The organism is Ketobacter sp. (assembly GCF_003671495.1).
Lineage (GTDB): Bacteria > Pseudomonadota > Gammaproteobacteria > Pseudomonadales > Ketobacteraceae > Ketobacter.
In genome coordinates, this window is the sequence record NZ_RCHN01000041.1 from 1 (window position 1) to 115,343 (window position 115,343).

Consider the following 115,343-nt stretch of genomic DNA (forward strand, 5'->3'; position numbering starts at 1 on the left):
AACACAGGAATGACACTCAATGAGTAATAGTCAAGCTGCAACGCCGCAATACGAGTATGGTGTCGTTAAGCAATTTGCGGTCATGACCGTAATCTGGGGCATCGTGGGGATGGCTGTCGGTGTATTTATTGCTGCCCAGCTGGCCTTTCCAGCCCTGAACTTTGACCTACCTTGGCTGACTTACAGTCGACTGCGCCCACTTCACACCAATGCGGTTATCTTCGCGTTTGGTGGCTGCGCGCTGATGGCGACGTCTTTCTATGTAGTTCAACGTACCAACCAAACCACTCTGTTTGCACCTGCACTGGCCAAGTTTGTCTTCTGGGGATGGCAGCTGGTAATCCTGTGTGCCGCGGTAACCCTTCCATTGGGTATTTCCACCGCCAAAGAATACGCCGAGCTGGAATGGCCCATTGACGTGCTGATCGCGGTGGTGTGGGTAGCGTATGCCGTGGTGTTCTTTGGCACCATCGCCAAACGCACCACCTCTCATATCTACGTGGCCAACTGGTTCTACGGTGCCTTCATTATTACGGTTGCGCTGCTGCACATCGTCAACAGCATGGCGATTCCGGTCACGCTCACCAAATCCTACTCGGTCTACGCCGGCGCCATGGACGCCATGGTGCAGTGGTGGTACGGCCACAACGCAGTGGGCTTCTTCCTGACCGCAGGCTTCCTGGGCATGATGTATTACTTCGTTCCCAAGCAGGCCGGTCGACCGGTTTACTCTTACCGACTGTCCATCGTGCACTTCTGGGCCCTGATCTCAGTTTACATGTGGGCCGGCCCTCACCACCTGCACTACACTGCGCTGCCGGACTGGGCTCAGTCCATCGGTATGGTGTTCTCCCTGGTTCTGCTGGCACCATCCTGGGGCGGCATGATCAACGGTATCATGACCCTTTCCGGTGCATGGGAGAAGCTGCGGGATGACCCGGTTATCCGCTTCCTGATTGTGGCCCTGTCCTTCTATGGTATGTCCACCTTTGAAGGCCCCATGATGTCCATCAAGACGGTGAATGCCCTGTCTCACTACACCGACTGGACCATCGGCCATGTACACTCCGGTGCCCTGGGCTGGGTGGCGATGATTTCCATCGGTTCCATTTATGCGCTGGTGCCCTGGCTCTATGGCAAAAAAGAAATGTACAACGTGGGTCTGGTGAACACCCATTTCTGGTTGGCCACCATTGGTACGGTGCTGTACATCGCCTCCATGTGGGTTGCCGGGATTTCCCAGGGCCTGATGTGGCGCGCCATTAACGACGATGGCACCCTGACCTACACCTTTGTTGAAGCCCTCAAAGCCACCTACCCCTACTATGTGGTGCGCATGATTGGTGGCCTGGTGTTCCTGGCCGGTATGTTCCTGATGCTCTACAACGTCATCAAGACCATCAAAACCCCCGCCACTTCCAGCAACACTGCTGCACAGCCAGCCTAAGGAGTCGAGAAGATGGCTAAGACGCATGAAATCGTAGAAAAGAACGTAGGCTTGATGATCGTCCTGACCCTGGTGGCCGTGAGCTTCGGTGGTCTGGTGGAAATTGTTCCCCTGTTCTTCCAAAAGCAGACCACGCAACCCATCGAAGGCCTGAAGCCCTGGACTGCGCTGCAGTTGGAAGGCCGCGACATCTATATCCGGGAAGGCTGTAATACCTGTCACTCCCAGATGATCCGGCCTTTCCGTGCCGAAACCGAACGCTACGGTCACTTCAGTGTTGCCGGGGAGCACGTGTATGAACACCCCTTCCTGTGGGGCTCCAAGCGTACCGGTCCTGACCTGGCCCGAGTCGGTGGTCGCTACAGCGACCAGTGGCATTACGATCACCTGATGAACCCACGTGATGTGGTGCCAGAGTCCAACATGCCCGGTTTCCCCTGGCTGGACGACAACGTCCTCAGCGGCGAGACCACCGGCGCCAAGATGAAAGCCTTGCGCACCGTCGGCGTTCCCTACACCGATGCGGACATTGAAGGTGCCCAGGCTGCCGTGGAAGGCAAAAAGGAAATAGATGCGCTGATCGCGTACTTACAGGGATTGGGTACCTTCCTCAAGGTGAAAAGGTAATCCCATATGGACATCAATACGTGGCGAGGTATTGCAACGGTATTGGCGTTTGTCGCCTTCATAGGCGTGTGCTGGTGGACATTCAGCGCACGTCGCAAGAAGGGGTTCGACGATGCGGCCAACCTGCCGTTTGCGGACGACGCCAACCACGAAAATTCCCTGAAGTACAACCCTAAGCAAGAAAAAGGGCATGGAGATTAAAGAATGACTGGTATTGATTTTACAGCTGGCTGGGTGAATGGTTGGATAATAACCATCGTCCTGATCAATCTACTGGGCTGCCTCTGGTTACTCTGGTGGACGCGCAAGCGTCCGGAAGACCCGATTAAAGACGGCGAGTCCATGGGCCACTCCTTTGATGGCATCGAGGAACTGAACAACCCCCTGCCCCACTGGTGGTTGAACCTGTTCTATTTCACCATCGCGTTTGCACTGATCTATCTGACCCTGTACCCCGGCTGGGGTGACGCCAAAGGCGTTCTGGGCTGGAGCTCAGTAGGCCAGTGGGAAACAGAGGTGCAAAAAGCCGATAACCGCTACAACGATTTCTTCGAAGAATACGCTGCACTGCCGATTGAGCAGTTGGCGCAGAACGAAGAGGTGATCAAAACCGGCCAGCGCCTGTTCGGTAACAATTGCGCCATCTGTCACGGTTCGGATGCCCGCGGCAATGTGGGCTACCCCAACCTCACCGACGGTGATTGGCTGTACGGCGGTACTCCGGACAAGATCAAGGAAACCCTTACCAATGGCCGCGGCGGCATGATGCCTGCCCTGGGCGCAGCATTGGGCGAGCAAGGCACCAAGGACGTGGCAGCCTATGTCCTCAGCCTGAGCAATCGTAGTGGTTCCGGTGATGCAGCCGCCGGCAAGGAAAAGTTCGACATGATGTGCGCCGCCTGCCACGGCCCGGACGGCAAGGGCAATCACATGCTGGGTGCCCCCAACCTGACGGACGATGTCTGGTTGTACGGTGGCACTGAAGACACCATCATCGAGACGCTGAACAATGGTCGCCAAGGTAAAATGCCCGCGTTTAAGGATCAGCTGAGCCCAGAGAAAATTCACGTTCTCGCGGCTTATGTTTATAGCTTAAGCAACTGATTTTACCTACAATCCGGGCGTGTCACCTGGCCGGTGGCACGCCCTCTTATCATCAGCACGTTGTAGCAGGCAGGTGAAGCGATGAGTCAACCCGAAAAGATTGCAGTCAAACAGGCCAACGATGGCATGGATCTTTATCAAAAACGGGAAAAGATTTATCAGCGCCACGCCTCCGGATTCTTTCAAACTCTCCGTGTTGCCACCATCTGGGTCACCCTGGGCATTTACTTTATCGGCCCCTGGCTCACCTGGGATGGCCGTCAGGCGGTGCTGTTCGACCTGCCGGAACGCAAGTTTTATATTTTCTGGTTTACCTTCTGGCCCCAGGACTTTCTGTATCTGTCCTGGCTTCTGATCATCGCCGCATTTGCCCTCTTCTTCTTCACGGTGCTGGCCGGCCGCGTCTGGTGCGGCTACACCTGCCCGCAAACGGTGTGGACCACGTTTTTCATGTGGATTGAGTACATTACCGAAGGTGACCGCAACAAGCGCATAAAACTGGATGCGCAGCCCATGTCATTGAGCAAGTTCAACAAGAAGTTTCTGAAACACGGCCTGTGGCTCACTCTTGCCTTTTGGACCGCGTTCACCTTTGTGGGGTACTTCGCCCCGGTACGGGAGCTGTTTTTCGACATTTATCACCTCAACGTCTCCGGTTGGGCGGCCTGGTGGATGTTTTTCTTCACCGCGGCCACTTATCTGAACGCCGGCTGGATGCGGGAACAGGTTTGCATGTACATGTGCCCTTATGCCCGTTTTCAGAGTGTGATGTTCGACCGGGACACCCTGATCGTGACCTACGATGCCACCCGCGGTGAGCCCCGTGGCGCCCGCAAGAAATCCGTGGATCGCAACGCCACCGAATTGGGCGATTGCGTGAACTGTCAGCTCTGTGTACAGGTCTGCCCCACCGGCATTGATATCCGTAACGGGCTGCAATACGAATGCATCGGCTGCGCCGCCTGCATCGATGCCTGCGATTCCATCATGGATCAAATGAATTACCCAAGGGGCCTCATCCGCTACTCCACCGAAAATGCAGTGGAAGGCAAAGCAAGCAAAATTCTGCGGCCCCGCCTCATCGGCTATGGTGCCATTCTGGGCGTTATGGTGGTCGTGTTCCTGTCGGCCGTCTTCGCCCGTGTTCCCCTGGAGCTGGACATCATCCGGGATCGCAATGCCCTGTTCCGGGAAACCTGGGAAGGAACCATTGAAAACACTTACACTCTTAAAATCATGAACAAGACCCAGCAGGCCCAGCAGTACGACATCGCTGTGAGCGGACTGGATAACGTGATCCCGCACATTCCGGATGAAATCCGGACCCTGCCCGGGGAATTGCTGACGCTGGCAATCACGTTGGAAATGAAACCGGAAGACATCAAGGAACGTAATTCCACGGTTTATTTTACGGTGACGTCCGTGAATGACCCAGCACAGGAAGTGACCGAGGAAAGCCGCTTCCTGAGCCCCCGAAAATGAACGTGGACACAGTAATGACCCAAACCGACAGCAAACCCTGGTTCCGCCAGTTCTGGCCCTGGTTCCTGATCGCCATCCCCGGCAGTTCGGTGGTCATGGGGGTGATCATGATCAACCTGGCCATGAACGGCAAAGACAGCCTGGTACGCCAGGACTGGTACAAGGATGGTATGGCCATCAACCAGCGCATGGACAAGCAGATGAAAGCGCAGCAACTGGGTATCCGGGCCAGCCTGACGTTGGATAAAACCTCCGGCGACCTCTATCTCGCCACCCAGAACCTGGACCTGCGCCAGGACAACCAATTGGCGCTCAGCCTGATCCACCCCACCCTGGAAGGCAAGGACCGTCAGCTGCAACTGTACCTGGCCCCGGACAACCGCTTCTATACCAAGCTGGATTTCAGTCCGCAGGGGTTCTATTACCTGCTGATCACCCCCAGCTCCGGCGAGTGGGAGATCGAAAGCAGCATCAATTTCGATAATGAGATCAGCGGGAAGTACCTGACCCCGAACAGCTGATGGCCGACGAATCCTGTTTCCACTGTGGCCTGCCGGTCACGCCCGAGGGGAATTATCCGGTCACAATTCTGGGCCAGGCGCGGCCCATGTGCTGCCCTGGCTGCCAGTCGGTGGCGCAAACCATTGTCGACATCGGCATGGAATCCTATTACCAGCACCGCCAGCAGTGCCCACCGGGCAGTTCTCCGGCAGCGGATCTGGTGCCGGATTTTCTGGACAGCCTGAACAGCTGGGACGATCCCGGACTGCAGGAAAACTTTGTCCACTCACTGCCACAAGGGTCCAAAGAGATCACCCTGCTGATTTCCGGCATTACCTGTGCCGCCTGTGTCTGGCTACTGGAAAAGCATCTGCGGGACCAGGCCGGTATCGCGCAGTGTCACATCAACATGAGCAGTAACCTCGCGTTGGTCAGTTGGGACCCGGAGCAAACCAGCCTCAGCACCATCATCAAAGCCATTGCCCATGTTGGCTACAAGGCGGAGCCGTACACACCGGTGCAACAGGAAGCCATCATCAAACGTGAAAACAAGCAGGCTCTGTTGCGTATTGGGGTCGCCGGACTGGGTGCCATGCAGGTAATGACCTATGCCGTCAGCCTGTACATGGGTGCCTTCGAAGGCATTGAGCCCGCCCACCAGCAATTCCTGCGCTGGGTCAGTGCCCTGGTCACCACTCCGGTCTTTTTCTATGCCGGTCTGCCGTTTTTACAGGGCGCGATGCGGAGTCTGCGTAACCGCCACCTGTCGATGGACGTGCCGGTGGCCATTGCCCTCACCTTCGCCTATTTCTCCAGTGTGTGGGCCACCATCAGCAATGGCCCGGAAGTCTATTTCGACTCCGTCTGCATGTTCGTGTTTTTTCTGCTGGTTGGGCGCTATCTGGAGCTGCGCGCCCGCCATCGCTCCCAGAGCACCAGCATCCGCCTATCCCATTCCCAACTGCAGACCGCCCGCAAACTGGATCACGAGGACAGCCCGCTGCTGGTGCCGGCGGACAAACTGGTTCCCGGGGACCGGGTACTGGTGAAAGCCGGCGAGATCATTCCCGGTGATGGCCACATTCTGCAGGGAACCGGCTCGGTAAACGAATCCATGCTGACCGGGGAGCAACTGCCCATCAGCAAACAGGTGGGAGACCCGGTGACCGGCGGCACCCTCAATGTGGAGCAACCCATTACCGTTGAAATCTCCACGCTGCCCGGCGAAAGCACCCTGTCCACTCTCAAACGCCTGCTGCAGCGGGCCGAAGCCGAAAAGCCCGCCACCTTTGTTCTGGCGGACAGGATCGCCTCCAAATTTGTATTGGCGGTGTTGATCACCTCCATTTGCGTATACACCTACTGGTGGTTCCACGCGCCGGAAGACGCGTTCTGGATTATGCTGTCGGTGCTGGTGGTGACCTGCCCCTGCGCCCTTTCTCTGGCCACACCCACGGCCATCACCGCCGCCACCGCCCGGCTTTCCCAAATGGGTTTTCTGGCCACCCGCGCCCATACCATCGAGGGATTACGGCATATCACCGATGTGGTGTTTGATAAAACCGGCACTCTGACCCTGGGTGAATTCCAACTGGCAGAAACGGTGCCCATGCCCGGCGAACACAGCGACACCCTGCTCGCCCTGGCCGCGGCTCTGGAACAGATTTCAGAACATCCCATCGCCCGCGCCTTCCACGGATTCAAAGCACACCCCGACGTCAAGGGCCGGCAGATCGCAGCCAACCAGGGTGTAGAGGGTCAACTGGCTGAGCGCACCTTGCGTATTGGCAAACCGGCATACGCCACACCGGCCGGCGTTACTGCCACGCCACCTGCCCCGTGTGGGCAATGGATCGCCCTGGCGGACCAGGTTCGGATACTGGGCTGGTTTCGAGTCGAAGATCAATTGCGGGCGGATGCCGACACTCTGGTGCAGCATCTGCAGGCCAGCGGCAAACGCTGTCATGTGCTCAGCGGCGATAGCAGCGGTCACGCAGAGGAAGTGGCGAGCCTCCTGGGCGTGGACGCAGTGGTCGGCAACGCCACACCGCAGGATAAACTGATCTACATTCGCACCCTGCAGGATAATGGTGCGAAAGTCCTGATGTTGGGGGATGGACTCAATGACGCACCGGTACTGGCGGGTGCCGACGTGTCCATTGCGGTGGCCGGTGCCTCGGATCTGGCCCAGGTGGCGGCGGATGGCATACTGTTGAGCCAGAGTCTGCAACCATTACAGGGTATACTTCAGCTGGTGGAGAAAACCTATGGCATCATTCGGCAGAATCTTGCATGGGCGCTGCTCTATAATCTGATTGCATTGCCCATGGCAGCCGCCGGCTTCATCCCGCCCTGGGCCAGCGCCCTGGGCATGTCCGCCAGCTCACTGCTGGTGGTGCTCAACGCGCTACGGCTGAACCGGTGAAGTGTCCGCCGGGCCTGTATAACGGAGTCTGATCATGGATATCATTTTTCTGCTGATTCCCCTTGCCCTGGTATTGCTGGTGGTGGCAGTGGCTGCGTTTTTCTGGGCCGTCCGCAGCGATCAGTTTGACGATCTTGACCGGGAAGCCAGCCGCATTCTGTTCGATGAGGATTCCCCGCCACCGTCCGCCGGGGCACGACCACCCAAGCACGAGCCCAAGCCATAACATGGGCTTCAGCTATGACCTGATCGCGGCCTTTGCCGTCGGCTTTATGGGAAGCCTGCACTGCATTGGCATGTGTGGCGGGATCAGCAGTGCGTTGTCCACCGCCATCCAGCCGCAGCAGGGTGGCTCCCTGTGGCGGCAACTCCGTTACCAGTTGCTGTACAGCATCGGGCGCATCGGGGCTTACGCCTGTGCCGGTGCGGTCATCGGTTTCATCGGCGCCGGCCTTTATTCCCAGCTGCCAACCCACGGTCCGTCGTACCTGCGGATGTTTGCCGGAGTCATGATGATCCTGCTGGGTTTTTACCTGAGCGGATGGTGGAAAATCCTCAATCAGCTGGAGCGGGCCGGCAGCCGGGTCTGGAAGCGAATTGCACCGTTTACCCGGCGCTTTATTCCGGTTGACCGTCCCCACAAAGCCCTGGCCCTGGGCTTTCTCTGGGGCTGGCTGCCCTGTGGACTGGTGTACAGCGCACTCACCTGGTCCCTGGGTGCCGGTGACGCCGGTCGCGGCGCCTTGCTGATGCTGTATTTTGGATTGGGCACGTTGCCGGCCATGATCAGTGTGGGAACCTTCAGCCACCTGCTGGCGGATTTTGCCCGCGCCAGCAGCACCCGCCTGGTGGCCGCCCTGATGTTGATGGCGTTTGGGGTCTGGACCATCGCTGCCCAGCTCGGTCATTGATTTGTCCAGCGTTTCCCGTTAGCTTCAGGCTATGAATTCAGCCGACACAGACAGTTTCACCTGCACTCTGCCCTGGCGCACCCGGAATCACTACCACCTGCTGGTGGATGGCGATCAGTTTTTTCCCCGTATTATGCAGGCGGTGGACGCTGCCACCAGTGCCGTGGACGTGGAAATGTATCTGTTTGAATCCGGCGGGATCGCCAACCAGATGATCGACCACCTGCTGGCAGCACGACAACGGGACGTGTATGTTCGGTTGTTACTGGACCATGTGGGTTCCCACAATCTTAATCACAGTGATCGCGACCGGCTGCGTAACGCAGGGGTGGATCTGCGCTTTTTCAATCGGGTCAAGCGCCATAAACAGCTGCGCAACTTCTCCCGCGACCATCGTAAAATCGTCTTGGTGGATTGTGCCGTGGCCTTCATTGGCGGCGCCGGGGTGACCGACGCGTTTTCACCCCGGCACCACGGTGAGCGCGCCTGGCACGACGCCATGGTGGAAATTCGCGGTGAGCTGGTTCACGACTGGCAACTGCTGTTCGAACGCACCTGGCAGCATTACGATGCCATCCACGACGAGGAACTGCGGGCCAAACTGAAACGTGCATTTGACCTGCCGCAGGCGGCTCCACTGATGAACCGCGGCATTCCACAGGCGCGCATCGTTGCCAGTCGCGGCCTGGGGCACAAACCCATACTGGGTTCCCTGCTCAGTGAAATAAAAAAATCCTCCCAACGGGTCTGGTTGTGTACCGCCTATTTCTATCCTTCGCGAAAACTGCTAAAAGCCTTGCGCAAGGCTGCGCTCAGGGGCGTGGATGTCCGCCTGCTGCTGCCCGGGGACCATACGGATCATCCCAGCGTGCGTTACGCCGGCCGCTCCTGGTATCGGCAATTGCTGGAAGACAAAGTACGGGTGTTTGAATACCAGCCCCGCTTCCTGCACCTGAAAACCGCGCTGGTGGATGACTGGGTAACCATCGGTTCCTGTAATTTTGACCGCTGGAATCTGCATTGGAATCTGGAAGCCAACCTGGAAGCGTTGGACCCGGCCCTCAATCAGCCGGTTCAGATCATGCTGGAACAGGATCTGCGCGCCAGCAAAGAAATCACCCTGACCAGCTGGAAACGCCGCAGTTGGCATGAAAAAATACGAGAACGATTCTGGAAGTGGGTGGCAGTCTTTCTGGCCCGGCTGCCCAACGACTGATGATTTCGATGACTTAAAGGATTCACTGTGGAACACAGCAGCATCATCAACCAATTGATCATTGTTCTGGCCGCCTCAGTGGCTGCCGCCGCCCTGTTCCACCGACTCAAGGTTCCCACCATTATCTGCTACCTGCTGGTGGGCGTGATCCTAGGCCCCAAGGAGCTGGACCTGGTAAATGATGTCAGCCAGTTCCAGTTGATCGCCGAATTCGGGGTCGCCTTCCTGCTTTTCACCCTCGGGCTGGAGTTCTCCCTGCCCCACCTGATCGCATTGCGGCGGGTGGTATTCGGCATGGGAACACTGCAGGTGCTGATCTGCATCAGTGTCTTTGGCGGACTGATCTATCTGTCCCGGATGGTGTACGACATCACCGTTACCGGCACCCTGATTGCGGCGGCGGCCATTGCCCTTTCCTCCACAGCCATTGTCAGCAAAGAGCTATCCGCCCGCAACGAGATCGCCACAGCCCACGGCCACATCGCCATCGGCATCCTGCTGTTCCAGGACATCGCCGCGATCATTATCCTGGTGTTGATTTCGGTAGGGGGGGATGCCGGTGGTGAGCAGATGCTGTCGTCGCTGGCCATCGCCGGTGCCAAGGCTGTCGGCTTCTTTTTCGCGGTGGTGGCCATCGGTAAATGGTTGCTGCCACCCCTGTTCATGGAGATCAGCAAAACCCGTTCGGAAGAGCTGTTCGTGTTGACCGTGTTGGTGGTGGCGCTGCTGGCTGCCGCGGCGGCCCACGCCCTGGGCCTGGCCATGGCACTGGGTGCCTTTATGGCCGGGATGATGCTGGGGGAAAGCCACTTTCGCCATCAGATTGAAGCGGAAATCCGGCCTTTCCGCGACGTGTTGCTGGGGATCTTTTTTGTCAGCATCGGCTTGATCATCGATGTGGATCTGATCACCACCTATTGGCCCAGGATACTGCTGTTCAGCATCTGCCTGATCATCTTCAAGACCGCACTGATCGCCCTGCTCTGTCGCCTGTTCGATTATTCCGGGACCGTTTCCATCCGCACCGGCCTGGTCTTGAGCCAGGGTGGGGAGTTTGGTTTTGCCCTGCTGGCACTGGCGGTAAAAGGTTCACTGGTACCCCACGATGTAGCCTCGTTCTTCCTCTCCATCATTGTCATCAGCATGGCGGCAACCCCCTTCCTGGTCTCCAACAGCGAAAAAATCGCAGCCCGGCTGCTGGTGCGCAAGCAGCAGAAAGCGGAGCCCGCCGAGGACAATCTGGAAGACGCCCACCTGGAAGGGCTGGATCACCACGTTATCCTCTGTGGCTATGGTCGCGTAGGCCAGACCATCGCCCGTTTCCTGCTGCAGGAAAACATTCCCTACGTAGCGGTGGATGATGACCCGGTGCGGGTGCAACGGGCCCGCGCCGCCGGCGAGCACGTGCATTATGGCAGCGCCCGCAAACTGAAAGTGTTGCAACAACTGGGATTGATGCAGGCCAACCTGGTGGTGATCAGTTTTGATGATCACGCCACCGCCCGGCATATGATTCACGAGATTCGTCAGGTGCGGGATACCGTGCCCATCCTGGTCCGTACCCGGGACGACGCCCACCTGCTGGAACTGCAGGAAGCCGGTGCCACCGAAGTCATCCCCGAAACCCTGGAGGCCAGCCTGATGCTGGTGAGCCATGTGATGGTGGCCCTTGGGCGCTCCGGTCGAGAGGTGTTCCGCTCCATTGACCAGGTGCGCAAGGAACGCTACAAGATGCTGCACGGGTTCATCGTCGGCCAGCACGGCGCCTATGGCATGTCCAGTTACCAAGGGCATCTGCAGCCGATCTATATTCCCGGCACCTGCTACGCCGCCAACAAGACCGTGGGCGAACTGAATGTGGAAGCCAAAGGCGCCAGCATCCACACCATCCGCCGTGGCAATGATACGGTGATGAACCCAGGTGACGACACCGTCCTGCTGCCCGAAGACGTGGTGGTGGTGACCGGGGAACACGCCGCCATCGAAGCCGCAGAAGCCTATCTGCTCAGTGGCAACTGATGGCCGTATAAAACCACACCCCATAAAAACCTGACTCCTTAGACAAAAATATTTTTTGCTTTCAGGTTAAATACTTAGGATATTGAACTAACCTGATGGTTAGGGAATGTGGATTAAGCGGATGAATTTATCTGCCGGTCCAGTGCCCCTTGTAGTCAGCAGTTATCTGAAAGTACCGGGTATAGTAAATGGGAATAAACCCTCTGGATTTCCGCCAGTACGTCGTTCGGCCCACCCTGAAAAAACTGGGTAAATGGTCTCCCTCCCTCGAAAATCTTCTCCTCGGCTCCGCTGCACAAGCCTCCCAATTGGGCGTGGAATTGCATTGTGAAAACGGAGTAGGTGTTTATAAAATCAGGAAGGAACTGCACCATCGCGTCTGGGACGAGTTTCTGGCTTTTGACGCGGACCTGGCCAGTAAAGTGAGGGGCTTTGCCTCGCAACGGGAGTTCCTGGCCAATCCGGATATGGAACTGGCCATCAACCTGGCGTATTCCACGGCCATCGCCTGGGGCGTCTATGCGCTCAACAAAGCTGTGATCCCGGAAGACGAAACCAACACAGAAGCCCTGGCCTGGTGCTGGTATCATCACTTCCGCACCGACGAACACCTGAAGCCGGAGCATTTCATCAACGGCTATAAAAAATTGCACCCGGCGAAAAACGCCGTTGTCGCCGCCTGATTCTAGTTAAGGGCGGCTCCAGGCTCCGGCAATCCCAGCGCCTGCCAGATGTTCTCCATGGCCTCCACCGCCCGCTGCGGCAGTTTGTAATGCACAAACGGTGATACTTCCGTGATACCGGGATTGATTTCAATGACTTTCGCGTTCCAGCGCCGGGCTTCGAACACCGGTTGGGATATGTAGGGAAATACGCTGGTGGTGCCGATACTGAATACCAGATCAAAACCGCGCACCATTTCCCGGTGCAACTGGGCCACCGCGTCCTGCGGCAGCATTTCACCAAACAGCACGACATTCGGTCGCATTACCCCATGACATCGTGGGCAATAGGGAACGGATTCTATGTGGCTGTAATCCCCAGCCTGCTCCTGAAAATGGCATTTCATGCAATGCAGCGTGCCCACTTTGCCGTGAATCTCGATCAGTTGCCGACTGCCGGCGGCGCTGTGAAAGCCATCAATATTTTGGGTTAACACCCAGCTTTGGGGTTTCAGTTGCTCAATGCGGGCAATAAGTTGATGGGCCAGGTTGTACCCCGCCCCGCGACAGGCCCGCTCCACCTGCAGCAGATACTTCCAGGTCAACTCCGGACGTTGGCGCAGCATCTCCCCGGACAATGCCACCTCGATGGGCACACCTTCATCGGTATGGGCGTCATCATACAGCCCGCCAATACCGCGATAGGTGGGTAAGCCGGAATCCGCAGAGATCCCCGCTCCAGTGATAAACAGAATTCGGTTGGCCTGATGAATCAGGTCCGCGATTTCTGCATAGGCCGGTTGCTTCATATCACCTCACTTCACACTGACCCGCCGATGTTATGGCGGGTGTCCTCCTGGCGGCAACAGAGTGCATTTTTCTCCAGCGGAACCAAGTGACGGAACATGCGATCCAGCAACCCTCTGGGATCACGATCGGAATCCGGTTCCAGCAACACCCGTCCCCAGGACAGGTACAAAGCATCCTGCACCACCGCAGCCCGCTCCAGAACCGTAAGATGGGACAGGCTTTCCCGCAGCCGCTCCAATTGGGAATTCACCAGCGCTTCATCGCCGGTCAACAAGACCACGAAACGGCCGCCACTGATGCGGCTGGCGTTATCCTCCTTGCCCACCAGTACAGCGCGGATTTTACGGGCGATTTCCCGCAGCAGATCGTCACCGGTCTCTGCCCCGCGCTGCTCATTCAGATACGCAAAATGCTCAATGTGCACCGCCACCAGCACCAGCCATTTTCCGGTCTGAGAGCACAGGCTCCAATGGGTCAGCAGTTTGTCTTCGAACGCCACCCGATTCAGCAGGCGGGTCACACGATCCAGGCTGGCATCGGCATTAACCCGGTCATTCAGGACTCGCAGTTGGTTTTTCTCATGTTCGATCAACTGGGATTTCAAAAAGCTTTCCCGGGACATTCGTTCGGTTTTGATGGACACCATCACCGACACCACCGTACTGCTGAACATAAAGAACAGGATATGGGATGAAATCTCCAGACTCATGGTGTCCAGATACACGGCCGCCCCCACCATCAGCAGCAACACCAGACCCAGGGTATTGGTGAAATTCAACGGCAGGCGAATGAAGGTGAACACCACCACCTCCACCAGGAAGACATTGCAGTAATACATGAGCTTGATGGGTTGGCTCACCTCCTGGGCGATCAACAACAAGGTGCCGGACACCAGCAGAGTATTGACCGCCACCACCCAATACTTCCAGGTCAGGCGTTTGGAGCGGCGGGCATACAGGTAGGTACCCATCAGGGTGGCAATGACCAGGCCACGAATGGTGAGAGTCAACGGACTCAAGTGCAGGCCAGTGCTCCATTCCACCACGTAACTGAAAGAAAGCAGCAAGGCGGCCAGCAAAGAAGAAATCCGAATCGCATCGCAGTACCAGTCTTTCTGGCCTTCCTGGTAACGCTGCTCCAGCTCACTCATGAATCCCATTTCAAGGAATGATCCGGTTCGCAGGCAGGTCAACTCTTCGGTCGCATCGGTGTATCGTTTATTGTTATCCACATCCCTAACCGCACTGTAAACAATCCATTAAAAAATGAGTCTACCGTGTTGGCTAATGCCTTTCCAGCGATGCTTGACGGGTGCCGGGCCCCCTGCGTCGCCCAAGGCAATTAGGTGAAGTAACCAGCGATCAGCGGTTGGACGACATTTCCGGGCGATACACCTGGATGCGATTGCGGCCACTTTTCTTGGCGAAGTACAGGGCTTCGTCGGCAAACCCCACCAGATCACCGGCGGCCAGCCGCTCATCAGGCACCAGGGCCGCCACGCCAACACTGATGGTGACATGATCGTTTACCGGTGACATGGGATGTGGCAACCGCAGGTCCCGCACGCCCTGACAGATAACGCGGGCAATATTGGCGGCCTCCTCCACATCCAGAGCCGGCAGAATCACTGCGAATTCCTCCCCACCATAACGGGCCACCAGATCACCCGGTCGTCGCACCATCTGCTTCATGCATTGTGCCACCTGCTTGATGCAAAGATCACCCTGTTGGTGGCCGAAACTGTCGTTATAGGATTTGAAGTAATCGATGTCGCACATCAGCATGGCCAGATTGTAGCCCCGGCGCCGCGCCCGACGCCACTCCTCATCCAGCACCTGATCGAAGGATCGCCGGTTGCCGATGCCGGTCAGAGGATCCACTTCCGCCAGATCCTTGAGTCGTGAGTTGAGTTTTTTCAGCTGCTGGTTCTTGCGATGGATTAACAGCTTCTGCAAAAACTCCCGGCGACTGGAGCGATCAGCCGAGTACTGGGCCAACAGGCACAGGCCAACGGCGCCGGAACTGAGGAAGAGGTAATACAGCAGGAACGTATTGCGGGTACCATCAGGAAACAGAATCAACAGATAGCTGACCACAAACAACGCAGCGCTGCTCAGCGCCGGCCAGAAGCGCATACGACCGATGGTGATGCCAGCCATGATGATGGCCAGCTCGCTCAGCAGATAGAGCCCTTTGTGTTCCTCGGGCACCACCCGCACCATGGTCAAGGTGGTGACCGACAACCAGAACAGGCCCAGCACCACCAGCTTGTCCTGATACAAATCGAGCTTGCGGGTATGCACCAGAAACCAGACCGCAATCAGACCGGGCATTCCCATGGCATATCGGATCTTGTAGATGGGCTCCACCAGCGGGCCCAGCATCATCCAATCGAAAATACCGTACAGGAAATAAAGCCCGATCAGGATGTTCACCAGCTGGCGGATATAACGCCGATCCCGCAAGCCACAGTAACGGCGGTAGCGGGCCTCCAGCGCACCATCGAAGCGCAGGCGCAGGCGATTAACATAGAACTGCCCTTCCAGCTCGGAACGAACCAGATCCGCTGTTTTATCCTGCTGATTATCGTGGTTACCGCTGGCAACGTTGGGAACTGATTTCTCCACGCTCATCCACTCTTACGCCTGTTCCGCACTATCACTACCTGAATTTTTGATTCTAACAGCAGAAGCCGGCTCCATGCCGGAAAGGATGTCCGATTCGAACATAAAAATGCCCTCACAGGGAGGGCATCACACGCCAATGGGGTTTTAACCTGTCAGTGCAGGCAGGCAAACAGCCGCCGTCGATAACGAGCAACCGCAGGGTCCCCCTCCAGCAGTTCAATCAGTTTGAGAATGGCCAGACGGGCGCCATCGTCTTTGAATTCACGATCTTTTTGCACAATCTCCAGCAAAAGCTCCATGGCCGCGTCCGGTTCCCCAGCCAGGACACAGGTAGCCGCCAGGTAGTAGCGGGCTTCCAGGTCGTTACTGTCCTGGGCGACACGATACTGCAGGGATTCAGCACTTTCGAACCCGGCCAGTTCACGCAAAAAGAACAGTCGCGCCAGGCCAGGCATTTTCACCTTTTCATCGGCGATGTTATCCAATACCGACTGGGCATCATCCAGACGCTCAATATCCATCAGCACGTCGGCCATCAGGGTCTGGTATTTGAGTTCCTTGGGTTGCTCTTTCATCGCCATCTGCAGGGCATCGATGGCCTGGTCGTGGGCTCCCATGGCACGGGCCTGTTCCACCTGAGCAACCAGATCCATGGCTTCGTCGGCTTCCGGCTCGGCCTCTACCGCATCACCCAGATAGGGCGCCAACAGGTTGCGGATTTCGGATTCCGGCTGTGCTCCGTTCAGTTCGCCAGCCAGTTGGCCCTGAACAATCAGTTTGAGTGACGGGATGCTGCGTACGCCCAGTTGCTGGGCCAGCATTTGATTGGTATCGGTATCCACCTTGGCCAGTACGAACTGCCCGGCATACTCATGGGCAATTTTTTCCAACACCGGCGCCAGCGCTTTACAGGGCTCGCACCACTCCGCCCAAAAATCCAGAAGCACCGGCATACGCGCGGACAACTGCACGACATCATTTATATTCTGGGGGGTTACATCGACGATATACTTGGCTTCTGAATAGTTCGCTTCTGACATGGGGATCCCAAATCACATCACTCTGTTATGTCTCAATGGGATAGCAGAGTAACCGTACATTCAGGTGGAGTCAAAGCCTGTCTGCGGGGATCACACCAGGGTGGTCGCGGAGGTGGCCGGGCTATCGGAGGATTGCTGGCATTGTTGCAACACGCCCCCCGCCAGCTCATGGCCACGGTCGGCCGCCAGGGCCAGCCAATGGGTGGCGGCCTTGCTGTCCTGATGGGTCAGGCTGCCGTCGAAATACGCCTTGCCCAGTTGATACTGAGCCTCGGTGTCGCCACCTTTGGCGGCCATGCGGATGTATTCCAGGCCGCTGCGTTTAACCGCTCTGCCCACACCACAGTTGTAGAGCAGGCTGCCCAGCTGGGACATGGCAGACAGATGGCCGTGATCGGCGGAATACTGCAACATCTTCAGGGAGAAACGGGAGGGGTATATGCGGCCACGCTGGCACTGCATATCGATAATTCTATTGGCCGCGCGATACGAAAAACGGGCGATCATACCGCAATCATTGTCAATGCTATCTGCAATCATTTCCCCAACCACTGATCGTTTGAAAAACAGCAACCGTGAGAGCCGCTCACCGGGCCCGGATAACAATGGCCGCATAGGCTACTCCCATTGCCCTGCTTTGCCAACACAGAATTTATATTTCGATACAAACGCTTTACGGCCTCGAAATTCTATCCACAAAATCTGTGGACAACTCTGTGGATGTTTTGGTGACAAGACCCCAGGCTTGGCACCAGCTCTGAACCCCACTCAAATTGATCAAATTATGATCATATATTTTTCCCTTTATTTTCAATAACTTAACAAATTCGCATTTCAATATCAGAAACTTACATGCAGTTTCTAATGAAAATATCAGGATTCACCCAGGCTGTTAACAATGTGTCGATCTGATGTCAATATTCACAGGCGACAAGCATAAAAAAACCGCCCCTTGGCCGGCTACTCTCACTTTTTAACCGCCTTGGCAGCGGCTTTTTCAATCTGTTCCAACTGCGCTTCCAGCTCGCTGATGCGTTGCGTCAACAGATCCACGTCCGCCCGCGTAGGAATATTCAGCCGGTGCAGCGCCTTGGAAACCCGGATATCAAATGCCTTCTCGACCTTCTCCCAAGAGCCGGTGGCGCGGGCCCGTACGGTTTCCACTTTTTCTTTTGCCACCGTCAACGGTTTGTCCACGATGGCCCGGGTACGGGCTTCCAGTTTTTCGCCGTCCTGCACCAGGGCATCAAACAGTTTGCTGCCCTCTTCTTCCGCCTTGGAATAGGCACCCAACCCGGCCAGCCAGATCTGATTGGCCGATTCTTTTACCCGGTCCGCCATCTGTTCTGCCAGCTGGCCCACCTGGTTGTCTGTGCCTGAAGATTTCTTGTCACCCATCTTGTCGCCCATGATGTTCTCACTTGCCTGATACCGGGTGGATATAAAACCCGGTGGGTATTGCCATTTGCCATGCCCATGCTGCACAGCGCTAACCGTGCAACCCTAACAGGGCCCATTAGAATATTCATACTAGGAATGATGCCGCCAGGCAAGCCTACTCTTTAATGGGCTTAAAAAGCATGTACAATGCGTCCTTCGCTACGCACCACTCACCGCATACAGACCTGATTTAGCCCCATGAGTATTGATTTTCTTGAGAATTTTCCCACCAAGTCCGGCGACCAGCGGATCTGGTCCAACCTATGGGGAAGCGGCCAGGCCTGGGCTCTGGCACAGGTGGCAAAACGCCATAGGGGTCTGACACTGGTGGTAACGGCCAACACCCAAAGCGCGCTGCAGCTGGAGCAGGAGGTACCGTTCTACGCCGAGGCAGACATTGAGGTGCTGACCTTTCCTGACTGGGAAACCCTGCCCTACGACAGCTTCTCGCCGCACCAGGACATCATCTCACAACGCCTCGCCACCCTCAGCCAGTTACCCAGCCTGCAGCGGGGGATTCTGGTGGTTCCGGTGTCCACACTGATGCACCGCATTGCTCCGCCGTCGTTCATGGCCGGGCAGACGCTGATCCTGGACGTGGGGCAGAAGTTCGACCTCGGCCTGGTGCGCCGGCAGCTGGAACAGGCCGGTTACCGGGCTGTGGACATGGTGCTGGATCACGGCGAATACGCGGTCCGCGGTGCCATACTGGATCTGTTCCCCATGGGCAGTCAGGTGCCCTACCGCATCGACCTGTTCGACGATGAGATCGATACGCTGCGCGCCTTTGATCCCGAGACCCAGCGCTCCATCGAAAAGGTAGAGCAGATCCGCTTGCTGCCGGCCAAGGAATTCCCGCTGCACGATGACGCCATTGCGCGTTTTAAAGAGCGCTTCAAACAGACTTTCGATGTCGACCCCCGCAGTTGCCCGGTCTATCAGGACATCAGCGCCGGCATCGCCAGCGCCGGCATCGAGTATTATCTGCCGTTGTTTTTCCAGAACACGGCCACGGTGTTTGATTTTCTGCCGGACAACACCTTGCTGATCAGCGCCGAAGGCGTGCAGGCGAGCGCCGAGCATTTCTGGGTGGATTGCAACAACCGCTATGAGGAGTTGCGCTACGATCGCCAGCGACCGATTCTGCCGCCCACCAACCTGTTCCTGGCCGATGACGAACTGAACCGGGCGCTGAAACAACTGCCCCGTATCCAGTTTCGCAAGGGCCCGGGGGAAGACAAAGACCATCACTCTGACCTGCCCTTGCGGGAACCCCCGGCCCTGCCCATCAACGCCAAGGCCAATAATCCGCTGCTGCATGTGGAAGCCTACTGCATGAGCAGCAGCGAGCAGCAGCAACGCCTGCTGTTTGTCGCAGAGTCCGCCGGGCGCCGGGACACCCTGCTGGATCTGTTGAAGCGCATCCGCGTCACCCCCAAGCCCGCCGCTGACTGGCCGTCCTTCACCCGCGCCAGTGACCCCATCATGATCACGGTGGCGCCATTGAGCGAAGGCCTGGTGCTAAGTGCACCGGCGGTCAGCGTCATCACCGAATCCCAGCTGTTCGGCAACCGGGTCATGCAGCGGCGGCGGCGCAAACGGGGCGACGACAATGCAGAGAACGTCATCCGCAACTTGACGGAGCTGAATGCGAACGATCCGGTGGTCCACATTGATCATGGGGTGGGACGCTACAAAGGACTGCAAACCCTGGAGCTGGACGGCCAGCAACAGGAATTCCTGACCCTGGAGTACGCCAACGAAGCCAAGTTGTATGTGCCGGTCTCCTCCCTGCACCTGATCAGCCGCTATTCCGGTGCCAGTGACGCCCTGGCGCCCCTGCACCGCCTGGGTACGGATCAATGGAGCAAGGAAAAACGCAAGGCCGCCGAACAGATCCACGATACTGCCGCAGAGTTGTTGAACATTTATGCCCGACGGGCAGCCAAACCAGGCCACGCCTTCGACATCAACCGACAGGACTATGAAGCCTTCTGCGAGGGTTTCCCGTTCGAGGAAACCCCGGATCAGCAGGCCGCCATCGACGCCGTCATTGCGGATATGACCTCAGACCGCCCCACTGACCGCCTGGTGTGCGGCGACGTGGGCTTCGGCAAAACCGAAGTGGCCATGCGGGCGGCATTTGTGGCCGTACAGGCTGGTCGCCAGGTGGCGATTCTGGTGCCCACCACCCTGCTGGCGCAACAGCACTATGAAACCTTCAAAGACCGCTTTTCCGACTGGCCGGTGCAGGTGGAAGTGCTGTCCCGCTTCAAGACCGGCAAGGAGCAGACCAAAGCCCTGAACCTGGTGGCCGAAGGCAAAATCGACATTGTCGTGGGCACCCACAAGCTGCTGCAGGAAAGCGTCATCTTTAAAAACCTGGGCCTGATCATCGTCGATGAGGAACACCGATTCGGCGTGCGCCACAAGGAACGCCTGAAGGAAATGCGGGCAGAAGTGGACATGCTCACCCTCACCGCCACCCCCATTCCCCGCACCCTGAACATGGCCATGTCCGGCGTGCGCGATATGTCCATCATCGCCACACCACCGGCCAAACGCCTCTCCATCAAGACCTTTGTGCGGGAGGAAAACAAACCGGTCATCAAGGAAGCCATTCTGCGGGAGCTGCTGCGGGGCGGTCAGGTGTATTTCCTCCACAATGAAGTGAAATCCATCGAGCGGCGGGCGGAGGAAATCCAGAAGCTGGTGCCGGAGGCCCGCATTGTGGTGGCCCATGGCCAGATGCGCGAGCGGGAGCTGGAACAGGTCATGTCCGACTTCTACCACAAGCGTTACAACCTGTTGATGTGCACCACCATCATCGAAACCGGGATCGACGTGCCTTCCGCCAACACCATCATCATCGATCGCGCCGACAAGTTCGGACTGGCGCAGTTGCATCAGTTACGGGGCCGGGTTGGACGCTCCCACCACCAGGCCTACGCCTATCTGCTGACGCCCAACCCCAAGGCCATCACCGCCGACGCCCGCAAACGCCTGGAGGCCATTGCGGAAGCCCACGACCTGGGGGCCGGCTTTACCCTGGCCAGCCACGACCTGGAGATCCGCGGCGCCGGGGAACTGCTGGGAGAGGAACAGAGCGGCAATATGAACAGCATCGGCTTTTCCCTCTACATGGAATTGCTGGAAGAAGCCGTGCAGTCCATCAAGGAGGGTAAAACCCCCAATCTGGACAAGCCGTTCAAACAGGGGGCGGAAATCAACCTGCGCATTCCAGCCCTGATCACCGATGATTACCTGCGGGACGTGCACACCCGACTGATCACTTACAAGCGCATTGCCAACGCCAAGAACGACGACCAGCTGGATGAGTTACGGGTGGAAATGGTGGACCGTTTCGGCAGTCTGCCGGAATCCACCAAAAACCTGTTCCGCCTGACCCGCATCAAGCTGCGGGCCCAGGCCATGGGGCTCAGTAAAATTGACGCCGGCCCCCGGGGCGGACGGGTGGAATTCGGGGCCGAGACCAAGGTCCACCCTCTCACCATCGTGAAAATGGTTCAAATTCAGCCCCAGTTCTATAAACTGGACGGGGCCGATAAGCTAAAATTCGCCATCGAAAGCGAGACCGCCGAGCAGCGCCTGGACCTGATCGAAGAGCTGCTGGACAAACTCAGCGTAAACCCGGAACGCAAGTAACCTGATATGACATCACTGATACCCCTATGACATCACTGATAACACGCTCCCGTTTATGGTGTGCAGCCCTATTTGCAACCCCGTTTGCGCTTTCCACCATCAGCCTCTCCACCACAGCGCAGGCTGCGCAGGAAAAAGCCCTACCCTGGTACCAGGTGTCGCTGGTGGTATTCAAGCATCGCAACAGCCCCATGGGCAATGAAACCTGGCCCGCTCCGGAAACGCTGGAATTGTCCTTCCCCCCCGGTATTCTGGAACTGGAACCTGCCAGCGAGGCTGCCAAATCCAATCCCACAGAGGAAAAGGTGGCCTTTCGCAGCACCCAGCCGCTGGATGAGGAGTTCAGACAGGCCTTACGCAGCATCAAGCTCAGTTCCAACTACGAGATCATGACCACCGCCAGCTGGAACCAGCCGGCCCTGGATGGCAACCAGGCCATTCCCATCCTGATTCAGGCCGGTAATGAATATGCCGGGTATTACGAACTGGAAGGCAGCATCACCCTGGTGGTGTCCCGCTACCTGCACCTGAAAACAGACCTGTGGCTGTCGGAATACATTCAGAAAGTGGAAATGGTGGCACCCTGGTGGGAAACCTCCAGCACCGTGACCGGGGGTGGAGACCTGGATTCGCCCTCGTATCAGGAGGTGGATTTCAGCAGTAACGCCTACAACGAAACCATCACACGCTATGAATCGGTTCGTACCGTGGTGCTGAATGAATCACGCCGAATGCGCAGTGGCGAGCTGCACTATCTGGACAACCCCATGTTCGGCGTGCTGGTGAAAGTGGTTCCCTATTCTCCGGAAACCATGGACAGCGCCCTGCCGGACAGCCCCCTGAAGGATGCCAGCCCGATCAGCCTGCGCTGAGTTCTGTTTGGATCAACTCAACCATTGGGCCAGGATGGCGCGCACATTGCCCATGCCATTCTGGATGGCCCGCTCGATGTCTGCCATGGTGATGATGCCGTCGCTGCGTCCGGCGGCCATGTTCACCACCAGCGCCAGGCAGGCGTATTCCAGCTCCGCCTCGCGGGCCAGTGACGCTTCCGGCATGCCGGTCATACCGACAATGTCACAGCCATCCCGCTCCAGTTTGTCCACTTCAGCAGCCGTCTCCAACCGTGGCCCCTGGGTTGCCGCATAGACACCGTTAGCGTGGACCTGGATGCCCAGGGTCGCCGCCGCCGACAACAACCCCTCGCGCAGGTGTTGCGCATACGGATAGGAAAAATCCACGTGCAGCACATTGCCGCGATCCGCGAAGGTAAACTCCCGTCCCCAGGTGTAATCAATGATCTGATCCGGAATCACCAGGCTTTCCGCCCCCATGGCGGCATTGATACCACCCACCGCATTGACTGCAATGATGTCGGTGACGCCGACCTGCTTGAGGGCATGGATATTGGCGCGATAATTCACCTGGTGTGGCGGCACCGTATGACCCTTACCGTGACGGGCCAGAAATACCACGGATTTGTGACCAAAACGGCCGAATTCCAGGGGCGCTGAAGGAGTCCCATAGGGGGTTTCCACCGTACGGGATTCGGTCAGCTCCAGGCCTTCCAGTTCAGTGAGGCCGGTGCCCCCAACAATTGCAATCAAGCTCATGGACTAAACCTTACATTCCTTTTACTGCATAGATGCCATCCGCATTGCGCAGATAGCCTTTGTAATCCATACCATAGCCGAACACGTAGCGATCGGGCACCTCAAGGCAGGTGTAGTCCGCCTTGAAATCCGCCACGTATTTGCGATCGTGGATCTTGTCCACCAGCACGGCACAGCGGATGGATGCCACGTTCTGGGCCCGACAACTCTCAATGATTTTATAGAGGGTCTGCCCCTCATCCAGAATGTCGTCCACCAACAGCACATGGCGCCCTGCCAGGCTGTGTTGCGGCAACACTTTCCAGTTCAGCTCCGAACCGGAAGTTTCCATCCCGTAGCGGGTCACATGGATATAATCAATTTCCAAGGGGAAACGCAGGCACATCGCCAGCCTTGCGCCGAACATCATGCCCCCTTTCATCACCACCAACACCAACGGATCTTTATCCGCCAGATCCTCTTCGATCTTGTGGCTGATGGCTTCAATGGACCGCTCAATCTGCTGATCAGTCCAGATGCAGTCGGCCTCCCGCCAGATTTTATCCACTTCCTGTACTGTCACACTCATGCTGGATCCTCAATTCTGCTATCACTGTTCTGGGCGGCATCGTTGATGACATGCAACGTCCGCGTGGGGAAGGCAAACTCCGCCCCATGTTGCTGGACGATCTCGGAGATTTTAAACAACACATCCTGTTTGACCTCATGATACTTCACCCAGTTGGTGGTGATCGTCATGCAATAGACAAAGAAATCCAGGGAGGATGCACCGTACTGGTTGAAGTTCACGATCATGGTCTGGTTGTGGTCGATCTCCGGATGCTCAGCGAGCATGGCCTTCACCGCCGCCACAATGGCCGGCAACCGGTTCACATCGTCATAGCGGACCCCCATGGTTTCATAGATGCGGCGGTGCGTCATGCGGGAGGGGTTTTCCAACGCAATGCTGGTGAAGGTGGAATTGGGCACATACAAAGGCCGCTTGTCGAAGGTGCGAATGATGGTCAAACGCCAGCCGATATGCTCCACCGTGCCTTCGATGCTGCGGTCCGGAGAGCGCACCCAGTCCCCCACCGAAAACGGCCGGTCCAGATACACCATGAGGCCACCAAAGAAATTGGCCAGCAAATCCTTGGCGGCAAAGCCCACGGCAATACCGCCGATGCCACCGAAAGCCAGCACCCCGGAGATAGAGATGCCCATGGATTGGGCGATCACCAGGCCTCCGGTGATCAACACCGACAGGCGCAACAGCTTGGCCATGGCGGTGACCGTGGTTTCATCCAGCGGCTCCTGAGTGTAACCCGGTGTTTTCAGCAGCTCCTCCGCCTTGGAAATCATCCGGATCAGGAACCAGAGCACCACGCTGATCACCAGCACCACAAACACCGGCCTGATCAGGGCGGCAAAGGACTCCTCCATCAACGGCTCCATGATCTCCGCCACAATGCGGGTGCCCACCACCAGCATAAAGGCCCGCGACGGCTTGCGCACTGCCCACAGGAAGGCGTCGTCCCACAGGTTCTGGGTTTTGGCAAACTGTATTTCCAGGCGATCGTAAAACTTACGGGCAATGTAATTGGCCAACAGGGTGAGAAAGACCACCACAAACACCTGTATGACCCAATCCTGGCTTCCATTCATCTGCTGCCACCACTGTTGTACCCTATCCACTTACTGCTCTCCCAACTGTTCAATGGATTGTCTGATCTGCTGATAGCGGGGCGCCTGCTGCAGGGCTTCCCAGTTGACCTCATCGCGGGCCAGCATGGCCCTCAGGCGGTTCTGGTTGGCGCCGATGCCACTGAATTGCAGCCAGTCCAACACCTCATCCGCCCCCTTCTGGTTATTGCACACCAGCACCATATCACAGCCAGCCGCCAAGGCAGCACGGGCGCGCTCGGGATAACCGCCCACCACAGCGGCCCCCTCCATGGTGAGATCGTCACTGAAAATCACACCGTGAAACTGCAATCGTTCCCGTAACACGGTTTGCAACCAGAAAGGGGAAAAGCCGGCAGGACGGTCGTCCACCTGCTGGTAGATGACGTGGGCGGGCATGATGGCGTCGATGGTGTCCGCCAGGGCGGCGAATGGCTGCAGATCCACCTGTTCAATCTGGTGCAGCGTGCGCTCATCCCGCGGGATCGCCACGTGAGAATCCGCCTCCACCCAGCCGTGACCGGGGAAGTGCTTGCCGGTGGCGGCCATGCCGGCTTCGTGCATGCCCTCCACATAGGCGCGGCCCAGGGCCACGATCGCCCGGGGATCATGATGGAATGAGCGATCACCGATCACCGCACTGCGCCCCACTTCCACATCCAGCACCGGGGCGAAGGATAGATCCAGCCCCAGGGCCAGCATTTCTGACGCCATCAACCAGCCCCAATCACGGGCTCGATGCACCGCCGCTTCCGGGTCCTGATGATAGAACGCCCCCAGACGGGCCAGCGGCGGCAGCCGGGTAACGCCCTTGCGAATGCGCTGTACCCGACCACCTTCCTGATCAATCGCCAGAATCAGCTCTGGTCGCACCTCGCGCACAGCAGCCAACAGCTCCCGTACCTGCGGCACCGATTCGATATTGCGGGAAAACAGGATAACGCCACCGGTGGCAGGATGCTGCAGGCGACGGATGTCCTCGCTGGTCAATTCAGTTGTTTCCAGATCCAGCATCAATGGCCCCATCACCATGCCACTTTCACCCCCGATTCAGCCTGATATTCGATTCCGATTACGGTTCAATTCTCACTCGGGTACCAGGGCCAACCAGGTCAAAGAGTACCGTCACGTCCTGATTACGCATGCGCACGCAACCGTGTGACAGGGGCACCCCCATGGGCTCGGTATCCGGAGTGCCATGAATATAAATGTATCTGCGCTGGGAATCCACGTTACCGCCCCGATTCACCCCCTTTTCTTCGCCACACAGCCAGAGAATGCGGGTCAGAATCCAATCCCGGTGGGGATAGCGCTGCGCCAGTTCGCGGGAATGGATTTCTCCGGTGGGACGACGCCCCACAAACACCGCCCCCAGGGGCGCGCCGGCGCCGATGCAGGCGCGGATTCGGTGCTGGCCCAACGGCGTCTGGTTGGAACCGAATTGGTTGCCCGCCCCCTTGAGGGCAGTGGAAACCGGCCAGGTCCCGGTGCAGCGGGAACCGGACCACAATGTGAGGGTCTGTTGGGCAATGGATATCCTGATTTCAGGCGTCATCGTGGGAGGCATTGCGCAAGCCGGCCGCCATGAAGCTGGTAAGATTGCTGACAATAAAGTCCACGGAGCCCCGATGGCCGGTGTCATTCATGGCCATGGCACGCAGGGCGTCGAAGTTGGACATGGTGAAAATGGCCGTACCCAACGCAAAATGCGTGTGCCAGAACAGTTCTTGATCGGTGGCACCAGGCAAAGCCGGTTTCAACAACCGGGCGTAGCGCTGGAACGCATCCCCATAACGGGAGGCAATGAAATTACGGACGTGGGCCTGGGATTGGGTATAGGCGAGGCCCAACAGGCGCATAAACGCGGTGGCCCGGTTGGTGTTGCGGCCATGGACCTCGTAGATGGCACTGGACAGAACCCGCAGCAGGGATTCCACGTTGATCTTTTCCGGGTTCTGCTCCAACACACTCAGACGCTGATCGATTTCCGCCACCAACGGTTCCAGAAAACGCTCGAACACCGCCTGAATCAAGGCCTTTTTGGAACCGAAATGATAATTCACCGCCGCCAGGTTCACACCGGCGGTGCTGGTGATGGTGCGCAACGAGGTCTCTGCAAATCCGCGCTCGGCAAACAGGGCCTCCGCTGCATCCAGGATTCGCTCTACCGTTTCTTTTTGTGCCATACAGTCTGTTTCCTGACAGGGGTTCGACCACTGCCAGCGAACCACCATAAACAATCGTTTGAAACTTACGTTTGCAGGGCGCCCCTGTCAAGAATCTGATGACCCATGGAGGGAGAATTACGTTAGAAGTAGCGGATGATCTCCAGCTGGATAAGGTCGTTACGGCTGCTCTGGGCCAGCTTGTACAGTGGATCAAAGGAGCCCGTCGCCAGATCCTCATAGGACGGAGGGGCCTTGCTGTGGAAGAACAGCGCATCCAGGTTCAGCATCCAGACATCTCCCAGACGCCGGCTGGCCTCCAGGGTCACCACCCGCTCCTCGGTTTGGTGATCATACATCACCCCGCCCAGAAGCTCTGTGGTGGCCTCGTCGTTCATGGCCAGGCGCAGGCCCAGGGCCAGGTCGTTCTCGAGGTAGTAGTTGTCCGGCGCATCCCGGCCGCGCTCGTCATAGTTGTACTCACTGACGATCCCCAGGTCCGCTACTGAGCCCAACACCCCTTCCATGGTGTACTCAAAACCAAACACCGTCGCAAAGTAACGCCCCCCTTCCATACCGCTGCGACTCAGGGCCTCCAGCTTCCACAGCCAGGCATCATAGTTGTACTGCACCTCCAGGCCGAACTGATCGATGATGGGATAGTAGGGAACCAGCTCACCTTCATCGTTGATCCGTTCGAACTCCGGGTCCCGTCCGGTGCCGCCGAAATAGGACAGGGCCAGCTCCCAGGCATCAATGGAGGTGGCCCAGCGGGCGGCAAAATCCACATGGGACTGCTCCGCCCCGGATTCGTAATCCGCATCCTCATTGGATATGACTACCGGCCCACGGGGCCAACCGTCCGGCCCCGGGAAGGTCCGCTCGCGAAAACCGGGCAACAGGAACAGATCTATTATGCCCCAGTCGCTCACCAGGGACAGGTTCACCATGGGCTGACCCAGCTTGGCTTCACCGTCGGTACGCTCCACCAGATCTGACTGGTTAACGATGTCCACCAGGTGCTGGAACTCGGTAACACCCCAGAATACCGTGCGCACCCCGGTGCGCAGCTCCCAGCCATCGGCCACGTGAATCCAGGCCAGATCCTGAATGTCCCCATGGGTGCGCTCGTCATCGGTGTCGGACCAACGATAGAAGGCCTCAAACTCGAACAGGTCGTCGCCGTCGTTCCACTCGTGAAAGTATTCTCCCCGCACGCTCAGGGAAGCCGCATCATCCGGTACCCCGTAAGGTTGATTCTGAGGTAGATAACGATATTCACCGCCCACTTCAAAATCCCAGTCCCCCGCCATGGACGCCGTCGCGAACAACGCAGACACCGATGCCGCCAGTAAGCCGGACCCAAACCTCATGCCATTACTCCCAAAATCAAAACCTTGTGTCACAAAATGACGAAACGTCACGCTAACCTGTTTCACCTATCCCGTCAACCGTACTCTGTGGTGCTTCCGGTTTTAGATTTTTATGCACCTTACTGAATTCCACTTATCACTTCCGCCTATAAAAATAGCAGGCTTCCCTGAATTCGCATCGCTAAGTGCCTGTTAATCCGTCCACTATCCTGCGCCAACACCACCCTGGGGCCAGGCACCCGGGAATCTGCACCTAAGCCCATTCGTGATGAATCTGTGGTCTGGACCATACTAGCCTCAACGGTCTGATTGGAGCGCAGTGCAAGTGAGGCAGCCATGTTGAGACGCATTCAACCCGAAGTTGGCAACTGGTACGAAAACCCGGAAGCGGAAACCCTGTTTGAAGTAGTGGCCATCGACGATGACGGCAGCAGTCTGGCCGTTCAGTATTTTGATGGCGAGCTGGAAGAGATGGATATCGAAACCTTCTGGCAATTGCCATTGCGGACGGTGGAGCAACCGGAAGACTGGAGTGGCCCCTACGAAATCGACCAGGAGGATCGCGACGACCAGGATCTCCCCTTACCCATGGAAACAGATCAGTATCTGCCGTTTGATGATTTCGAATCCGATGGTGTCCGCATTTACGACGACTATTGACTGCTCAGGCGTGTACCGATGGTGAAACCTTTCCACCCTATCGATACACCTGTTTTTATTGAGTTTTTTGTTTTACTTTGAAAACATGCTGTATATAATCACAGGACCTGTATAAAATAACAGTAACCTGAGAAACGGGCAACAGCATGGAAAAACTCACCAAACGGCAAGCGGAAATTCTGGCCCTGATCAAAACCTATATTGAGGACAGCGGCATGCCACCCACCCGGATGGAAATTGCCGACACCTTCGGGTTTCGATCCCCCAACGCAGCAGAAGAACACCTGCGCACACTGGCTCGCAAAGGCTACATTGAAATGCTGCCCGGTGCGTCCCGGGGAATCCGTTTGATCGGCCAGGAAGACGATGAAGAACCCGGTCTGCCCATCATTGGTCAGGTGGCCGCCGGCCAGCCGGTACTGGCCCAGGAAAACGTGCTGGGACGCTGCGAAGTGAATCCGGATTTTTTCAAGCCCCGGGCAGACTACTTTCTGCGGGTGAAGGGCTTAAGCATGTTGGAGGCAGGGATTCTTGAAGGGGACTTGCTGGCCGTGCACAAAACCTCAGAGGCGCAACGGGGCCAGGTGGTGGTGGCACGCATCGGGGATGAAGTTACCGTTAAGCGCTTTGATCGAAAGCGCAACAAAATCATTCTGTTACCGGAAAATCCAGACTTTGAGCCTATCGAAGTGGACAGTCGCAGTGATGATTTTGCAATTGAAGGTCTGGCGGTGGGCGTGATTCGGGACGGGATTTAAGGTTCAGTACAACTCAGTGCAGAACACCCGGCACATCGTCGTACTCTTCCGCCACTGCGGAAGATTCATTGCGATCCTCATGGGCTTCCAGCACATGGCCGTAGACTTCCCCTACTGCTTGCACACCGGCACTCACCATGGCTTTGCCAATATCCAGCGAGAACTCGGAAAGCAGTACGCGAACTTCATCAGAAAACTTGATTTCCACCAAAGGCGAGCCCACTCCGTCAGCACGACGCAACACAATTTCACCTGACTCCAATTCTACAATTTCTAAAAGAGAGGACATTCTTAAACCTTTTGCGTGGAAGTGTTTGAAGCAACTGACAAAAACAGAAATTCTGCGTTTTATACGGGAAAAAGCCCAGGAAAGTGTTGCTCAATGGGCGGAGATACTAACACGCGAGCCGTTGTCGTCACAAATAATTCACCTTTGGAATTGATATATAATTCCTACCACTCACCAAGCAGCTGCCTGATTTCTTCTATCATAGAACTAAGATTGTCATACCAATCATGCAGTTGCGCGAACTCATCCACAGCGTCGAATACCCGAACTTCAATTGCGTTCAGATTGACGGCTTCTTTCGGTTTGGAAATGGCATCCGGGTTCACTTCATTCACCCGTATCCACAAGGCCATCATCCGGTTCAACCAACAGTCGGTGGCCGCTTCCAGCGCGAGCACCTGTTCCAGTTCCGGAATCGATTTGCCAGCGGCGTGCACCCGAGTCAAAAAGTTATCCAGGCTCTGCTGACCGTCATACACTTCGTCGTAAGTGTTGGCCACCTCCCAGATAAACGCTCTGTAGGCACCCAGTAGATGAAACAGGCAAGATTGCTGGTGCGCCGCCAACAACGCCTTGCGATTAATCACTGATTCGTCTTCTTGTGTGTTTTCAATGGCTTCCAGATAAAAGCGGGCGAAATACCGTTTTTGATTGGAAAGACCGAGTTTATGTTTGGCCATGGGATGGGTCCACTTCGGAAACTGATCCCCTATTCTACTGATTTCCAGAATTACTGAGTAGGGAGATCGACCAACAAAGAGGTGGTTTTCGATTCATTTACTATACTTTTCTCAGTGCTTCCAGCGCTTTGGCGGTGGCGGCATACGTCCTCTCAAAGCCGTAGTTAAGTGGATCGAAATACAATGAAAATACTTTGGATCGCCACGTTCATCATGAACCGGTTGACCTACAACTACAAGTTCATGCTGATCAGCGTATTGTTTCTTTGCCCAATCGCTTTGTTAAGCACCCAACTTTGGAACCAGTGGGAACAGGACATCCAAACCACCGCAACGGAAGCGAAGGGCATCAATGTAATCAAAGAGTTGAATACTCTCTCCCGGCACGCAGCCCAATTACGGGACGTGCTGATGGCGTACAACTACGATCGTTCCGAGCAGACCACGGCCAGAAAGATCCAGTTGCGCAAGGAAACCTCCGAACTGCTGGAGCAGTTTGCGGCGCAGTATCAAGACTCCCACCTGGTGAAGGGTGCACAGCTGGAGCGATTGGAAAAAGCCCGGCAACAGGCGTACCGGGAAGATCTGGGCGCGCAAATCATGCTGCGGGAGTACATGGTGTCCTACGGCAGCCTGGTGGATGAGATCGACGCGATTGCCTATGAAATTGCCAAGAGCAGTGGCCTGGCTAACGACGCCGACGAAAAGCTGTCCACCGAGATTGGCGTTTATTTTGAAAATGTGCGCCCCCTGCTCAGCCAACTGGGCAAGCTGCGGGGTTATGGCAACAACACCCTCAATACCAATTTTCTGGACAGTGCCACCTTCACCGAAGTGGATGCCAGTTACTTCAACACCCAAACCGCGTTTGACGATTTCCGTTCCGTAGTGGACAAAATCAGCCAGCTGCAGCCGGATGCCACCATCGTCACCGCCGCACCGGCGGCCATCGACGCCGTAGACAAATTACTGTATCTGTTCAATGACCAGGTGGTGGAAGCCATCTCCGAGCGCCAAACCTGGCAACAGTACAATGATCAGGCCTCACAGCTGATCGAATTGGCCCATCAGATTGATACGGCAGTGCTGGAGCGCGCGCTGGTGCTGGTGCAACAACGACTGGATAGTAAAAAGCAAAATCGTATGGTGATGGTCATCAGCCTGTTCCTGTTATTGGCTTTGATCACCTATCTGTACCTGGGCCTGTACTTCTCATTGAGCGCCAGCGTGAGCAACATGGTCAGCAGCGCCCGGCAGGTGGCCGATGGGGATATCACCGTGGAGTTGCATAACCACACGCGGGATGAATTCTCCACCCTGGTGAAGAACTTTAACGCCATGGTCAAGCAGATGCGCCAATTGATTCGCGCCTCCCGCGAAAGCAGTGACACGGTCAGCCAGCATGCCAACCAGGTAAAGGAGCTGGCTGACCAGAACACGGCCATTGTGCGCCTGCAGACAGAGGAAACTTCCAAAATCCGCCTGGCCATGGAAGAAATGTCATCCGCTTCTGAAGAGGTGGCCCGGGAAACTGAATTTACGGCAAGTGCGGCTGAGGAAGCCGACGAAAATGCCCGTGACGGCCAGCAACTGGTACAGGAGGCGGTGAAGAGTTTCGAGTCCCTCACCGCCAACATTCACGGCTCCATGCAGGTGGTGGAACGACTGGCAGAACAAAGCCGTGGCGTCACGGATATCCTATCGGTGATCAAAAGCATCGCGGAACAGACCAACCTGCTGGCACTCAACGCGGCCATTGAAGCCGCCCGCGCCGGGGAACAGGGCCGGGGCTTTGCGGTTGTGGCCGATGAAGTCCGTACCCTGGCCCAGCGCAGTCACGAGGCCACCGTAGAGATTGATGACGTGCTCGGTAAGATTCAGTCGGGTGTGCAGGAGGCCGTGCATTCCATGCAGGCGAGTGTGGATGTGACTGAGCATTCGTTGAATACGGCGAACAACCTCACCGAAAAGCTGGAGGAAATACTGCAGGGTGTAAGCACCATCAACGCCCGCACACAGTCCATTTCTGCTGCGACCCTGCAACAAACAGAGTCGGTGAATCACGTTCGCTCCAGCATTCAAACCATCAATTCCAGAGCCGAAGACGCCGCCAGTGCGGTGGAAAACACCCAGCATTCCGCTGAGGAAATGCTGGTGTCACTGCATGAGCTGGTGGACCGGCTGGCGCGATTCAAAGTCTGAATCCGGCAGAGCGGGCCCGGCTTTATTTTTTCTTGGCGGTGGACTTTTTGGCCACCGCTTTCTTTTTGGCCGGTGCTTTCTTGGCACCGGTTTTCTTGGCTGCAGTCTTTTTGGTCGTAGTGGTTTTAGCGGTGGTACCGGCCTTCTCTACCCAGCGCTTACCGTCATAGGTAGCGGACCAGCCCGTCGCCTTGCCTTCACTGTTTTCCGTCATCACATACTGTGACTTGGTCTTACGACTGTAACGGATGACAGCCTTGTTGCCTTCCGGGTCCTGCTCCGGCGCCTGCAGCAGGAAGTGGTATTTGGGGTCCAGCTGATCCCCCACGGATTTGACTTCCTCCACCAGGGGCGCGCGGGTCTCCCGGTGTTTGGGAAACTGGCTGGCGGCCAGGAACAGGCCGGAGGCGCCATCCCGCAGCAGGAAGAAGTCGTCGGTTTTATCACACTTCAGGTGCGGCATGGGGATGGGGTCTGCCTTCGGTGGCGCCGGGTTGCCATCCCGCAGCAATTTGCGGGTGTTCTTGCATTCAGCGTTGGTACAACCGAAATATTTACCGAAGCGCCCGGTTTTCAACTGCATGTCGGCACCGCATTTGTCGCACTCCACTATAGGGCCATCGTACCCTTTGATCTTGAAGTTGCCCTCTTCGATCTCATACCCTTCACAATCCGGGCTGTTGCCACAGATGTGCAGCTTGCGCTTCTCATCAATGAGGTAGTTTTCCATGGCCGTGCCGCACTTGCCGCAACGACGCTTTTCCCGCAATGCCTTGGCTTCACTCTCGTCATCGTCGGCATTGATGGTTTCTGATCCATGGATCAGGTTGATGGTTTCCTTGCAGCGCTCTTTCGGAGGCAGGGCGTAACCGGTACACCCCAGGAACACGCCGGTGCTGCCGGTACGAATGGCCATGGGGCGGCCGCAGGCAGGACACTCGATGTTGGTTTCCACCGGAGGGTTGGTGCGCATACCGCCGGCTTCGCCTTCGGCTTTTTCCAGCTTGCGGGTGAAATCGGCATAGAACTGGTCCAGTACCTGCTTCCACTCCAGCTTGCCTTCGGCAATCTCATCCAGCTGCTCCTCCATTTTGGCGGTGAAGCTGTAATCCATCAGGTTGTCGAAGTTTTCGTTGAGGCGGTCGGTGACGATGTCGCCCATTTTTTCTGCATAGAAGCGACGGTTCTCCAGTTTCACGTAGCCGCGATCCTGGATGGTGGAAATAATGGAAGCATAGGTGGACGGCCGACCAATACCCTGCTTTTCCAGCTCTTTGACCAGACTGGCTTCGGAGTAACGGGCCGGTGGCTTGGTGAAGTGTTGGCTTGGGTCCAGCTTTTTCAGGGCCAGCACCTCACCCACGGCCACGTCCGGCAGCTCAATGTCTTCGTCCGACTTTTTGCTGCCGGGCATGTTCACCACCAGGTGACCGTCGAATTTCAGAATGCGCCCTTTGGTGCGCAATTCAAAATCACCGGCTTTTACGCTGAGGTTGGTGCTCAGATATTCCGCCGGTGGCATCTGGCAAGCGACAAAGCGCTTCCAGATCAGGTCATACAGGCGCTGGGCATCGGTTTCCAGCCCGGAGACATCCTTGGCCATCACATTCACATCCGTGGGTCGAATGGCTTCGTGGGCTTCCTGGGCACCTTCCTTGCTGGCGTAGGACAGGGGCTTTTCCGGCACATAGCGGGTGCCGAAGTTGCCTTCAATGTAGTCGCGCACGCCTGCCACTGCCTCAGCACTGAGGTTGGTGGAGTCGGTTCGCATATAGGTGATGTAACCCGCCTCATAAAGGCGTTGGGCCATCATCATGGTTTTCTTCACGCTGAAACCCAGGCGGGTGCTGGCCCCCTGTTGCAAAGTCGACGTGGTAAACGGCGCCGCCGGGCGGGACTTGGTGGGCTTGTCTTCGCGGCCGGCTACGGTGTATTGCGCACCTTCCAGAGATTTCAGCGCCTGTTCGGTCTGTGCCTGGTTGGTGGGGCGGAAGTTTTCGCCTTTTTCTTTGGTCACCTGCAGGCGCAGGGCATCCTGTTTCGCCGTGGCGGTGTTTGCATAGATCTCCCAGTATTCTTCGGGAATAAAAGCACGGATTTCGCGCTCCCGCTCTACCACCAGTTTAACCGCAACCGATTGTACCCGGCCGGCAGACAGGCCCCGGGCGATCTTCGCCCACAACAGGGGGGACACCATGTAGCCCACTACCCGATCCAGAAAACGGCGCGCCTGCTGTGCATTGACCCGATTGCCATTGATCTTGCCGGGCTCGCGGAAAGCTTCCTTGATCGCAGTCTTGGTGATTTCGTTGAACACCACCCGTTTGTAGCGATCATCATCGCCACCGATTACCTCACGCAGGTGCCAGGCGATGGCCTCTCCTTCCCGGTCCAAGTCCGTTGCGAGGTAAATGGTGTCAGCCTGCTCGGCCAGCCTTTTAAGCTCATCCACCACCTTCTTTTTATCCGGTAGCACCTGGTAATTGGCTTGCCAACCCTGTTCCGGGTCGACACCCATGCGGCTGATCAGGGCAGTACGGGCTTTTTCCTTTTTATAGCGGGCCTTTTCTTCCGGTGCCATCTTGCGGGTGAGTGCGGCCTGCTTGGCCCGTTCAGTGGGGTCTACCTTGCTGTTGCCGCTGCCACTGGTGGGTAAGTCACGTACATGGCCCACACTGGATTTCACGACGAAATCCTTGCCCAGGTACTTGTTGATGGTCTTCGCCTTGGCGGGCGACTCCACGATTACCAGTGACTTTCCCATATATACAATTCCAACCTTACTGGCTAAAAAGAATTCAACTTATAATTAAATCTTAGATGAAAGGGCGACATATATAAGAGGTGTCAGGCCCCGGGTCAAGGGACCGTATCCACACCTTGACTAATTTGTTTTTAGGATGATTTATCTGTTTTTTCCAAATCCAGGCCCGAAGTTTTTTTACAGCACATAGACAACCTTCTATTTTTCAATGAGTTAGAAATATGTCGCAGAGGGGTGAATAATGTCGTTATGCTGGCCATCCAAACGCCTCCGCTTTGAAAAAATAATCCAGCGGACTTTTATGGAATCCATGTATGGGACCCCCAAAAGGACAATTCAAGGTCATCTGTGTGTTTACCCTGCTGCTGTGGACGGTGAACGCAACCTCGCAGGTGGCGCCCCCTCCTCTGCAGCAGACGTTTTTCGACAGCCAGTTCTATCTGCTGGAAGTGATGACGGATTTTGAACGCTATCGCAATGGCCAGGGCCAGGCGGATGTCTATGGACAACTCAGCGGGCACCTGATTCAGTTTCGGAGCCACTTTGATGCCCTGACCACCGCGCCGGCGCTGCCAGAGGCCGATCGGGACGCCCTGCAGCAACATTGGCAGAGCTTGGCCCGTAACCTGAGCGCCCTGCTGGTGACAGTACGCCAGGGGGGATTCATCGACCAGGAAATCCGCTATCAGTATCAGGAACAGGTCAGTCTGTTGTGGCAACACCTGCTGGGGCTCAGCCTGGCTGAGCGGGAGCCCGACCAAACGGAGCAACTGATCCTGCTGCTGCAATTGGCGAACCTGCGTTATATGGAGGCACAATGGCGGTTGGCACCCTACGCCGAGCTCAGCCTGCCCCAAATGGCCGACGCCATTGAGGCACGGTTTTCCGCCCTGCCGGATGCGCCTGCGGACATCAGCCGGAAGTGGCCGTTACTGCACAAGGCCTTGCAACAGGAAGGCGGTAGCATGTCTTTTATTGTGAATCGTTATGCCGGTGATCTGGTGACGTTGCTTCGGCAACAACGTGCCCTTGACTGATGCCCCCCTGCTGCTGGCGCTTCTGATACTGCAACGGGGTGGTGCCGCTCCACTGGCGAAACGCCCGGGTGAATGCACTCTGCTCGGAGTACCCCAGCAACAGGCCGATTTCAGCCAGGGTCAGACGCCGCTCCGCCAGGTACTGCCGGGCCAGTTGCAAGCGGATTTCCTGCAGCAGGTCTTTGAACACCAGGCCCCGTTCATGCAGGCGACGATGCAGGGTGCGACGGGACAATGCCAGGGTTTTGGCCACTGCATCCAGGGTGGGCTCCCCGCTCTGGATGGCCTTGAGGATGGCCTGCTGCAGCCGGTGATGAAAATCCTCCTGCCTGGGCAGCACTGACAGCAGGGTCTGCGCCTGCTGCTCCAGCAACTGCTTCAGCGCCGGATCACTGTGGGTCACCGGCCACTGCAGATATTCCATGGGGAAAATCAGTTCCAGCTGGGGCTGATCAAAGGCAATATCGCACTGCACAAAGGCCTGGTAGGCCGCGGCGTGGTCCGGCCGGGGGCCCACAAAGTGGATACGAGTGGGCTGCAGCTCCCGACGGTCGGTCATGGATCTCAGGTTGGCCACCATGCCCATCACCAGCACCTCATCCGACAGCTGGGTGGACGGCCCGTACTGATTGCGCCAGCAGAGACAGGCCTGATCCCCACGCAGATCAAAATGGGCGGTGTCTCCATCGTGCAGCAGGCGCTGATAACGCTGAAACCGCTGCAACGCCTCGGCCACCGTATCACAGGACAGGGTCAGGTAGCCCAACACACCCACGTAGGCCGGTTTAATGGCCTGCCCCAGCTCCATGCCAACCAAATGCCCGGGCAATTGCTGCTGCAACGTGTCCAGCAAACGCCACCATTGGCGGAACCGCATGCGGCTGGCGGGCGGAAACTGCCTCAGTTCCCGCTCCAGTTCGGGCAGGTGCAGTCCGTTTGCCGCCAGGTAGTCCAGCAGCAATGCCGCCAGATCTCCGCTGACGTTCATGTCGGCCAGCAGGTTGGTCATGATGTGGGGGCCTCGTGCTTCGTGCTTTGGCGGGGATTGTCAAAAATTAGACCCGCCCGGTCAATCCTTCTTGGATGAACGGCTTTAAATTTAGCAGCATCACCCCTTTGAACAGGTTCCTCCATGTCCGACGTTTTACATGCCGTTTTTTTCGTCCTGGCGTTCGGCGCCGTCTTCATTGCCATCATTCTGCTGGAAGCGGGTTACATTCGCTGGAAGGGCCTGTCCGGGGTCTATCACTTCCGGGAAACCCTGGCCAACCTGGGCACGGGCATGTCCTATAAAATTGTGGATGGCATTGCCATCGCCCTCTTCATCCAGGCCTTTTACAGCTGGGTGTATCCATTCGGATTGCAGTGGAATCCCCAAGCCTCGGTGTTCAGCGTGCTGGCGCTGATCGTGCTGGTGGATTTCTGCTTTTATGTACAACACTGCCTCATGCATAAGATGCGCTGGTTCTGGGCCAGCCATGTCACCCACCATTCCTCCGAACACATGAACTTCTCCACGGCCCTGCGCCAGAACTTTACCCACGCCTTCAATGGCGCCTGGATTCTATGGTGGATTCCCGCGGCCCTGGTGGGATTTGACAAGGACTGGGTGCTGCTGGCCATCGAGGGCAACCTGGTGTACCAGTTCTTCCTGCACACCGAACAGGTGAAACGGCTGGGTTGGCTGGAAACGGTGTTCAATACCCCGTCTCATCACCGGGTCCATCATGGTCGCAACCCGGCGCAGATCGACACCAATTTCGGCGGTATTCTGATTATCTGGGATCGTCTGTTCGGTACATTTCGGGATGAGCGGGACGCCGGCGAGATCGTGTACGGGGTCACCCGGATGCCGAAGCAACCTTACAATCCAGTGTATCTGCAACTGCATGAGTGGGTGAGCCTGGTGCGGGATCTGCGCCAGTACCGCGACTGGCGTATTCTGGTAAAACCCCCGGAGTGGGTGCAGCAGCGCTATCCCCGTTCAGACCGCCATTCAGACCGCCAATAGCTGCTTTAAATTCTCCACCAGGGTTTCCACTTCCGCCAGGTCACCCCGCTCGTTCCAGACGATGGAGGCGCTGCGGGGGCCCAGCTCCAGGGCCAGAAAGTCTTCGGTTTGCTGCTGCTGCCAGGTGTCGATAAGTTGCGTCACCGCCGCCGGGGCGGTGATCTTCACATCCGGCGTTTCCCATACCAGGTTGCCGTCGCGGGTTTTGCGCTGTAGCCAGTCGCCTTTCAGCGAGGGGCCGGTCTGCTCCTCCCGCGCCACCAGTTGATAGCGGTACCAGCGATAGACATCAATGTGCGGATTGCGCTGCAGCAGGGCGTTGAACTTTTTATCCTTGTTCAGGGAAATGGGGCTGATCACCACATGGTCCGCCATGGCCCGCTGCCGAATCCGCGCCAGACGCCGCTCCCGGGCGGAGGGCCGCAACATGAACACCGGGCCCAGGATAAACAACATCGCCAGACCGATTATCAGATAAATCATCGAATCGCACCCAATCTTGATGAAAGACAACGCTTGAAATAAAAGCGCCGGGCATTATCTAATACATTCAGTGATTCACAAACCCCAATCGCACAAGGATCAAATCTCATGAGCCAATACAACCACATCCTGCTGGCGGCGGATTTCAATGACGAATCCGAGATTGTGGAACAGCGCGCGGCGGCCCTGCAAAGCACCTTCTCCGCCACCCTGAGCCTGGTTCACGTACTGGAACCCATCTCCATTGCTTATGGTGGAGAGTTCCCGGTGGATCTGGGCGACCTGCACAAAGAGCTGGAAAAACAGGCCTTGACCCAATTGCGGGAACTGGGCCAAAAGCTCGGCGTGCCGGAAACACGCCAGTATCTGGAAGTGGGCATTACCGAGAAAGAGATTTTACGGGTGGCCAAGGATCAGGGGGTGGACCTGATCGTCATGGGCAGTCACGGACGACATGGCCTGGCCTTACTGCTGGGCAGCACCGCCAATGCCGTGTTGCACCACGCCGAGATTGACGTGTTGGCGGTACGGGTCAAGAAAGGCTCAAAATAAACCGGCTTCCCCGCTTCTCACCGCAATGGCGGGCGAAATGTCTTCGTCCGTCATCAAGGGTTTCACCTTCTGCAACTGTGCTTCCAGGGAATAACTGACACTGGACGACATATCCAGGAAACTGAGCAATGCCTGCAGGTTGGAATCCCCCTCACAGGCTTCTTTCACCCGCCCCCAAAAGGCTTCATTCAGGGTTTGCAGTTCCTGGTTGAGGCTGATCAGCCCCTGCAGCTCCCAATCCGGGCGCTTGCCCTCCCGGTAGTTGAAATACTGTTTCAGCAGATACAGCGCCGTTGACCGAATGATGAAATCGTCCTGGGAAGCGAACGGCAGGTGATTGCGGGCGTTGGGTTTCAGCTGGGTCAGGATGGGACAGGCACTGGAGCCCATGATCAGCCCCATCAACGAACGCAGCCCCTCTTCCAGCCTGGTTTCTTTCTTGTACTCACGCTCCGGAGTGGAAACCCTCACCATGGCCGTTTTCTGAGCAGGCATTTGCTGGAAATCCGTGACCACTGCCGACAGGTCTATGGCCACCGGGCAGTACTGGCAGTCCTTTACCGTCAGTGGACAGTTAGGGCATTGATTGTGCTTCAGTTTTGCCCATTCCGGTGCATCCTGCCGCTCGGCATTAAAATCGAAATGACGGTCCACATCCACTTCGTATTCCAGCGCAGTGCCTTCAATATCAAACCGGTATTGAATTTTCATGATCGGGTTCCCGTAACATGCCTGTTTTAATAGTGTAGACCCGCAACCTTTAGATTCCAAAGCGCCCTAGGTGCTGGCTAAGCCCTTGATTGCCAACTGCTTCAAATTTTGCACGGTTTTCGTTTTCACCCGGGGGGATTTTCTGGACTATGCTGACAAGATGGAAGCGCTATTCATCACGCAGCCGCCGGTGCCAGGAAAGGAGCCATTAGCGTGTCAATCGGATCTCAATTGAGCAACCCGGGTTCCAGTTCCGTGAACCCCGATCTGGACTGGAGTCAGGTCAAGGAAACCATTTCCATGCTGTGCCTGGCCATGGCGCAGATTGAAACCACCCTTACCGACAGCTCCCGATCCGTGGACGAGCTGTCGACCACCTTTACCGGTATGGCACAGGATGCCCGCAAGGTCATGACCCTGTGCGAGCACGCTGACAGTTCCGACAAATGGGATACCCAGCGGGTCGACATTATGGCGGCCTCCCAGCAGATGCATCAGCAAATGCAGCGGGCTATTGTCGCCTTTCAGTTTTACGACCGGCTGACCCAGAAGCTGCATCATGTGAATGAAAGCCTCACCCACCTGGGGGACCTGATCAGCGATGCCAGCCGCCTTTACAATCCCGGCGAGTGGAACCGGATTCAGCAGGAAATCCGCTCCAACTACACCATGGAGTGTGAACGCCTGATGTTCGACCACATCATGAAAGGCGCCACCATCAGTGAAGCGTTGGAGCTGTACCGTCATCAGTTCGAACAAACGGAAGACCTGAGCCAAAACGACGCCACCGACGACGACATCGAGTTGTTCTAACGGCTGCCTGCGCTCATGCCAGCACCGTCACCGGATCACCCACCTGCAATTGCCCCTCGCTGCGGGGCACCAGGTTCTGCCCAAAGAAGACCTCTCCATCCCGGGAACGGGTTTTCTGCAAGGTTCTGAACACTTCCGGCTGTTTGCTGGCATCAACCGGATCAATGGTGGGAATGGCGCAGCGGGAACAGGGCTTGACCACATCGAACACTGTGCTCCCGATCTGTATTACCCGCCACAGATCCTCCTGCCAGGGTCCAGCACCGGTTACCACCACATTGGGACGAAACCGTTCCATGCCGATGTTGATACTCATGTGGCGATTGAAATCCTCCAGCGAGGATTGCTGGGTCAATAGCAGCGGATAGCCATCGGCAAACCCCACCGTGTGACCGGGCCCTGCGTAGTCCGGATCCACTGTGCGGCGACTGCTTTCGGGCATGAACACCAACCGACAGGACAGCTGCAACTGATGACTCAACCAGTGATTGATGCGCGCCTCTGCCACCTGTGCCTGACATTCATCCCGCCACACCTGAACGGACAGCATTGGGCCGGCTGCGAAATCCGCCGCACTGAACCCCAGTTCTGATCCGTCCGGGCCAGTCAGGATGACCTCCTCCCCCGCCATGCGTACTTTGATCAATGCCATCCGCGCCTGTTGCCGCTGGGTTATGAATTTTCCGTTATCATCCACTACCATCCAGCGTCGATCCCATTGCAATCCAAAGCGATCGATATCAGCACGGGCAACCGCCATCGCGCCGAGGGATTTCACCGGGTGAATGTATAAGTGGGCAACTTGCATACTCTGTGTCCATTGCATCATTGGGTTGAGATCAAAAAAGACTAACCTATACTGAGCTAATAACCCATTGATTTTCGTGTGCGGGGGATCGCGTCATGCGGGTAACACTGTCCATATTATTGATGTATTTACTGAGCGGTTGTGGCGACTCCAAATTCGCTGACCTGTCCCAGTCTGAATTGCAGGATCGCTATTACGAGTGTGAGAATGCCTCCAGCCTGTCTCCCGGCGCGGCCATCACCTGTGACAACATCCGTCGGGAATGCGACCGCCGCGCCAAAGACGCGGGGCGCAAAGTCTGTTTTTAACATCCTGCGTCAGAACACAATACTGGTGCCTTCCGCCGGGATCTCGGCCGCTATACCCAGCTTCACCTGCAGCTTCTGCTGCAGCACTGCTAGCGCATCCGGTTCGCCGTGTACCAGATAAAAACGGGTTGGCGGCTTAAAGTGGGATGCCCATTCCAGCAGTTGCGATTGCCCCGCGTGGGCTGAAAAACCACCCAGGGTATGCACTTTGGCCCGCACCATAAAATCCGCACCAAAAATCTTCACGTGCTTGTCCCCTTCCACAATCTGCCGCCCCAGCGTCCCCCTGGCCTGAAAGCCCGGGAACACGATGTGACATTCACTGCGCCAGATGTTGTGCTTCAAGTGATGGCGGATACGGCCACCGTTACACATGCCACTGCCGGCGATGATGATCACTCCATCCTTGATGCGGTTGATGGCCATGGAATCCTCGCTGTCCTCGGTGAGGGTCAGCATGGGCAGATAGGATTTCGGGTCGTCACCCAGTTTGGCGGACACTTGCTTCAGGTCCTCCGGATCCAGCAGGTCCATGTATTCGGTGTATAACCGGGTGACCTCAATCCCCATGGGGCTGTCCAGGAACACCTTTTGTTGCGGCACCCGGCCCTGCTTGTACAACACCCCCAGGTGGAACAGCATCTCCTGGGTGCGCCCCACCGCAAAGGCCGGAATCAACACATTGCCTTTATCCCGGCTGGCCTGCTCCAGGGCATCGCCCAGTTCTTCCAGGGTATTATCCATGGTGCGGTGATCGCGATCCCCATAGGTTCCCTCCATCAACACCACATCCGCGTCGGTGACGAACTCCGGATCTTTCATCAGCACCGCATCGGGGTTACCCAGGTCGCCGGAGAACACCAGCTTTTTGTGGCCGCCCTTCTCGTCGATGCGCAACTCCACAATGGCCGAGCCAATGATGTGGCAGGCATCGTAAAAATAGAGTTGCACATGACCGTTGATGGTGCGGGTTTCATGGTAGGGCACGCCCACGCAGTGCTCCAGTACATGCAGCACATCTTCCATATCGTACCAGGGCTGGATCTCCGGTTTGCCGGCCCGCCGGCGGCGTCGGTTTTCCCATTCAACATCCCGCAGATGCAGGCTGGCGGCATCCTCCAGCATGATGGCCAGCAGGTTGCGCGTGGCTTCGGTGCAATACACCGGGCCTTTGTAGCCGGACTTGAATAATCGGGGCAGCAACCCACTGTGATCCAGGTGGCCGTGGGACAACACCACCGCATCCAAATGGCGGGGATCAAAGGGAAAGGGCTCCCCATTACGCCGTTCTGCCTGCTTGCCACCCTGGTGCATGCCGCAATCCAGCAGAATGCGCAGACCGTCGGTTTCGAGTAAATGACAGGAGCCGGTAACTTCTTGTGCCGCGCCCCAGAAAGTCAGTTTCGCCATATTAAAATTCCTTGTGCAGTTAGATCACGATAACACAAGCCGTTCATTTTCAACCTGTTTTGGATCAAGTTTTAAAAGACCTTGCCGCCCCCACAATACTGTATATAATTACAGTACTGATAGCCTGTTTGATACCTGCACTTTGCAACCAGAAGATTGAGAGCTGAACCCTTGAGCGCTGCCGCCAAACCACAACTGAACCGGATTCTGCAGCACCCCGCTATTTGGCGGGCGGCTGATGGCGTGCGCGGTCAGAATGGTCAGCAACAACAGATTGTCACCGTGGCCACCGGTTTTCCAACCCTGGATCGGGCACTGCCGGACGGCGGCCTGCCCTGTGACAGCGTTGCCGAAATCCTCTGCCCCCAGTGGGGCTGTGGCGAAACGGAACTGGTCTCCTCAGCACTGACCTCACTCAGCCAGCAATCCCGCTGGCTGGTGTGGGTCAACCCTCCCTGGCTGCCCTATGCCCCGGCCTTGATGCAACAGGGAATTGCGTTGGAAAACACACTGGTCATACACAGCAGGCAGGATAAGCAGATTCTGTGGGCCATGGAGCAATGCCTGAGTTCCGGCGCCTGCAGTGCAGTGCAGGGCTGGCCCCACAAACCAACACCACAACAGATCCGGCGCCTGCAACTGGCGGCCCAAAAAGGCAACAGCCTGTGCCTGCTGATGCGGCCCCAGGCCCATATACAACAGCCCTCCCCGGCGCCCCTGCGTCTGGAAATGGGGCCGTTGCAACAGGCCATCCAGGTCCGGGTGGTGAAATGCCGGGGCCATTGGGGGTCGCCCTGGTTGCGCCTGCCTCGCAAGGCCATGCACCAGGCCACCGTTGATGCGGCAGCCCTTGGAACCGTTCAGAAGCATGGGCCCGATTCCCACCACAGCCAGGCCATCGCACCGACTGCCGCACCCGTCACCAGCGGGGCTTATACCCTCTCCTCTCCAGGAGGCTGACATGCTCTGGGCCTGTCTGCACTTTCCGGCACTGGCGTTGAACCTGGTGGAACAGGGAGCCCCCGCAGCCCGCCCCCTGGTGGTGGAAATCACCCGCAAGCAACGGCGCCTGGTGTTGTTCGCCAATCAGCCGGCTATGCAACAGGGCATCGTACCGGGCATGACCATTCCCACGGCCCAGGGGCTGGTTCAGGATCTGCATTGCCATCACTACAACCCACAGGCAGAGCAGCAGGCGCTGCAACAACTGGGGCATTGGGCTTATGAGTTCACCCCCCACATCCGTACCCACGGGCAGAACAATCTGCTGCTGGAAGTCAGCCACAGCCTGAAGCTGTTCCAGGGGCAACAGGCGCTGGCACAGCAATTGATACAACAGCTGCCCCCGGAGTACGCCCCATTCAGCCTGTGCTTTACCAGCACCGACATGGGTGCACTGTTGTTTGCCCAGGCCCATGAAAGCAGCAACCGGGCGCTTTTTTTTTCGCTGCAGGATATAGAGGATTACGATGTGCAGTGGCTGGATGTGCCCTCCGCCCAGAAACAGCTGCTGTACAGCATGGGATTGAAAACCGTGGGGCAACTGCTGGCGCTGCCCCGGGATGCCCTGGCCAGGCGCTTCGGTGAGCAGTTTTCACTTTACCTGGCGCAACTCATGGGTGAGCGCAACATTGCCCTCCCCAACTGGAATCTGCCTCGGCAGTTTCATGGGCAACTGGATTTTGTGCAGGAGCTGGATAGCGCCGACAGCCTGCTGTTTCCCATCCGCCATCTGCTGAGCCGGCTGGAGCATTACCTGTATGCCCGCCAGTGCGCCGTCAGTGGTTTTCTGTTTTCGCTGCTGTTACGCAGCCGTCAGGTACAACCCTGGCCCATCGCCCTAGCCACGCCGATGCACCGCGTAAGCGACATTCTGCCGTTAGTGCAATTGAAACTCGAGCAGCTGAAACTGCAAGCGCCGGTCTTGAGCCTGCAACTGGATGCCAGCCACTTCGAGCCGTTGCAGGCCCGCCAGAAAGACCTGTTCCGACCCCACCAGCCGGATCACATCACCCGCTATCAACTGGTGGATCGTTTAAAGGCGCGCCTGGGGGCTGACCAGGTTCACAGCCTGGGCATGGTGTCCGATCACCGCCCGGAATATGGCTGGCATTGCGCCACGCCGGGTCAGGGCCAGTCTCTGCAACACCCCTCGGAGCAGAGGCCTTTCTGGCTCCTGCATCAGCCACAGAAACTACGCAGCAAGAAGGGGTTACCGGTTTATCACGCCCCGCTGCAACTACTGAAAGGGCCGGAGCGAATTGAAACCGGCTGGTGGGATCATCAGCCGGTGAATCGGGATTACTACATCGCCCAGCAGGGCAACGGACAGCATTTATGGGTGTATCGGGATCGCCATAGCCAGGACTGGTTTCTACACGGCGTATTTACGGCTTAGCGTTCCACGATGGCATTGGCTATCACCTGATCGCCACGCACAATCTGGGATTGGACCCATTTGCCTTCTGCCACCGGCCAGACTTTGATGGTCAGCTCATCACCGTGCAAGGCTTCGGTGACATATTCAACCGTCAAGCCTCGAATGGATTCTGCAACGGAGCGGTGAGGCTCCACGAGCAACTTACGGGCGTCTTCCACATAGTCCACATAGCGGGAGTGATTGACGTGTTGCAGCAAATCGATCTCACTGGCCATAACCCGACGCGGCAATGAACGGGCATCGTCCGGGGGCTGTCTGCTTTCAATACGGGGGAAGCCTGTCTCATCGAACCCATCCGGAGCCGGCTCCACCTGGGCTCGGGTTGCATCGGCAACCGGAAACGGCCGGCCATCCTCACCCACATTCACCAGGGTGGCTCGCCCCATGGCCACCGGGCGCTGGGTTGCTGCATCCAGTATGAATTGTGAAATATCCATACTGGTGTTACCCACCCGGCTCAGCCAGGCGTTGATCTGCAAATCGACCCGCTCCTGAACCGGTGCCAGCAGCACCAGGCTTTGGCTGGCGACCACCACGCTGTTAATGGACTGATGGAGCACAATCTTCTTTGAATTGAAAAACTCCCACCGCCCCCATTCCATGTAGCGAATCAAAATAGCAGGTGGAATACTGCGGCTGGCATCCAGCTCATAACCGCGGGTTTGGACTACTGTTGAAATCATACTGTCACAGATTCCATAACCAAAACGCTGCCTCGACTGTTATTGTTCGCACTTTTTCATGGCCACGTTTTCAATGTACTCGGAAACACCCTTGTCGCTCTTCAAATCCGCTACGGAAAAGTGTCCAACCACGTCACTCAACACACATGCGCAGAGCGACTTGTATTGGTCTCCACCAGAAGACTCAACGCAGGAATCCAGAAACGACTTTTTATACGACTTGAGAAACTCGGCATCCGATTGATCGGCCGCCACGGCGGATGAGATACAGAAACCACTCAAAACCACTGACAGCAATACCGCGATTTTTTTCATTGACGCATCCTCATAGAGAAGGGAACAAGATTCTATTAGAGCATAACAGTTTCAATATCCGCCAGCATCATTGTATCCGGGCATGCTACCAATGGGATGGCACTAGAAATCATATTCTAACCCATGTAGAACGCCAGCAGACCATTCGATCAGATTCTTTCGCCACCAAGCTATTGTAGTAACTGACTGAGAGCGATGTTAATATCATCTCCTCAAGCCAAAAACTTCAAGTATGTAAGCTGGCTACGTGGCCACTACCAACATCTTCCGGATGGTAAATGATCCCGTGTAAACTCCCAGCAGGCAGATCGCTATACTTTACCCTATTTATTACCTGCTTCTGGATGACACCCAACACCGGCACGCCAGCCCCAGCCGAAAATATAATCGAAAGGTTCGCGCAAAGCGATTTTGTTTTCCAGCGCATCACCACCAACGTACCTTTACCCCCCCTTGTCTATATTACTGTTAACGACTATCGAGAACTCCAGCTGGATATAGACAACCAAGCATCGCAGTACAGTCATAGATCTTTGTCTCAGGCAGCTGTTCTGCCTTTTCTGGTTTCACCGCGCGACGCCCTGGTAGTGGGCGAATGGGCCGCCAAGCACCGATTTACAGCCCACGACAACAGCGGGCACTCTTTCTCTGTCACATCCCTTGGCCTGCCGATAGGATGGGTACGGCAGATAAATTATGACTGGCAATTAGCATCTTTTGTGTTTCCCACTGCCTATAAAGCCGATCTTCCTGAGTCGGACTGGAGTGAGGAATGGATGGGCGGTGTTTTTGGACGCTACGTACAACATGAAACATTATGGTGGGGATTTGGCTTGTTTATCGATATCAACCCCGGCACCAACCTTTATCTGCCTTACCTTGGGTTTTCCTGGGCCTATACCAAGGAATGGACCATAAGCGCAGTGATGCCCTGGCCGGCGGTATTGTATTCCCCAAGTGAGAACACCTCGTTCCGACTGGGAATGTCCCCTTCCGGAACATCCTGGTTCATCGACCAAAAGGAATCGGAAATCTACTATGAATGGGATGGCTGGAACTTGGGTTTAACCTTGATGCAACGCCTGCAGGGGAACTTTTGGTTGGAATTGGAAGCCGGCGTTTCTGGACTGCGCTCTTTGAGCTTTACCGACGGAGAATGGCAAGGCTCCGACATCAAAGGCAACGACACGCCCTACGTGGGGCTGCAGTTGAGCTGGAGGCCCGATGAATCGCCCTGATCTCAAGCTTGCCCCCATCGTATTGCTGTTCGTCACCCACCACAGCCTGTGCCAGACGCAGGAGCCCGGTAAAACCTGGCATGCTGTCATCTGGGAAAACGATTTCATCGCAGATGATGACAGCGGTTACACCAATGGCATTGGTTATAGTTGGGGTTACCAGGATTTTGGTGATATGAGCCAATCCCCCCTGCCTGACTGGTTACAGTTTGTCGCCAGACCTCTGCCCGGATATCAGGACACCAACAAGCAGCACGCCATCAGTTACCGGGTGGCTCAGGCCATGTTCACCCCAGCTGATATTGATGTTAACGAACTGATTGAGAATGATCGCCCCTATGCCGGTTTACTGTTATGGCGGGTGGCAACACATCATTTCGATCACCACGTTTCTCAACGGTACGATCTGACCCTGGGCCTGGCTGGACCAGCATCCGGTGCCGAGCAGGTACAAAACGCCATTCACCAACTGATCGGGGTCAACCAGGCTGAAGGTTGGGATAATCAAATTGGCAACGAGTTGGTCTTTGCGATATCGACAGAACAACTAAAACGACTGCACAAGGGAATGTTATCAGAGAAGCTGGAATATGACTGGTTCCTTGCAGGGCGCGCCGACGCAGGCACCTTACATAGCGAATTAGGCGTCGGTTTTGGATTTCGCTTTGGCCGCAATCTTGACAACAGTTTCGCCGGTGCCAGCATCATGCCAACAAGAAACCCAAACCCAATGACCTGGTCATTGAAGCGGGAATGGCACGGATTCATCAACATCTATGGAAGCTATGTGTTTAATGACATAACCATTGACGGCAACACCTTCAAAGACAGCCACTCCGTCACCCTCAATCATGAACAGCTGTTTGTGGTAATGGGCTTTTCCTATAGCAAGGAAAAATGGGGAACCACTTTTTCCATACAGGACGGTTCTGACCCTTTCGAAGAAAAATCTGAGAATGGATTATTCGCCAGTTTCTCGTACAACTGGCATTGGTGAAAACACTAGAACGACTGCCCGAATCGCATGTAAAATCCATTGTTTCCTGATTTTCCAAAGGCAAAATCAAAGGTCATCACAATATGTTCCTCCTCCTTAAGCGTGATCTGACCACCTGCGCCAACGGAGGGATAGAGATTTTCAGTATCCGTACACTTCGATCCATCACCATATAGACAGGCCACACCCGCGAAAAAATTAACGCCAAAACGCCCGCCAATGTGCACACGCTCCTCAAATTCGATCTGTGTTGAATGAGGTGCCAGGTACTGACCCCGCGTGTAGCCTCGCAAAGCCACACTGGAATAACCACCGGGGCTGGCATCAGAGGTCCAGCGCCCGGACAATTGATACGCCAACACATTACCGTCACCGTGAGGTAGATACTGTTTCAGCTTCAACGTGTAAACATCAAAGCTTTCCTCCCCACCCAGGGCTTCACGATAGGCAAAATTTTCCAGCGAAAACAGCGTCCCGGAATCCGGTGCATTCTGGTTGTCGCGGCTGTCGTACATGGCAATCAGTCCCACAGCCACAGAATCGAAGCCGGTCAAACCAAGGGAATCAAGCATGTCGTTGATAGAGCCGTCTTCGGAGAAAATCAGGTAGTTGGTGTATGTGCCTTTAACCCCGGCATACCAGTTATCCCTGACCTGCTGTAAATAGCGGGCCTGCAACGCTTTCAATTGGTCCGTAGTCTGCGCCGGCATCCCGGAACCCAGAAAATCCTCGTAATCGTTGTTGATCTCGCCACCACCACCGAACACGATCAATCGTTTTCTGTCCTGGTCCCAGAACGTTCGCAACACCACACCACCCAGCAGAGAATCGGTCGTGCTATAGGTACCACCCACCGCAACCATGGACGAGGTGGAATCCTGATCCAGCTTAAACAGATACCCAGCCATACCACCAGCAGAGGTGCCCACTTTGGGGTCGCTGCTCACCAGGGGAACCGCCAACCAAGGCGACTTTTCGTCTTCAGCCTGTTGCGAGTTCTGGTGTGTATCAACGGCTCGAGCGCCCATGGAGATCCCCACCACCAAAATCAGTATGCAGCACTTGAAATACATATAATCCTCTAACTTGCTCAACCTCTCATGGCGCATCACATGGCGTAAACAGTATTGCCTTCTTTTATGGTCTCAACCACAGAGATATTCATGATGTTGGCCGGATCCACTTTCAGGGGGTTCTTATCCAATATTACCAAGTCCGCCAGCTTACCGACTTCCAATGTGCCTTTGCTGTCCTCCTCGAAATATTGCCAGGCTGCCCAGGACGTCTGCGACTGCAGGGCGACATAAGGGGCCACTCGTTGCTCAGGGCCCAGAACCTGGCCACTCCGAGTGAGACGATTAACCGTAATATGCAACACCATAATGGCACTGGGTAGCGCAACAGGCGCATCATGGTGAGTGGTAAAGATCATGCCACGTTGCAAGGCAGACCCCGTCGGTGATATGCGGGATGCCCTTTCCGGCCCGAGAGTTTCATCCCGGTGCCAATCCCCCCAATAGAACGGATGCATGGAAAAAAATGAAGGAACGATTCCCAGGGTCTGCATGCGATCCAGTTGATCTTCACGCACCGTTTGCGCATGAATCATGACGCTGCGCCGATCTTCATTGCCAAATTTTTCAGCCGCTTTCCCCATGGCGTCGATCATCGCCTCAGACGCCGCATCACCATTGCAATGGACCAGCAGCTGCCAGTTGCTCTCGAAGGCCATATCCACCAGCTGCTGCCTTATGCTGGCTTCCGGTATCGCAGGGTAGCCTCTGTAATCCTCAGCCTGACCGGCGGGTGGCACTTTATAGGGTTCTGTTAACCAGGCCGTTTTACCCTGGGGGGAGCCGTCAAAACTGAGTTTTACACCGGCCACACGAAAATGATTGGTGTAGTCGCTTTCGGTCCCGATCGATTTTATGTACTCCGTCTCTGACTGTAGATCAGGATAAGACGCCACGTCTATTTTCAGTTTGTTTTCTGCCGCCAGTTTTCGATACATCACCACCGCATCTTTTGTGGCCCGGCCATCCTGCGCGGTGGTAAAACCGAATTCGGCATAGGCTTCCGCACCGGCCAACGCGATCCTCTCCTGATTTTCCTCTCCCAGGGCAGCCATCAAAGGAAACACGGCCTGGAAAAAGCCCATTTCCTCCAGCACGCCATTAGGTGTTTTACCATCGGCTTCCCGTCGAATGATACCGCCTACGGGATCTTTGGTATTCGCATCGTACCCCACCATTTCAAGCGCCTTGTGATTCATGGAGGCCAAATGGCCGGACTGATGAATAATCAGCACCGGATACTCCGTTGACACTCGATCAAGGTCATCCGCGGTGGGATGACGCCTTTCTTTTAATTGGGAATCATCATAGCCAAAGCCCGCAATCCACCCACTGTTCTTCACGGCCTGCGGATTATCTTTCTGGAAGTTTTTCAGGAGTGTGACCAAGGCATCAATACCATCCCCATTACCATCTGGTGGTGGCAACAAATTGGTGGTCAATCGTTGAATACCAGCAAGATAAATATGCCCATGGGCATCAATGAAGCCGGGTAGGAGCGTTTTGCCCTTCAGGTCTACCGCCGATACAGTTTCTCCAGCGATCGTGATGGCCTGATCGTAAGTACCGGTAAAGACAATCTTACCATCCCTTTCGATCAGAGCTTCAACATACTCCGGCTCATCACCTGCCATGGTGAGAATATCACCACCAAAATACAGCGTTGCCTGTGATTCTTTTACGACGTCCTGCTCACATCCCGCCAACAGTGAAACCAGAAAACACAATCTGATAACAATCCTCGATCGCACCTTACACCCCGCGTTATTGAAATTATTCCAGTCCTGACTCGCGTGACTAGTGTTGCCTCACTCGATATCAATTTCAATCATTTCAGCGGAAATCGAGGCAGGGGGGGGGTTAGGAAGATCGTGTTTGTCCGATCGAGCTGGGGCACCTGGAATTTCTTCCAAAGTCAGTCATTTTACAGCCGAACACCGAGAACATTCCTACGCTTTAACGCACACCATCGCTCGTCTCGCACCTATGACCAGGCAAATGATCCCTCCGGCAACCAACAGCGCACTCACCACCATACCCGGTAGCACGGGCTCACCCAACAACCCCATTGAGATCGGCACACCAAATATCGCACTGACAGCTCCGATCATACTGATCAGAACTGGACCGCCCTGTTTCTGCACGACAAACATCAACAAAAACTGGCCAGCGAACACCACGGATTGAACCGCAATCAATACAACGCGGCAGCCCTCAACAAACACCCCCTGAAGCTGGGAATCCGCCATAAAGGAGTACACAACCAGCAGCCCCGTACCCATAATCAACATACCGGGGGCTAACGCTTCCGAACTCACTCCCGGAGGCCAGCGTCGACTTCGATACAGATTACCCAACGCCAGCAATACCGGGCCAAACAACGTCAGTATTATCCAAACTGTCTCTGCACCTGGCGCCAACCACTGCTTCATCACCAGTATTGCTGTTCCCACTAATGCTGACAAAACACCCAATGCACGCCACCAGCAAAACCGTTCCATTCGGAACATCAATGCTCCCGCATACGTTAACAGGGGCGGCAAGGCAATCAGCATCGCCACAAAGCTCGCTCCAAGTCGGGGAACCGCATTAAAGAAAATGATGTTGGCCGCCACGGTCGTCAAAAGGCTCGACACTAAGAAATATTCAAGTGTTCGTGGTGTCAGCTTCGGTATCTGTCTGCGCCATAGGGAATACCCTAGTAACACCACAGAAGCTCCCATCATGGACCATGTCAAATAGGTTGTTGGCGCCATATTCCAACGATCAGCCACTTTCACCAAGTTGGTCGTTAGCCCCAGCAGAAACCCCGTCGCCAATAATGCAACGATGGCAATGCCCTGTGCTCTGATGACGTTCACATCAATCGCCTCCCCACAAAGCCACTAGTACGCAACCGTAAAACGTGGGTTGCGAAACCCAGGGCGCTCGATTTCATCCAGCATCGCCACCACCAGATCGGCGATGGAAATCCGTGAACGGCCATGGGCATCCAGCAGCAGTTCATCCCGCCCGATCCGGTAGGAGCCGGTGCGCTCCCCCTCAAACAGCTCCGCAGGCGGACTCAGATACGAAACGTCCACCCCATGCGGTTCCTGACACACCCGGTATTGCTCCAGGCTGGCCTCACCCACAGGGCGCAGGTGGGGGCTGAGAAAGCGGGGATCATCCAGCAGGAGCCGACCATCGCGATCCGGCACCTTGAGGCGGGCGGCACCACCCACCACCATCAGTCTTGCGCCGGAGGATGCCATGCCCTGCAGCAGGGCCCTGGTATTGTCCGCGATGGCCTGTTCCTCTCCCGCCGCCGGCCGGGTGGCATTCACCACCACGGCCTGACCCGCCACCAGTTGCGCAACCTGCGCCCGATTGCCGATGTCCAGCGCCCGTGTCACCACCTGGGAGGGCAGGTCCTGCAGTCGATTGAGGTTGCGGGCAGCCGCGGTGACGTGGTGCCCCCGGGCCAGGGCTTCGAACACGGTGCGCCGTCCGACTGTGCCGGATGCCCCCAGAATGAGAATCTTCATCGTTTGCTCCTTTCGAGATGATCTGTATAGATGATCTGCGTAGTCATGGATTCGCCACTAGACTAATGGAGCACAAAGGAAAGATAATCCACCCAGCCAAGAACTCTTTGTTCACATATATTTACTAATAGTACCCCTGCCCCCCAAGGAGCCAGACCATGGACTCACTGACCGATATTGCCGTGTTTGTAAAAGTGGTCGAGCAAGGCAGTTTCACCGCCACCGCGGAACATCTGTCTTTGTCCAAGTCGGTGGTCAGTAAATACGTCAGCCGGCTGGAGGACCGCCTGGGGGCCCGACTGCTGAATCGCTCCACCCGGCGCATCAGCCTGACGGAAGTGGGCCGATCCTTTTACGAGCGCAGCCAGGTGGCCCTGCAGGAGATTGCCGAGGCGGAGGCAGAGGTGACCCACCTGCAAAGCGAACCCCGGGGCAGGCTGCGCATCAATGCCCCCATGTCCTTTGGGATTCTGCATCTGGCACCGGCCATTCCGGCGTTTCTGGAGCAGTATCCGGAGTTGTCGGTGTCGATTCAGTTTGATGATCGCAAGCTGGATCTGATTGAGGGTGGGTTCGACGTAGCCCTGACCATTTCCAATCTGGCGGATTCGGCCCTGGTGGCACGGCGCCTGGGGCCCTGCCAGCACTGTGTGGTGGCATCGCCGGAGTACCTGTCCCGGCACGGCACCCCGCGTCACCCGGAAGAGCTGCAGCAGCACACCATCGTCGGCTATCAATACCAGGAATCGGCCCACCAGTGGGAGTTCATCGATGCCCGGGGCCAGTCCACCCGGGTCCCCATCACCGGCAAAGTGGAGATGAACAACAGCCTGGGCATGCGGGAAGCCATCCTCAACGGCGCCGGCATCATGCGCGCCCCCAGTTTCGTTGTGGGAGAGGATATTCAGCGGGGGCGCCTGACATGCCTGCTCCCCGCTTATCGGACGTTGGAAATGTCCATCTATGCGGTCTATCCCCAACGCCGCCATTTATCACCCAAAGTCAGGGCCTTTGTGGACTTCCTCAGCCAGCGAATCGGGGCTGTGCCCTACTGGGATGCCCGCTGCCCCCGGCTCTGATTGCATTTCTCTACACGACGGCACTTGGTCCCGGCCCGGGCTTGCAGTAAAGTCGTTTGTCATTAAAACAATAAAATTGATGTCATGAATAACAAACCTTCTACGTTTTTAGCTTCCCTTGGGGAAATCTGGTCCGTCAAACGCAACCTGAAGGCCCTCACCGAAGACAGCTCTGGCACGTTCTACCTGATCAATGGCCTGCGCTTTTTCGGCATGGTCTGGATTCTGATCGCCCATACGGTGTTCGTGTACAGCCTGTACAACGGCAAGGACATTTTCTTTCAGTCCCTGGAGGACTCGCCCTTTTACCTGTGGTGGATCTGGAATGCGGACAAAGGGGTGGACCTGTTCTTTGTGGTGAGCGGTTTTCTCATCAGCCTGATGTTGTTGAAGGAGCAGGCAAAAACGGGGGATATTCAGCTCAAACGGTTCTATTTGCGCCGCTACCTGCGCCTGACGCCCCTGTACGCGGTGATTGCCATCATTTTCTGGGCGAGCGGCGCCCGCAACCATGAGTGGATCTGGGCCAACCTGCTGTACGTGAACAATTTCCTGCATCCGGAGAACATGGCCCTGCAATGGACCTGGACCCTGGCGGTGGAGGAACAGTTCTATTTGCTGCTGCCCCTGATCCTGCTGTTCATCGCCAAATCCCCGCAACGCTCGTTCATGAAAACCATGCTGGGATTGCTGGTGCTGTCATTCCTGGTGCGGGCCGGGGTGCTCTACTATTACGATGAGCTCTGGTACGGCAACTACCGGGATATGCTGGCGGACAAATCCGTGTCCATGATTTTCTACGGCAAGTTGTACGATAACCTGGCCACCCGCTTCGGCCCCCTGATTGTCGGGGTGATTGCCGGTTACGGTTACTGTTTTCACCAGCAGGCCATTCGCAACTGGGCCACGGCGACGCCCTATCGCCCCCTGCTGCTGAACGTGCTGAGTATGGGCACCATTGTGTTCTTTATGTATTTCCCCATCATCGAGTCCAGATTCAGTGAACCCGGCAATGGCCTGCGCCTGTACCTGATTTTCAACCGCACGGTGTTCAGCATCGCCTTTACCTGGTTCATGATGTCGGTGTTCCTGCAGCTGAGCCATGTGCGCCTGTTCTCCTGGTTCTATTCCCTGAAGATCTGGCATCCCCTGGGCCAGCTTACCTATTCCATCTATCTGCTGCATTTGATCGTGATCCTGATGGTGGTGTTCCCCATCAATAAGTATGTGCAGACCCTGGAACTCACCCCGGCACTGGCCATGATCATCACCGTGGGCCTGGGGGCCTTGCTGTCGCTGATCGTGTCGGTGATCCTGGGCGTGCTCTGCTGGATTCTGATTGAAAAGCCGTTTCTCAATATGCGGGACCTGTTCGCGGTGAATCGGGGGGCCACCAAGCCAATGCAAGATCCTGAGCCCGAACCAACGCCCGAACCAACGCCCGATCCGGTCACCCGCGAGTCGCGGGCATAGACCCAACCCGACCATCCCACTATACTGTATATTTTTACAGTATAGTGGCTTCATGTATTCCGAACTGCATTGCTTTACCAATTTCAGCTTTTTGAAGGGCGCCTCCCACCCGGAGGAGCTGGTGCAGCAGGCCAGCGCCCTGGGTTACCAGGCCCTGGCCATTACCGACGAATGTTCGGTGGCCGGGGTGGTCCGTGCCCATGTGGCCGCCCGCGACCTGCCTCTGCACTTGATCGTAGGCAGCGATGTGGTCACCGAGGAACAATTGCACCTGGTGATCCTGGCGCCGACTCGCAGGGCCTATGGCCAGCTTTGTACGCTGATTACCCGGGCCCGCGGCCGCAGCGAAAAAGGTCATTACCAACTGAAAGTAAACGACCTGCACCCGGCCACCCACGAATGCCTGTTCATCTGGCTGCCGAGCCCGGGCCAGTGCCGGCAGCCGGATGCCGCCGCCCAACGCTTGCTGGAGTATTGCGGCGATCGGCTGTGGATCGGTCTGGAGAACAACCTGCGGCAGGGGGATCACAGCCTGCTGCAACAGCGTCAGTTGCTGGCACAGCAGCTGGGGCGCCCGGTGGTGGCCTGTGGCAATGTGCATTGCCATGTGCCGGAGCGACAACCCCTGCAGGACATCCTCACCGCCACCCGCCTCAATACCCACGTCCACAGCGCCGGGTTTCAACTGCATGCCAACCGGGAAACCAGCCTGCGTCCGCTGCAGGAGATTCAAACCCTGTATCCGCAGGAGGCCATACGGCAAACCCGGGTGATTGCCGAGCGCTGCCAATTCTCACTGAACGAACTGCGCTATGAATACCCCCGTGAAGTGGTGCCCCCCGGCCACAGCGCCCAATCCTGGCTGCGGCAGCTGGTGGAAACTGGTGCCACTGAACGCTGGCCGGAAGGCATTCAACCCCGGGTGCGGGAGCAGATTGAAAAGGAGTTGGCCCTCATCCATGAGCTGCGTTACGAGTATTATTTCCTGACCGTCCACGACATTGTGGAGTTCGCCCGCAGCCAGAAAATCCTGTGCCAGGGCCGAGGCTCCGCCGCCAACTCTGCGGTCTGTTTCTGCCTGTTCATCACCGAGGTGGACCCGGCCAAGAGCAATCTGCTGTTCGAGCGTTTCATTTCCAAAGAACGCAACGAGCCACCGGACATCGACGTGGACTTTGAACACGAACGGCGGGAGGAAGTGATCCAGTTCATCTACCGCAAGTACGGACGTCAGCGGGCGGCACTGACCGCCACCCTCATCACCTATCGCATCAAGAGCGCCATCCGCGATGTGGGCAAGGCCATGGGCTTCGACCAGACCCTGCTGGACCAGCTGGCCAAGTCCATCGCCTGGTGGGATAAACAGGATCAGCTGCCCACGCGATTGCAGGAACTGGGCATCGACATCCGCAATCCCCGCATCAAGCAGTTCAAAAAGCTGGTGGACACCCTGTTGGGGTTCCCCCGTCACCTGTCCCAGCATGTGGGGGGCTTTATCATTTCCGCCGGGCCTTTGGATCAGCTGGTGCCCATCGAAAACGCCACCATGGCAGAACGCACAGTGGTGCAATGGGACAAGGACGACATCGAGGCCCTGGGGCTGATGAAAGTGGATGTGCTGGCCCTGGGTATGCTGAGTGCCATCCGCAAAAGCTTTGACCTGATTAACGATCTACGGGGTCAGCAGTGGACCCTGGCCACCCTGCCCCAGGAAGACCCGGATACCTATCACCTGCTGCAACAGGGGGACAGCGTGGGTGTCTTCCAGGTGGAATCCCGCGCCCAGATGGCCATGCTGCCCCGGCTGAAACCCGCTTGTTTCTATGACCTGGTGATCGAGGTGGCCATCGTGCGCCCGGGCCCCATCCAGGGGGATATGGTGCATCCCTTCCTGCGTCGTCGCCAGGGACTGGAGCCGGTCAGTTATGTGAGTGAGGAAGTAAAACAGGTGCTGCAACGCACCCTGGGCGTGCCCATTTTCCAGGAGCAGGTGATTGAGCTGGCCATGGTGGCCGCCGGTTTCAGTGCCGGTGAAGCGGACCAGTTGCGCCGGGCCATGGCCGCCTGGAAACGCAAAGGGCAGTTGCAGAAATATGAAGAGAAACTGGCCCAGGGGCTGTTGTCCCGGGGTTACAGTATCGACTTCGCACAACGGATCATTTCCCAGATCCGCGGCTTTGGTGAATACGGTTTTCCGGAATCCCACGCCGCCAGTTTCGCCCTGCTGGTGTACGCCTCCGCCTGGCTCAAGCGCCATGAACCGGCGGCCTTTTGTTGTGCCCTGCTCAACAGCCAGCCCATGGGGTTTTACTCCCCCTCCCAGCTGGTGCAGGATGTGAAACGCCATCAGGTTGAAGTGCGTGGCGTGGACGTGCAATACAGCCAGTGGGATCACAGCCTGGAAGCCGATGCCCTGCCGCAGCATCCGCAGCGGCAACCGGCCATTCGCCTGGGGCTGCGGCTGGTAAAAGACCTGTCCCGCCAGGGTGCCGATACCTTGCTGCAACAACGGGGGCAGGCGGCCTTTCAATCCATGACGGATCTGCAACAACGTTGCCGCCTCAATAAACGGGACATGGATGCCCTGGCCCACGCCGATGCCTTTGGCTGCTTTAACCAGCATCGCTTTCAGGCCCGCTGGGAAGCCCAGGGCCTGCAGCAGGAATCCCCCCTGATACAACAGCAGCATCAACCGGAATCCGCAGTGGAACTGCCTGCCCCCAGCGAGGCGGAAAACCTGAACGAGGATTATCACAGTCTGGGCTTAACCCTGGGCAAACACCCCATGGCCCTGTTGCGGGATCATCCGCAACTGAAAGGCTACAAGCGCCATCAGGACCTGTATGCACTGGGCCACAAACGCTTTGTGCGCATTGCCGGCCTGGTGACCGGCCGCCAGCGCCCGGGCACCGCCACCGGGGTGGTGTTCATTACCCTGGAAGATGAAACCGGCAACAGCAACATCGTGGTGTGGCGGGATCTGGTGGAACGTAACCGGGCGGCAGTGGTGCACGCCCGCATGCTGAAAATCAAAGGGGTAGTGGAACGGGAAGGTTCCGTGATCCATGTGATCGCCGGGCAAATCGAAGACTGCAGTCACCTGTTGGGTGAGCTGGAAACCCGTTCACGGGATTTTCATTAAGCCTCAGCAGCAAGCGGCAATGTCCACAGCGCTGTGTACTGGGCACCGGTTGGGGTTAGACGACTTTGATAGAGCACCATCGACTGCACGGTCAACGTCAGCGTGCAGGGCTGGGGTGGCAATGGCCAGCGCTGGCCCCGGGGCAAGCGCCCCAATGTAACATGGGGCCGATAACGACGCTCATTCGCCAGCACACCCGCCAGCGTATCCACACCGAACAACACCGATCGAATGTCCGTAAGCCAATCCTGCAACCCATCAGCAGACTCCAGTTCCAACGCCACAATGGCGGAATTGGCATCGGGGAAACCACTGACCACCTGCGAGCGTAACGTAAACTCCGGGCGCGACGCGCACACCGGCTGCAAAGCCGCCCGCAGCTTAAGGGCCGGTGCCAGGGGCTGATCCCCTAAAAACAACAGCGTCATATGGCGGTTAACCGCACTCACCCAGCGCACGGAATGGGCCTCAGCGCAAGCGCTCAGGGCTTGCACGCGCAGATCCAGCGCCGCGCTCAACGGGGGTGACAGCGGTACACCCAGAAAACATCGAATCGTCTCTTCACTCATAAGGCCCTATTGTGAACGAAAAACCGGAACGAAAACAGGAACGAAAAAAGCCCCTCGTGAAGAGGGGCTAAACCTAGAGAGTAAAGATGTAAAGCGTAAGAAATCGGCTTAGAATTTGTAGCCCAGGCCAACCATGTAAACGATGGGATCAATATCAACGTCTGCGGTGATCTTGCTGCCGTCGTCGTACTTGAAGGTTGCCGTGGTGTCGATATCAATCATCCACACAGATGCGTTTAACACCAGCGTATCAGAGATGGCGTAGTCACAACCCAACTCGAACGACAACCCGATGGAATCATCCAGTTCCAGGCTTTTGGCATCACCCAACCCCAGGGACGTGGTCACTGCATCCAGCTCAGAATCCACCTCTTCATCAAAGAACACGGTGTAGTTCAAACCAACGCCCACGTAAGGCTGCAGCGCAGAGTCAGAACTCATGGGGAAGTACTGCACACTGACGGTGGGAGGCAGATGTTTGACCTCAGCGGCATCCACCACTGTACCCCCCAGATTGGCGGTCACCTCGTGGGAAAACGGCGTTGCTGCCAGCAGTTCCACACCCACATTGTTGTTAAGCATGTACATAACGGTAAGACCGATTTGAGTATTGCTGCCAACACCCACCGATGAATCAATATCAAGCGGGGTATCACTCAGATTGGTTCCATTCAAAGCAAGTTCAGAGCTGTCCTCCTGGGGGTCAACCAACGCAGCACCGGCACGCAGCACCACATCACCCTGCTGATACGCCAGGGCAGATCCGGACGCCAATGCCACACCCAACGCCAAAACAGATACTGAAGCTTTTAATTTAGCAGCCATGTTATTCCTCGACTTTTCTACGTTAAAACAAGAAGCTGAAAACTTAAGATGGGGGTAGTCTAGAGATTGGCTGGAATGGAATCATGATCTGAGTCAACAACTGCCGACCCGGCTGCGGCCTAGCAAAGGTCTAAATGACTCAGATCAAGTTTTTGCCAAAGCGAAAGAAATGGAAGAAGAATTGAGATCAATGGGAATACTGTTGCAGATAGTCCTTGATGCGTTCCTGCACGGTGATGGCAAGCTTGTCCGGCTCGAATTTGGAAAGAAAGCCATTACAGCCCACTTTCTCCACCATGGCCTTGTTGAAATTTCCACTCAGGGAAGTATGCAGAATCACGTGCAGATCCTTCAGGCGGGGGTCGTCACGAATTTCCCGTGTCAGCCGATAGCCGTCCATCTCCGGCATTTCCGCATCCGTGATCACCATAGCCAGCTTGCGACTGACGTCAATTCCCTGCTCCGCCCACGATTTCAGCATCTTCAGCGCCATAGCACCATCACTGGCACAAATCAGTTTGACACCCAGTTGCTGAACGGTTTCCTTCACCTGCGACAGCCCCACCGAGGAGTCGTCCACCGCCAGAATCTCAATGCCCTGGGCCTGGTTAACCAGCTCCTGATCCACCAACTCCGGATTGACGCGGGTGTTATAGGGGGACACTTCCTGCAGCACCTTCTCCACATCAATCACCTCCACCAGCTTGCCGTCCAGTTTGGTGATGGCCGTGAGATAGTGGGATCGCCCCGCACCCTTCGGTGGCGGCATGATTTCCTCCCAGTTCATATTGACGATGCGATCCACGGATTTCACCAGGAACGCCTGCACCGTCCGGTTGTACTCGGAGATGATGATGTTGCAGTGGGTGCGATCCTCCAACGGGCCCAGGCCAATGGCTGCGCCCAGGTCAATGACCGGAATAGTGCGACCCCGGGCATGGGTAACACCCACTATATGAGGATGGCTGTGGGGCATGGAAGTCAGCTTCGGCATGGTCTGTACTTCCTGGATTTTGAACACGTTCAGGGCGAACAGGCTGCCCCGCTGCAGCTTGAATAACAGCAGCTCCAGGCGATTTTCACCCACCAGCTGGGTGCGCTGATCAACAGAATCCAGTATACCGGCCATGGTCCTTCCAATTCAGATTATCGTAGACGCTATATCAGTGTAGACCACCGGAGAAGCCACCCCATTATTACGAATGGCTATATTGTGTAATTTCCTCTCCAGTATCCCCGGCCTCGTCTAGACTGAATATCAGATATAACGCAATTACGTACGTTTAACGCCACAACGGAATAAGAATGGATTCGAACCCTATTCTACTTGCACGTCAGCCCATCTATGACCGCGACCTAAACCTCTTCGCCTACGAGCTACTGTTTCGCCCTCCCCACCCCTCCGACTGGGTCTGGGATGGGGACATCGCCACCTCGCAGCTGGTGATGAACGCGTTCACCGAGATCGGCATCGACCGGGTATGTGACTATCGCACGGCCTTCATCAACTTCACCCGGAAATGGCTGGTATCGCCGCCCCCCTTTGACGCCCGCCACGTCACCGTGGAGGTGCTGGAGGACGTGGAGCCGGACGCGGACGTCATCGCCGGGGTAAAAGCGCTGAAAGAGGCGGGCTTTACCATCGCCCTGGACGACTTTGAATTCGACGCCAAATGGCACCCCCTGCTGGAAATGGCCGAGATCATCAAGATTGATGTGCTGGCCCACAACCAGGCAGAGCTGGAAGTGCTTGCCGCCCAACTGAAGCCCTATAACGTCAAGTTGCTGGCGGAGAAAGTGGAGGATTACGAAACCCAGGAGCGCTGCAAGGATCTGGGATTTGAGTATTTCCAGGGATTTTTCCTGTCCCGCCCCCAGAACGTGCACGGCGCCCCCATGCCCGCCAACAAGATCGTGGTGATGCGGCTTTTGGCAGAGCTGCAGAACCCGGAAGCCTCGGTTTCCAATCTGGAGAGCATCATCACCAGCGATATTGCCCTTAGCACCAAAATCCTGCGCATCTGCAATACCGCCCAGTTTGCCACCCTCAGCAAGATCGACAGTATCCGCCGTGCCGTGGTCCTGCTGGGCATGAATACCCTGCGCCAGTGGTCCAGCCTGATTGCACTGTCGCGCATGTCCGACAAACCCTGTGAGCTGATCTGCCTGACCCTGAGCCGGGCACGGATGATGGAGCTGCTGGCCCAGGCCGCCGGTAAAGAAAACGCCGACGTCTATTTCACCGTGGGTATGTTTTCCTTCATCGATGCCTTTTTTGACCAACCCAAACAGGAACTGCTGCAGTCCCTGCCCTTCGACGACAGCCTGAACGACGCGCTGTTACATTTTGGCGGCGATACCGGTAAACTGCTGCGCAACCTGATTGCCCATGAACGGGGTAACTGGGGCGACATTGACTGGCAGGAGCTGGCTGAACTGGGGATCGAGGAAGACCTGTTTGAGCACGCCTACCTGGAGTCACTCCAATGGGCCACTGAAATCATGAAGTCCCTGCTGGAGTAAACCCGCTTTTTATTTCACACAGGATAAAACCACGTTGGAACTGGTGGATATCGGCGTCAACCTGACGGACAAGGCCTTTGCCAACGACCTGGACCAAGTGCTGGTGGAAGCCCGCCAGGCCGGGGTGAACCAATTGATTGTGACGGGCACGAATCTGCAGGAATCCCGGCAGGCTGTTGCGCTGTGTCGACAACACGGGCCCGGGCTCTGGTGTACCGCCGGCGTCCACCCCCACAATGCCAAAGAATGGAGCGACCGCCACTACCAGGCTTTGAAAGCTTTGCTGGAAGACCCGTTGGTGGTGGCCATGGGGGAAACCGGGCTGGACTTCAACCGCAACTTCTCACCACCCCAACAGCAATTGTTCGCTTTTGAGGAACAACTGAAACTGGCCGCCGAAACCGGAATGCCGTTGTTTCTGCACGAACGGGATGCCCACGAAGCACAATTGAAACTGCTGCAACAATACCGTTCACAGTTGCACGGTGGCGTGATCCACTGCTTTACCGGCAGCGCGGAAGAACTGGATCATTATCTGGAGCTGGACCTGTATGTGGGCATCACCGGCTGGATCTGCGATGAGCGCCGGGGCTTGCACCTGCAGGAACTCATTCACCGAATTCCACCACAACGCCTGCTACTGGAAACGGACAGCCCCTATCTGCTCCCCCGCACCCTGCGGCCGAAGCCCAAATCCCGCCGCAATGAGCCCCGCCATCTGGCCCACATTACCGAGCAGATCGCGCCCATGCTGGGCACCGACCCGACATCGCTGGCCGCACAAACCACCCGCAACGCAGCCACCCTGTTCAAGCTAGAAAATCCATAAGCGCCTGCTGGTCAAAGGGCCAGTTCAGCTCAGCGCCATCCTGACAGCGCTGGATCACGGGAATGCGCACACCATAACGCTCAATCAATCCATCCTGATCGGCGATGTCGATCTCCTGAACCTGAAAATACTCGGGATTCAAGGTGGACTGATAGACCTGGCGGGCCACATCACATAAGTGGCAACCCGCTGTGGTGTAGAAAATCAGGGCTTCACGATTGGCTTCTGCTTCGCTCATGACCGGTTCGGCTGCGCCTCCATCTCAGGTTTTGTCTGCTCTTTTTCCACCCCGTTTTCCACCTCTTTGGCGCGCCAATGGCCGTCCAGGGTGAAGGCCGCCCAGGCCCACTTCAACCAGCGCAGGATATACACCACCAGCCACAATGACCAGACCAGCATCAACAGGCGATACACCCAGATGGGCAACGACACAAACCAGGCAGATTGCAAAGCCCCCTGCCCACGATCCACAAACCAGTTCAACGCATACTGACTGGAGCCGTTGCCGGTCACGCCCATGTCCGGGCTGCCCATCAGGCCCTTGGGCACCGCCGCCAACAACAGGGCCAGGGTGAGCAGGCTGAACAACACAATGAATATCTGCAACAGATTGAACTGCAGGCGGGTCAGGCCACGCACCCAGGGCTGCTGACGCTGCTGCAACAGCAGGAACCAGAGCACCACCACCACAATGGTTTGAACCCAGCCAGTGCACAACCCCACCATCAGTATCATCCAGTGCCAGGTACGCAGGGGGAGCACCTGTAGCCGACCCAGGGCGAAGGCCACCAGCATCAGTACCAGCAACACACCCCAGAACAGGATGGCAGGCCCCATGGCGGGCCCGCCCACAAACAGTACCCAACGATTGCGCGGCACGCTGACCTGCAACTGGTGATTGACGTAGGCATCTTCAATATCCAGCAGAGGGGTCTGATTGCGCCAGCCCATACCATCGGGTTGGCGCCAGGTCACTTCGATCCAATGCTGCCCGGGATTTACCGGAATGATCAGTTTTGGGTTCAGCTCATCCACCGCGCGTAGCTCGCCGTCCACCGTCACCGACTTCACCCGCGCTGTGGCCGGCAGTTCAATGCGTTGCTCACTGCCTTTACTGGTGATCACGTGCAGACGCAAGGAACCGCTGGATTCGCGCAACCCGGGCTCCCAGTTCTGCTGCACCTGATCAATGGTTCTGGTGGCTCCCTCCATGGCCGCAGGGCGGCTGATAGTAAGGCGCAGGCTTTCACCGGGGTACGGGAACCAGCGCGGCTGCCAGCCACCGGACGCCACCGGTTCCTTAATGGGTGCCAGTCCTTCGTATTGCAAATGCCATTGGGGTGAGACCTCCACCTGCCAGCGTTCCGCCCAGTGGGCAGTCTCCTCGGCCAGCAGCGTCAACAAGGTGGTTTTTTCCAGGGACGAGAACCACACCACGCGGTTTTCACCAGGGCGCAACACCACCTTGGCCCGGCCGGACTCCACAACCACTTCACGGCTGGTCACCGACTCCCCTGCCAGCAGGGGAATGTCCAGATTGATGCCACCGTCCAATGGCGCCACCCGCTGCACCCGGGTTTCCATATACCAGTTCATGCCCAGGCGCAGAATGCGTTCCACCGTGACAAAGGGTGCCATAGGGTCTGGGGCAAGCTGGGAGGACTCCGTACCCAGTGCAGGGCGCGCTGCATCCCTGGGATGAAAGTGCACGGTATTCGACAACATGCGACCGTTATCAACACCCCGCACCAGAAAATCGTCGCTGCTCACCAACAGGTTGTGCAGCGGCACGGCAAAAGTAAGTTGGAAAGGGTTACCGGATTCCAGCAATCCACTGGCGCTGAGGCGGTGCTCGCCCGCCGGCACATACACGTTGGCGACGCCGCGGTGCGAACGCACAGTATGGGGGGCGCCATCCAGCAATACGCTATCCAGGTGCCACTGGTTCTGGCTGTCCGGCAGCGCAAAGTACACCGCCTGGCGGGCATTGACGGTCAGGGTGACCGTGACCCGGGAGCCCTGGGTGCGGATCAGCGCCTTCACCACCGACAGACAGGCCGGGTGACAGTTCTGTTCCTGCAGCAACTGTTGAGTCAGTTCCTCCAGCAGAGCCGGCTGCGGAAAATCGGCCCGGGCTTCCGGGCTCACCGGCAGCAGCAACAGGGCAAACACCAGGGCCACCCCAGTGGCATGCGTCGGTGCCGACCACAGGGACCATTGCCACCGGCCGCTGCGTTTTGACAAACCGAACAACACCGCCAGCACTGCCAGGCAAAGCAGCACCCGCAACCAGCACAACACCCGGTTTTCGATGGGTTCCAGCAACCACAGGGTAATGGATTCACCGGCGGTGACCGGGCCGGACCAATGCAGATGGGTGCGCTCCCAGCCCCAACCGGGTAAGCCGGGCCCCGTTTGTGCCGCCAGGTTGGGGTCGCGCTGTTCCAGGCGGGGCTCCTCCAGTTTGCGCTTCATGGGCGCGACGGATGCCAGCACCACCTCGGCCTCCGCCATGGCGGTTTTAGGTGACACCCGCGCCACCTGGCTACCCAGGCCATAACCCTCCGCCACATCGTCAGCGGCCATCTGGCCATGCTCTCCCATGCGGTTCCAGGGTTGCTCCAGCTGGGGATACAGGCCAATGCGGGCCTGCTGCACCATAAAACCCACCAGCCACAGCAGCAACACCAGCGCACTGCCGCTGCCATAGAACGTCAGCAGTTTCCGGAGACGCCCGGCGGGCAGCAACAACACCAGAGCCAGCACCGCGATGACGTTTAACAATAGATAAAGAAACTCCGTGGCTTCCGGGTAGATCAGCAACAACGCCACCCCGCAAACCACCGCCGCCAGCACACCCCGCAACCGCAACATGGCCGCAACGGTGATCAACACAATGAACACATCCCACACATTCCAACTGTCCATCCAGGTATTGCTGGATCGCTCCATGCCGGCGGCCATCATGACCCGCCAGCCCGGAGGCACATGCAGAATAGCAGACAGGTGCTCCACATCGTGCTGCCAACCCACCGCCGGCAGCCGTTGTTTATGGGTGCCGGGCTTCAGGGTAATCCGGCTCAGAGCCGTCGCCTGCAGCTCCCGCTCCCGCACCTCCACTCCCTGCTGCGCCTCACTCAGGGTGATCACCTGGGGTTCACCATTCAGGGTGAGGCTGCCCAGTTGCTGACGGTCATCCACCTGCAGGCGCCAACCCCGATTCATGGCGCCCTGTATCTGATCGCGGGCGGTAAAGCCCTCACCATTGAAGTCCAGCCAAAGATCCCGGTTCAGGCTGAGCTGGTTGGGGGAAGGCTGGGGATCGCCCCGCCGCAGCTGCACCAGGTTCATGGCCTGACCCTGACGCAGATGATAGGCAGGCCAGGCCTTCCAATGCTCCGGCAATGCGGTTTGCGAGGGGTCAAGCGCTTCCACTCCTTCCACCCGGACCTGCCTCAGTTCCGGCCGGGCTTCGAATACCCAGACCTCCTCTTCCGGCCAGAACCCGGTGTCGGCGGTTTCAAAAAAGACCTGTTGCAACGGCCCGTTGTGGTGGGCCTGCAGCAACACCTGCCATTGGCCCGGCCGCAACTGAATGCGCAACCGCCCATCCGCATCCAGGCGCGCCGGCAGGGGGCTGCGAATTTGCCGCGGAGTGAACGCATCGAATAGCAACTTGCCCAGCACCACCTCCCGCGCTTGACCGGCCACTTCCAGGTCCACCCGGGTTTCCATGACAAAAGGAATACTGTCCACCAGATGCCGATAGACCCGCACCGTGAGTTTGTCTTCCGATTCCGCAGCCGGTTCTGATTTGACCTGTCGCTGGCTGAACCACAATCGATTTTCGCTATCCAGATTCGGCCGCTCCACGGTTTCGCCATTCACCTGCAGGTCCAGCAACGCCACCGCGTCCGGCAAGGGCAGAAACTCCGGAATCCGGGACCAGGGGATCACGCCGGCAATCTGGTGGGCACCGGGCTCCAGCCACACCACCGGCTTGCCCTGCTGCTCCAGTACCAGGCCGCTCACCGCGTTCACCAGCAGCGACTCCGGCCAATAGCCCTCACCACCGGGCAACGGGACATTGCCTGCCTGAAACACCTGCCAACGCTGTTCGAAATGCATGCCGGCCGCCGTTACCCGTAACATCAGGCGGCCGGGCCACTGGCACTGATGCACGGCACTGCCGGTGGGGGCCTTATCGGACTGGGCCACCGGGCAGCGCAATGCCGGGTGATCCTTCAGGGCCCATTCCTGCCAGGGGCGCAGCGGTTCGGGCACCGCTACCGATGCTGTTGCAAGCACGGGTGAAAGACAGCACAACAGCCCAAGCAAAAACAGGCGGCACCAGCTCATGGGTGAAACTCCCAACGGATCAGATGATGAGAAAGCAACAAGGCCCGAAAACGGGCCTTATCTATTCAGGATAAACAGCTTATACGGGATCAGACAGCCACGCATAAGGTTTTTTTGAACCGGTTCTCAAGCCAGTGCCTCGATGAACCGGCGGAATCCTTCACCGTACCCCTGTCCGGTGTCGGCATCAGAATGCAGACGGGCAATCAGCTCCCGCAGCAGTTGCGGGGCTTCCAGGCGGCCACTGTCCAGGCCTTGCACCTGCTGTCCCGCCTGCTCCACCTGTTTGGCAAATCCACCCAACCGGGGCAGCACATCAGCAAACCCGTTCTGGCGCGGCGCCCCCATCATATTGTCGATGGCCACGTAGGTGTCGCGCACGGCCACCGCCTTGGACTGCTGGATATCCACCGCAAACGCCGCCAGCTCCTCACTGTCCATGCCCACGTTCATGGCCTGGTCGAACGCCATTTCCACGTCACCGGCATAAAAGGTTTCCGCCACGCTGTTCACCTGCGCAAACAGATCGCGCAGCGCGCTCAACTCCCCTTCATCCAGCTCCCCTTCCACACTGAAGGCGACGTTATCGTATTGGGTATAACCGGCCTCCAGGCCCTCCACCAGAACACCATCTCCGGCCAGCCGGTACTGATTGGCATAACCACTTTGCCCGGAGCTGACGTGCAGGGTTACCTTGTCCCCATCCTGGGTGATCACCTCCAGATCAAAGCTGCGATCACGCTGGAACGCCACCTCAGTGCTGCGGTAACCTAACCCCGGCGCGGCGGTGGTCGGGGCAGGCCCAGCGGTGTCCGCAGCCGTTTCCAGATCCACGCCGAACAGTTCTTCACCCAGGGCTTCCAGTCCGTCCGCCAGCCCGGTCACCGTGGCATAAAAATTATCTTTCACTGCGCCTGCGAACAGACCCTGTTCCTGAATAATCCCTTTCGCTTCCCGCAGGCCCTGCTCAACGCCCTTCACGGCCTGCTGGTACAGTGCCTGGATCTCTTCTTCCGATGCGCCATTGGCACGCTCGGATTCCAGACGCTCGCGGATAAACCCCAACACCCGATCCGTGACCGCCTGGGGGGAAAAATCCGTCGCGGCAGGAACGCTGCCGGCGGACGCTGCGGACGTTGTTGCAGGGGTTGTGGGTGGAGTTGTTGCAGGCACTGTCGAGGAGGGAGCCGACGCAACTCCAGCGGTTGCCTTGAGTTGCAGTCGCTCGTACGCCACCGCCAACGTGCGCTCAATCTGCACAGACCCGGTGACGGCCATGCCTTGCTGCACCGTCTGCTTCTGGCCCCAGCCGTGACGTCGCCCTGGCATGCCATAGTCGGCTCCAGAGAAATTGTGTTTTAACAGGGGGTTACATGCATGCATGGCTTTGGTCTCCCGAGCATCTGGGGCTCAGCATGAGTGGGTCAAGCGGGGGCCGACAGCCACAACAGCCCCATTCAGTCGGGTATCGGCCGCAGGGGCAAAAACTTTAACTAAAATTTACGCCAGCATTTCAACACCTTAAGTTGCTGATTTTGTGCAAGCCCCGGCATCATGGGCCATACTGAATGGCAGGAATTCCAGATAGGTTAGGTAATGTCGACCGAGCTAATCATAACAATCCAGGTGGTGTTCGCCCTGATCGTGGCGATCGTGATCCTCCTGTTGATCACCCGGCGCCAGAAGCAGACCATTACCCAACTGAAAGACATCCTCACCTCGGTGAAAGAGGAGATCAGCGGCGAGAACCTGACCGGTTACCTGCAAATGGAACTGGATGACACCACTGCCCATTGCGCCCAGGAAACCGTAGCCCTGCGCCCGGAGCTGTCGGCAGAGGACATGGCCATTTCCCTGCGCTTTATGGTTTTGCAGGCAGAGCTGGCCCTGGTGCAGGACCGTGTTGGTTCGGCCCGCACCCCGTGGAGTGAAAAAATCAGGAATTACATCGGCCTGGCGGAAAAAGTACTGGAGCTGAGCAAGGCCCGGGTGGATCACGCCACCAAAACCCTGAACGACACCCACAACGAGGAACTGGCCGCCAAGGACGAATCCATCACCGCGCTGGAGACCGAGAAACGTATTCTGCAGGAACAGCTGGATAACCTGAAACCGCTGGTCACCTGCCTGCAAAGCGCAGCCGAAACCGAGCAGCCGCGCAACGACCTTGAGCTGAAGCTGCACAAAGCACTGCTGGGCATCTGTGAGAACTTTCCCAACAGTGAGCAGCTACGGGAACTGGTGTACCTGCTGCATGAAGCCTATTACGAGTCGGGCTCCGAATCAGCCCCTGGATCAGCTTCTGAATCCGCCACTGAATCGCCTTCTGCCGCAGCCGGCAGCGAGCCCCCCACCAATTTCGCCCAATCCCAGAACATCGGCATTCTGAACAACATCATCGACCAGCAAAGTGCCACCATCAAAACCCTGAAACAGCAGATCGAAACGCTGGAAAATCAGCAGGAGCGAGATGCCCTGGAGCAAACGGTGGACAGCCTGGACGATGTGATTCGCCAGGGCAGTGAGTGTCTGGATTCCATCAAGCAGGACATCCCCTTTGAAACGGACACGACCCTGGATAATCCCAAAGCCGGTGAAGTCATCGACCAGTTCATCGAGGACAGCGCCGCCATGGTGGAGAAGATTCACATGCTCTCCAACCAGAACAAACAACTGATGCTGGAGAACGACGAGATGCGGAAAGCACTGGAATCGACTTCAGAAAACGAAGACCCCATGGTGGCCGGCTTGACTCTGAAGCTGGAAAACCAGCAACAGGAATTGATCACACTGCAGACCCAGTTCCAGGATCTGGAAGAACGCTACCTGACACTGTACGAAGAAAAGCACGGCAACCGCGCCCCACCCATGCTATGACGGTGGAGGACTTTTGCGAGTCAGATTCTCTGCCACCTTGGAGATGTTCTTTTTGAACGCCGGGTCCACCAGCTCGCTCTGCACAAACAGCTTACTCACGGCATCTTCCAGTTTCTTCAGGTCCATGTTGAGGCGTATGCTGTTTTGGTCACCCGGCGCGATGCCCAGGCTTTTACGCATTTCCTGACCCAACATATTGATTACCCGGCTCAGTTTATCCTTCTGCTTATCCAGGTTGCGCTCAAAGGTCTGGAACACATCATGGCTGCGTACAATCAGCGCGTCCACCTGGGCCTTCTGTTTCTGCACAGAACTTTCCGCCAGGATCGCCTCATAGCGAGCCTGCACTCCACGCATCAGTGACCCCAGATTATCCACCAGCCGGGCATAGCGTTCCTCATCCTGGCGCGGTGGGTCCTGGATCAGGATGCAGCAGTTCGCTTCGAACAGCATGAGGTGAGGGTCCTCCACTTTCTTGGCGGCGGGAATACGGCTGTTGAGTTGGGAAACCAGTTCCTCATTGCCCTCCGTTTGCGGATAAAAGCGGTAGCCATCCGCAGCAGCCACCCCCACCACCGACTTCAATCCAAACGCATTGACGGATTTGACCAGCTCGGCAGCCAACTGCTGATGCGTGTGACATTTGAAACTGGTGAGCATAAAAAGAATGATGATCCCCAGATCAGAATTGGACATAAATGCACTGTAAGCCGCATCGGAGGTGGTGGCCAATTCCCGTTCCAGGCCTTCGATCTTTAACAGCAGCTGCTGCGGGTCGGCATCCAGCATCGCCTCTGTCAGGGTTTCCTCACCGGTGAGGATCACCACTTCGTCTTCGTCGTTTTCCTGATAACGTCCGCTTCGCCCATTGGCATCGTTGGCCAGCTTCAACTGCATGTTCTGCTCTTCCAGACGGGCGATTTCCTGCTCGAGTGCAGCCAGGCGGGTATCCCTTTCCTCCAGCGCTGAATTCAGCCCAGCCATTTTCTTGTGTGCCGCAGCGAGTACTTTATCCTGTTGGCTGTTTTTGCGTTCCATCTCCTGCAGCTGCTTTTCCAGTGCCGCCATGACATTCTTTTGCATGTCGGCATTGGCCTGGCTGAACTCGGCTTTGGGCTTGGTGGGGGGTGGCGCATCCTCTGCCTCGAACAGCAACCCGGCTTCCTGTTTGAGGCGCTTATCCAGATCAAAGAAAAAGGAGCGAAAACGATCGGAATTGCTCAGGCGATCCTTGTAAACCTGCAGCAGGGTATCCGGGCGCATTTCCCGCGCGGCGATATCCAGGGTCTGCACAAATTTTTCGTGGGTCAGATACGCCAGCACCACCGGTTGCAAGCGGGCCTTCAGCACCCGCCAATAGTTGTGTTCGGCGCCATTGAACGGAAGGCAGGATCGCTCCGCTTCCAGGAACAGCAGCCGCAACATGGCAACCTGCTGGTCGACGCTGCCTTCCGGGTCCAGCAGGGTCGGATCAGCGACACCCAATACCTGCAGGCGCTGCCGCGTATCCTGTAACGCATCGGCGATGAATGCCTCAACGCTATTCACATCCGTGGAGGGTTGTTGATCGACAGAATCTTTCGCCATTGGGCCACCTGAACGCCTTTCCATCATTAAAGATTAGCAAAGAATTCAGGTGATTAGTTTTTACCAGGCTACTTGTGGCGAAACTCCCAGCAGCGGTGAATGGGCTTGCCGCGGGCAAAATCCGGCGGCAGACTTGCCTGCGTCACATCGGTGACGTCGTACCGCTCCATCAGTTCAGGCTCCAGCTCAAAGCGATTGAAATTGTTGGAAAAAATCAACAGGCCACCCGGTTCCAGCCGTTTCATGGCCAGATCCAGCAACTCCACCTGGGATTTCTGCACATCAAAATACCCCTGCATGCGCTTGGAGTTGGAAAAAGTCGGAGGGTCCACAAAGATCAGATCGAACTGGTCATGGCACTGTTTCAACCAGGCCATGCAATCACTGCGCACCAGCTGATGATGACTTTCACTGCAACCATTCAAATACAGATTGTTGCGGGCCCAGTTCAGATAAGTGGCAGACATATCCACCGAGGTGGTTCGTTTCGCCCCCCCAATCGCCGCGTGAACCGTGGCCGCTGCGGTGTAGCAAAACAGATTGAGGAAGCGGGTATTTTTGGCCAGTTCCTGCAGCCGGATGCGTGTGGGCCGATGATCCAGGAACAGCCCGGTATCCAGGTAGTCATCCAGGTTCACCAGAATCAAGGCACCCGCCTCATCCATCGGCAACATGCGTTTGCTTTCACCCAGTTTCTGGTATTGCTGTTTGCCTTTCTGCCGCTGTCGGCTTTTTACGTGCAATCGACTGTGGGGCAGCGCAAAGAATGCTTTCAGGCTATCCAGGGCATCCTGCAGCCGCTGCTCTGCTTTTTCCGGGCTGACACTTTTAGGCGGCGCGTATTCCTGCACATGCAAATGGCCGTTGTACCAATCGATGGCCATGTTGTACTCGGGGATATCGGCATCATACAGGCGATAGGCCAGCACCTGCTCCCGTTCGATCCATTTCTGCAGACCTTTCAGATTTTTCTTGATGCGGTTCAACAGATCCTTCGCCGGCGCACTCTCCACATAATCGTGTTGCAGTTCCGGTTTCTCTGGCACACATTGATGACTGGCACGTTTCACCACGTCACCGCTGCGAATCACGCAACGAATTGCCCCGTTGTACACCCGTAGCGTTTCCGGGTGATCCAGTTGCAGGGCATCGGCGAACTCAACGTTGTTGGTGATCAGTGCGGCGCGCCAGTGTTCACAGTTTTCCTGCAGGCGGCGGGCAATGGCCCGATACAGAAAAATCAGGTCCGCATCCTTGTCCAGACGCTCACCATAAGGTGGATTACACACCACCATCCCCAACGGCTCTTCGGGATTCTGGTGCAACGCGAACTGTGCCAGCTCCCGGCGCTCCACATGAATACATCCCTCCAGTCCGGCCGCTGCAATATTTTTCATGGCCGCCTGAATGGAAGCGTTATCCGCATCGTAGCCTTTGATCTGGAATGAAAAGTCCTCGGAGCGATCCTCCTGTGCCACCTGATGCACCGCTTGCTGCCACTGACCCTCATCGTGATAGGCCCACTTTTCAAAGCCGAAACGTTTGCGCAGCAAACCCGGCACCATACCGGATTGCATCATCGCTGCTTCAATCAACAACGTGCCCGAACCACACATGGGGTCCACCAAACGGGGATACTCTGCATTCGGCCAACCGGCACTCATCAGTAACGCCGCAGCCAGGGTTTCCTTCAGCGGCGCTTCGTTCTGCGCCACCCGATAGCCACGTTTGTGCAAGGGCTCACCGGACAAATCCAGTGCCACCTGTACCAGCTCGCGACCAAAGTGCACATGGATGCGCATATCCGGATTGCGGGTATCCACGTTGGGCCGGTCACGCTGGAAGTGACGGAAATAATCCATGATGGCGTCTTTGGTGCGATAGGTCAGAAACTGCGTGTTGACATTCACGGACGCTTCTTTCGACGTGGAAATCGCCACACTGTTCTGCAGGGAAAAATGCGCCTGCCAATGAACCTGCCGCAAACGATGGTAAAAATCGTCCTCGTTTTTGTACGGGAACTCGGCAATGGGCAACAGCAGCCGCGACGCAATGCGGGAACGCAGGCAGATTTCATAGACATTTTTCAGGCTGGCCGGCCCTTCCACGGCGCCCCTCACCAATGTGTATTCCGGCCCGGCAACTGCCTGAATTTCCTGTAATAAAAACGTTTCCAATCCTCCGGCGCAACTCACTACCAAGCGCGACGAATTCCAGTCGAATGTACTCATTTGGATTAAACACCACGTGTAAGCCTATGAATTCGTTTGCAACAAATGCTTAAGGCCTAATTTATCAATTACTCAATTCAATCGTTCGTGTCTTTTTTATGACAATTTTTTTGTCGACATCATTAATAAAGTTCGGTACTAATGTATGTCCGGGCTTGGGAAAAGCCCACAAGAATCCTCAGCATTCAGCATCATCAATACAGGAGCAGAACTCTACGCTTTAGCCATCATTTCATCTCTCAGAATCGCAAACGGAAAAGAGGTCGATCATTTATGAAGAGACAAAAACGCGATAAAGCCAGCAGAGCCTACATCAAGGGTTACAACGCCGGTGTCAGTGGACGATCCAAAGACTCATGCCCCTTCACCGAAATTGTATCACGACAAACCTGGCTCAGTGGTTGGCGAGAAGGACGCACTGACCAATGGGAAGGATACACAGGCGTATCCGGCATTCATAAAATAGCGAATCTCTGACCTCACCTTTTCGGGGTTTTGTATAGCAAACTCAATTCTGAATTGCTAAACGCAGATCTGAAACACCAGTTCCTTAAAAGAGTGTCTCCCGCACTCTGGCAGCCAAGGCTGCCGCCCAGAGGCCCCTTTACGGGGCCTCGTTCATTGTGGGCGCCGGCTCAGCGCCAGGCTCGCACACAATCCGCAATCAACCTGGGGCCGGCGTAGATAAAACCACTGTATACCTGAACCAGACTCGCTCCCACCCGTTTTTTCTCAGCCGCCTGGGTGCCACTGACAATGCCGCCCACACCCACAACCGGCATGGCACCCTCCAGGGCAGCACACAGTTGCTGTAAAACCTGAGTGGATTTTTCAAATACCGGTGCTCCGCTCAAACCACCCTGCTCATTACCATGGGGCAAGTGGGCGACGCCTTCCCGGGACAACGTCGTATTGGTGGCAATTACGCCATCCACACGGTGTTTCTTGAATTGTTCCGCGATCTGCTTCACCTCATCCGGTTCCAGGTCGGGGGCAATCTTCACCAGCAGGGGCACATACTTGTCGTGCTCCTCCGCCAACCGCTGTTGTGCGGATTTCATGCCCTGCAACAGAGTGTCCAGGCTTGCACCGTACTGCAGGGAACGCAGCCCCTGAGTGTTGGGGGAGGAAATGTTGATCACCACATAGTCCGCGTGCTTGTATACCTTGTTCAGGCAGATCAGATAATCGTCCAGTGCCTGCTCCACCGGAGTATCGAAGTTCTTGCCGATATTGATCCCCAGGATGCCGTCATAACGCGCACGCTTCACCTGTTCCACCAGATGATCCACCCCCTTATTGTTGAACCCCATGCGATTGATGATGGCCTGCTGCTGCGGCAGCCGAAACAGGCGGGGCTTGGGGTTACCGGGTTGCGGGCGAGGCGTGACCGTGCCTATTTCAATGAAGCCGAATCCCAGGGAACCCAGTGCATCAATGTGATCCCCGTTCTTGTCCAGGCCAGCCGCCAATCCCACCGGATTTTTGAAGCGCAGACCCAACAGCTCCACCGGTGCCTCCAGCCTGGGCAGCAAACAGCGGGTCAACCCCAGACGATAACCCAGCTCAATGGACTGCAATGCCAGATGATGGGAGGTTTCAGTGGGCAGGGAAAACAGGATTTGTCTTGCTACTTTATAGAACATGGCTCACACCGCGAAAAAATCCGGGCGATTATACCAGCATGCGGGCCGTTACTGCAGCGCTAGCGCAGCTTTTCCACCCCCAGTAACTTGTTGTTGTCGTCAAAATAGATGGCAAAGGAACCCTGGATGCCCCCGTGGGACACATAGGGGCGCAGGCACTCAGCAGGAAAGCTGACCCTGCGCCCATCGCGGCTGCGGGCGACAACGGAACGTGCCGCCCCCTGGTACCACTTCAGGTATTCCTCCGGCGAAATGGTTATGTCAACAATCAGGTGCACTGCTGGTCTCACTGTGCAGCGTGGTCTGAGCCAGATCCATCAACTCCCGCAGCGCTACGCCGTACATGGAAAACTCCTTCACATCCATGCCATGGAACTCGGCGATCAACGCCTTCCAGCGGGCAATCATGGTTTCGTGATGCTGAGCCCAGGCATTGACGCGCTCTTCCACAGAGTGGGCCTTGCCGCCCATCTGCAGGACACCCACCGTCAACGTACGCTGCTGCCAGTCCAGGTCATCGCGGTAGGCTTCCCGGGCCAGCGCCTGCCAGTGGTTCTCAATGTTCAGGGCATTGATCTCCTCATTGAACCAGTACAGATCCAGTTGAGAACCCAGGGCAAAGTAGACTTCTGCCACTTCCGGTACCGGTTTGCCGGTGACTTCCGCCGCCTGAATGATCCCCAGTACGGGCAGCATACTGTCTGCACCGGCAATAAAGGTGGCCAGGGTGGACGGCACGCCTTTTTCCACATAACGGTTATGCCGCTCTTCCCACACTTCACGTCGCGGCCCGCTGAGCACCACCGGCAGGCTATCCGCCACTGCCTGCACACCCTGGCGGAAACGATTGATGGCGTCCTGCACATTGACACCACAACGGTTGTTGCGCAGGAACCAGCGGGTGGCCCGTCGCATCAGGCGAATCAGCATACGCATCATCTCGATCTGCTCTGCAGCGTCAATCTTGTAGTCCAACGCTTCGATCTGCTGCCACCAGTTTTCCAGATCAAACACATCGCGGGAGGCAATGAAGGCCCGGGCAATGTCCGGAACGCTGGCACCGGCGGCGTCCTTCATGCGATGCACAAAGGTAATACCCATGAAATCCACCATACCACTGGCCACCTGGGTGGCCACGATCTCGCGCCGCAGCTTGTGGGCATAGAGCGGATCGCGATAGCGCTCCACCAGCACTTTGGGGAACGCTCTTTCGATTTCATGGCAGATATAGTCATCGTCCGGCAGCGTGGAATGGGTCAGCTGGTCTTTCAGTATGGCTTTGGTGTAGGACAACAGAGTGGACAGCTCCGGACGGGTCAAACCTTTTCCATTCACGACCCGCTCATGGATCTCTTCTTCGGTGGGAATGTATTCCAACTCGCGGTCCAGTTTGCCCTCCGCCACCAGGGCATGAATATAGCGCTTGTACTCACCCATGCGGTAGATGGTCTCACTGCGGGCCACACTCAGGGCCTGGGTTTGGCGGTAGTTGTTTTTCAACACCAGCTCCGCCACTTCCTCGGTCATCTGCGCCAACAGTTCGTTGCGTTGCTTCACGGTCATATCGCCGTCGTGAACAATATCGTTCAACAGGATTTTGATGTTGACCTCGTGGTCAGAGCAATCCACGCCGCCCGCGTTATCAATGAAATCGGTGTTGGAAAGACCACCATTCAGGCTATATTCAATGCGCCCCAGCTGGGTGATACCCAGATTGCCGCCCTCGCCGATCACCTTGGCCCGCACATCCCGGCCATTGACCCGCAGTCCGTCATTGGCTTTATCCCCCACTTCGGAATTCATCTCCTGGGAGGATTTGATGTAGGTGCCAATGCCACCATTCCAGATCAGGTCCACCGGTGCCTTCAACAGTGCCGAGATCAGTTCCGTGGGCGTCAGGGCATCCGCGTGAATATCGAAGCGCTCTTTCATCTGCGCCGAGATACGAATGGACTTGGCCGCCCGCGAGAACACGCCTCCGCCGGCTGAAATCAGCTCTGAGTTGTAGTCGCTCCAGTTGGAACGCGGCAAGTTGAACAAGCGCTCCCGTTCCTGATAGCTGGCTTCCGGATCAGGATTGGGATCAATGAAAATGTGCAGGTGGTTGAAGGCTGCCACCATCTGCAGTGTGCGGGAACGCAGCAAGCCATTGCCAAACACATCCCCGGACATATCACCGATGCCGATCAGGGTGACGGGGTTGGTCTGCACGTCAATACCCAGCTCCCGGAAATGCCGTTGCACCGAGACCCAGGCGCCCCGCGCCGTGATGCCCATTTTTTTGTGGTCATAACCCACTGAACCGCCGGACGCGAAAGCATCACCCAACCAAAAGCCATATTCCTCCGACAGACTGTTGGCAATATCCGAAAAGGTTGCGGTGCCCTTGTCCGCCGCCACCACCAGATAGGGGTCGTCTTCATCTTTGCGGATCACATTTTGCGGTGGCACCACTTCGCCATTCTGCAGGTTATCTGTGATGTCCAGCAGGCCGCGAATAAACGTCTTGTAGCATTCGATACCCTCGCTCATCACCGCATCACGGCTGCCGGATTTGGGCAGTCGCTTCGGATAGAAACCGCCTTTGGCACCCACCGGCACGATCACCGCATTCTTCACCTGCTGCGCCTTCACCAGACCCAGCACCTCGGTGCGAAAATCCTCCCGTCGATCGGACCAGCGCAGACCACCCCGCGCCACCTTGCCGCCGCGCAAATGTACCCCTTCCACCCGCGGCGAATAGACAAAGATTTCAAACATGGGTAACGGCCGTGGTAATTCCGGAATGGTTTTCGGCGCCAGCTTGAACGAGATATACGGCTTGTACTCACCGTTGTGATCCTGCTGATAGAAATTGGTGCGCAGGGTTCCGGTCATCATATCCAGATAACGCCGCAGAATCCGGTCCTCATCCAGGCTGGCCACCTGATCCAGCTGCTCCAGAATGGTGGCGCGCAATTCCGCTTCCGCCGCGTCACTGGTGGGTTGGTCCAGCGCAAAACGCAGCTCAAAAAACTCTGCCAGCAAGCGGGTCACCTGGGGATGATTCACCAGGGCATCCTTGATATAAGTCTGGCTGAAGGCAAAGCCGGTTTGTTTGAAGTAACGGGCATAGGCCCGCAGCATCGCCACCTGCCGCCAGCTGAGGCCCACCGACAACACCAGGCGGTTGAAGCTGTCATCCTCGGCAAAACCACGCCAGGTGCTGAGAAACGCCTCCTGGAATTTGTGCTTCACTTTCTCAATCTCAATGACGGCGTCACCAAAATAACGCACATTGAAATCGTACACCCAGATCGTGGATTCATCTTTTTTCTTGATGCGGTAAGGCCGCCCGCCCAGCACCCGCAGACCCAGATGCTCCAGCATGGGCAACACATCGGATAACGGGATATTGCGTTCCCGACGGAACAATTTGAAACGCAGCGCCCGCGGATCGTCCTCCAGGGAATGGTAGAACGACACCGCCAACGGATTGTCCGCATTCAGTTGTTCAATGTGCTCAATATCGGACACCGCAGTACGGGTGGAAAATTCCTCCCGATAACTCAGCGAAAATGCATCCGCATAAGCCGCCTGCAGCATACCGGCCCGATCCTCTCCCACGCTTTCAATCAGGGTTTCATAGAGCCGGTCGGACCAGCTGCGAGCCAACTCAATCAGGCGGGTCTCCACCTCTTTCACATCAAAATCCATTTTCGAGCCGGCTTTTACCTTCAACACGATGTAAAGACGGGCCAGAGTGGATTCAGTAAAGTAGGTGTTGAACTCCATGTCCTCCACATCCACGTATTCGTACAATACGCTCTGGAAAGACTTGCGCAGCGCGGTGGAATAACCATCCCGCGGTGTGTAGATCAGACAGGACAGGAAGCGTCCGAACTGGCCCTTGCGCACAAACAAACGCAGACGACGCCGCTCCTGAATATGCAGGATGCCGACCGCGGTTTTCAGCAGTGCTTCGGTGGAGGTTTGGAACAATTCCTCCCGCGGAAAGGTTTCCAGAATCTGCATCAGGCGCTTGCCATCATGGCCATGGGGCTCCAGCCCGGAACCGCTGATGACCTTACGCAGCTTATGGCCGATGATCGGAAAATTCCGCGGTGAATTATTGAAGACCAGTGAGGTGTAAAGACCCAGCCAGCGATACTCCCCCACCACCTTGCCCCGTTCATCACATTTACGGATGCCGATGAAATCCATGTATACCGGGCGATGCCAGCGGGAGCGGGTGCCGGATTTACCAAACACAATGAGCTTGTCCTGATGGATCAGCGGGCCGCCATCCTGTTCCAGCAAATCCAGGCTGTTGCAGACTTTCGCCACCCCGTGTGCGGATCCCTCCACCGCCTGCAGATAACTCTCGCCCTGCTTTTCCACCACCTTGTATTCCTGCATCGCCAGGAAGGTGAAATGGTTTTGCACCAGCCAGGCCAGGAAGGCTTTCACTTCCAATAACGATGCCTCGCCGCGGTTGTCCTGCAGTTCCTGAATCTCGTCACGGATCACCGAGGTGCGGGCCTGCATGGTTTCAAAATCTTCCACCGCCCCGTACAGTTCTTCCAGGGTTTCCTGCAGGATGTTGGTAATGTCCCCCACCAGAGCCGCATCCGGTTGGCGGTCGATCTCCAGGTGAATCAGCGCCTCTTTCGCACCCTCGGAGTTCATGTCAAAACTCAAACCGTCCAGGTCGCCGTCGGCATTGCGTTGGGTGCGGAACACACTGTTCATCACGGAATGGATTGATATTCCGCGCCGCACCACATCCATCATCACCGTATCCACCAGGAAGGCGCAATCCGGCGCCAGCACTTCCACCACCGTATGGGTGCTCTGCCAACCGTGATCCTCGTAGCGGGGGTTGAAGACGCGGATACGCGGATGCCGGTCCGGCAGCACCCGCAGAAAACTCCACAGGCCGACGGTCATGCCGTATAGATCGTCGATGCGTTTGCGCTGCAACTCCTGAATCGGAGCGGCAGAATAAAAGTGACGGGCAAACTCCAGCACTTGATGGGTCTGGGACGAATGACTGCGGTCAAAGCGCTCCTGCACCATGTCGGACAATCGTTCAATCAAAGAAAGGTAGTCTTCGCCCAGCGATAGGTTAACCATATAGCCCCCTGGCCATTTTCCATTAAATATCAGTAATATTAGTCTAGTAGTTACCACCAAATATGAACAAACCGATGAAAGCCGCGACCGGTCGGTGACCACCCGGAACTTTTGCGTAGTGGAAAGATCACATACACAGCCTGGCTACGGCTAGCTATTGTTCTGCGGAATAGGCATAATTCCGTGAAAAGAACAAATAAAGTCTGGAAAAAACAATATATTAGCGGACGTTGGTGTGGGGCCCACCTGATTTACCTCAACAGAATCACCCAGTTTCTCCCCCGTACCACGCTCATACGCCTGGAGTATTTGGAATCATGTCGAATCGGGACGCCATTCTTGCGTTGAAAGAATCCTTGTGCGAACAAATCATCGGTCAGGCCCACTTGGTGGACCGGCTGCTGATTGCCATCCTTGCCGATGGCCACCTGCTGGTGGAAGGCGCCCCCGGCCTGGCCAAGACCAAAGCCATCAAGGCCCTGGCGAAAGGGGTGGAGGGGGATTTCCACCGCATTCAGTTCACCCCCGACCTGTTGCCAGCGGACGTCACCGGCACCGAGATCTACCGCCCCCAGGATGGCAGCTTCACCTTTCAGCCCGGCCCCATCTTCCACAACCTGGTGCTGGCGGATGAGATCAACCGGGCGCCAGCCAAGGTGCAATCGGCCCTGCTGGAAGCCATGGCGGAACGCCAGATCAGCGTGGGCAAGCACACCCACCCGTTACCACCCCTGTTCCTGGTGATGGCGACCCAGAACCCCATCGAGCAGGAAGGCACTTACCCTCTGCCAGAGGCTCAGCTGGACCGATTCCTGATGCACGTCACCATTGATTACCCGGATGCCGCCTCTGAGAGAAAGATCCTGCAGCTGGCCCGCATGGAGGCCATGGATAAACAGCACCCGGACGAGCAGCCGACAGACCCCATTCACGTGACTCAGCAGCAGATATTCGCCGCCCGCTCCGAGATAATCGAACTGCATATGATTCCCGACATCGAGGAATACATCGTGCAATTCACCATGGCGACCCGCAACCCGCTGGCCTACGGGGACGACCTTTCCAGCTGGATTGAATACGGCGTCAGCCCCCGCGGCACCATCGCCCTGGACGCCTGCGCCCGGGCCCATGCCTGGTTGAACGACCGGGATTTCGTCACCCCGGAAGACGTGCAGGCGGTGGCCCATGACACCCTGCGTCACCGCATCGGCCTGACCTTTGAGGCGGAAGCCAAAGGTGTAACTGCCGACCATATCATTGATGAGCTGATCGACCGCGTCTCCGCGCCCTGAGGTGTCCCATGGCTAAAGCCGGCATACTGATACGGGAACGGGCCAATATCGAACAATACCGTGGCGTTTATATTTCCATGGATGAACTGGTGTCCCTGCGCGGGGCCGACGTGGAGCTGGATCTGCGCGGCCGTAAAAAGGCCATGGCGGCCATGGCGGGCATGCACCGTTCCAGCTTCCGGGGTCGCGGCATTGATTTCGACGAAGTACGCATCTACCAGGCGGGGGACGATGTCCGCAATATCGACTGGCGGGTAACCGCCCGCACCGGCCGCACCCACACCAAACTGTTTCGGGAAGAACGGGAACGCCCGGTGTATCTGGTGGTGGACCAGCGCCAACCCATGTTTTTTGGCAGCCAGAATGCCTTCAAGTCCGTGGTGGCGGCCCGCGTGGCGGCCTATTTCGCCTGGGCCAGCCGCAGCCATGGGGATCGCATCGGTGGCTTCCTGTTCAGCGATAAAGAGGTCCAGGAACTGCGCCCCAAAGAAGGCAAACGGGGCATCCAGAATTTCTTCCGCACCCTGGTACAGTTCAATCAGGCCCTGGAAGCCCGGAACCTGAACCGCCGTTCAACGCGCCAATCCTTCATCAATGCCCTGCAGGGGCTTAATCATGTGGTGCGACCCGGCAGCCTGGTGGTCATCATCAGTGACTTTCTGAATTACGATGACATTACACAGCAGCACATGAGCCTGTTGTGCGGCCATAACGATGTCATTGCCGTGCAGATCTTTGATCCCATGGAAAAGCACCTGCCTCCTTCCGGCGTCTATGGCTTCACCGATGGCCAGCGCAATGTGCGCCTGAACACCGCCCCTCACCAATTACGTAAGGATTACGCCCTGCGCTTTGTGGAGCGGCAAAGTGCCCTCAAGGATCAACTCAACCGCATCGCGGTACCCCTGATTGAAATCAGCACCGCGGACAGTGTGGCTGAGCGACTGCGCGCCACCCTGGGTCTGCGCACCGCCAAAGGGGTGAAGGCATGAACCCCAGCGATCCACTGAGCCAACTGCGGGATATTCACCTGCCCCAGCCCATCAGCTGGTGGCCCCCCGCCATTGGCTGGTGGCTGCTCGCCGTGCTGTTGCTCGCCGCACTGGCCGGCGGCCTGTATTGGCTGTGGTGGCGCCACCAGCGGCTGGCCTATAAAAGAGAGGCCCTGCGCGAGTTGGTCACCATCCGGGCGCAATACCTGCAGCACAAGGATGACCAGCAACTGCTGTCGCAATTGTGCAGCCTGCTCAAGCGCACTGCCATCACCCGCTATGGCCGCGACGAAATTGCCGGTCTTGCCGGCGAACAATGGCTGAACTTTCTCGACCGTACCGGTCAAACCAGTGAATTCACCCAGGGCTCCGGCCGGGTGGTGAGCCATCGCTTTGCGCCGAACACCCCAGTGGACAGCAGCGAATTGCTGCACGTCGTTGAACAGTGGCTGACGAAACAATCATGATCATTCTCAAGTGGATTCCCCTGCTGGCCATTCTGCCCTTACCCTGGATACTCCGGGCATTGCTGCCCCGGGCCAGCAGTCATGACAGCGCCCTGTTGCGGGTGCCCTTTTTCAACAGCGTTAATGAAATGGCCAATCGTCGCGATCGCAACCGCTCCGGCAACAGTCGCAGCTTTCGCCTGCTGTTGATCCTGATCTGGGTGCTACTCGTGATTGCCGCCGCCGGCCCCCAATACATCGGCGAGCCGGTCAGCATTACCTCCAAAGCCCGGGACCTGATGCTGGCGGTGGACGTTTCGGAAAGCATGCGCGCGACCGATCTGCAATTGAAAGGGGAACGGGTGGATCGCCTCACTGTGGTCAAAAGCGTGCTCAATGAATTCATTGAAAAGCGCACCCAGGATCGCATGGGATTGATCCTGTTCGGCAGTAACGCTTATCTGCAAACTCCGCTCACCTTTGATCGCAAGACCCTGAAGAAACTGCTGGATGAATCCGCCATCGGCATCGCCGGCCAGAGCACGGCCATCGGCGACGCCATCGGCCTGGCCCTGAAACGATTGCAAGACCGCCCCACCGACAGCAAGGTGTTGATCCTGCTGACCGACGGCCAGAACCGTGCCGGTGAGATCGAACCCTTGCAGGCTGCAGAGCTGGCAGCGCAGAAAGGCCTTAAAATTTACACCGTAGGTGTGGGAGCAGAGTTCGTCATGACCCCCGGTCTGCTGGGCACGGGGATCGGCGCCCGGCGGCTGAACCCCTCAGCTGACCTGGATGAAAAGACGCTGACGGAGATCGCCAACATCACCGGCGGTCAGTACTTCCGGGCCAAAAGCACCGAATCCCTGCGCCATATCTACGACATGCTGGACCAACTGGAACCGGCAGACGCCGACCCGGAAACCTTTCGCCCCATCAAGGCCCTGTTTCACTATCCCCTGGGACTGGCCCTGTTGTTGAGCGTCGCGATTGCGCTTTTCACTGTGATTCGCAACTACAGCGTTCATTGGCAATTGCGCCGCCAGAGCCAACGGGAAAACGGGGTAAAACAGCCATGAATGCGTTTTTGCAACAGATTGAGGATTTTCACTTCCTGCGGCCCTGGTGGTTACTGGGATTGATCCCCGCCCTGCTGCTGGTGATTTTGCTGTGGCACCGCAAGTCCTCCTATGGCGGCTGGCAACGGGTGATCTCGCCTCACCTGCTGCCCCATCTGCTGGCAGGCAACGTGGTTCAGCAAAGCCGGGCCCCCCTGATCATGCTGCTGTTCTGCTGGTTCCTGGCAGTGGTGGCGATGGCCGGTCCCACCTGGCAGCAGCTGCCCCAAGCCGTGCAGAAGAAAGTGAACGCCCAGGTGATCGTGCTGGACCTGTCCCTGTCCATGTACGCCAAGGATCTGGCCCCGTCCCGGCTGGTGCGGGCTCGACTGAAACTGACGGACATCCTCAACCAGTCCGACGAAGGCCTTACCGCCCTGGTGGTGTATTCCGGCACGCCCCATGTGGTGACCCCGCTCACCGACGATACCAATACCATTCTCAGCATGGTGAACAGCCTGAGCCCGGACATCATGCCCATCAAGGGCAATGATCCAGTGGCGGCAGTGGAGATGGCGGTGGACATTCTCCATCAGGCGAGCCTGAACAGTGGCCGCATCCTGCTGATGACCGACGACCTGCCCAACGATTTCGCTGCCCAGGTGGAAGACAAACTCAGCTTCCTGACCCCCATTTCCATCATGGGAATCGGCACCCGTGAAGGCGCCCCCATCGAACTGCCGGACGGCTCCTTCATCAAACAGCGGGACGGCAGCATTGTGATTCCCAAGCTGGAAGTGGCCCGCCTCAAACGCATCGCCCGTCAACTGGATGGCCGCTTCAGCACCATCAGCACCAGTGACGAAGACATCCAGTACTTGCTGGCGGAAGGCCTGTTGCCCACGGAACAGGAGATCAAGGAAACCGGCCGCGAGTTTGATGTCTGGGACGAAACCGGACATTGGTTGGTGCTGTTGATTTTGCCGTTTGCCGCAGCCGGCTATCGCAAAGGCTGGTTTGGCGCCCTGTTGCTGCCAACACTGTGCTTTGCTGCATTAAGCACCCACTCCCCCAATGCCATGGCTTTTGACTGGGACGACCTATGGCAGACCGACAACCAACAGGGCCAGGCGTTGCTGGACTCCGGCCAACCGGAGCAGGCCGCCAGCCACTTCAAGGATCCCAGCTGGCAGGCCGCCAGCCAATACCGGGCAGGCAACTATGAAGCGGCAGAGCAATTGTATTCCCAGGAGGAATCCGCCGCAGGCCTCTACAACCTGGGCAACAGCCTGGCCCAGCAACGCAAGCTGGATGAAGCCATCGCGGCCTATGAAAAGGCCCTGCAACAAAACCCGCAACTGGAGGACGCCCGCGCCAATCTGGAGCTGGTGAAACAGGCCAAACAACAGCAGCAGCAACAGCAAGGCGATGGGGACAACCAGAATCAGGATTCCCAGGACCCGAACCAAAACCAGAACCAGAACCAACAACAGGATCAGTCCCCGGATCAGCAGCAGGACCAGGACAACAGCCAGGAGAGCAACCCGGGCCAGCAGGATCAGGAACAGCAGAACAACTCGCCACAGGGTGACCAGCAAGAAGAACAGGACCCGACGCAAGCCCCATCACAGGCGCCAGAGGAACCGGAGGGCGAGCCCCAACCGGAAAACCAGCAGGATCCACAAAGCCCGCAGGACCAGCAGGACCAGGAGCCGTCCGACCAGGAAGCACGCGCCATGCCCATGCCCCAGGACCAGGAACGTACCGAGGATCAACAGGCACTGGAGCAATGGTTACGACGCATTCCGGATGACCCCGGTGGCCTGCTGCGCCGCAAATTCGAATACGAATCCCAATTGAGGAAGAACGCCTCCTCCGGAGACACCCAATGGTAAGAACCAGCAGAACCCTGATATTTCTCGTGTTGACCCTGCTGAGCATCCAGGCCTTTGCCCTGAACATGGATGCCAAACTCAACACCGCCAAAGTGACCCAGGGTGACACCGTCAAGCTCACGGTGACCATCGACGAATCTGCGGACGGCAAGGAACCGGATTTCAGCATCCTCAATGAACACTTTGAGATCCTCTCCACCTATAAAGCCGAGCGCAGCAACATCACCAACGGACGTTTCCAGTCCTTTACCAGTTGGGTGCTCACCCTGCTGCCCAAACAAACCGGCTATATTGCTGTTCCCCCCATCAGTTACGGCAACACCGCCACCAAACCCCTGAAACTGCATGTCACCAAACGCAGCAGTGCAAGTAACGCGGATCAGTATCTGTTTGTGGATGCCAAAATCGATAAACAGCAGGTCTATGTACAAGAGCAGCTGATCTATACCGTGCGCATTTTCCGCTCCAATGTGGACATTTACGACCCCTCCTACCAACCGCCCACCATCGACAATGTGGCCATGGAGCAACTGGGGGAACAGCGCAATTACAAAACCACCCTCAACGGCATGGAATACGATGTATTCGAGTTCCGGTACGCCCTGTTCCCACAAAAAAGCGGCCGCATCAAAATTCCCTCCGCACAACTGAATGCCACCGTGTTCCGCGGCCGCTCCCGGGGGTTCACCTTTGATCCATTCAACGGCAAGCAGGTGCGCCGCTATTCACCGGAGCTGGAATTCAACGTCAAGCCCAAACCGGACGCCTATCCAGCGGATCAACCCTGGCTGCCCGCGAAATCACTGGCGCTATCGGAACACTGGTCACCGGACACTGGCACCGCCAATATCGGGGAACCCATTACCCGCACTGTCACCATGCAGGCTGAGGGCGTGTTGTCCACCATCCTGCCGGCCTTGCCGGTGAATGAGATCAAGGGCGTCAAGATTTATCCGGAGCAGGCGGATACCGCAAGTGCGGTGGGTGACCAGGGCATTGTCAGCACCCGCACCGAAAGCCAGGCGCTCATCGCCACCCAACCCGGCGCCATTAACCTGCCGGAAATCACCATCACCTGGTGGGATGTGGATGCAGAAAAAGTCCAGGTCACCACCCTGCCCGCCCGCACCATTCAGGTCACCGGCACGGCCAATCGCCCGCAAACCGACAGTACCCTGACCGCTCCCGAGCCAGGCCAGACCGCCGATGCTCCCCCGCTTTCACTGGGCCAGGCCAACAGCGTCAATCAAACCTGGCAATGGATCGCGGTGGCCCTGCTCTGTCTGTGGCTGATCACCCTGGGCGCTCTGATCTGGATATTGCTGGCGAAAAAGAAATCCCAACCGCATTCTGCAGACCACTCCCATTCCCCGCAGTTCAGCCCAGCGCTGCTCAAACAGGCCCATAAAAGCCTCACCACTGCCTGCCAAAACCAGGATGCCCGCGCTGCCCGCAGCGCGTTGATTGAGCTTTTCAAACAACGCTATCAGGATGCCGCAATCCGCAACCTGGAAGCGGTTCAGGCCCATGCCGAATCCGACAGCCTGATTGCCGCCATTCGGGAACTGGACGCTCACCTGTACCGTCAGGGTACAAAAGCGGAATGGTCATCCGGCAAGCTGCTGGCAGCGGTGGAAGCGGTACTGAAAAGGCCCCGGGAGCAGCACACCAGCCCGGTGCTGGCACCACTGTATCCACAGTGAGAACATTGAATACCCGGCTTACAGGAGGACCGTTCACTCATGGACCAAATCGAGTTTTACCAAGCCAAGCTGATGTACGAAACAGATTCCTGGGATCTCAGTGAAGCGCTGAATCGTGGCGAACCGGTGGTGGTGATCGATGCCCGCTCCAAAGAAGCCTATGAGCGGGAACATATCCCCAGCGCCATCAACATTCCACACCGGTCGATGAATGCAGAGAGCACCGCTCACCTGGATAAGAGCAAACTCTATGTCACCTATTGTGATGGGATTGGCTGCAACGCCTCCACCAAGGGTGCCTTGAACCTGGCGCACCTGGGGTTCAAGGTAAAGGAGCTCTTGGGCGGCATCGACTGGTGGCGTCGGGACGGTTACGAGACCCAGGGCACAGAGGCTCGCCCCGGCAGCAAAATCGAATGTGGTTGCTAGTGGGAGTTTCCCAGCAATCATAAAAAAGCCGGCGTCAATGCCGGCTTTTTTGTTTCCTTGCCTATTCTGCGTCAGTCACGACTTCGGCCTCTCAGGCTTTGGGTTTGATTTTGCCCCGGATAAGGAAGTTGGCCAGGGCCGGCAGCAACCAGATGGCACCCACCATGTTCCAAAGGAACATAAAGGTCAGCAGCACACCCATATTGGCCTGGAACTTGATGTCAGAGAAGATCCAGGTACCCACGCCGATGGCCAGTGTCAAACCGGTGAAACACACTGCTTTTCCGGTCACCTTCAGGGTTTCGAAGTAGGCGTCTTCCAGTTCCATACCATCTTCCATAAAGCCCTTCAGGCGGGAATAAATGTAGATGCCATAGTCCACACCGATCCCCACACCCAGCGCAATCACCGGCAGGGTCGCCACTTTTACACCAATGCCAAGAATGGTCATCAGGGCCTGACACAGGATGGACGTGAGCGCCAGGGGAACAATGATACAGATGACCGCACGAATGGAACGGAAGGTAATCAGACACAGGATGGACACCACCCCGTACACCAGAACTTTCATCATATTCTGGGCATGTTCGATGGTGGCATTGGTGGCCGCTTCCACACCGGCGTTACCGGAAGCCAGGATAAATTCCGCCACCTCCGGATCGTTCTCTGCGTCTGCAAATTCCTTCACGGCCGCCACCGCCCGATCCAGGGTTTCCGCTTTATGATCGTCCAGGAACACAATGATGGGAGCCAGGCTGCAATCGGTGTTCACCAGACCGGCCGGCACCGTTTGCACCGAGTTGTTGATGATGTCCTGAACCCGGGTCAGCGAGGCCCACTTCCAGTTGCCTTCGTTGAATCCGGTGATGACCCGCTTGGACACCGTAACCACCGACAGCGCTGACTGCACGCCGGGGACGTTCTCCATATGCCACATAAACCGATCCATTTTCTGCATGGCAGCGGATTCGGTACAGGCGTAATCCGGCGTTTCCACCATCACCACCAGCACATCGGCACTGACGGAATAGTTGTCGTTGACGTATTTGTCATCCAGGTTGTAGCGGGAATCGGGCCACAGTTCCGGTGCACCGGCATCCAGGTCACCGATTTTCAGATCTTTACTGATATACAACCCGGCACCGGCACCGATGGCCGCAATGATCACCGACACGGTCGCCGCCTTCGGCGTGGCAAAGCGGGCCACTTTGGACCAGATCACATGCTTGGAGTGCAGTTTTTTATCCATGGCATTAAGGGCCATCTTGCTCACCCCGGCATAGGACAACAGCACCGGAATCATCAGCAGATTGGTGAGGATCAGCGCAAACACACCCAGGGCGGCGGAAATCGCCAGATCCTGAATCACGTGAATTTCAATGGTCCACAGGGTCATAAAGCCAATGGCGTCACTGATCAGGGCCAGCAGCGCCGGAATGTACAGCGCTCTGAAGGTCAGTTTGGCCGCTTCCAACTTCATGTTCACACGCTGGCTTTCCACCGCGAACTCATTGATCAGCTGTACACCGTGACTGACGCCAATGGCAAAAATCAGGAATGGCACCAGCATGGAATAAGGATCAATACCCTTACCCAATAGCGTCAGTATTCCCACCTGCCAGATGACCGCAATCACCGAGCACAGAATCACAATGAACGTACTGCGGATGCATTTGGAATCGATGAACAACAGCACAAAGGTGATGCCGATGGCGATCAGGAAGAACAAAGCCACGCCGGTGGCACCTTCGATCAGATCGCCGATCTTTTTGGCAAAACCCACAATGCGGATATTGATGGTATCGCTCTGGAACTTCTCACGGATGTCTTTCTCCAGTGCGGCGGAGAACTTTTTGTAGTCCAGTTTCTGGTTGCCACCGGACAAATCCAGCAACGGCACATAAACAATGGCGGACTGGAAATCATCAGCCACCAGACGGCCCACCTGGCCGGAACGCAGCACATTAGCCTGCACCTGCTCCAGGGAATCCGGTGAACCATCATAGGTAGGCGGAATGATTTCACCACCGCGGAAGCCATCTTCAGTCACCTCCATCCAACGCACATTGGGCGTCCACAGGGATTGGATCTTGGCTTTATCCACGCCATCAAAATAGAAGATTTCATCCGTTACCTGGCGCAGCACCTGCAGGAATTCATCGCTGAAGATATCCCCGTTCCTGGCTTCCACCACGATGCGGATATCGTTCCCCAGACTGAGCTCATCCTTGTGCTTCAACAGATTTTGAATGAATTCGTGCTTCAGCGGCACCATCTTTTCAAACTCTGTACTGAGTTTGACCCTGGAGGCTTCGAAGGCAAAAAAAGCGGTGAGCACTGCAAACAATACAAGCAGTATCGGGCGCAGTTTGAATATGGGTCCTTCTAGAAAGGAAGGTTTATTCGTCGACATAATGTACCTTGATCCGAATCAGAAACTCAATTTCACTTGGTGGATGGTGCGACAACCTGAACGCCACCCTGCCCGACCATAATCAGCTTGCCATTGGGCAGCTTGCGAATCGCCAGTAAGGCTTCACGGGATTTGGTGATCTGCATGGAGAAGCTGGCCCCGCCGTCCTGGCTGGTCAGTATCACACCGGAGTTACCCACCAGCATGACGCCCTGGCTTCCCAACAGCACACCATCCATCAAACCGTCGGAGGCTTTGCTTTTGGCCTTGGTCCAGGTTTCACCCCGGTCCGAGGACTTGAAAATATTGCCCTGCAACCCGAACAGGAACACATCGTCCGGCATAGGCCCTACCAATACGCCAAAATAGGAGCCCTGATAAGGTCCGGTGAGCGTCGTCCAGTTTTCACCACCGTCATCGGAGCGGAACAGAACGCCTTTTTCCCCGGCGATGTACACCACGCCATCCTCGCCCGCCGCGATGGAGTTCAGGTGCCAGCCATCGTAGTTCTCAATGCGGGATGACACGTCGTTCCAGGTTTTGCCACCGTCCTCGGTGCCCAGGAACATACCGTAGGCACCTACGGCGAACCCCACCAGCTCATCACGGAACCACACATCCAATAACGGCGAACCGGCCTGGGGCAGCTTGGTGAACTCTTCGTCGGTAAGCTGGTTCAGCTCTTCATCCGTGCGCACTCGATGGGGGTTGGCATATTGCAATTGCCAGGTTTTACCGGCATCGGCGGAATGCAGAATGACGCCTTCATGCCCGACCGCCCAGACTTTATTCTCGCTGCCAAAATCCACTGCCGTCAGCAGGTACTGCACTGGCACCTCAGCTTGTGTCCATTGCTCGCCGTTGTCGGAGGACACCAGAATGTGGCCGCGGTCGCCGACCATAATCACTGTATTCTGGAACACATCCACATCCGTCAACAGGGATTCGGCGGCTTTATCCGAGGGAATCGCCGCCCGTAAATCCAGATACTTTTCATAGTCCGCTGCCGACGTCGCGCTCGCCATACCGCAGCACAACAGGGCAGCCCCGACCACCTGCTTCATCATCGAGTCACGCATGTTATTCCTGATCCACATATCAATATTGTCTACCTGCTTCGCAAAACGTATTAGACCACTTGCCTTGCCCACCCATCCTACACTCGCAGTTAGGTGACCAATACAAGTGGGTAAATTGGCCATTCAACACCCGAATACGCGCACGGTTCAGCGGCCCATCCGGCGTAATGACTGCGGGCTGAAATAGCCACTGGATAAGGTGTCATCGTCGAACGATATGGCCATCCCGTTGGCATTATCCAGATAACCGGCAAAGTAGCTGCCGGATTCCAATTCGTAATTGGCGGTGAGTGCCCCCCAGGTGACGGGCACGTGATAATAAGAGACCAGGTAAGAAAGATGCACACGCCAGAGCTGGCCCCGGGCATCGTACTGGTCAGCCTGCACAATGCTCCAGCTGTCCTCATCAATATAGAAACGGCGTTTGCTGTACAGGTGGCGGATACCTTTCTTGACGGTGCCTTCAATCACCCACACCCGATGCAGCTCATAGCGGGTGGGCTCGGGATTGATGTGGCCTTTCTGCAACAAGGTTTTGGCGTTGGCGGTGGCCTTGCTCAGGCGGAAATTATTATAGGGAATGTACAGTTCCTGTTTGCCCACGAAACGCCAGTCAAAACGGTCGGGGGCACCGTTGAACATGTCCACATCGTCGGCCGTGATCAGGTTCTCGGCACTGGGCACCGGCATATCATATTCAATGGAGGGCGCCCGTCGCACGCGCCGGGTTCCGGAGTTATAGACCCAGGCTCCACGGGGCTCCTTCACGCGGTCGATAGTCTCATGCACCAGCACTCCGCCCCCCGCCAATCGCGCCGGGCTGCGAATGAACGCCATGTAGTAACCCAGTTTGTTGTCCAGGTCCTGCCAGCTTTTTTTCGGATCGTAGTACACGAACAGCGCTTCCTGAGACGCGGTCACCAGCGAGTAGTTGCCGTTGCTGTGCACCGGCGCTTCGGAAATGTCCGCTTTCACATGGATACCACGCCAGCGGGTAAGGTGATTCCAGAGGATTTTCAACGGATCAGGCTGGCCCGCCTGGTCCAGGGGCACAGGAAACGCCACGCCGCCCACCGCCTGTTCGATACCATTGCCGTCGTTCACCAAACGGGCCTGCTGGTGATTTTTGGCGATATTGTCATAGACCCATTGCGGCGCCGCCGCAGTGCGATGGGTGGGGTACACCGGCAGGCGATAGCTGTCAGGATAGCGTTTCAGCAACGCCTGCTGCCCAGTGGACAGCTGGTCAGTGTATTGCCCCATATTGGCAGCAGTGATAACAAACAGCGGTTGCTCATCGGCAAAGGGATCTTCCAATTGCGATTTCAGCGGTGGCATTTTGTCGGCGGTAAGACCACCATCCCAGGGCGGGATGGTACCGGCATCGTTACCTTTCAGTTCTGCGCCATAGGGTGTTAACCCTGGTCCGAGTACCGACTCTTGGGCAACGGCATGGACACTGGCGAACCAACAGACTGAAAGCAGAATCAGCCCAACTCTTCTCATTTAGCATTCCCACAATCACTCGGCGCTGTTGAATTCCGCAGCACCGATTCGCACTGTATTAAACACAATCGCCAACTTACAGTCCTTGTGACGCCCGGCGATAATAATCGTAATTTTAATAATTTAAGTCGAAAAATCGGGAATTGTCCTGATTTCGACGTATTTTTGGCTTGGCGGCCCTCTTTAGGCCGCCATAAAATAACCAATCAGAGTGATCAAAACAAATACTTATTCTTGCTAAGAACAAGCAATCTTATGTTTATTACCGTTGCGACTTTGCACGGCCAGTTGTGATTATTGATTGAGCGCTTTGGTAACCACCTCGTATACGTCCGGCGACAATTTTTCGGTTTTGATCCGCTTTAATTGCTCTTTGATAAGATCCGCCCGGTCTTTGTCGTAATTCGCCCAGCGCGTCATAATGGTGGCCATTCGCGACGCCACCTGGGGATTTATTTTGTTCAACGCGATGATCTGATCCGCCAGGAATCCATAACCGGCGCCATCCGCCCGATGAAAATTAACCGGATTGTTATTGCAGAAGCCGCCGATCAACGCGCGTATTTTATTGGGGTTGGTCATCTCAAAAGCAGGATGCGCCATCAACCCGTTCACCTGCTCCAACGCATCCGGTTGGGGTGAACTGGCCTGCACCATAAACCACTGGTCCACCACCAAGGCTTCCGTCTGCCACTGTTCGTAGAAATCTGCGATGACCTGCTGCTTCTCCCCACGATCGGAGTGCACCAGCGCGCGAAACGCGGCCAGCTGATCGGTCATATTCCCGGCCTGGCGATATTGCTGCACACAGGTTTCGGTGGCAGCGTCATCGGCGATGGACATCAGGTAGCCCAAACAGGTGTTGCGCAAACTGCGCCGTGCCACCGCGGCCACTTCATAGCGATATTCGGTATCCAGCGGGCAACGCGCCATCACCTGTTCCAGTTCCGTGCGCAAACCCAGCGCCAGCGCTTGTTTCAGGCCTTCCCGGGCATGATGGATGGCATCCACCTGCACCGGCTTTGGCAGCAACTCCGCCAGGAAGGATTCTGTAGGCAATTCCAACATCTTCGCTACCATGGCCTGATCCAGTGACTCATCCGTCAGCAGGCGCCGAAACGCGTCCAGCAATTGTGGGTCTGCCTCCAGGGGTTGGGCTTGATTGTAGGCCTGCATCAGGTCACACAGAACCGCAACGGTTAACCGCTGGGCTGCGTTCCAGCGATTGAAACCATCGCTGTCGTGGGACATTAAAAACGCCAGTTCGGCACGGGGCTGCTCGTACACCATTTTGACCGGTGCCGAAAATCCGCGTAACACGGACGCCACCGGCTGGGACTGGATGCCGGTGAACACAAAGGTGGATTTGGCGGCAGTCAATTCCAACACCGGATTGGCAGGGTCCAGGGTGGACCCGTCCGCCAACTGCAACGGCAGATCCCGGCCGTCTTCACCTAACAGGCCAATGGCCACCGGGATATGCAAGGGTTGCTTGTGGGGCTGACCCGGTGTTGGCAATGTCACCTGTTCAAAGGTGATGCTGAACTGATGCTGTTGCGGCTGATACTCCGAAGTCACAGTGAGCTGTGGCGTACCGGCCTGGGAGTACCAGCGGCGGAACAGGGTCAAGTCCACCCCGTTAGCCTCTTCCATGGCTTTGACAAAATCATCGCAGGTGACCGCCTGGCCATCATGCCGGGAAAAGTACAGATCCGAGCCTTTGCGGAAGCCCTCCTTGCCCAACAGGCGGTGAATCATACGCACCACTTCCGCGCCTTTCTCATACACAGTGGTGGTGTAAAAATTATTGATCTCGATGTAGCTGTCGGGGCGCACGGGATGGGACATGGGGCCCGAGTCCTCGGCAAACTGCACAGTCTTCAGCAGGTTCACATCATCGATGCGGTTCACCGTCTCTGATCCCATATCGGCAGAAAACTGCTGATCGCGAAATACCGTGAACCCTTCTTTCAGGCTGAGCTGGAACCAGTCCCGGCAGGTGACCCGGTTACCGGACCAGTTGTGAAAATACTCATGGGCGATCACGCTTTCCACCCGCTGGAATCCCATATCGGTGGTGGTCTTGGCATTGGCCAACACGCAGGAGGTGTTGAAAATATTCAGACCCTTGTTCTCCATGGCCCCCATATTGAAATGGGACACCGCCACAATCATATAGATGTCCAGATCGTATTCCCGGCCGTAAACCTGTTCATCCCAGGCCATGGAACGCTTGAGGGAATCCATGGCGTGATCACATTTGTCCAGATCGTGTGGCTCCACAAACAATTGCAGTTTCACTGGGCGGCCGCTCATGGTGGTAAAACTGTCCTCCACCACCGCCAGGTCACCGGCCACCAAGGCAAACAGATAACAGGGCTTTTTGAATGGATCCTCCCAGATCACATAATGGCGCCCACCGGCCAGATCACCCTGTTCTTCCGGATTGCCGTTGGACAACAGCACCGGATAGGCCTGCTTGTCGGCCTCCACCCGGGTGGTGAACCTGGCCATCACGTCCGGCCGGTCCAGGTAGTAGGTAATCTTCCGGAAACCCTCTGCCTCACACTGGGTACAGTACATGCCCTTGGACACGTACAGCCCCTCCAGGGAGGTGTTGGATTTGGGCTGGATGCGGGTCATGATGAGCAGGGAAAACTGGGCCGGCACCTGTTCAATGCTGAGGGTTTCCTCTGCGATCTCGTAGCGTTCAGAGGGCAGTGCCACTCCATCCAGTTCGATGGCCAGCAGCTCCAGATCCGCGCCCACCAACTCCAGGGGTTGTGCAGCGGCGTTGGGCACATCCGGATTGGCACGCAGGGTAAGATGGGACACCACATCGGTGTAATCGTCGTAAATCCGCACATCCAAATGCACGGTGTCGATCAGGAAATTGGGGGCTTTGTAGTCGGCTAGGCGAATGGTTTTGGGGGCGTTGTTCTCTTTCATGGACACTGACCTGATGTTGCAGCGACCACCCGGCAATGAGTCATCGCTTGTGAAAGGGGAGTTTGTTCTGCAGTATGTATGACTGTAATGAATTTAACAACTTAGCGGGTATTCTGATGGCGCTTCCAGCACCGTTGACGGTATTGATGGAGTCCGAGGGGCTGCACTCCGTACATTATGTGGGCTTCCCGGGTCCGAATCCCCTCACCGCAGAGCAGGTGCTGGAGGATGCATTCCAACAGCGGGCGGACCTGGTGGCCATCAGTGCCTCGAGCCTGATGCAGAACCCCACCGACAGGAATCGTCTGATTGCCAAAAGCCGGGATCAGTTGGCGCAGCGGGTGCTGCTGGAATTGCCCCTGGAGGATGAGGCGGGCATGACGGACAGTGAATGCCTGGCGCTGGGGTTTGTACGCCTGGCGCAAACGGATCGGCAGCGTTACTACCTGTTTGACCTGAAAACCTACAAGCCGGTGCCGGACTGGCTTAACCCCAAGTTCTGGGCCAATCCCCAGAACTGGGACAAATACCGCTGGTAGCGGCTTACTGGAGAAACTTCACCGGCTGTTCAACGGGATGAGGATCGTCGCACACCTCACCTTCGTCTTTGCTGCCCCGGTCAATGAACCCCACCCGCTGTTGCGGCGGCAGGTGCTTTTCACCGTAAGCAATGATGGCCTGCATCACATGCTCTTTCTGCTCCGGGGTAAGGCGATTGCCGTCGGCCCATTTCCCCAGCTCCAGGGCTTTCAGCAAGGCCTGGTACGTCTCTGGTGTAATTGAATCAATGAGTGCGTTGAAATCCATAACTGCCTGGAATCCGTCTGCGGTTAAAGGGAGGAGGATTATAACACAGCCCAAGCGCAAGATTAGCGCTGCAGAGCCACCGCCAAAGGTGCCGGAGGTGACAGCATAACCCCCTGATATTCCACATCCAATTCGGTGCCGAGCGCCCGCAACTGACCATCGGTTTCGATGTTTTTGACAATCACCCGCACATTGAGGGCGTCGGCAAAGCGGGCGATGCCATCGATGAAGGCCACTTCCCGGCTTTCCCAGGCCAGGCGTTCGGTGAACACGGCGGACAGCTTGATGGTGTTCACGGGCAACCGCTGCAGATACATGAGGGAATAGCGGCTGAGGCCGAAATCATCAATGCACACCCGCAGCCCTTTGCTCTTGAGGTTGTTGATCAGAATCAGGGCCTGGTCGAAATCATGGGTAATGGTGCTTTCCCGCACCTCGAACTCCATGCTTCCCAGCAGCCCACCGTGTTCTGCCGTCAGCTTGTTGAGAGTGCCGAGCAGGGCCGGCGAGAAAAACTGGGCGGAGCTTAAATTGATGGACACCACCAGCCCTTCCCCATGCTTGACCCGCAACTCCTTCAATGCCGCCAGGGAGTGGCGCAACATCAGCTCAGTCAGCAGATCCAGCAGGCCGGCTTTCTCGCACATGGAGACAAACTCCGCCGGTGACACCATGCCCATTTCCGGGTCCATCCAGCGGGCCAGGGCTTCGTAGCCGGTGACCTGGGAACGGTCTGCGGCGTACACCGGCTGCACAAACACTTCCAGGGCGTCGGTTTCAAAGGCTTCACTGAGGCGGGAAACCACATCAAGAGAGGATTTCAATTCGCTCTCTTCCGTCAACGCCGTGGCCGGTTCCGGCGTCACTTGCAAATCCACCTTCTGCAGCAACTCAGTGGTGATCAGGTTGGTCTTGGCCATCAGGTTGTAGCAATATTCCAGGGAACTGAGAATGGCGTTGATCTGCACCGCCAGCTCGGAGATTTCATCTTTGCCGTCGGACTTGAGCCGCTGGTTAAAATGCCCGGATTTCATAATCTGGCGGGACTGTTGCAACAAGCCGTTGATGCGCTTCCAGATAGGGCGATAATACAGCGTCCACACCAGCACACCACACACCAGGGCACTGATCAACACAGACAGCCACCAGACGTAGGGCATGTTGGATGGGGTCTGCAGCGGGCTCACCGACACATACACCGGCTTGCCCACCAATGACGGCAGCATCATCGTCGCCTCCCCCAGGCTATCACCGGATTCACTCACCGGAGTGGCACTGAGCGCCAACTGGTAATGCAGGCGGTCAGACAGACCGAGCAACCAGTCGTCCAGAAATACCGCGGTCACCGAGCGCACGGCGTCCTGCTCCTCCACCACCAGCCACATCACCTTGTCGCGCCAATAGGTGATGCCGCTATTGGCCTGGCGGGGAACCTTGAGGAAACTGATCAGGCTGGTGAGCAGGCTGTCCACCTGGTCTTCGTTAGCCAAAGAGGTCTGGTACTGCAGAAGATCCTGTTGATCAAACACCAGCCTGACGTCCACACTGTCCGGCAGGGAGCGCAGTTCCATATTGTAATTCCGGGCCAGCCACTGCAGATCACCCTGCAGCTCACTCACAATCACATCGAAATTGCGTTTCACCAGGCGGACTTCCTGGTCCGACGGGGTATGAGTGGCCAGCTTGTGAACCCACGCACTGATCAAAACACTGGCCAGGGTCATCAATACCCACAGGATGAACGCAGAGGTTTTCCCCTTCAGCTGCATAAATTGCCTGTTATATTATCGTTATCAATAATCGCACCTAATTGTAGTAGATAAACGCCCCGCCGCCTTGCTTTTTAACGGCTTCGGCCGTCCAGCCCGGCGTTGTTTACCCACACAAAACGCTCATTGCTCAGTTGGGGTTCCGCCCCCATCTGGTAGGCCACCAACAGGCCGTTCTTCACCGCACTGTAGTCCAGGCAGGCCAGGTTAGGCCGAATGATCTGTGGCTGCCCCTGGCACCAGTAGTGACCGACCAGGAGGGCTTTCTGATCAGAGCCATACTGCAGCAAGTGCTCTTGCTCCGCTTCTGTGAGCGGCTGGTCAATCAGGTCGTCGGGCAGGCCATCCGGCTGAAACACCACGTCGCCGTAGGTGCGGGGAGCCTGGCTCCAGAATTTGGTGCGAAAGCGGGTACGCCTCACGCCATCGGATCCCAGCAGGCTCTGCCCTTCCGGCAGCTCCATTTCCGTGCCTTTGAGCAGGCGCTCAACAATGCGGTTGGGTTCGGTGGCCGGCAACATACTCTTGGCGAGAAACTCATCATCCAGCAATACCCGACCCTGATGACAGGCCGCTGCCTGCCCGATGCGGCGTGGGTCCCAGCAGGCATGCACCACGCGAAAGTGCCTGAACTCGAGAAAAATCGGCAAGTGCCGCAACCAGTGAATGAGCTCTTTCCATTCCTGCAGGTGAAACCGGTAATCCACCAGGGTGGACTTCAGATGATGCCCCAAACGCCGGTAATAGCGCTGCAGACGGGGGGACACCTGCTCATGGCAGTGGGAGGAATAGGCCACCGCGTTGAACTCGTGATTGCCCAAGACCATGTGCGCCTGGCCCGCATCCACCATGCGCCGCACAATGCGCATGGCCTGCCGGATTTGCGGGCCACGATCGATAATATCCCCGACAAACACCACCTTGCGCTGCGGTTGTTGCCAGACATCCTGGTGCAACCGGTACCCCAGGGTTTGCAACAGACGGGTCAAGGCATCGGCACAACCGTGCACGTCGCCGATAATGTCATAGCCTTCAATACCGGGTTCATCCAGGATCAAAGCACTTCACTCCACCCTAATTTGGAACGGCAGGCTTCGTAAAAACTGTGGGTTTTCGGATGCAGCAGGCGCAGGGGATGAGAGCGCTTGCGAACATAGAGCCAGTCCTCCGGCTCCACCACCTGCCCTCCCTGACCATCGCAGTTCAACAGCGGCTTGAAATCATTGGACGGCGACACATAGATTTTAATCTCACTGTTGCCGTCGATTACTATGGGACGACTGCTCAGCGTATGGGGAAACATGGGCACCAACACAATAGCGTCCAGCCGCGGATGCATGATGGGGCCGCCCCCGGATAATGCGTAGGCGGTGGACCCGGTGGGGGTGGACATGATCAGACCATCGGAGCGCTGGCGATAAACGAAGTCACCATCGATATACAACTCGAACTCCAGCATCTTCACCGAGTTGCCGGAGTGGAACACCACGTCATTGAGCGCCGAGCTTTCCCCCATCATTTTGCCATCGCGCTTGACCTGGGCCTCCAGCAAAAAGCGCTGCTCCACGCTGTATTCACCTTGCAGCACCTCGTCCATACGGGCTTCGATTTCGGCGGGGTGGATATCCGTTAAAAAGCCCAGCCGGCCACGGTTCACCCCCAGCAGGGGAACTTTATAGCGGGCCAGATCCCGCGCCGCCCCCAGCAGGCAGCCATCCCCCCCGACCACAATCACCAGGTCACAGGTCTGCCCCAGTATTTTACGCTGGGCCCGCTGATGCCCATCGGAGGTAATGTTGCTGGAGGTGGCTTCATCCAGAATGACATTGATGTTGCGGCTGTCCAGATAGGCCAGCAGTGCCATCAGTGTTTCTTCCACCTGGGGATTCACACCGGGGCGACCGATCAGGCCAACGGTACGAAAAGATTCTATCGCTTGCATGCCACTACTCTCTGAAATTCCTGGGATTCATGTTGACTTCTGCACCGACGGGACGGGCACCCTGCAGACCGCCACTGTGGACAAACAAGACCCGGCTGCCCGCAGCAATGGTGCGCGCCTGGATCATCTCCAGCAGCGCCAGCAGGGCTTTACCGGTATAGACGGGCTCCAATTGGATGCCCGTATTGTCGCTAAAATCCGCCATAAAACTCAACAGGTGGGCGTCGACTCGGGCAAATCCCCCACGATGACGGCTCGTATCCAGCTGCCAGTTACGGTCTGTGAGCCCCGCCATGCGCTCTGCCATGGCCTGCCCGACCCAGGTGCCCTTGAGGGCGGACACCCCCACCAGCATCACCGAAGACGGCAGCGCCAGGCGCAAACCGGCAAAGGTGCACCCGGTGCCCACCGCCACCACCAAATGACTGTAGCGGGACCAATCCAGATCCGCCTGCATCACCATGGATGCCGCCCCCAGCATACCCAATGGGTTGTCGCCCCCTTCCGGGATCACCCAGCGCCCGGGCTGCTGCAACGGCCGGGGCTGGTTGCGGTAGTCACGGAATTGCGGACGACTCACAAAACGCAACGCCATACCGTAACGGCTGGCATCCTGCAGGGTGGGCGTGGCGTCCTGGGTATGCTCCTCGCCCCGCACCACCCCCTGGGTTCGCACCCCCATCAACCCGCCCAGGTAGGCCAGCGCATGCAAGTGATTGGACCAGGCGCCCCCAAAGGACAGCAGCTCCTCGCAACCGTCCTCGAGCGCCTGCAGCAGATTGTATTTGAGCTTGAACCACTTGTTTCCGGAAATCACCGGATGCAGCTGATCTGCCTGCAGCACATCCACCTGCACCTGCTGTTGCGAAAACGGCGGGTAATCCAGGCACTGCGCGGTTAACGGCGCCAGCAAGCCCGCCTGTTGCAACGGGGCATAACGGCTGAGCGCCCGCTCCAGTGCCGGGATGGCATCCAGGCGGGCAAGGACATCAAGAACATCACAGGCATCAGTGGTGGCAAGAATGGACATGCAGGGTCACGGCTCACAGGGGGAGAGCCGATGTTATCAAATGGACGGCTTAACCGCGAAACGTCACCACGTTGTCACCATAAGAGCGGGGTTTGTGTTTCTCACAGCGATCGGAATCCCCCACCACAAACTGACTGGGCACGTCCACCCGGCCAATACGGCAGCCGCATTTCTTCTCGTTGGTCAACGGCGCCTGACATTCGGGCTTCTGGTAATGTTCCAGCCAGGTGCGATAGTGTTCTTCCGACACCAGGCATTTGTTGGCGGCGTAGGCAATGGGGTTTTCCATGTAGGAAGGCATTTCTGACAACAGAATGGAAACGTGACCGGCACCGGGATGGAAAGCGATGAAACTCACACCCAGGGCCTCCAGCCGCTCCAGGAATTTGTCACCACCTTCATGCACCAGACGGATTTTGTCCTTGCGTAACTGGGTCAATTCCTCCCGCAGCTGTTTGGCCACATCATGGCGGTACATCAGCTCCATGTTGCGCAGTTCAATATCTTCTTTCAGCTTGGCGGTCTCTTCCTGAATTTTCTGCTGCAGCTGCTGCTCATACTGTTTGCGCAGGGCTTCCACGCCGGCTTTTTCCGTTTGTTCGGCGGCCTGTAGCTCCAGCTCCCGGGTGCGCTTGATGGTTTCCATCTGCTTGCGCTGGGCTTCGTTCTGTTCCCGCAGCGCAATGTTCTGGGCGTGCAGGGATTCGTGCTCACTGCGCAGGCGGGTTACCTCCTGACGGGCAAGCTCCAATTCTTTTTCCAGACTCACACGGGTGGATTGCAGGGTCTGCTGCGCTTCATTTTTCAGGGTCTGGATGTGCAAACGCTGCTGCTTGATCAAGGCCGCGATCTTGTTACGGTGCTCCTGCTCCAGGGCCGCCAGCTGGCTGTCGGTGAGCCCGGAATCCTCCCCATCCCAACCATAGTCAATGGAGGAACCACCCCCCTGCCCCCAGGATTGAGGTGCCTGGGCTTTTGGTGCAGAGGGCATGCCCCAGTTCGGCGGCGGATTCTGGGTTGGGGTCTGGATCAATGGGGGCTCGGGCTCGCTATTGCTTGGCAGGCACAGCTTATTGTCGGCAATCGCATCCCGCAGACGCACAAAGGTGTTGGATTTGGGGGACATGTCCGGGTCCCACAACGAGGAAGAATGCCAGGCCACCGCACATTGGGATTTGCAGGCCAGCTTGATGGCGCCCGCCCCCATGTCCGGCCCGCTGCCGCCGTTATCCGCCAGATGACGTAAAGGCAGGTTCCAGGCGCGGTCCGCATACCCCTGACGATCAAAGCCGATTTTAAACAGCACTGCCGCCTTGACCTTCAGATGACCATTGACCACCACAAAGGCCGCCTTGACGGTATCGCCAGCGAAATCGTCGATGCCCACCACTCCATCCAGAATGGCTTCGAATTCGGAATAGGTCATCTCTTTGGAGACGGCCCCATCCTCAAAAAAAACGATGGCCTCGTTAGAGTATGCCGAGTCACGCATGGTATGGTTCCAACACGTCTGACGTTCAGATCAGTCTGTCTTACTGGGAAAAAGAGCCGTAAACTAATCGGCCTAATGAATATCAGTGTAGCCCTGTTTTTCGCCACCATCCCATTCTAGAGCAGTTAATCAGGCCAGGGAGTGACTACCGAGGCAGCAGGAGTGTGATGACCCGCGCAAAAAACGTTCAAAGATCAAATGAACAACAGCCAGTTATATGCATATATAATATTCAGATGCCCAGAACCCTGGATAAGTCGAAGGTATAAATGAAAATCGGGGATACGACAGCCCACTACATCAAGCAACTCCTGCACGTGGCCACTGAGGCGGGAGCGGATGCCAATCAGCTGTTGGCCGACGCCGATCTGAACCCGATGGAGCTTGAGGATGACGATAACCGGGTCGACCTCACTTACCTTATGCGACTGGGCCGTGGCGCCATCCGCCAGACCGGCAGCCCCGAAATCGGGTTGCAATTGGGCATCAACAGCCAGATCTCGGATATGGGTTATGTGGGGCTGGCGGCCATGACCGCCCCCACCCTGGGCGAGGCCTTGCATACCATCGTCCGCTACGAACATTTGAACGGGCAGTGCTATCGCGGCACCAGCCAGTTGCAGGTCGAACCGCTGCAGACCACCTTGAGTTTCTATTCCATTGCCCCCTATAACGCTTACACCTGCTTTGTGGTGGACGGCGTATTGAGTGCCTGGGCCCGGCTCTGCACCCTGCTCACCGGCCACACCGACCTGGTGCGCAAGGTGGACATCGAATTCGATGAACCCAGTTACGCCGACCAGTACCGGCAGATATTCAACTGCGATATCCGCTTCGGCGCACCGCGCAATGCCCTGCTGTTCAATACAGATGACCTGGCCATTGCGCTGCCGGAAGCCAATCAGCAGCTCAACGCTCGGCTGGTGAAGCAGTGTGACCAGCTGCTGAATCAGGTGGCCCTGGCGGACAGCTACCGCAACAAAGTACTGAAAGTACTGGGCACCATGCTCCACGGGCAAACCCCCTCCATTGACGAGGTTGCACTAAAACTGGGCATGCCCAGCTGGACCCTGCGTAGAAAGCTGAAAGAGGAAGATTCCGCCTATCAATCCCTGGTGGATGAAATGCGGCGCGACGTGGCCATGAGCTACATGAAAAGCACAGACCTGACGTTTGGGGAAATATCCTATCTGTTGGGGTTCTCGACCCCGGGGGCGTTTCAGCGGGCGTTCAAGCGGTGGTCCGGGAAAACCCCGGGTGAATTTCGTAAATCATTGAGCCGAAAATAAAAATGACGCCTTGAGATCACATCTCAAAGGCGTCATCCACTTCATCATCAAACTCGAATTCATCGGTATCGAGCAGTTCATCCTGATAGTGTTCCATCATTACTACCTCCTGTATAAGTTACAGCCATGCTGCAAAGATAACATTCAAAGATCGCGCCAACAAATGGGTGCTGTCTTGAATGCAGGGATAGTAAAGCCCAACACAATGACAATCGTGTGACCGGGCCAGGAAAATCGGAGGCAAAAAAAAGAGGCTTGCTCTTGTGAAGCAAGCCTCTTTATAGTGGCGGAGCGGACGGGGCTCGAACCCGCGACCCCCGGCGTGACAGGCCGGTATTCTAACCAACTGAACTACCGCTCCGGATCTGGTGGGTGGTACAGGGATCGAACCTGTGACCCTCGCCTTGTAAGGGCGATGCTCTCCCAGCTGAGCTAACCACCCGAGAAGTGGGCGCCATTTTACGAAATTCAGGGGTGCTGTCAAACGATAATTGGAAAAAAGATGAAATAAATTTGCCATGTTAGCGAACACTTCGCTTTCCCCGCACATTTTCTGTGCATGCTTGCTAACTTATTCTTTTTATTTGCCTTTTGACTCTTCCTCCCGAATGAACTGCTGCGCCTCCGGGAAGGAAAAGCTACCTGACACTTGCTCACCGTTGGGCCGGACCACCAGATAGTGGCGCACATCCAGCTGCAACGTGGAAGGGTTGATCTCCCCCTCTTCCAGAATCACATAGCCGGTCCTGCCATAGGGAAAACCATTGCCGATCATGAGGTACCTCCAATGATGAGCGGGCACAAAAAAGCCGCCCTGAGGCGGCTTTTTACCAAACTGACCCGAATTTGCAATTAAACCGCCGCGGCTTCCGACTGCCGGGCGATGGGTTCACGCAAAATCGAATTCACGGCCACTTCCACCACAGCGTCAGAATGCGCCAGCACCTGTTCAGGGCAGGAAGCGTCCACACCATAGAGCTCTTTCACCAAAGGCGCCATGGAAAAGAACTGGCTGGCAGAGGCAGTAATCAGAATGATCAGCTGGGGGAAAGGAATGTCTTTCATCCAGCCTTCTGAAATGCCCTTCTCATAAATATCGTGGAACTGGTCCAGCATGGGTTTCAGCCATTCTTCCACCATCCACTGCAGCCTGGGGGATTCCTGCACCCCTTCCCGCATAATGAACTGACCGTATTGGGGGTATCGCGCCACGAAGGATACGTAACAGCGCATCATCTCCACCAGATAACGGCGATCATCTTTATGGTTGAGCATTTTTACTTCAGCTGAAAACTCTTGGGAAAGTTTTGAAAACAAGCGCGAGATCGTCGCTTTCCAAAGTGCTTCCTTGTTTTTGAAGTGATAGTGGATGAGAGGTTGAGTGATGCCTGCAACTTTCGCGATTTGAGTGGTGGAAACCCCCTCAAATCCCCGCACCGCAAACAGCGATTCAGCCGCTGCCAGAATACGCTCGCGTGCGTCGGGTCCCCGCTCAATGGAAAAACCGCTTTCGCCGGGTGACATTTCCGGTGTGTTCATAACCAACCACCTATTATTTTTTTTGTTTTATAAATTTGTAAGGGTTTTCTCCCCATCGAAACCGGATCAAAGCCGGCTTGTGAAAACCCTATGGGTTGGGCTTTTTTCACGCCCTTTTGGAATACTATCAGCAATCAGAGGGTGGATAAGAGCGTATATTTGTAATTTTATTAAACCTGTTTGTGACGTAACGAAACCACCTGAAGACCAAACACAGGCAGCCGCTGAATACTTGTAAAAACAGGTCATTCCGACGAAAAACAGTGTCTATTCAACCGGTTGATCAACCCTCTTTGAGAGCCAGGTAAAGAGCTTGTTCGGCCAACTGCTGGATATCCAAGGGACCACCGGGTTTATACCAATAGTGGGACCAACTCACCGCCCCCGCCAGCAAGCGACGCAATACAAACAGGTCCCGCTCCGCCGCGATCAGGCCTGCCTCTCGGCATTCCGCCAGGGTCTCCAGCCACATGCGCTCATAGTGGGATCTTAATTCCAGTATGTGAGTCTGGCTTTCCGGTTTCAGGCAGCGCCACTCGAAAATCAGCACCGCCATGGCCTCGCCGGTGTCACCGTTGATGGACACCAGTTCCGAGCGGATCAAGGCCAGCAACTTCTCCCGTGGGTCGCTGGACTGCATCAGTCCTTCCCGCATGCGCTCGGTATTGAAGTGGATCACCTCCTCCATCACGCAGCGCAGGATTTCCTCTTTGGTTTTGAAGTGATGAAAGATACTGCCGGACTGGATTCCCACTTCCTGGGCCAGGTCGCGCACCGTGGTGCGCTCAAAGCCCTTGCTGCGAAACAGGTGTGCCGCCGCCGCCAGCAGTCGCCCCCTGGGAGTGTCATCCATGCCATTAGGTAATTTTCCGGGTTTACGTGCCATTCATCAAAACCTGTATTTTCAAGCGGTTGCGTACTTTACTGAAGATCATGGCCTTGTACCCCAGCCACTAACAAAATTCCACAAAAGATCTGAAAATGGAAACCGGGACACTTTACAAACCAAGCGCTTGCTTGGTAGTGTAGCGAACCGATAATGAAACGCCAAGCGCCGCACCCAGACCAACTGAAACCAGGCAGAATTAACCTGACCTGATCTGAATTGAACGGAGCCCATATCGCCTATGGCCAACAACACCATAAAAATCGGCTGTGCCGCCGCCTTCTGGGGCGATACCGAGAGCGCCGCCGCGCAGCTGATCCGACAGGCAGATCTGGATTACCTGGTCTTCGATTATCTTGCTGAGATCACCATGTCCATCATGGCCGGCATGCGTATGAAGGATAGCAAGGCCGGCTACGCCACCGACTTCGTCACCACCATCATGGCCCCTCTGCTGCCGGAAATAGCCGCCAAGGGCACTAAAATCATCACCAACGCCGGGGGCGTCAATCCGCAGAGTTGTGCGGCGGCCATCCGCAGCCTGGTGGAACAAGCCGGCCTTGCGTTGAAAGTGGCGGTGGTCACCGGCGACGACCTGATGCCCAGCATGCCCGACCTGCAGCAACAGGGTATTCGGGAAATGTTCAGCCAGGCAGAGCTACCCCCATTCCTGGTGAGCATGAACGCCTACCTGGGCGCCCCAGCCATCGTTACCGCATTGCAGGCCGGGGCCGATATCATCATCACCGGACGGGTGGTGGACAGTGCCCTGGTGCTGGCGCCGCTGGTGCATGAATTCGGCTGGAGTTGGAACGATTACGACAAACTGGCCCAAGGCAGCCTGGCCGGCCACATCATCGAATGCGGAGCCCAATGCACCGGCGGTAATTTCACGGATTGGGAAAGTGTTCCGGATTACCACAATATGGGATTTCCCATCGTGGAATGCCACGCCGACGGGCACTTCGAAGTCACCAAGCCGGAGCACACCGGAGGGCTGGTATCGGAAGCCACCGTCGCCGAGCAACTGCTGTATGAAATCGGCAACCCCAACGCCTACTACCTGCCGGATGTGATTTGTGACTTCACCCGGGTCACCGTGCAACAGGTAGCAGATCAGCGGGTTCGGGTGCAAGGGGCAAAAGGCTGTGCCCCCACGGGCAACTATAAAGTCTCCGCCACCTACCCGGATGGTTTTCGCGTCACCGCGTCGTTTGTACTGGCCGGGATTGACGCTGAGCACAAGGCGCAGAAAGTCAGCCAGGCCCTGCTGCAGAAAACCAGCGGCCTGTTGCAGGCAAAAGGACTGGGTGACTTCAGCAAAACCCACGTGGAAATTCTGGGTGCCGAGGCCACTTATGGTGCCAACAGGCGCGTTCAGCAGCCGCGGGAGGTGGTGGTCAAAATCGCAGCCGCGCACCGGGATAAAAAAGCCCTGGAGTTGTTCTCCCGGGAGATCGCCCAGGCCGCCACCGGCATGGCGCCAGGCATTACCGGCATTGTTGGGGGGCGCCCGAAAGTGTCCCCGGTGATTCGTCTGTTTTCCTGCCTGCTGCCGAAGTCTGCCGTCAACGTGGTAACGGAACTGGAAGGCCGCACGCTGCCGGTGACACCCGATACCGAAAACCACGAGTTCAGCGAACCGAACCCGGCCATGGCGGCCGCATCCGTCAGTGATGCCGAGACTAATTGCTCAGTCCCTCTGGTGGCGCTGGCCTGGGCCCGCAGTGGCGACAAAGGCGACCACGCCAATATTGGGGTCATTGCCCGGCGCGAGGAATTTCTCCCCTACATTCAGGCAGCCCTGACACCGTCAGCGGTGGCGCGCTACATGGAGCATACTTTCGATGGGGAGCCGCGGGTGAAAGCCTGGTTGCTGCCAGGTTTGCGGGCGATCAATTTCCTGTTGGAAAACAGCCTGGGGGGTGGTGGTATCTGCAGCCTGCGCATTGATCCCCAGGGCAAAGCATACGCGCAACAGCTGCTGGATTTTCCCGTACCGGTCAGCGCCGAACTTTATCAATCACTGCACAATCAATCACTGCACAGCACACAGGATTAAGCGTCATGGGATACCGGTCTGTCTTCAATGCGGATACATTCAAGGATCAAACCATCATCGTAACCGGAGGCGGCAGCGGCATTGGCCGTTGTACCGCTCACGAGATCGCCGCGCTGGGTGCCCACGTCACCCTGGTGGGTCGTAAAACTGAAAAGCTGGAAAAGGTTCACAACGAGATTGTGGAAGACGGTGGCCGGTGCGACTTCCACAGCTGCGACATACGGGATGAGGACGCGGTAAAAACCGTGGTCGGCCGCATCGTCAACGACCATGGCCGCATCCACGGACTGGTGAACAATGCCGGTGGCCAATTCCCGTCCCCATTGCTGGCCATCAGCAAAAAAGGCTGGGACGCGGTGATTGCCACCAACCTCACCGGCGGCTTCCTGATGGCCAGGGAAGTATTTAATCAATCCATGTCGCAACAGGGCGGTTCCATCGTCAACATCGTAGCGGACATGTGGAACGGCATGCCCGGCATGGGGCACTCCGGTGCCGCCCGGGCCGGCATGGTGAATTTCACTCAAACCGCAGCTTACGAGTGGGGCGGCGCCGGAGTGAGGGTGAATGCCGTCGCACCAGGGTGGATTATGTCCAGTGGCATGGACACCTATCCAGACAGTTTCAAGAGTGTCATCAAAACGCTGCGGGCGGCGGTTCCCCTGGGACGCATGGGTAACGAAGCGGAAGTAAGTTCCGCCATTTGCTTCCTGCTGAGCGACGCCGCGGCCTTCATCAGTGGCACCACCATCCGCATTGATGGCGCCGCGTCGCAAGGCAACGTCGCCATTATGCCGTTGCAGGCCCATAACCGCAGCCAGCCCTTTGGCGGCTTCCACCGGGAGGAAATCCCGGACCTGTTTAACACTGACGGGAATTCGTGACATGCCCATTCTGGAAAGCGAACTGAATGTAAATGGTGAGGAATTCAAGGCCAACCGTGAACACATGTTGAATCTGGTCTCTGAATTCCGCGCCCTTGAAAACAAGATCAAAGCCACCGAGGAAAAAGCACGCCCAAAATTTGAAAAACGCGGGCAACTTCTGCCACGGGAGCGAATTGAACACTTGCTGGACCCGGGCTCGTCGTTCCTGGAGCTGATGTCATTGGCGGGGTACCAGATGCACGATGACAAAAACGGCAGCACCGCCGGCGGTGGCATTATTGCCGGCATCGGCTATGTAACCGGTGCGCGCTGTCTGGTGGTGGCCAACAACAGCGCCATCAAAGGCGGCACCATCTCGCCCGCCGGACTGCATAAATCGCTGCGCCTGCACGAAATCGCGGCGCAGAACAAACTGCCGGTAATCACCCTTTCGGAAAGCGGTGGCGCCAACCTGAACTATGCCGGTGAAATCTTTGTGGAGGGTGCCCGCAGTTTTGCCAATCAGGCCCGCCTGTCTGCCGCCGGTATTCCCCAAGTGACCGTAGTGCATGGCAATGCCACCGCCGGTGGCGCGTATCAGCCGGGCCTGTCCGATTACATCATCGCCGTGCGCAATCGCACCAAGATGTTTTTGGCCGGCCCCCCTCTGTTGAAAGCCGCCACGGGGGAGATCGCCGACGATGAATCCCTGGGCGGTGCAGAGTTGCACGCCTATACCGCAGGCACCGCCGAGTACCTGGCAGAAGATGATGCCGACGGCATTCGCCTGGCGCGGGAGGTGATGCGCAAAATCCCCTGGCAGGAACAGCTGCCCCAGTGGCCGCAGAAATCCATCAAGCCACCCCGCTACGATGTGGAGGAACTGCTGGGAGTGGTACCCAATGATGCCAAGCGACCCTACGACTGTCGTGAAATCATTGCCCGCATTGCCGACGATTCTGATTTTCTGGATTTTAAGAACGAGTACGACCAGCAAACCCTGTGTGGCTGGATAGAGCTGCAGGGCCACACCCTGGGTGTCATCGGCAATAATGGTCCCATCACCACCGCCGGCGCCACCAAGGCTGCACAGTTCATTCAACTTTGCGACCAAAAACAGGTGCCCTTACTGTTTCTGCACAACACCACCGGTTTCATGGTGGGCACCGAATCCGAAAGCAACGGCATCATCAAACATGGTTCCAAGATGATTCAAGCGGTGGCCAACGCCCGCGTGCCCAAATTTTCCGTGGTGGTGGGTGGCTCTTACGGCGCCGGCAACTACGCCATGTGTGGGCGGGGCCTAGACCCGCATTTTATTTTCGCCTGGCCCAACAACAAAACCGCGGTCATGGGTGGCGCCCAGGCCGGCAAGGTGTTGCGCATTGTGGCAGAACAAAAACAACGGGCCATGGGCATGGAACCGGATGAAAAAGTGCTGGACATGCTGGAGCAAACCACCGCGCTGAACCTGGAGAAGCAATCCACTGCGCTGTACGGAACCGCCCACCTCTGGGATGACGGTATCATCGATCCCCGGGATACTCGGGCTGTGCTGGCCTTTGTGCTGGATACCCAGAAAGAGGCCAGAGCACGGCCGTTGCAATCCAACAGTTATGGCGTGGCCCGGCTTTGACCCGGCCCCAACCCGATTTTATTTTTTGACATTTTGATTTGGAATTCTGGAGAGGAACCCAACCATGCAATTCACCCAGGAACATGAAGAACTGCGCCGCACCGTCCGCAATTTTGTGGACCACGAAATCAATCCCAATGTAGAACAATGGGAGCAACAACCGCCCTTCCCCGCCCATGAGCTGTTCAAAAAGTTGGGCGATCTTGGCTTGCTGGGCATCAGCAAACCCGAACCGTACGGCGGCATGGGTCTGGACTATTCGTACAACCTGGTGGCGGCAGAAGAATTCGGCCGCGCCCATTGCGGCGGGGTCCCCCTGGCCATAGGTGTGCAGACCGACATGGCCACCCCGGCCCTGGCTCGCTTTGGTAACGAAGCCCTGTGCAAAGAGTACCTGGTACCCGCCATCAAAGGCGAGATGGTGGCATCCATTGCCGTCAGCGAGCCGGGTGCCGGTTCCGATGTTGCCAACATCAAAACCCGAGCCAGCAAGCAGGGCGATGACTACGTCATCAACGGCAGCAAAATGTGGATCACCAGCTCCACTCAGGCGGACTGGTATTGCCTGCTGGCCAACACCAGCGACGACGCCAAGCACAAAAACAAGTCCCTCATCCTGGTACCCCGCGATGCGGCCGGCATCACCTTGTCGCAACCCCTGGACAAACTGGGCATGCGCTCTTCCGACACCGCCCAGGTATTTTTTGACAACGTAAAGGTGCCTCAACGCAACCTGATCGGTGCAGAAGGCCAGGGCTTCATGATCCAGATGATGCAGTTTCAGGAGGAGCGCATGTGGGGTGCCGCCAATGCCATTGGCGGACTGGATTCGGTGATCAGCGCCACCATCGAATACACCCAGCAGCGCGATGCCTTTGGCCAGAAGCTGATTGATAACCAGGTGATCCATTTCCGCTTCGCAGAACTGCAAACCGAGCTGGAAGCGCTGCGGGCACTGGTATACAGCACCTGCGAGCAATACATCAACGGCGCCAATCCACAACACGCATTGCAGCTGGCCTCCATGTGCAAACTGAAAGCCGGCCGCCTGGCCCGGGAGGTCACTGACAGCTGCCTGCAGTATTGGGGTGGCATGGGTTACATGTGGGACAACCTGGTATCCCGATCCTATCGTGACAGTCGCCTGGCTTCCATTGGTGGTGGTGCAGACGAAGTTATGCTGGGCATCATCTGTAAAACCATGGGCATTTTCCCCGGGACCAAACCATGATGTATGAAACCTTGTTAGTGGAGCAACAGGACTGCGCCCTGTTAGTCCAGCTCAACCGCCCCCAAGCCCGCAACGCCATGAGCCTGGCGATGGTGAATGAACTCAACCATGTGTTCGACCGGGCGACCAACGACCCCAGCATCCGTGCTCTGGTATTGCGCGGTGTGGATGGCCATTTTTGTTCCGGTGGCGATATCAAGGATATGGCGGGAGCCCGGGCGCAGGCTC

Annotated in this window: 97 protein-coding genes, 2 tRNA genes and 1 pseudogene (1 of these 100 running past the window's edge); 47 read left to right on the forward strand and 53 right to left on the reverse strand. The window is 56.8% G+C overall.

The features are described from left to right. The first annotated feature begins 19 nt into the window (after positions 1-19). From ccoN to D9N14_RS18385, 12 genes are all read left to right on the forward strand, one after another. Complete coding sequence (ccoN, locus tag D9N14_RS18330; RefSeq protein WP_290582445.1) at positions 20-1,447, forward strand: cytochrome-c oxidase, cbb3-type subunit I; 1,428 nt, start codon at positions 20-22, stop codon at positions 1,445-1,447. 12 nt (positions 1,448-1,459) lie between these two features. Continuing rightward, positions 1,460-2,074 (forward strand): cytochrome-c oxidase, cbb3-type subunit II, encoded by a 615-nt coding sequence (ccoO, locus tag D9N14_RS18335; protein ID WP_290582447.1) that lies wholly within the window; start codon positions 1,460-1,462, stop codon positions 2,072-2,074. 6 nt (positions 2,075-2,080) lie between these two features. After that, positions 2,081-2,275, forward strand: coding sequence for a cbb3-type cytochrome oxidase subunit 3 (locus D9N14_RS18340; RefSeq protein WP_290582449.1), 195 nt, complete (start codon positions 2,081-2,083; stop codon positions 2,273-2,275). Between the two features lie 3 nt (positions 2,276-2,278). Beyond that, complete coding sequence (gene ccoP, locus D9N14_RS18345) at positions 2,279-3,178, forward strand: cytochrome-c oxidase, cbb3-type subunit III (RefSeq protein ID WP_290582451.1); 900 nt, start codon at positions 2,279-2,281, stop codon at positions 3,176-3,178. 81 nt (positions 3,179-3,259) lie between these two features. Continuing rightward, positions 3,260-4,660, forward strand: coding sequence for a cytochrome c oxidase accessory protein CcoG (gene ccoG, locus D9N14_RS18350; protein WP_290582453.1), 1,401 nt, complete (start codon positions 3,260-3,262; stop codon positions 4,658-4,660). Between the two features lie 14 nt (positions 4,661-4,674). Continuing rightward, positions 4,675-5,181 carry a FixH family protein gene (locus D9N14_RS18355; RefSeq protein WP_290582454.1) on the forward strand — a complete coding sequence of 169 codons (507 nt, stop codon included), beginning with the start codon at positions 4,675-4,677 and terminating at the stop codon, positions 5,179-5,181. Next, positions 5,181-7,586, forward strand: a complete 2,406-nt coding sequence (locus D9N14_RS18360; protein WP_290582456.1) for a heavy metal translocating P-type ATPase — start codon at positions 5,181-5,183, stop codon at positions 7,584-7,586. Before D9N14_RS18355 ends, D9N14_RS18360 begins: the two co-directional genes overlap by 1 nt. A gap of 34 nt (positions 7,587-7,620) precedes the next feature. Continuing rightward, the gene (gene ccoS / locus D9N14_RS18365; RefSeq protein ID WP_317622645.1) at positions 7,621-7,812 is read left to right on the forward strand and encodes a cbb3-type cytochrome oxidase assembly protein CcoS; all 192 of its coding nucleotides are present in this window, start codon (positions 7,621-7,623) and stop codon (positions 7,810-7,812) included. 1 nt (position 7,813) lies between these two features. Further along, a complete protein-coding gene (locus tag D9N14_RS18370; protein ID WP_290582458.1) occupies positions 7,814-8,497 on the forward strand; it encodes a sulfite exporter TauE/SafE family protein in 684 nt (227 codons plus the stop codon). 31 nt (positions 8,498-8,528) lie between these two features. Beyond that, entirely contained in the window at positions 8,529-9,713 is a 1,185-nt protein-coding gene (locus D9N14_RS18375; protein ID WP_290582460.1) for a phospholipase D-like domain-containing protein, read from the forward strand. A gap of 27 nt (positions 9,714-9,740) precedes the next feature. Then, positions 9,741-11,732, forward strand: coding sequence for a cation:proton antiporter (locus D9N14_RS18380; RefSeq protein WP_290582462.1), 1,992 nt, complete (start codon positions 9,741-9,743; stop codon positions 11,730-11,732). 188 nt (positions 11,733-11,920) lie between these two features. Continuing rightward, positions 11,921-12,415 carry a hypothetical protein gene (locus D9N14_RS18385; protein WP_290582465.1) on the forward strand — a complete coding sequence of 165 codons (495 nt, stop codon included), beginning with the start codon at positions 11,921-11,923 and terminating at the stop codon, positions 12,413-12,415. Between the two features lie 2 nt (positions 12,416-12,417). Here D9N14_RS18385 and D9N14_RS18390 read toward each other — a convergent pair whose 3' ends face one another. From D9N14_RS18390 to D9N14_RS18415, 6 genes are all read right to left on the reverse strand, one after another. Next, positions 12,418-13,203, reverse strand: a complete 786-nt coding sequence (locus tag D9N14_RS18390) for an NAD-dependent deacylase (RefSeq protein WP_290582467.1) — start codon at positions 13,201-13,203, stop codon at positions 12,418-12,420. A gap of 11 nt (positions 13,204-13,214) precedes the next feature. Then, positions 13,215-14,435, reverse strand: coding sequence for a GGDEF domain-containing protein (locus tag D9N14_RS18395; RefSeq protein WP_290582469.1), 1,221 nt, complete (start codon positions 14,433-14,435; stop codon positions 13,215-13,217). Between the two features lie 130 nt (positions 14,436-14,565). Beyond that, positions 14,566-15,837 (reverse strand): diguanylate cyclase, encoded by a 1,272-nt coding sequence (locus D9N14_RS18400; protein WP_290582471.1) that lies wholly within the window; start codon positions 15,835-15,837, stop codon positions 14,566-14,568. 146 nt (positions 15,838-15,983) lie between these two features. Then, positions 15,984-16,871 carry a tetratricopeptide repeat protein gene (locus D9N14_RS18405; protein ID WP_290582473.1) on the reverse strand — a complete coding sequence of 296 codons (888 nt, stop codon included), beginning with the start codon at positions 16,869-16,871 and terminating at the stop codon, positions 15,984-15,986. Positions 16,872-16,961: 90 nt separating this feature from the next. After that, positions 16,962-17,411 carry a tetratricopeptide repeat protein gene (locus D9N14_RS18410; RefSeq protein WP_290582475.1) on the reverse strand — a complete coding sequence of 150 codons (450 nt, stop codon included), beginning with the start codon at positions 17,409-17,411 and terminating at the stop codon, positions 16,962-16,964. 426 nt (positions 17,412-17,837) lie between these two features. Then, on the reverse strand, positions 17,838-18,281 hold the full coding sequence (locus D9N14_RS18415) for a phasin family protein (protein ID WP_290582477.1): 444 nt from the start codon (positions 18,279-18,281) through the stop codon (positions 17,838-17,840). A gap of 228 nt (positions 18,282-18,509) precedes the next feature. On the opposite strand from D9N14_RS18415, the gene mfd reads away from it, so the two are divergent. Continuing rightward, a complete protein-coding gene (gene mfd, locus D9N14_RS18420) occupies positions 18,510-21,977 on the forward strand; it encodes a transcription-repair coupling factor (protein WP_290582479.1) in 3,468 nt (1,155 codons plus the stop codon). Between the two features lie 26 nt (positions 21,978-22,003). Further along, the gene (locus D9N14_RS18425; protein WP_290582481.1) at positions 22,004-22,849 is read left to right on the forward strand and encodes a CsiV family protein; all 846 of its coding nucleotides are present in this window, start codon (positions 22,004-22,006) and stop codon (positions 22,847-22,849) included. A 12-nt stretch (positions 22,850-22,861) separates the two neighbouring features. Here the strand turns inward: D9N14_RS18425 and D9N14_RS18430 are convergent, their stop codons facing one another. The 7 genes from D9N14_RS18430 to D9N14_RS18460 all read right to left on the reverse strand — a co-directional run bounded on the left by D9N14_RS18430 (position 22,862) and on the right by D9N14_RS18460 (position 28,790). Then, positions 22,862-23,590 carry an S-methyl-5'-thioinosine phosphorylase gene (locus D9N14_RS18430; RefSeq protein ID WP_317622646.1) on the reverse strand — a complete coding sequence of 243 codons (729 nt, stop codon included), beginning with the start codon at positions 23,588-23,590 and terminating at the stop codon, positions 22,862-22,864. 10 nt (positions 23,591-23,600) lie between these two features. Continuing rightward, on the reverse strand, positions 23,601-24,158 hold the full coding sequence (locus tag D9N14_RS18435; protein ID WP_290582483.1) for a hypoxanthine-guanine phosphoribosyltransferase: 558 nt from the start codon (positions 24,156-24,158) through the stop codon (positions 23,601-23,603). After that, positions 24,155-25,264: a mechanosensitive ion channel family protein gene (locus tag D9N14_RS18440; RefSeq protein ID WP_290582485.1), complete on the reverse strand. Its 1,110-nt coding sequence runs from the start codon at positions 25,262-25,264 to the stop codon at positions 24,155-24,157. The genes D9N14_RS18435 and D9N14_RS18440 overlap by 4 nt, the downstream gene beginning before the upstream one ends. Continuing rightward, a complete protein-coding gene (gene nagZ, locus D9N14_RS18445) occupies positions 25,265-26,284 on the reverse strand; it encodes a beta-N-acetylhexosaminidase (RefSeq protein ID WP_290582487.1) in 1,020 nt (339 codons plus the stop codon). It lies immediately after the preceding gene. Between the two features lie 40 nt (positions 26,285-26,324). Beyond that, entirely contained in the window at positions 26,325-26,807 is a 483-nt protein-coding gene (locus tag D9N14_RS18450; protein WP_290582489.1) for a L,D-transpeptidase, read from the reverse strand. Further along, the gene (locus D9N14_RS18455; RefSeq protein WP_290582491.1) at positions 26,797-27,438 is read right to left on the reverse strand and encodes a TetR/AcrR family transcriptional regulator; all 642 of its coding nucleotides are present in this window, start codon (positions 27,436-27,438) and stop codon (positions 26,797-26,799) included. The genes D9N14_RS18450 and D9N14_RS18455 overlap by 11 nt, the downstream gene beginning before the upstream one ends. Before the next feature lie 122 nt (positions 27,439-27,560). Further along, on the reverse strand, positions 27,561-28,790 hold the full coding sequence (locus D9N14_RS18460) for a hypothetical protein (protein WP_290582493.1): 1,230 nt from the start codon (positions 28,788-28,790) through the stop codon (positions 27,561-27,563). A 336-nt stretch (positions 28,791-29,126) separates the two neighbouring features. Here D9N14_RS18460 and D9N14_RS18465 point away from each other — a divergent pair, with 336 nt between their 5' ends. Further along, complete coding sequence (locus D9N14_RS18465) at positions 29,127-29,450, forward strand: DUF6763 family protein (RefSeq protein ID WP_290582495.1); 324 nt, start codon at positions 29,127-29,129, stop codon at positions 29,448-29,450. Between the two features lie 146 nt (positions 29,451-29,596). Next, a complete protein-coding gene (gene lexA / locus D9N14_RS18470; RefSeq protein WP_290582497.1) occupies positions 29,597-30,208 on the forward strand; it encodes a transcriptional repressor LexA in 612 nt (203 codons plus the stop codon). Between the two features lie 13 nt (positions 30,209-30,221). Here the strand turns inward: lexA and D9N14_RS18475 are convergent, their stop codons facing one another. Both D9N14_RS18475 and D9N14_RS18480 read right to left on the reverse strand, forming a co-directional pair. Next, positions 30,222-30,497, reverse strand: coding sequence for a hypothetical protein (locus D9N14_RS18475; protein ID WP_290582499.1), 276 nt, complete (start codon positions 30,495-30,497; stop codon positions 30,222-30,224). 164 nt (positions 30,498-30,661) lie between these two features. Further along, positions 30,662-31,177: a DUF6586 family protein gene (locus tag D9N14_RS18480; RefSeq protein ID WP_290582501.1), complete on the reverse strand. Its 516-nt coding sequence runs from the start codon at positions 31,175-31,177 to the stop codon at positions 30,662-30,664. A gap of 183 nt (positions 31,178-31,360) precedes the next feature. Between D9N14_RS18480 and D9N14_RS18485 the strand changes: the two genes are divergently transcribed. Next, complete coding sequence (locus D9N14_RS18485; protein WP_290582503.1) at positions 31,361-33,379, forward strand: methyl-accepting chemotaxis protein; 2,019 nt, start codon at positions 31,361-31,363, stop codon at positions 33,377-33,379. Between the two features lie 151 nt (positions 33,380-33,530). Here D9N14_RS18485 and topA read toward each other — a convergent pair. Next, a pseudogene (gene topA / locus D9N14_RS18490) lies at positions 33,531-36,143 on the reverse strand (type I DNA topoisomerase); the annotation flags it as partial. A gap of 314 nt (positions 36,144-36,457) precedes the next feature. Between topA and D9N14_RS18495 the strand changes: the two are divergent. After that, a complete protein-coding gene (locus tag D9N14_RS18495; RefSeq protein WP_290582507.1) occupies positions 36,458-37,180 on the forward strand; it encodes a hypothetical protein in 723 nt (240 codons plus the stop codon). On the opposite strand, the gene D9N14_RS18500 is transcribed toward D9N14_RS18495, so the two are convergent. Further along, positions 37,116-38,189, reverse strand: coding sequence for an AraC family transcriptional regulator (locus D9N14_RS18500; protein ID WP_290582508.1), 1,074 nt, complete (start codon positions 38,187-38,189; stop codon positions 37,116-37,118). The two genes, D9N14_RS18495 and D9N14_RS18500, sit on opposite strands and share 65 nt — an antisense overlap. A gap of 123 nt (positions 38,190-38,312) precedes the next feature. On the opposite strand from D9N14_RS18500, the gene D9N14_RS18505 reads away from it, so the two are divergent. Further along, complete coding sequence (locus tag D9N14_RS18505) at positions 38,313-39,191, forward strand: sterol desaturase family protein (RefSeq protein WP_290582509.1); 879 nt, start codon at positions 38,313-38,315, stop codon at positions 39,189-39,191. Here the strand turns inward: D9N14_RS18505 and D9N14_RS18510 are convergent. Continuing rightward, positions 39,177-39,674 (reverse strand): hypothetical protein, encoded by a 498-nt coding sequence (locus D9N14_RS18510; RefSeq protein ID WP_290582510.1) that lies wholly within the window; start codon positions 39,672-39,674, stop codon positions 39,177-39,179. The genes D9N14_RS18505 and D9N14_RS18510 overlap by 15 nt on opposite strands. A 108-nt stretch (positions 39,675-39,782) precedes the next feature. Between D9N14_RS18510 and D9N14_RS18515 the strand changes: the two genes are divergently transcribed. Further along, positions 39,783-40,226 (forward strand): universal stress protein, encoded by a 444-nt coding sequence (locus D9N14_RS18515; RefSeq protein ID WP_290582512.1) that lies wholly within the window; start codon positions 39,783-39,785, stop codon positions 40,224-40,226. Here D9N14_RS18515 and D9N14_RS18520 read toward each other — a convergent pair. After that, positions 40,218-40,937, reverse strand: a complete 720-nt coding sequence (locus D9N14_RS18520) for a DUF6901 family protein (RefSeq protein WP_290582514.1) — start codon at positions 40,935-40,937, stop codon at positions 40,218-40,220. The genes D9N14_RS18515 and D9N14_RS18520 overlap by 9 nt on opposite strands. 213 nt (positions 40,938-41,150) lie before the next feature. On the opposite strand from D9N14_RS18520, the gene D9N14_RS18525 reads away from it, so the two are divergent. Then, positions 41,151-41,750, forward strand: a complete 600-nt coding sequence (locus tag D9N14_RS18525) for a hypothetical protein (protein WP_290582516.1) — start codon at positions 41,151-41,153, stop codon at positions 41,748-41,750. A gap of 13 nt (positions 41,751-41,763) precedes the next feature. On the opposite strand, the gene D9N14_RS18530 is transcribed toward D9N14_RS18525, so the two are convergent. Continuing rightward, a complete protein-coding gene (locus D9N14_RS18530) occupies positions 41,764-42,558 on the reverse strand; it encodes an MOSC domain-containing protein (RefSeq protein WP_290582518.1) in 795 nt (264 codons plus the stop codon). Positions 42,559-42,653: 95 nt separating this feature from the next. Here D9N14_RS18530 and D9N14_RS18535 point away from each other — a divergent pair, with 95 nt between their 5' ends. After that, a complete protein-coding gene (locus tag D9N14_RS18535; RefSeq protein WP_290582520.1) occupies positions 42,654-42,866 on the forward strand; it encodes a hypothetical protein in 213 nt (70 codons plus the stop codon). 9 nt (positions 42,867-42,875) lie between these two features. Here the strand turns inward: D9N14_RS18535 and D9N14_RS18540 are convergent, their stop codons facing one another. Continuing rightward, the gene (locus D9N14_RS18540) at positions 42,876-44,276 is read right to left on the reverse strand and encodes an MBL fold metallo-hydrolase RNA specificity domain-containing protein (protein WP_290582522.1); all 1,401 of its coding nucleotides are present in this window, start codon (positions 44,274-44,276) and stop codon (positions 42,876-42,878) included. Positions 44,277-44,447: 171 nt separating this feature from the next. On the opposite strand from D9N14_RS18540, the gene imuA reads away from it, so the two are divergent. Then, positions 44,448-45,236 carry a translesion DNA synthesis-associated protein ImuA gene (gene imuA, locus D9N14_RS18545; protein WP_290582524.1) on the forward strand — a complete coding sequence of 263 codons (789 nt, stop codon included), beginning with the start codon at positions 44,448-44,450 and terminating at the stop codon, positions 45,234-45,236. 1 nt (position 45,237) lies between these two features. Beyond that, positions 45,238-46,674, forward strand: a complete 1,437-nt coding sequence (locus D9N14_RS18550; RefSeq protein ID WP_290582526.1) for a Y-family DNA polymerase — start codon at positions 45,238-45,240, stop codon at positions 46,672-46,674. Here the strand turns inward: D9N14_RS18550 and D9N14_RS18555 are convergent. Together D9N14_RS18555 and D9N14_RS18560 are read right to left on the reverse strand one after the other, a co-directional pair. Further along, positions 46,671-47,399, reverse strand: coding sequence for a thioesterase family protein (locus tag D9N14_RS18555; RefSeq protein ID WP_290582528.1), 729 nt, complete (start codon positions 47,397-47,399; stop codon positions 46,671-46,673). The genes D9N14_RS18550 and D9N14_RS18555 overlap by 4 nt on opposite strands. Positions 47,400-47,438: 39 nt before the next feature. After that, complete coding sequence (locus D9N14_RS18560) at positions 47,439-47,714, reverse strand: hypothetical protein (protein WP_290582530.1); 276 nt, start codon at positions 47,712-47,714, stop codon at positions 47,439-47,441. Between the two features lie 344 nt (positions 47,715-48,058). On the opposite strand from D9N14_RS18560, the gene D9N14_RS18565 reads away from it, so the two are divergent. Both D9N14_RS18565 and D9N14_RS18570 read left to right on the forward strand, forming a co-directional pair. After that, positions 48,059-48,952 (forward strand): DUF6268 family outer membrane beta-barrel protein, encoded by an 894-nt coding sequence (locus D9N14_RS18565; protein ID WP_290582532.1) that lies wholly within the window; start codon positions 48,059-48,061, stop codon positions 48,950-48,952. Then, entirely contained in the window at positions 48,939-49,949 is a 1,011-nt protein-coding gene (locus D9N14_RS18570) for a lipid A deacylase LpxR family protein (protein WP_290582534.1), read from the forward strand. Before D9N14_RS18565 ends, D9N14_RS18570 begins: the two co-directional genes overlap by 14 nt. A 5-nt stretch (positions 49,950-49,954) precedes the next feature. Here the strand turns inward: D9N14_RS18570 and D9N14_RS18575 are convergent, their stop codons facing one another. The 4 genes from D9N14_RS18575 to D9N14_RS18590 form a co-directional block, all read right to left on the reverse strand. Next, on the reverse strand, positions 49,955-50,977 hold the full coding sequence (locus D9N14_RS18575; protein WP_290582536.1) for a hypothetical protein: 1,023 nt from the start codon (positions 50,975-50,977) through the stop codon (positions 49,955-49,957). Between the two features lie 80 nt (positions 50,978-51,057). Beyond that, the gene (locus D9N14_RS18580) at positions 51,058-52,749 is read right to left on the reverse strand and encodes an amidohydrolase (RefSeq protein WP_290582537.1); all 1,692 of its coding nucleotides are present in this window, start codon (positions 52,747-52,749) and stop codon (positions 51,058-51,060) included. A 222-nt stretch (positions 52,750-52,971) separates the two neighbouring features. Beyond that, positions 52,972-53,883, reverse strand: coding sequence for a DMT family transporter (locus tag D9N14_RS18585; protein ID WP_290582539.1), 912 nt, complete (start codon positions 53,881-53,883; stop codon positions 52,972-52,974). A 24-nt stretch (positions 53,884-53,907) separates the two neighbouring features. Then, entirely contained in the window at positions 53,908-54,549 is a 642-nt protein-coding gene (locus D9N14_RS18590) for an NAD(P)-dependent oxidoreductase (protein WP_290582541.1), read from the reverse strand. Between the two features lie 158 nt (positions 54,550-54,707). Here D9N14_RS18590 and D9N14_RS18595 point away from each other — a divergent pair, with 158 nt between their 5' ends. The 3 genes from D9N14_RS18595 (at position 54,708) to D9N14_RS18605 (ending at position 60,243) form a co-directional block, all read left to right on the forward strand. Then, entirely contained in the window at positions 54,708-55,628 is a 921-nt protein-coding gene (locus D9N14_RS18595) for a LysR family transcriptional regulator (RefSeq protein ID WP_290582543.1), read from the forward strand. Between the two features lie 84 nt (positions 55,629-55,712). Continuing rightward, complete coding sequence (locus D9N14_RS18600; RefSeq protein ID WP_290582545.1) at positions 55,713-57,101, forward strand: acyltransferase family protein; 1,389 nt, start codon at positions 55,713-55,715, stop codon at positions 57,099-57,101. A gap of 52 nt (positions 57,102-57,153) precedes the next feature. Further along, positions 57,154-60,243 (forward strand): error-prone DNA polymerase, encoded by a 3,090-nt coding sequence (locus tag D9N14_RS18605; RefSeq protein ID WP_290582547.1) that lies wholly within the window; start codon positions 57,154-57,156, stop codon positions 60,241-60,243. On the opposite strand, the gene thpR is transcribed toward D9N14_RS18605, so the two are convergent. The 3 genes from thpR to D9N14_RS18620 form a co-directional block, all read right to left on the reverse strand. Continuing rightward, positions 60,240-60,812: an RNA 2',3'-cyclic phosphodiesterase gene (gene thpR / locus D9N14_RS18610; RefSeq protein WP_290582549.1), complete on the reverse strand. Its 573-nt coding sequence runs from the start codon at positions 60,810-60,812 to the stop codon at positions 60,240-60,242. The genes D9N14_RS18605 and thpR overlap by 4 nt on opposite strands. Positions 60,813-60,920: 108 nt before the next feature. Further along, a complete protein-coding gene (locus D9N14_RS18615; RefSeq protein WP_290582552.1) occupies positions 60,921-61,637 on the reverse strand; it encodes an OmpW/AlkL family protein in 717 nt (238 codons plus the stop codon). Between the two features lie 187 nt (positions 61,638-61,824). Beyond that, the gene (locus D9N14_RS18620) at positions 61,825-62,766 is read right to left on the reverse strand and encodes a chemotaxis protein CheV (protein WP_290582553.1); all 942 of its coding nucleotides are present in this window, start codon (positions 62,764-62,766) and stop codon (positions 61,825-61,827) included. A gap of 176 nt (positions 62,767-62,942) precedes the next feature. Between D9N14_RS18620 and D9N14_RS18625 the strand changes: the two genes are divergently transcribed. Together D9N14_RS18625 and D9N14_RS18630 are read left to right on the forward strand one after the other, a co-directional pair. Continuing rightward, positions 62,943-64,160 carry an EAL and HDOD domain-containing protein gene (locus D9N14_RS18625; protein ID WP_290582555.1) on the forward strand — a complete coding sequence of 406 codons (1,218 nt, stop codon included), beginning with the start codon at positions 62,943-62,945 and terminating at the stop codon, positions 64,158-64,160. Between the two features lie 34 nt (positions 64,161-64,194). Further along, positions 64,195-64,989: a TatD family hydrolase gene (locus D9N14_RS18630; protein ID WP_411267960.1), complete on the forward strand. Its 795-nt coding sequence runs from the start codon at positions 64,195-64,197 to the stop codon at positions 64,987-64,989. Here D9N14_RS18630 and D9N14_RS18635 read toward each other — a convergent pair. The 3 genes from D9N14_RS18635 to D9N14_RS18645 form a co-directional block, all read right to left on the reverse strand. Further along, positions 64,970-65,227 carry a glutaredoxin family protein gene (locus D9N14_RS18635; protein WP_290582557.1) on the reverse strand — a complete coding sequence of 86 codons (258 nt, stop codon included), beginning with the start codon at positions 65,225-65,227 and terminating at the stop codon, positions 64,970-64,972. The two genes, D9N14_RS18630 and D9N14_RS18635, sit on opposite strands and share 20 nt — an antisense overlap. Continuing rightward, the gene (locus tag D9N14_RS18640; protein WP_290582559.1) at positions 65,224-69,273 is read right to left on the reverse strand and encodes a hypothetical protein; all 4,050 of its coding nucleotides are present in this window, start codon (positions 69,271-69,273) and stop codon (positions 65,224-65,226) included. Before D9N14_RS18640 ends, D9N14_RS18635 begins: the two co-directional genes overlap by 4 nt. Before the next feature lie 201 nt (positions 69,274-69,474). Beyond that, the gene (locus D9N14_RS18645; RefSeq protein ID WP_290582561.1) at positions 69,475-70,731 is read right to left on the reverse strand and encodes a DUF5610 domain-containing protein; all 1,257 of its coding nucleotides are present in this window, start codon (positions 70,729-70,731) and stop codon (positions 69,475-69,477) included. A 213-nt stretch (positions 70,732-70,944) separates the two neighbouring features. Here D9N14_RS18645 and D9N14_RS18650 point away from each other — a divergent pair, with 213 nt between their 5' ends. Then, on the forward strand, positions 70,945-72,225 hold the full coding sequence (locus D9N14_RS18650; RefSeq protein ID WP_290582564.1) for a hypothetical protein: 1,281 nt from the start codon (positions 70,945-70,947) through the stop codon (positions 72,223-72,225). On the opposite strand, the gene D9N14_RS18655 is transcribed toward D9N14_RS18650, so the two are convergent. Both D9N14_RS18655 and rlmKL read right to left on the reverse strand, forming a co-directional pair. After that, positions 72,220-73,812 carry a hypothetical protein gene (locus D9N14_RS18655; protein ID WP_290582566.1) on the reverse strand — a complete coding sequence of 531 codons (1,593 nt, stop codon included), beginning with the start codon at positions 73,810-73,812 and terminating at the stop codon, positions 72,220-72,222. The two genes, D9N14_RS18650 and D9N14_RS18655, sit on opposite strands and share 6 nt — an antisense overlap. 68 nt (positions 73,813-73,880) lie before the next feature. After that, complete coding sequence (gene rlmKL / locus D9N14_RS18660; protein ID WP_290582568.1) at positions 73,881-76,043, reverse strand: bifunctional 23S rRNA (guanine(2069)-N(7))-methyltransferase RlmK/23S rRNA (guanine(2445)-N(2))-methyltransferase RlmL; 2,163 nt, start codon at positions 76,041-76,043, stop codon at positions 73,881-73,883. 273 nt (positions 76,044-76,316) lie between these two features. Between rlmKL and rmf the strand changes: the two genes are divergently transcribed. Continuing rightward, on the forward strand, positions 76,317-76,520 hold the full coding sequence (rmf, locus tag D9N14_RS18665; RefSeq protein WP_290582571.1) for a ribosome modulation factor: 204 nt from the start codon (positions 76,317-76,319) through the stop codon (positions 76,518-76,520). Between the two features lie 158 nt (positions 76,521-76,678). Here the strand turns inward: rmf and D9N14_RS18670 are convergent, their stop codons facing one another. From D9N14_RS18670 to D9N14_RS18680, 3 genes are read right to left on the reverse strand one after another with little or no spacing between them, the layout of a single operon-like run. Further along, positions 76,679-77,689 carry a quinone-dependent dihydroorotate dehydrogenase gene (locus D9N14_RS18670; protein ID WP_290582573.1) on the reverse strand — a complete coding sequence of 337 codons (1,011 nt, stop codon included), beginning with the start codon at positions 77,687-77,689 and terminating at the stop codon, positions 76,679-76,681. A 59-nt stretch (positions 77,690-77,748) separates the two neighbouring features. Further along, positions 77,749-77,967: a DUF2835 domain-containing protein gene (locus tag D9N14_RS18675; RefSeq protein ID WP_290582575.1), complete on the reverse strand. Its 219-nt coding sequence runs from the start codon at positions 77,965-77,967 to the stop codon at positions 77,749-77,751. Continuing rightward, positions 77,951-82,804 carry an NAD-glutamate dehydrogenase gene (locus D9N14_RS18680; RefSeq protein ID WP_290582577.1) on the reverse strand — a complete coding sequence of 1,618 codons (4,854 nt, stop codon included), beginning with the start codon at positions 82,802-82,804 and terminating at the stop codon, positions 77,951-77,953. Before D9N14_RS18680 ends, D9N14_RS18675 begins: the two co-directional genes overlap by 17 nt. A 317-nt stretch (positions 82,805-83,121) precedes the next feature. Here D9N14_RS18680 and D9N14_RS18685 point away from each other — a divergent pair, with 317 nt between their 5' ends. The 7 genes from D9N14_RS18685 to D9N14_RS18715 are packed head-to-tail and all read left to right on the forward strand — an operon-like array spanning position 83,122 to position 90,619. Beyond that, a complete protein-coding gene (locus tag D9N14_RS18685) occupies positions 83,122-84,096 on the forward strand; it encodes an AAA family ATPase (RefSeq protein WP_290582578.1) in 975 nt (324 codons plus the stop codon). Between the two features lie 8 nt (positions 84,097-84,104). Beyond that, positions 84,105-85,088: a DUF58 domain-containing protein gene (locus D9N14_RS18690; protein ID WP_290582580.1), complete on the forward strand. Its 984-nt coding sequence runs from the start codon at positions 84,105-84,107 to the stop codon at positions 85,086-85,088. Continuing rightward, positions 85,085-85,555 carry a DUF4381 domain-containing protein gene (locus D9N14_RS18695; RefSeq protein ID WP_290582581.1) on the forward strand — a complete coding sequence of 157 codons (471 nt, stop codon included), beginning with the start codon at positions 85,085-85,087 and terminating at the stop codon, positions 85,553-85,555. Before D9N14_RS18690 ends, D9N14_RS18695 begins: the two co-directional genes overlap by 4 nt. Further along, positions 85,552-86,613: a vWA domain-containing protein gene (locus tag D9N14_RS18700; protein ID WP_290582583.1), complete on the forward strand. Its 1,062-nt coding sequence runs from the start codon at positions 85,552-85,554 to the stop codon at positions 86,611-86,613. The genes D9N14_RS18695 and D9N14_RS18700 overlap by 4 nt, the downstream gene beginning before the upstream one ends. Further along, a complete protein-coding gene (locus D9N14_RS18705) occupies positions 86,610-88,487 on the forward strand; it encodes a VWA domain-containing protein (protein ID WP_290582585.1) in 1,878 nt (625 codons plus the stop codon). The genes D9N14_RS18700 and D9N14_RS18705 overlap by 4 nt, the downstream gene beginning before the upstream one ends. Beyond that, the gene (locus tag D9N14_RS18710) at positions 88,481-90,190 is read left to right on the forward strand and encodes a BatD family protein (protein WP_290582587.1); all 1,710 of its coding nucleotides are present in this window, start codon (positions 88,481-88,483) and stop codon (positions 90,188-90,190) included. The genes D9N14_RS18705 and D9N14_RS18710 overlap by 7 nt, the downstream gene beginning before the upstream one ends. A 39-nt stretch (positions 90,191-90,229) precedes the next feature. Further along, positions 90,230-90,619 carry a rhodanese-like domain-containing protein gene (locus tag D9N14_RS18715; protein WP_290582589.1) on the forward strand — a complete coding sequence of 130 codons (390 nt, stop codon included), beginning with the start codon at positions 90,230-90,232 and terminating at the stop codon, positions 90,617-90,619. A 91-nt stretch (positions 90,620-90,710) separates the two neighbouring features. On the opposite strand, the gene D9N14_RS18720 is transcribed toward D9N14_RS18715, so the two are convergent. The 4 genes from D9N14_RS18720 to pepN form a co-directional block, all read right to left on the reverse strand. After that, positions 90,711-93,032 carry an efflux RND transporter permease subunit gene (locus tag D9N14_RS18720; RefSeq protein ID WP_290582591.1) on the reverse strand — a complete coding sequence of 774 codons (2,322 nt, stop codon included), beginning with the start codon at positions 93,030-93,032 and terminating at the stop codon, positions 90,711-90,713. 32 nt (positions 93,033-93,064) lie between these two features. Next, positions 93,065-94,111 (reverse strand): WD40/YVTN/BNR-like repeat-containing protein, encoded by a 1,047-nt coding sequence (locus D9N14_RS18725; protein WP_290582593.1) that lies wholly within the window; start codon positions 94,109-94,111, stop codon positions 93,065-93,067. 147 nt (positions 94,112-94,258) lie between these two features. Further along, a complete protein-coding gene (locus tag D9N14_RS18730; protein ID WP_290582595.1) occupies positions 94,259-95,617 on the reverse strand; it encodes a DUF1329 domain-containing protein in 1,359 nt (452 codons plus the stop codon). Between the two features lie 294 nt (positions 95,618-95,911). After that, on the reverse strand, positions 95,912-98,566 hold the full coding sequence (gene pepN, locus D9N14_RS18735; RefSeq protein ID WP_290582597.1) for an aminopeptidase N: 2,655 nt from the start codon (positions 98,564-98,566) through the stop codon (positions 95,912-95,914). Positions 98,567-98,682: 116 nt separating this feature from the next. Here pepN and D9N14_RS18740 point away from each other — a divergent pair, with 116 nt between their 5' ends. Next, complete coding sequence (locus D9N14_RS18740; protein WP_290582599.1) at positions 98,683-99,105, forward strand: DUF6231 family protein; 423 nt, start codon at positions 98,683-98,685, stop codon at positions 99,103-99,105. Positions 99,106-99,109: 4 nt separating this feature from the next. Here the strand turns inward: D9N14_RS18740 and D9N14_RS18745 are convergent, their stop codons facing one another. The 6 genes from D9N14_RS18745 to D9N14_RS18770 all read right to left on the reverse strand — a co-directional run bounded on the left by D9N14_RS18745 (position 99,110) and on the right by D9N14_RS18770 (position 105,606). Then, positions 99,110-99,373, reverse strand: coding sequence for a YeaC family protein (locus tag D9N14_RS18745; protein WP_290582601.1), 264 nt, complete (start codon positions 99,371-99,373; stop codon positions 99,110-99,112). Between the two features lie 62 nt (positions 99,374-99,435). Continuing rightward, on the reverse strand, positions 99,436-101,142 hold the full coding sequence (locus D9N14_RS18750; RefSeq protein ID WP_290582603.1) for an EAL domain-containing protein: 1,707 nt from the start codon (positions 101,140-101,142) through the stop codon (positions 99,436-99,438). A 74-nt stretch (positions 101,143-101,216) separates the two neighbouring features. Next, positions 101,217-102,200: a metallophosphoesterase gene (locus D9N14_RS18755; RefSeq protein WP_290582605.1), complete on the reverse strand. Its 984-nt coding sequence runs from the start codon at positions 102,198-102,200 to the stop codon at positions 101,217-101,219. Beyond that, entirely contained in the window at positions 102,197-103,075 is an 879-nt protein-coding gene (locus tag D9N14_RS18760) for an NAD(+) kinase (protein WP_290582659.1), read from the reverse strand. The genes D9N14_RS18755 and D9N14_RS18760 overlap by 4 nt, the downstream gene beginning before the upstream one ends. 13 nt (positions 103,076-103,088) lie before the next feature. Continuing rightward, positions 103,089-104,114 (reverse strand): 1-aminocyclopropane-1-carboxylate deaminase/D-cysteine desulfhydrase, encoded by a 1,026-nt coding sequence (locus tag D9N14_RS18765; RefSeq protein WP_290582607.1) that lies wholly within the window; start codon positions 104,112-104,114, stop codon positions 103,089-103,091. 49 nt (positions 104,115-104,163) lie between these two features. Further along, positions 104,164-105,606, reverse strand: a complete 1,443-nt coding sequence (locus D9N14_RS18770) for a hypothetical protein (RefSeq protein ID WP_290582609.1) — start codon at positions 105,604-105,606, stop codon at positions 104,164-104,166. A gap of 269 nt (positions 105,607-105,875) precedes the next feature. On the opposite strand from D9N14_RS18770, the gene D9N14_RS18775 reads away from it, so the two are divergent. Further along, positions 105,876-106,895, forward strand: a complete 1,020-nt coding sequence (locus tag D9N14_RS18775) for an AraC family transcriptional regulator (RefSeq protein WP_290582611.1) — start codon at positions 105,876-105,878, stop codon at positions 106,893-106,895. Between the two features lie 284 nt (positions 106,896-107,179). Here D9N14_RS18775 and D9N14_RS18780 read toward each other — a convergent pair. The 5 genes from D9N14_RS18780 to D9N14_RS18800 form a co-directional block, all read right to left on the reverse strand. After that, positions 107,180-107,256, reverse strand: a tRNA-Asp gene (locus D9N14_RS18780). A gap of 5 nt (positions 107,257-107,261) precedes the next feature. After that, positions 107,262-107,337, reverse strand: a tRNA-Val gene (locus tag D9N14_RS18785). A gap of 138 nt (positions 107,338-107,475) precedes the next feature. Next, entirely contained in the window at positions 107,476-107,670 is a 195-nt protein-coding gene (locus D9N14_RS18790) for a hypothetical protein (protein ID WP_290582613.1), read from the reverse strand. 77 nt (positions 107,671-107,747) lie between these two features. After that, entirely contained in the window at positions 107,748-108,434 is a 687-nt protein-coding gene (locus D9N14_RS18795) for a TetR/AcrR family transcriptional regulator (protein WP_290582615.1), read from the reverse strand. A gap of 283 nt (positions 108,435-108,717) precedes the next feature. Beyond that, entirely contained in the window at positions 108,718-109,320 is a 603-nt protein-coding gene (locus tag D9N14_RS18800; protein WP_290582617.1) for a TetR/AcrR family transcriptional regulator, read from the reverse strand. Positions 109,321-109,561: 241 nt separating this feature from the next. Between D9N14_RS18800 and D9N14_RS18805 the strand changes: the two genes are divergently transcribed. From D9N14_RS18805 to D9N14_RS18825, 5 genes are all read left to right on the forward strand, one after another. Beyond that, entirely contained in the window at positions 109,562-111,382 is a 1,821-nt protein-coding gene (locus tag D9N14_RS18805) for an acyclic terpene utilization AtuA family protein (RefSeq protein WP_290582620.1), read from the forward strand. A 5-nt stretch (positions 111,383-111,387) separates the two neighbouring features. Beyond that, positions 111,388-112,266 (forward strand): SDR family oxidoreductase, encoded by an 879-nt coding sequence (locus D9N14_RS18810; RefSeq protein ID WP_290582622.1) that lies wholly within the window; start codon positions 111,388-111,390, stop codon positions 112,264-112,266. A gap of 1 nt (position 112,267) precedes the next feature. Further along, the gene (locus D9N14_RS18815; protein ID WP_290582624.1) at positions 112,268-113,884 is read left to right on the forward strand and encodes an acyl-CoA carboxylase subunit beta; all 1,617 of its coding nucleotides are present in this window, start codon (positions 112,268-112,270) and stop codon (positions 113,882-113,884) included. A 64-nt stretch (positions 113,885-113,948) separates the two neighbouring features. Next, complete coding sequence (locus D9N14_RS18820) at positions 113,949-115,115, forward strand: acyl-CoA dehydrogenase family protein (RefSeq protein ID WP_290582626.1); 1,167 nt, start codon at positions 113,949-113,951, stop codon at positions 115,113-115,115. Next, on the forward strand, positions 115,112-115,343 hold the beginning of the coding sequence (locus tag D9N14_RS18825) for an enoyl-CoA hydratase/isomerase family protein (RefSeq protein WP_290582628.1). Its footprint extends 593 nt past the window's final position; 232 of the gene's 825 nt are visible here — the first part of the coding sequence; the start codon lies at positions 115,112-115,114; its stop codon lies beyond the right edge, outside the window. Before D9N14_RS18820 ends, D9N14_RS18825 begins: the two co-directional genes overlap by 4 nt.

Excerpts from the sequence above, each read along its gene's own strand:
- ccoN (WP_290582445.1), top strand. The coding sequence starts at position 20 with ATGAGTAATAGTCAAGCTGCAACGCCGCAATACGAGTATGGTGTCGTT.
- ccoO (WP_290582447.1), top strand. The coding sequence starts at position 1,460 with ATGGCTAAGACGCATGAAATCGTAGAAAAGAACGTAGGCTTGATGATC.
- D9N14_RS18340 (WP_290582449.1), top strand. The coding sequence starts at position 2,081 with ATGGACATCAATACGTGGCGAGGTATTGCAACGGTATTGGCGTTTGTC.
- ccoP (WP_290582451.1), top strand. The coding sequence starts at position 2,279 with ATGACTGGTATTGATTTTACAGCTGGCTGGGTGAATGGTTGGATAATA.
- ccoG (WP_290582453.1), top strand. The coding sequence starts at position 3,260 with ATGAGTCAACCCGAAAAGATTGCAGTCAAACAGGCCAACGATGGCATG.
- D9N14_RS18355 (WP_290582454.1), top strand. The coding sequence starts at position 4,675 with ATGACCCAAACCGACAGCAAACCCTGGTTCCGCCAGTTCTGGCCCTGG.
- D9N14_RS18360 (WP_290582456.1), top strand. The coding sequence starts at position 5,181 with ATGGCCGACGAATCCTGTTTCCACTGTGGCCTGCCGGTCACGCCCGAG.
- ccoS (WP_317622645.1), top strand. The coding sequence starts at position 7,621 with ATGGATATCATTTTTCTGCTGATTCCCCTTGCCCTGGTATTGCTGGTG.
- D9N14_RS18370 (WP_290582458.1), top strand. The coding sequence starts at position 7,814 with ATGGGCTTCAGCTATGACCTGATCGCGGCCTTTGCCGTCGGCTTTATG.
- D9N14_RS18375 (WP_290582460.1), top strand. The coding sequence starts at position 8,529 with ATGAATTCAGCCGACACAGACAGTTTCACCTGCACTCTGCCCTGGCGC.
- D9N14_RS18385 (WP_290582465.1), top strand. The coding sequence starts at position 11,921 with ATGGGAATAAACCCTCTGGATTTCCGCCAGTACGTCGTTCGGCCCACC.
- D9N14_RS18390 (WP_290582467.1), bottom strand. The coding sequence starts at position 13,203 with ATGAAGCAACCGGCCTATGCAGAAATCGCGGACCTGATTCATCAGGCC.
- D9N14_RS18400 (WP_290582471.1), bottom strand. The coding sequence starts at position 15,837 with ATGAGCGTGGAGAAATCAGTTCCCAACGTTGCCAGCGGTAACCACGAT.
- D9N14_RS18405 (WP_290582473.1), bottom strand. The coding sequence starts at position 16,871 with ATGTCAGAAGCGAACTATTCAGAAGCCAAGTATATCGTCGATGTAACC.
- D9N14_RS18410 (WP_290582475.1), bottom strand. The coding sequence starts at position 17,411 with ATGATTGCAGATAGCATTGACAATGATTGCGGTATGATCGCCCGTTTT.
- D9N14_RS18415 (WP_290582477.1), bottom strand. The coding sequence starts at position 18,281 with ATGGGCGACAAGATGGGTGACAAGAAATCTTCAGGCACAGACAACCAG.
- mfd (WP_290582479.1), top strand. The coding sequence starts at position 18,510 with ATGAGTATTGATTTTCTTGAGAATTTTCCCACCAAGTCCGGCGACCAG.
- D9N14_RS18425 (WP_290582481.1), top strand. The coding sequence starts at position 22,004 with ATGACATCACTGATAACACGCTCCCGTTTATGGTGTGCAGCCCTATTT.
- D9N14_RS18430 (WP_317622646.1), bottom strand. The coding sequence starts at position 23,590 with ATGAGCTTGATTGCAATTGTTGGGGGCACCGGCCTCACTGAACTGGAA.
- D9N14_RS18435 (WP_290582483.1), bottom strand. The coding sequence starts at position 24,158 with ATGAGTGTGACAGTACAGGAAGTGGATAAAATCTGGCGGGAGGCCGAC.
- nagZ (WP_290582487.1), bottom strand. The coding sequence starts at position 26,284 with ATGGTGATGGGGCCATTGATGCTGGATCTGGAAACAACTGAATTGACC.
- D9N14_RS18450 (WP_290582489.1), bottom strand. The coding sequence starts at position 26,807 with ATGACGCCTGAAATCAGGATATCCATTGCCCAACAGACCCTCACATTG.
- D9N14_RS18455 (WP_290582491.1), bottom strand. The coding sequence starts at position 27,438 with ATGGCACAAAAAGAAACGGTAGAGCGAATCCTGGATGCAGCGGAGGCC.
- D9N14_RS18460 (WP_290582493.1), bottom strand. The coding sequence starts at position 28,790 with ATGAGGTTTGGGTCCGGCTTACTGGCGGCATCGGTGTCTGCGTTGTTC.
- D9N14_RS18465 (WP_290582495.1), top strand. The coding sequence starts at position 29,127 with ATGTTGAGACGCATTCAACCCGAAGTTGGCAACTGGTACGAAAACCCG.
- lexA (WP_290582497.1), top strand. The coding sequence starts at position 29,597 with ATGGAAAAACTCACCAAACGGCAAGCGGAAATTCTGGCCCTGATCAAA.
- D9N14_RS18475 (WP_290582499.1), bottom strand. The coding sequence starts at position 30,497 with ATGTCCTCTCTTTTAGAAATTGTAGAATTGGAGTCAGGTGAAATTGTG.
- D9N14_RS18480 (WP_290582501.1), bottom strand. The coding sequence starts at position 31,177 with ATGGCCAAACATAAACTCGGTCTTTCCAATCAAAAACGGTATTTCGCC.
- D9N14_RS18485 (WP_290582503.1), top strand. The coding sequence starts at position 31,361 with ATGAAAATACTTTGGATCGCCACGTTCATCATGAACCGGTTGACCTAC.
- D9N14_RS18495 (WP_290582507.1), top strand. The coding sequence starts at position 36,458 with ATGGGACCCCCAAAAGGACAATTCAAGGTCATCTGTGTGTTTACCCTG.
- D9N14_RS18500 (WP_290582508.1), bottom strand. The coding sequence starts at position 38,189 with ATGACCAACCTGCTGGCCGACATGAACGTCAGCGGAGATCTGGCGGCA.
- D9N14_RS18505 (WP_290582509.1), top strand. The coding sequence starts at position 38,313 with ATGTCCGACGTTTTACATGCCGTTTTTTTCGTCCTGGCGTTCGGCGCC.
- D9N14_RS18510 (WP_290582510.1), bottom strand. The coding sequence starts at position 39,674 with ATGATTTATCTGATAATCGGTCTGGCGATGTTGTTTATCCTGGGCCCG.
- D9N14_RS18515 (WP_290582512.1), top strand. The coding sequence starts at position 39,783 with ATGAGCCAATACAACCACATCCTGCTGGCGGCGGATTTCAATGACGAA.
- D9N14_RS18520 (WP_290582514.1), bottom strand. The coding sequence starts at position 40,937 with ATGAAAATTCAATACCGGTTTGATATTGAAGGCACTGCGCTGGAATAC.
- D9N14_RS18530 (WP_290582518.1), bottom strand. The coding sequence starts at position 42,558 with ATGCAAGTTGCCCACTTATACATTCACCCGGTGAAATCCCTCGGCGCG.
- D9N14_RS18535 (WP_290582520.1), top strand. The coding sequence starts at position 42,654 with ATGCGGGTAACACTGTCCATATTATTGATGTATTTACTGAGCGGTTGT.
- D9N14_RS18540 (WP_290582522.1), bottom strand. The coding sequence starts at position 44,276 with ATGGCGAAACTGACTTTCTGGGGCGCGGCACAAGAAGTTACCGGCTCC.
- D9N14_RS18550 (WP_290582526.1), top strand. The coding sequence starts at position 45,238 with ATGCTCTGGGCCTGTCTGCACTTTCCGGCACTGGCGTTGAACCTGGTG.
- D9N14_RS18555 (WP_290582528.1), bottom strand. The coding sequence starts at position 47,399 with ATGATTTCAACAGTAGTCCAAACCCGCGGTTATGAGCTGGATGCCAGC.
- D9N14_RS18560 (WP_290582530.1), bottom strand. The coding sequence starts at position 47,714 with ATGAAAAAAATCGCGGTATTGCTGTCAGTGGTTTTGAGTGGTTTCTGT.
- D9N14_RS18565 (WP_290582532.1), top strand. The coding sequence starts at position 48,059 with ATGACACCCAACACCGGCACGCCAGCCCCAGCCGAAAATATAATCGAA.
- D9N14_RS18570 (WP_290582534.1), top strand. The coding sequence starts at position 48,939 with ATGAATCGCCCTGATCTCAAGCTTGCCCCCATCGTATTGCTGTTCGTC.
- D9N14_RS18575 (WP_290582536.1), bottom strand. The coding sequence starts at position 50,977 with ATGGGCGCTCGAGCCGTTGATACACACCAGAACTCGCAACAGGCTGAA.
- D9N14_RS18590 (WP_290582541.1), bottom strand. The coding sequence starts at position 54,549 with ATGAAGATTCTCATTCTGGGGGCATCCGGCACAGTCGGACGGCGCACC.
- D9N14_RS18595 (WP_290582543.1), top strand. The coding sequence starts at position 54,708 with ATGGACTCACTGACCGATATTGCCGTGTTTGTAAAAGTGGTCGAGCAA.
- D9N14_RS18600 (WP_290582545.1), top strand. The coding sequence starts at position 55,713 with ATGAATAACAAACCTTCTACGTTTTTAGCTTCCCTTGGGGAAATCTGG.
- D9N14_RS18605 (WP_290582547.1), top strand. The coding sequence starts at position 57,154 with ATGTATTCCGAACTGCATTGCTTTACCAATTTCAGCTTTTTGAAGGGC.
- thpR (WP_290582549.1), bottom strand. The coding sequence starts at position 60,812 with ATGAGTGAAGAGACGATTCGATGTTTTCTGGGTGTACCGCTGTCACCC.
- D9N14_RS18615 (WP_290582552.1), bottom strand. The coding sequence starts at position 61,637 with ATGGCTGCTAAATTAAAAGCTTCAGTATCTGTTTTGGCGTTGGGTGTG.
- D9N14_RS18620 (WP_290582553.1), bottom strand. The coding sequence starts at position 62,766 with ATGGCCGGTATACTGGATTCTGTTGATCAGCGCACCCAGCTGGTGGGT.
- D9N14_RS18625 (WP_290582555.1), top strand. The coding sequence starts at position 62,943 with ATGGATTCGAACCCTATTCTACTTGCACGTCAGCCCATCTATGACCGC.
- D9N14_RS18635 (WP_290582557.1), bottom strand. The coding sequence starts at position 65,227 with ATGAGCGAAGCAGAAGCCAATCGTGAAGCCCTGATTTTCTACACCACA.
- D9N14_RS18645 (WP_290582561.1), bottom strand. The coding sequence starts at position 70,731 with ATGCATGCATGTAACCCCCTGTTAAAACACAATTTCTCTGGAGCCGAC.
- D9N14_RS18650 (WP_290582564.1), top strand. The coding sequence starts at position 70,945 with ATGTCGACCGAGCTAATCATAACAATCCAGGTGGTGTTCGCCCTGATC.
- D9N14_RS18655 (WP_290582566.1), bottom strand. The coding sequence starts at position 73,812 with ATGGCGAAAGATTCTGTCGATCAACAACCCTCCACGGATGTGAATAGC.
- rlmKL (WP_290582568.1), bottom strand. The coding sequence starts at position 76,043 with ATGAGTACATTCGACTGGAATTCGTCGCGCTTGGTAGTGAGTTGCGCC.
- rmf (WP_290582571.1), top strand. The coding sequence starts at position 76,317 with ATGAAGAGACAAAAACGCGATAAAGCCAGCAGAGCCTACATCAAGGGT.
- D9N14_RS18670 (WP_290582573.1), bottom strand. The coding sequence starts at position 77,689 with ATGTTCTATAAAGTAGCAAGACAAATCCTGTTTTCCCTGCCCACTGAA.
- D9N14_RS18680 (WP_290582577.1), bottom strand. The coding sequence starts at position 82,804 with ATGGTTAACCTATCGCTGGGCGAAGACTACCTTTCTTTGATTGAACGA.
- D9N14_RS18685 (WP_290582578.1), top strand. The coding sequence starts at position 83,122 with ATGTCGAATCGGGACGCCATTCTTGCGTTGAAAGAATCCTTGTGCGAA.
- D9N14_RS18690 (WP_290582580.1), top strand. The coding sequence starts at position 84,105 with ATGGCTAAAGCCGGCATACTGATACGGGAACGGGCCAATATCGAACAA.
- D9N14_RS18695 (WP_290582581.1), top strand. The coding sequence starts at position 85,085 with ATGAACCCCAGCGATCCACTGAGCCAACTGCGGGATATTCACCTGCCC.
- D9N14_RS18700 (WP_290582583.1), top strand. The coding sequence starts at position 85,552 with ATGATCATTCTCAAGTGGATTCCCCTGCTGGCCATTCTGCCCTTACCC.
- D9N14_RS18705 (WP_290582585.1), top strand. The coding sequence starts at position 86,610 with ATGAATGCGTTTTTGCAACAGATTGAGGATTTTCACTTCCTGCGGCCC.
- D9N14_RS18710 (WP_290582587.1), top strand. The coding sequence starts at position 88,481 with ATGGTAAGAACCAGCAGAACCCTGATATTTCTCGTGTTGACCCTGCTG.
- D9N14_RS18715 (WP_290582589.1), top strand. The coding sequence starts at position 90,230 with ATGGACCAAATCGAGTTTTACCAAGCCAAGCTGATGTACGAAACAGAT.
- D9N14_RS18720 (WP_290582591.1), bottom strand. The coding sequence starts at position 93,032 with ATGTCGACGAATAAACCTTCCTTTCTAGAAGGACCCATATTCAAACTG.
- D9N14_RS18725 (WP_290582593.1), bottom strand. The coding sequence starts at position 94,111 with ATGCGTGACTCGATGATGAAGCAGGTGGTCGGGGCTGCCCTGTTGTGC.
- D9N14_RS18730 (WP_290582595.1), bottom strand. The coding sequence starts at position 95,617 with ATGAGAAGAGTTGGGCTGATTCTGCTTTCAGTCTGTTGGTTCGCCAGT.
- pepN (WP_290582597.1), bottom strand. The coding sequence starts at position 98,566 with ATGAAAGAGAACAACGCCCCCAAAACCATTCGCCTAGCCGACTACAAA.
- D9N14_RS18740 (WP_290582599.1), top strand. The coding sequence starts at position 98,683 with ATGGCGCTTCCAGCACCGTTGACGGTATTGATGGAGTCCGAGGGGCTG.
- D9N14_RS18745 (WP_290582601.1), bottom strand. The coding sequence starts at position 99,373 with ATGGATTTCAACGCACTCATTGATTCAATTACACCAGAGACGTACCAG.
- D9N14_RS18750 (WP_290582603.1), bottom strand. The coding sequence starts at position 101,142 with ATGCAGCTGAAGGGGAAAACCTCTGCGTTCATCCTGTGGGTATTGATG.
- D9N14_RS18765 (WP_290582607.1), bottom strand. The coding sequence starts at position 104,114 with ATGTCCATTCTTGCCACCACTGATGCCTGTGATGTTCTTGATGTCCTT.
- D9N14_RS18770 (WP_290582609.1), bottom strand. The coding sequence starts at position 105,606 with ATGCGTGACTCGGCATACTCTAACGAGGCCATCGTTTTTTTTGAGGAT.
- D9N14_RS18775 (WP_290582611.1), top strand. The coding sequence starts at position 105,876 with ATGAAAATCGGGGATACGACAGCCCACTACATCAAGCAACTCCTGCAC.
- D9N14_RS18790 (WP_290582613.1), bottom strand. The coding sequence starts at position 107,670 with ATGATCGGCAATGGTTTTCCCTATGGCAGGACCGGCTATGTGATTCTG.
- D9N14_RS18795 (WP_290582615.1), bottom strand. The coding sequence starts at position 108,434 with ATGAACACACCGGAAATGTCACCCGGCGAAAGCGGTTTTTCCATTGAG.
- D9N14_RS18800 (WP_290582617.1), bottom strand. The coding sequence starts at position 109,320 with ATGGCACGTAAACCCGGAAAATTACCTAATGGCATGGATGACACTCCC.
- D9N14_RS18805 (WP_290582620.1), top strand. The coding sequence starts at position 109,562 with ATGGCCAACAACACCATAAAAATCGGCTGTGCCGCCGCCTTCTGGGGC.
- D9N14_RS18810 (WP_290582622.1), top strand. The coding sequence starts at position 111,388 with ATGGGATACCGGTCTGTCTTCAATGCGGATACATTCAAGGATCAAACC.
- D9N14_RS18815 (WP_290582624.1), top strand. The coding sequence starts at position 112,268 with ATGCCCATTCTGGAAAGCGAACTGAATGTAAATGGTGAGGAATTCAAG.
- D9N14_RS18820 (WP_290582626.1), top strand. The coding sequence starts at position 113,949 with ATGCAATTCACCCAGGAACATGAAGAACTGCGCCGCACCGTCCGCAAT.